Origin of the sequence: Cryobacterium suzukii, assembly GCF_004403185.1 — a bacterium.
Classification (GTDB): domain Bacteria; phylum Actinomycetota; class Actinomycetes; order Actinomycetales; family Microbacteriaceae; genus Cryobacterium; species Cryobacterium suzukii.
Genome location: NZ_SOHJ01000002.1, coordinates 343445 through 458787, shown reverse-complemented (window position 1 = coordinate 458787; position 115343 = coordinate 343445). Strand labels below are relative to the sequence as shown.

Genomic DNA, 115343 nt, shown 5'->3' with positions numbered 1-115343 from the left:
AGCCGGCGCGCGAGTCGTGGACGCCCTCGATGGGCATGTCGACGGCGAATCCGTGGTTCTGCGAGGTGATCTCCACCCGTCCGGTGGTCTTGTCGAGCACGGGTTGGTTGATGCCCCGGTGCCCGAACGGAAGCTTGTAGGTGCGAAAACCGAGTGCCCGGCCGAGCAGCTGGTTGCCGAAGCAGATACCGAAGTAGGGAATGCCCGCGCGGAGCACCTCCTGAAGCAGCGTGACGTGGGCGTCGGACGCGGCCGGGTCACCGGGTCCGTTGGAGAAGAACAGGGCAGAGGGCTTCAGCGAGAGAACGTGCTCGGCGGTGACCGATTGAGGCAATACGAGCACCTCGAACCCACGCTCGGCGAGATAGGTGAGTGTGCTGGTTTTCACGCCGAGGTCGAGTACGGCCACCGAGCCGATGCGCTCGCCCTGTGCGGGAATCGAGAAGGGATCAACGGTCGAGACCTCGAGGGAGAGATTGCGACCGCGCATGGGCGCGCCGGAGAGCACACGTTCGAGCTGTTCGCTGTCGGACAAGCCGAACAGGTCGCCCGAGAAGATCCCGCTCTTCATCGCGCCCTTCGAGCGGATATGGCGGGTGATCGCACGGGTGTCGATGCCGCTGATCCCGACGACTCCCTGCGCTTCGAGGTCGTCGTCGACGGTGCGGGTGGCGCGAAAATTCGAAGCGATCCGGGCCGGTTCCCGCACGATGAAGCCGGCGACCCAGATCTGGCGGGACTCCATATCCTCGTCGTTCATTCCGGTGTTGCCGATGTGCGGGGCAGTCATGAGCACGATCTGCCCGGCGTAGGACGGGTCGGTCAGGGTTTCCTGATAGCCGGTCATGCCGGTAGCAAAGACGATCTCGCCGAGCGTCTGGCCTTCACTGCCGTACCTGCGGCCCACGAAGCGGCGACCGTCTTCCAGAACGAGCACGGCCGGGCCGGGCCGGTCGGTCGCAGCGCGCGTGCTACTCAGTGTTGGCGATACGCCGGCAGCGGGTGCGACGGCTTCGGTTGGTACGGCATCCGTTGGTACAGCATCTGTTGGCACTGCATCTGTTGGCACAGCCTGGATTGCTTCTGCCTGGTCTGGGGCGGTCGAGTCGGGCACGTCAGGCCTCGCTTTCGTCTTGATGGGCCGTGGCGGCAATGGTTCGGATCGAGTCGACGAGGCGAGCACGATCATTCGGATCGATGATGCGAAAGAAGCTGTCGACGGCGCGGCGGTCGTCGGGCGCGGAAGCGGTTCCGGCAGCGAGACGCCAGCTCAGGCATACCAGACCGTCGGTTTCGACCACTCGGTCGATGGCCACCTGGGCCGCGCCAATCGCGTCGATAGCGCTGGCGGGAATGAACACCGGCTGGTTGCCATCGAGGTCGAGGGTCACGCCGGCCTCGGTCACGGCGACAGCGGCGCGGGCGCGAAAGCCCAGCCCGCGAATGGCAAGGCGTTCGAGGGGCGCATCGCGCGGTGTGGTCGCCACATAGTAGGTCTCGGCACCGCCCAGTGCGGCTCCGGCATTTTCCGGCCTCGGGTAGCCGGCGGTGAGAGCGGCATCCCGTCGACTGCGCTTTCGCCAACTGCGCCACATGAGAACGAGAACGCCGAGCAGAACAATGCCTGTGATGATGGCGGGAATGGACCTATCCATGGGTGACTATTCCCCTCGCGTGGCCGGCTATCTCGAGGCTGCTTCGAACAGCGCCGTCGAGCACCGTGGCGTAGCCACGGTGGAATGTCGCTCGTACGTCGCCGGGCAGCGTCATGGACAAGTACGGCGAGTTCGAGCTCGTACCGGCCAGGTCGGCGCGGCCGAATACTCGGGTCGCTGCCGGGTCGTAGAGGGTGAGTTCGGCCGGGGAACCGACCGCGATCGGGTTGCCCTGACCAATCAGGTGCCCGATTTGAGCGGGCGCGCGCGAAAGAACGCGTTCGATGTCGGCCCAGTCGAGCAGCCCGGTCGCGACAACGGCGGCATGCACGACCGAGAGGGCCGATTCCAGCCCGACCATGCCGTTGGCGGCGGCATCCCACTCACAGTCCTTGCTTTCAACCGGATGCGGTGCGTGGTCGGTCGCGACGATGTCGATCGTGCCGTCGGCGAGGCCGGCGCGCAGCGCCTCGACGTCCTCGCGGGCTCGCAGCGGCGGATTCACCTTGAATCGGGCATCGTAACCGCGCACGAGGTCTTCGGTCAGCAGCAGGTGGTGCGGCGTGACCTCGGCCGTCACATTGATGCCGCGAGCTTTGGCCCAGCGGATCACGTCGACCGAACCGGCCGTGGAGACGTGGCAGACGTGCAGGCGCGACCCAACGTGTTCGGCCAGCAGCACATCGCGGGCAATGATGGATTCTTCGGCGACGGCCGGCCAGCCGACGAGGCCGAGCTCACCGGAGAGTGCACCTTCGTTCATTTGCGCTTTTTCGGTGAGGCGTGGTTCCTGAGAGTGCTGCGCGATGACGCCGTCGAAGGCCTTGACGTACTCGAGGGCACGGCGCATGAGGAGCGGGTCAGAGACGCAGAATCCGTCGTCCGAGAACACCCGCACGCGGGCCCGGCTGGATGCCATGGCTCCGAGTTCGGCGAGTTGTTTGCCGGCCAGGCCTACGGTGACAGCGCCGATGGGCTGAACGTCAACGTAGCCGGCGCTCTCGCCGAGGGCGAGTACTTGCTCGACTACCCCGGCAGTGTCCTGGGCCGGAAGGGTGTTGGCCATGGCGAACACACTCGTGAACCCGCCCCGGGCAGCGGCGCGGCTGCCGCTCAGCACGGTTTCGCTGTGCTCGTAGCCGGGTTCGCGCAGGTGGGCGTGCAGGTCGACCAGGCCGGGCAGCGCGATGAGGCCGTCGGCGTCGATCACCCTCGCGCCGCTCTGGGACAGGCCGGTCCCGAGCTCGGCGATTCGCCCGCCAGCGAGACGGATGTCGGTGCGCGTGCCGTTCGGCAGGGTCGCGCCGCGAATCAGCCAGCTGTCGTGCAGTTCGTGTTGCTGCAATCCGTCAATCGACATTCTTCGATTCCTTCCGATCACCGGATAAGAGCAAGTAGAGCGCGGCCATCCGCACGGAGACACCGTTCGTGACCTGTTCGAGCACGGTCGAGTTCGCGGAGTCGGCCGCCGCCGAAGAGATCTCCAGACCACGATTCATCGGGCCAGGGTGCATAACAATGCTAGCCGGAGCGAGCCGACCGAATCGCGCGTCGTCGAGCCCCCAGACCCGGGAGTACTCGCGGCTGCTCGGAAAAAAAGCCGCGCTCATCCGTTCGGTCTGGATGCGCAGCATCATGACCACGTCGGGGCCGGCATCGATCGCATCATCGAGGTCGAAGCTGAAGCGAGCCGGCCACAGGGTGGTGTCACTCGGCAACAGGGTGGGCGGGGCGACGAACGTGACCTCCGCGCCGAGGGTAGTGAGCAGCCAGAGGTTGGAGCGGGCCACCCGGGAATGCAGTACATCGCCGACGATCGTGACGGCAACCCCGTCGAGTCCACGGCTACGGGAGGCCTGGCCGTGGATGCGGCGGCGAATGGTGAAGGCGTCGAGCAGGGCCTGGGTGGGATGCTCGTGGGTGCCGTCGCCGGCGTTGATGATGCCGGCGTCGATCCACCCGCTCGCAGCGAGCACGGCGGGGGCCCCTGAGGCCGGGTGGCGAATGACGACGCCGTCCGCACCGATCGCCGCGAGGGTCTGAGCGGTATCCTTCAGGCTTTCACCCTTCGACACGCTCGATCCCTTGGCGCTGAAGTTGATCACATCGGCACTGAGTCGCTTTGCAGCCGCTTCAAAGGAGATGCGGGTGCGTGTGGAGTCTTCGAAGAAGAGGTTCACGACGGTCTTGCCACGCAGCGTCGGGAGTTTTTTGACCTCGCGCTGTGCGACATCCGCCATGTCTTCGGCAATGTCGAGCAGGTTGATGGCCTCGTCGCGGGAGAGGTCCTTAGTCGAGAGAAGGTGCCTCATCGGTCACTCCCGCCGTCGATCGAGACGAATTCGTCACCGTCGATCTCTTCGAGGTGCACGTTGATGCGCTCGTCAGCAGCCGTCGGCAGGTTTCGACCGACGAAGTCAGCGCGAATCGGCAGCTCACGATGGCCGCGATCAATGAGAACGGCCAGGCGCACGATGTTCGGGCGGCCGTGGTCGCCGAGCGCGTCGAGGGCGCTGCGTATGGTGCGACCCGAGTACAGCACATCATCGACGAGCACGACAGTAGCATCGTCGATGCTCCCAGGAACTTCGGTCCGCGACGGTGTGCGGGTGCGTCCGTGGGCGAGATCGTCTCGATAGAGCGTAACGTCGAGCGATCCGACCCGCAGCGCGGTTGCCGCTGGTTCGATACGTTGGATGATCTCTGCGATGCGGCGGGCGAGTACCACGCCCCGGGTCGGGATGCCGAGAATGACGAGGTTGTCCGGCCCCCGATTGGACTCCAGGATCTCGTGAGAAATTCGAGTCAACGCGCGGGTGATGTCAGCTTGGGTGAGCACAATGTGCGCCAAATGCCGACCTCCTTCCCCGTCTCACAGGACGGATCATTAAAGGATGTCTGAATACGATCAGCTTACCGTTGGCATCGTTGTCCGCGCACCATCGGCTCGTGTTAGAGCGAATTATGAAAAGGCAGTTGCAACGAACGCCTGAAATTCGGCCAGGTCAATGTTGCTTCCGGTGTAAAGCGCTCCGTCAACGAGCACGGTTGGGGTGCCCTTAATGGACGCGACCTCAGCTCCTTCGATCGGCCCCTTCAGTGCCACCTCGGTGTTGTGCTGCGACCAGCCCTGGTAGTCCCCGGCTTCGGCGCAGTCGGCGATACTGACCGCACCGGGTGCGAGGTCCGCGAGTTCCCGATTACTGAGCCCGGCCGTTTCTTCGAGCGGCTGGTTGGCGAATAGCGCCGCGAGAAACTCGAGGGTCTGGTCGGGGTTCAGGGTGGCCTGGCAGGTCAGCGCCGCGGATGCGCGGCTGGAGTAGTTCGTGCCCTCCGAGAGTCGGTCGAGAAAGGTCAGCGAGTGCACCCGGAGGGTGATGACACCGCTCGCTACGCCCGCAGCCAGCAAATCTCCGTTGGTCTGCTCGAACTGGGCGCAGAATGGGCACATCGGGTCCACGTATTCGTCGATGATGACTGCGCCGGTACCGAATTCGAGATATCCACCATCGAAGTTGGCGGCGCCCAACTGACCGGTCGGCAGCGGTGCCGTCGACTCCGTAGGTTCCAGCGGTGCCGTCGACTCCGTAGGTTCCGTAGGTTCCGTCGGCGCCGACGGCGCCGAGGACGTCAGGTCAGCGTTCAGCGCGATGAAGAATGCTCCGACCGCGGAAGCGAACACGATCAGTAACACCAGCAAAATGGCCGTCACAGCAACGCGAAGGTACCCGATGATAAGCCCGGCCAGTGCAAAACCCCGGCCGAGTTCGCCGCGTGCGCGAATTTGCCCGAGCGCGATATGCCCCGTGATTATTGCAACGAGTCCGATGAAGAACGACGATGCGAACGACAAAATCGCCAGGGTGTTGGTCTTTGGTACGGTCACAAAAGGAGCGGCCGGCGCCGGCGGCGGCGCATATGGGTTGGGCTGATGCGGCTCGTCAAGGGAGCCGTTCGGTCCGAGGCTATCCATGTTCGTGTCCTTCGGTGACGCCCTGGCGCACCCGGCGTTAGCCAAGCCTGCCGGTCGGGTCGTTAGGCAGACGGCGCGGTTTGGGCGATTTTGCCGAGCAGTCCATTGACAAAGCCGGCCGAGTCATCCGTTGACAGGATCTTGGCGGCCTCGACGGCTTCATCGATTGCGACAGCGTGCGGGACCGCGTCGTTGTACAGAATCTCCCAGATTCCGATGCGCAGAATGGCGCGATCGATGTTGGGCATGCGGGCGAGCGACCAGCCCTGCGAGTAGGTCTCGATCAGTTCGTCGATCTCTTCGCGATGGTCAACGACCCCGTCGACGAGCTCACGAGCGTACAGCCAGGAGGCGAGACGAGCGGGTTCACTCGCTGCACGCTCGGCTTCTGTTGCGAGCGACTCCGGAATGCTGATCTGGCGAACATCCGCTGCGTACAGGATGTCGATGGCGCGCTTGCGAGCCTTGGTACGTGCGCTCATTCGTTGACGCGGCCGAGGTAGTCGCCGGTGCGGGTGTCGACCTTGACCTTGGTGCCCTGTTCGAGGAACAGCGGAACCTGAATCTGGTAGCCGGTCTCCACGGTGGCCGGCTTGGTGCCGCCGGTGGAGCGGTCGCCCTGCAGGCCCGGCTCCGTATAGGTGATTTCCAGGGTGACGGATGCCGGCAGCTCCACGTACAGCGGGTTGCCGTTGTGCAGGGCCACGGTCACGGCCTGGTTTTCGAGCATGAAGTTGCTCGCATCGCCCACGACCGCGGCGGAGACGGTGATCTGGTCGTAGTCGGCGACATCCATGAAGACGTAGGCGTCGCCGTCGTTGTAGAGGTACTGAAAGTCGCGACGATCAACATTCTCGGTCTCGATCTTGGCGCCGGCGTTGAACGTGCGGTCAACGGTCTTGCCCGAGACGACGTTCTTCATCTTGGTGCGAACGAAGGCGCCACCCTTGCCCGGCTTGACGTGCTGAAACTCGACGACGGCCCAGAGCTGGCCATCCATGTTGAGTACGACGCCGTTTCTGATATCAGCGGTAGAAGCCATGGGAGGGGTGTTCCGTTCAATTGATAAGGTGCGCGGGTGCAAATGGCACCTTGTCGAGTCTAGGTGCCGAAGCCTCAGTCGCCAAAGGCAGCACCTTTTCGGCCCTGCGTCACGAAGTGGTGACGAAGTCCAGGGCCAGCCGGTAGGAGTCAAAGCCAAGACCGGCAATGACACCGGTCGCGATGGCGCTGACCACACTCGTGTGACGGAACGTTTCACGGGCGTGCGGGTTCGAGATGTGCACCTCGATCAGCGGCAGACCCGCCTTGGTGACGAGGGCAGCGGCATCTCTCAGCGCGTAGCTGTAGTGCGTGAACGCTGCCGGATTCAGAATGACCGGCATCCGCTCGTCAACGGCTTCGTACAGCCAGTGGATCAGCTCAGCCTCGTCGTCGGTCTGCCGCAGGTCGATCCTGACCCCGTTACGAGCGGATGCCACGAGCATCTCGCGCAGGTCGTCCAGGTTCGCCGACCCGTACACGTCAGGCTCGCGACTACCCAGGCGCCCGAGGTTCGGACCGTTCAGAACCAGCACTGTACTCATCCACTCAGCCTAGGCCGTCCCCGTACAGCTGCCTCGTCGGCGGTCCCTCAGGGAGTGAGAACGGCCACGCCGTCATCGTGAGCGACGAACAGGCCGGTAATGCGCATGAGCTTGCCAAAGGACTCGGTCAACTCCACGGCCCAGGCCTGGTCTGGGGCAGTGCGGGCAGCTGACCCCGGTCGTTCCAGGGTCACTATGAGGCTGCCTCCCGGGGCATCACTGGCCAGGATTTCGTTGATCCGCACGGCGAACGGTCGCACCGAACCAGGTTCGGGCCGGAGCGGAATGCCATCGATGGGAATCAGCAGCGAGAGCTGTTGTCCGTGGGCGTCGAGAACCATGAGCCAAAGCTGGCGGCGGATGGCGTGGCCGATCAGGTCGAAAACCCGTGCCCTGGCCTGCACCACCGTGGTCACGGGCGGAGCGTCGTCGATGTTGATTGTCATCTGCTCAGAATGAACGGCTCCAGCGGTCTCGGATGCTTATCCACAGGAATTGTGTGAATCCGCTCCGCTGTGAGTATCTTCCGGCGGGCGTCCGGTCGTCAGCGACGTCGACGTCGCGGCTCGGTTCGGGCAGTTCGATGCCCGCACACCGCGCTGCGGCAGGGCCCTAGAATGAAACTCTGACGGCGGCCGCGGCGGCCGCGCCCGACCACTGCTAACGGAGGCAGATGCTGATGGGACACGGCTTGAAGAGTACGTCGTCGGTTCCGTCCGGCCCAGCGCGTGAGAATCTGCTCGCCCTGGAACGGGCCCACCAATCCGCCATCACAGACCGCATCTTCCGGTCCGGTGTGCGCCAGCTCGTGCAGGATTCCTGGCAGCGCTCCCTCTCCCTCAGCCTCGACCCGGGGAGGGTGGCACCCGAGCGGGCACTGACCGACACCGAGCTGCGCGACCTGCGCAACCGGCATCCGCTTGCCGCCGTGTTACCGGTCGTACACAACCTGCTGATCCGCCACGCCTTTGATGCTGAGTTACTCGTTGCCATCGGCGACGAATCCGGCCGGTTGCTCTGGATCGACGGCGATAGGGTGCTGCGCCGCCAGGTCGAGGAAATGCTGTTCGTCGAGGGGGCCGACTGGTCGGAAAAACGGGTCGGAACCAGCGCCCCCGGTACCGCCCTGGCCCTGGACCGCGGCATTCAGATTCGGCGGGCCGAACACTTCAACGCCCTCGCGCACCCCTGGAGCTGCACGGCCGTACCCATCCACGACCCAGACACCGGCAAAATCCTCGGCGTGATCGACATCACCGGCGGCGATCAGGCAGTCGCACCGCAAACACTCCCCCTCGTTGAAGCAGCTGTCGCCGCGATGGAGGCCGAGTTGCGCATCCAGCGCCTCCGCCAGCCGAATTCTTCGCCGCCCGCCTACCGATCGCAGATATCGCTTCCGACGAGCGTGCCGCGGCTCGCGCCGGCCGGTCTGAGTGTGCTCGGCACCGATCACGGCCAGCTGTACTCTGGCGGCAGCACCGTGGATGTTTCGCCCCGCCACACCGAGATTCTCACGCTTCTGGCCTGGCACCGCGAAGGACTTTCCGCCGATCGTCTGGCCGGCTATCTTTTTCATCTGGACCCAGCGGTGGAAACGCTGCGCGCCGAAATGGTGCGGGTACGCAAGGTCCTCGCCCTCCTCGACCCTCCGATCACGATCACCTCCCGCCCGTATCGGCTGGAATCGCGGCTCGAACTCGACGCCCAACAAGTGTTGGCTTTTCTGGAGCGCGGCGCCCACCGGGTGGCTCTCGGCGCCTACCGCGGCGCTGTACTCCCTGGATCGTCAGCTCCCGGGATCATCGAAATCCGTTCAGAAGTGAGCAGCCGACTCCGCGAGGCGATGCTCGCCGATGCCTCGGTCGACCTGCTGCTCACCTACGCGCGTACCGAAGAAGCAACCTGGGACACCGAAGTCTGGCGGGCCTGCCTCGAGCTCCTTCCGGCCCGATCGCCCAAACGTGCAACGGTCGTGGCGCATCTGGCGCGCATCGAAGTCGAAATTGGCGGCCATCGCAACATTCTGCAACGTTCCCGCTCCTAGAGTCGGATCAGGCCGCAGGTTTGCGAGCCCGACACCGTCGTCGAAATAGGAGTGACATGACCGTTTATTCAGTCCCTGGAACACCCGGCTCCAAAGTTACCTTCAAGTCCCGGTACGAGAACTGGATCGGCGGCGAATGGGTCGCCCCCGTCAAGGGCCAATACTTCGAAGACATCACCCCTGTCACCGGCAAGCCGTTCGCCGAGGTTGCTCGCGGCACCGCCGAAGACATCGAACTGGCGCTCGACGCCGCCCACAAGGCCGCTCCCGCCTGGGGTAAGACCAGCCCCGCCGAGCGCGCATCCGTGCTGAACAAGATCGCCGACCTCATCGACGCCAATGTCGAGATGCTCGCCGTCGCCGAAACCTGGGACAACGGCAAGGCGGTGCGCGAAACCATCAACGCCGACATTCCCCTCGCCGCCGACCACTTTCGCTACTTCGCCTCGGCGATCCGAGCCCAGGACGGCGACCACGCCCAGCTCGACGGCGACACGGTCTCCTACCAGTTCCACGAGCCGCTCGGCGTCGTCGGCCAGATCATTCCATGGAACTTCCCAATTCTGATGGCCGTCTGGAAGCTTGCCCCCGCCCTCGCCGCCGGCAATGCGATCGTTCTCAAGCCGGCCGAGCAGACCCCGGTCTCGATTCTCGTGCTGATGGAGCTCATCGGCGATATCCTCCCCCCTGGAGTGGTCAACGTGGTCAACGGTTTCGGCCTCGAGGCCGGCAAGCCGCTCGCGTCAAGCAACCGCATCCGCAAGATCGCCTTCACCGGGGAGACCACGACCGGCCGCCTGATTCTGCAGTACGCCTCGGCCAATATCATCCCGTCGACCGTCGAGCTCGGCGGCAAGAGCCCGAACATCTTCTTCAGCGACGTTGCAGAGGAGAAGGACGCCTTCTACGACAAGGCCCAGGAAGGCTTCGTGCTGTTCGCCTTCAACCAGGGCGAGGTCTGCACGGCCCCCAGCCGGGCGCTGCTGCAGAAGCCGATCTACGACAGCTTCCTCGGCGACGCGGTCACCCGTGCCAGGAAGATCATCCAGGGCAACCCGCTCGACACGGACACCCAGATGGGCGCACAAGCCAGCAACGACCAGCTCGAGAAGATCCTGTCGTACATCGACATCGGCACCAAGGAGGGCGCAAAGCTGGCGCTCGGCGGCGAACGTGCCGATCTTGGCGGTGACCTCACCGACGGCTACTACGTGCAGCCAACCATTTTCGAAGGCCACAACAAGATGCGCCTGTTCCAGGAAGAGATCTTCGGACCGGTCCTGGCCGTGACGAGTTTCACCGATTACGACGACGCTATCTCCATCGCCAACGACACCATCTATGGCCTCGGGGCGGGTGTCTGGTCGCGCAACGGCAACGTCGCTTACCGGGCGGGCCGCGACATCCAGGCCGGCCGGGTCTGGGTGAACAACTACCATGCCTACCCGGCCGGCGCGGCATTCGGCGGTTACAAGAGCTCCGGCATCGGCCGCGAGAACAACAAGCTCGCGCTCGGCCACTACCAGCAGACCAAGAACCTGCTGGTTTCCTACTCCGAAAACAAGCTCGGCTTCTTCTAAACGGACCAGTCTGGCCCGCGGAGTAGTCCCATTTAGTGGGAGTTGACTGTAGGTCTGGCCCGGGGGCTGCCAACAACGTAACGTCGTAGGCAGCCCCTTTTTATCATCGCCCGTTTAATAGGAGGTCAGTCAATGTCGACACCCACGATCACCGCATCGGTCACGATCGCCGGCGAAACCGTTCCCCGCGTCGAACTCACCCCGGTTGCGGTCGATCTGCTCCGGAGCCTGTGGGAGGAGCACGGCCCCCTCATGTTCCATCAGTCCGGCGGATGCTGCGATGGCAGTTCACCGATGCTGTTCATGGCCGGCGAGTTCATCACCTCTGATCAGGACGTTCGCCTCGGCCAGTTCGATATCGCTCCGGCGAATGAGCCCAGCCAGCCCCTCGACTTCTGGATGTCGGCCGAACAGTTCAACTACTGGAGCCATACCTTTCTCACGGTCGACGTCGTACCAGGTCGCGGCAGCGGCTTCAGCGCCGAAGCCCCGCGCGGTGTGCGCTTTCTCATCCGCTCCGAGCTCATGACCACGATGACCCCGTTTGCCGGCTCGGCCGAAACCGACACGGTCGAAGAGGATGCCGTGGCCACCCCCACAAAGGCTGTTCCAGCGTGAGGGCTACTGGCCGATCGCCTGGTACGCGCTGAACAACAGGGAGGCGTCCGGGCCTTCGAGGATGGTGGGCTTTCCCACATCGTCGAGCACGACGAAGCGCAGCATGCCGCTGCGGGTCTTTTTGTCGCGCTGCATCGTGGCGAGCAGCGTGGGCCAGCGGCCCACCGGGTAGCCGGTGGGCAGACTCAAAGATTCGAGGATGCTGCGGTGCCGGTCGACGATCTCGATCGAGAGCCGGCCGCTCAGGGCGGCGAGTTCGGCCGCGAACATCATGCCGACGGCAACGGCAGCGCCGTGACGCCAGCCGTACCGTTCGGCGTGCTCGACGGCGTGGCCAAGGGTGTGGCCGTAGTTGAGAATCTCACGAAGGCCGACCTCCTTGAAGTCCTCCCCCACGATGCGGGCTTTCATCGCGATGGACAGTTCGATCAGCCGGCGAAATTCGGGGGTGGTTGGGTCGATGGCGCGGTCGACATCCGCTTCAATGATGTCGAGAATTTCGGGAACCTGGATGAAGCCGGCCTTCACGATTTCAGCGAACCCGGCCAGGATTTCATTGCGCGGCAACGCATCGAGCAGGTCCAGGTCGCAGAGCACGGCGGCGGGCGCGTAGAAGGTGCCGACGAGGTTCTTCCCCTCGGCGGTGTTGATGCCGTTCTTGCCGCCGACGGCGGCGTCGACCATGCCGAGCACACTCGTGGGAATCTGAACGAGCTTCACACCGCGCAGCCAGGTGGCGGCGACGAAACCGGCGAGGTCGGTGACCGCCCCACCACCGAGTCCGATCACGGCGTCGGTGCGGCTGAAATCGGATTGACCCATCACGCCCCAGCAGAACGCTGCGACCTCGACGCGCTTGGCGGCCTCGGCGTCGGGAATTTCAGCGAGCAACACTTCGGAATAGGTTTCGAGCAGGTTGTCCCGCAGCGCAACGGCGCGAGCTCCGACAGTGGAGGTATGCACGATGAGTACCTTGTTGACGCCACTGCCCAGCTGCTCGGCGACGGTAGTGACCAGGCCACGCCCAACTTGGACCGGATAGCTATCGACCCCCGTCACGGTGATCACGGTGGTTGCGGGCTGCTCGGTCATCTCGGTCATCCTGAAAATCTCACTCATCATTTCTTTCTTGTACCCAATTGACGATTTCGTCGGCTATTCCGCTGATGGGTCGGTTGGAGGTATCCAGGCAAATCGTCGCGAGGGCCTCATAGGTGGGGCGACGAACGTTGTAAATGCGTTCCCAGTCGGTGATTCCCCCCGCCAAAAGCGGCCTTCTGCCGCCGCCCAGACGCGCCTGCACTGCCGCCGTCGTGACGCTGAGGTAGACCACCGTCGCGTTTTCGAGATCGGATTGGGTGTCGACATTCAGCACCGCTCCCCCGCCGAGCGACACGACGGCTGGCTCGCCGAGAGCCCAATCGACGGCTTCGCGCTCGATGATACGAAAGTATTCTTCGCCCTCACGAGCGAAGATCTCGCCAATCGGACCGTAGCTTTCCACGATGCGTTTATCGGTATCGATGAAGGGTACATTCAGGCCGCGCGCTACGCGGCGACCGATCTTGGTTTTACCGGCGGCCATGGGCCCGATGAAGACGATCGGCAGCAGCGAGTTGCGCAGACTCAGCATCGCTCAGGCTGAAAGCTCGTCACAGTGTCGCGTCGCTTGACGCACCCGTGCGCAGGTTGGCGGGAATGTTGGCCAGATACGACTGAAGGTTACGGCGGGTTTCTCCGATCGAGTCGCCGCCGAACTTCTCGAGCACCGAGTTCGCGAGCACGAGCGCCACCATGGCCTCGGCGACGACACCGGCGGCCGGAACCGCACAGACGTCGGAGCGTTGGTGGTGCGCCGCTGCCGGTTCACTCGTTGCCACGTCGACCGTGCGCAGTGCCCGGGGAATCGTGGCGATCGGCTTCATGCCGGCGCGAACGCGCAAAACCGTACCGGTACTCATACCGCCCTCTGTGCCGCCGGCCTTGTCGCTGACTCGCTGAATCACGCCATCCGCTTGCACGAGTTCGTCGTGCGCGTCGGACCCGCGACGGCGGGTGGTCTCGAAACCGTCGCCGACCTCGACGCCCTTGATCGCCTGGATACCCATGAGGGCAGCCGCGAGCTGCGAATCGAGACGACGGTCCCAGTGCACGAATGACCCGAGGCCTGGGGGAAGATTGTAGGCGAGCACTTCGACGACGCCGCCGAGCGTGTCACCATCTTCGTGCGCGGCATCCACTTCAGCGACCATCAAAGCGGATGTCGCGGCGTCGAAACAGCGCAGCGAGTCAGCGTCAAGGGCGTCGACGTCGCCGGGCTGCGGCAACGGCCTGCCGTCTGGCACGCGCACCGGCCCGATGGCGATCGTGTGGCTGACCAGATGAATCCCCAGCTCGTTCAGAAAGGACCTGGCAACGGCGCCAAGCGCCACCCGTGCGGCGGTTTCCCGAGCGCTGGCGCGCTCCAGTACCGGTCGGGCTTCGTCGAAGTCATACTTCTGCATACCGGCCAAGTCCGCGTGACCGGGCCGCGGCCGGGTCAGCGGCGCCCCTCGGCCGCGGGTGATCGTGGCTGGGTCTACCGGTGCTGCACTCATCACGTCGACCCATTTGGGCCACTCCGAGTTGCCAATGCGCAGCGCGACCGGGCCACCCAGGGTGAGCCCGTGCCGCACACCGCCGGAGAGGGTGAGCTCGTCCTCTTCAAATTTCATGCGCGCACCACGGCCGTAGCCGAGCTTGCGGCGCGCCAGATCGAGGCGGATCGAATCAAGAGTGACCGGGACTCCAGCGGGCAAACCCTCGACGATGGCGATGAGTTCGGGGCCGTGAGATTCTCCGGCGGTGAGCCAACGAAGCATGGTCCCTATCCTTCCACAGCATCACGGGAGCCAGTGTCGCGGGTCAGCGCGCCGCGCATGGCCGCGAGCACGGACGGCTCGTCTGGTAACGGTTCAAACGGGTCAGCGGTGACGAAGACCCGCACCTGGATGAGCGCCTGATGCAGCAGCATTCCGAGTCCGTTTACCACTGTGCCCCCCGCAGCCTGCCACGACGTGGCGACCCCACTCGGCCACGGTGAGTACGCGACGTCGAACAAGACGGCACGTTCGCGCAGTTCGAGCGGCAGCGGCGAAGGCAGCACGGTTCCTCCCGGCAAGGTGCTGATCACAACGTCGCTGTCGACCCGGCTCACTCTGCTGAAATCCTGCAGGTCAACGACCACGCCCAGCATCCGGCCAAGCTCGACCAGTGGCTGCGCTCTGGGTGCGTCCCGCATGAGCACCGTGACGAATTCGGCGCCAAGTTCTGCTGCCGCCATCAGAGCGGATGCCGCCGTCGCCCCCGCTCCGAGCAGAGTCACGTGCGTCGCCTGGGTGACTCCACTCTCGGCGAGGGCGCGCACGAGACCCGCAACATCCGTATTGAAACCGCTCAGTGTGCCGCGTCCCTTGACCCGGCGCAGGAGCACTGTGTTGACCGAACCGGTCAACTGGGCGACCCGGTCGCAGTCGTCGATGAACGGCAGAACCTCCTGCTTGAGCGGCATCGTGAGTGACAAACCTCGCCACTCCGGCTCGAGCTTGCTCAGGAACATGGCCAGGGAGCCCGATTTGACCTCGACGGCATCATAGGACCAGTCGAGGCCCAGCCGCCGGTAGGCGGCCCTGTGCAGCAGCGGCGAACGGGAATGCTTGATCGGCGAGCCAAGAACCGCGAGCCGATTCGAGGTGAGTCGATTTAGCGTGAGATCAGCCATATTCGGGATGCTCCCTCATCCAGTTCTGCCAGACCACGACCGCGGCGTCGTGTTCGGCCACCGTCGTGGAGAAGACCGTCTCGCCGGTATCGAGGTTGACGGTCACGAAGAACAGCCACGGGCCGTCCAGTGGGTGCAGCGCTGCGTCAATGGCCAGATCACCCGGGTTCGAGATGGGGCCGACGACCATGCCGGGATGCGCGTAGGTGTTGTAGGCGTTGCCGGCATCGCCGCGTTCGGCGTCGGTCGTGGTCACGAGGTGGGTTTTCCCCGTGCCGTAAGCGACGGTCGCATCGGACTGCAGCAAACCGCTCTCCCACTTTGCCGGGTCCAGCCGGTTGCGAAAGACCCGGGACACCTTGTAGTAGTCGGCGGCGAGGCCAGCTTCTCGCTGAATGAGTGACGCGAACACGACGGTCGACCAGCGGTCGGCGACAGCGACCCCGGCCGAGTCGAGGGCTTCGAACTGCCGATTTACCATGGCTTGCAGGACGACCTGTGCCGTGTCCCCCGGCGAGAACGTGTACGTGGCCGGAAAGAGAAAACCCTCGAGCGTGGTCGCTTCGGGCGGCAAACCAAACGAGCCAACGTTGGCCGCAGCCGCTTGCAAGTCGGCCAGAGGAATGTCAGTGCCCTCGGATATCGACTGCAGCACGTCGACTGCCGCGGTTCCCTCCGGAACGACGACGGCCTGGCTGAGTCGCGTACCGTCAGCGAGCAGCGCATCCAGGGCTGTGCTCGCGACCATTTTGGTCTTGAGCTGGTAGGCACCGGGCTGGAACACCGGCTCCGGGGTGGCCTGTAACAGAAGCGTGTAAAACGCATCGAAGCTCTTCACGACGCCCCGGTCTACGAGGGTGCTGGCGATGTCAGAACCGCCGTCACCACCGTGAATCATGACGACGACGCCCTCGCCGGAGGCTGCTTCTTCAGACGTGAAATCGGCGGGCCCCTGTGTGGCCGCGATGATTTGCGAGATGGGACCTTTGAGAAAGAAGTACGCCCCGGCCACGAGCGCGGCCAGCACGACGATGACGATGAGGCAGCCCCAGGCACCCTTATAGCTGCGCTTTTCTCGCGGAGGTTCGTCGGCCAGGAGTGAGCGTCGATTTGCGCGGCCGCGGCCGGACCCGCCGCTCTCGTGCGCCGTCCGAAAGTCAACGGCATCGGTCGTCGGCACGGCTGCCTCGCTCGCCCATCGAGGCAAGAGCGGTCCGTCTACGGCGACGGTGGCAGGAGGCGGTGCGGCCGGGCTCTCTCCCGCGGATGCTTGTTCCGGCTCGGCCTCTGCGGCGGCCTGTTGCGCGCGCAACTGCCGACGGCTCGGCAGGGGCTCTTCCGGGGTGGAACTCGGCACGGTTAGGGCCTCTCTGTCGGTTCGACGGGCGATCCTGGCGGCCGTCCTGAGGCACGCTCGCTGTCGAGCGCGTGTTGCAAAATGATAGTCGCGGCCACCTGATCGATCACCGGCCGTTGCGTTTTCGCAGACCGACCGGACGCCCGCAACGCTGACTGCGCCGACACTGTCGAGAGCCGTTCGTCGACCAGGCGTACCGGCACATCGACCATTCGCTTGAGCCGCGCGGCGAAATCGATCGCATCGTCGGTCGACGCGGTCACGTTTCCCGACAAAGCCAGCGGTAGGCCGACGATGACCTCCACGGCGTCGAGCTCGAGCACCACGGCGAGAATGCGCGCCAGATCGCTCACGCCGGCCTGGTCGCGGGCGACGGTCTCCACCGGTGTGGCGAGCATGCCGTGATTGTCGCTGCGGGCCAGACCGATGCGGACCTTGCCCACATCGACGCCGACCCGCACCCCTGAACGCATCGCTAGCGGCTGACAGCCGCTACGACGGCCTGCAGCGCGGCCGGGATGGCGTCGCCGTTGGGGCCGCCACCCTGCGCAAGGTCGTCCTTGCCGCCACCGCCTCCACCGAGAATTCCCGCAACGGTCTTGGCGAGGCTTCCGGCCTTGTGGCCGGCATTTCGAGCGGCCGTGTTGGTGGCGACGATCACAACGGGCTTGCCCGCGGCGATGGCGGAGAGCGCCACGACGACCGCGTCGGTGCCGAGGCGCTCCCTGGTTGCGAGAGCCAGTACGCGCACTTCGTCAGGGGAACCGAGCGCGCCGAGGTCTTCGGCGACGACGGTCACGGCGCCGACCCGGCGGGCCGTTGTCAGCAGGGCGGGGACCCGGTCGGTCAGGGCTCGGGCTTCGAAGGCGGCGATCTTCTTCTCGGCCGCCTTGAGACTCGTCACGAGGTCGTTGATGCGTTCTGGCAGCTGTTCGCGCGGCGTTTTGAGGCTAGACGTGAGCTGCGAGACGAGGGTGCGCTCGGCGGCGAGATCGCGGAAAGCCTCCAGGCCGACCAGAGACTCGACGCGGCGGTTGGTCGATCCCACCGAGGCTTCACTGATGAGGTTGATCATGCCGATCTCAGCGCTGCTGGATACGTGGGTTCCGGCGCAGAGTTCACGCGACCAGGGGCCGCCAATGTCGACAACGCGCACGACATCGCCGTACTTCTCACCGAACAGCGCCATGGCGCCGAGCGCCTTAGCTTCGGCGATGGGCAGTTCCCGCGTGGTGACCGGCAGGTTCTCGCGAATGGCGTTGTTGGAGATTTCTTCGATCTCGGTGCGGGTCGCCGGCGACAGCGCCTGGTTCCAGGAGAAGTCGAGTCGAAAGAACCCAGCCTTGTTGTAGGAGCCGGACTGGTGGGCGTTGGGGCCGAGAACCTGCCGCAGGGCAGCGTGCAGGACGTGCGTTCCAGAGTGTGCCTGGCGGGCACCGCGGCGCCAGCTCTCGTCGACGACGCTCGTGGCGCGCTCGCCCACGCCTACCTCGCCGGAAAGCACGAGCACTTTGTGGCTGACGAGGCCCCTGACCGGCTTTTGCACGTCGAGCACCTTGAGCTCGTAGCCGGTGCCGACGATGAGGCCGGCATCCGCTTCTTGTCCACCGGATTCGGCCCAGAGCGCGGTCTCGGCGAGGATAACCTCGGCTGTCTGACCGGCAACCGCGCTCGTGACGGACTTGCCGTCGACGATGAGACCGAGCACGCTCGACTCGTTCTGCAGGTCGTCATACCCGGTGAAGACGGTCTCACCGAGGGCACGGAACGCGCTGTAGACGCCGAGGTCGGCGAGGGTCGTCTTCTTGGACTTGGCGTCGGCCTTAGCCAGGGTGCGCTGCTTGGTCATGAGCACGTCGAAGGCGTCACGGTTGACGCTCAGGCCGGCTTCTTCGGCAATCTCGAGGGTGATCTCGATCGGGAACCCGTAGGTATCGTGCAGCAAGAAAGCCGTCGGGCCAGCCAGTTCGGTCTTGTTGGCCTTCTTGGTCTTCGCGACCGCCAGGTCGAGCACGGCGCTGCCGCTCGCGAGCGTGCGCAGGAACGTTTCCTCCTCGGCGAACGCGGCCTGACTGATACGCCCGAAGTCGCTCTTGACCTCGGGGTAGGCGGCGCTCATGGCGTCGCGCGATGCTGGCAGCAGTTCGGGCAGGCTGACGGTGTCGACGCCGAGCAGGCGCATGGCGCGCACGCTGCGGCGCAGGAGGCGGCGGAGGATATAGCCGCGACCTTCGTTGGACGGCATGACACCGTCGCTCATCAGCATGAGGGAGGAGCGCACATGGTCGGCGACGATGCGCATGCGCACGTCATCGTCGTGGTCGGCGCCGTAGCGGCGGCCCGACAGTGCGGCCGCGCGGTCGAGCACCGGGCGCACCTGGTCGATTTCGTACATGTTCTCGACGCCCTGCTTAAGGAAGGCGACGCGCTCGAGGCCCATGCCGGTGTCGATGTTCTTCTTTGGCAGGTCGCCGAGAATCTGAAAGTCGCTTTTGCCGGTGCTCTCGCCGCGCAGGTACTGCATGAAGACGAGGTTCCAGATCTCGACGTAACGGTCATCGTCGGTGGCCGGACCGCCGTCGGCTCCGTAAGCTGGGCCGCGATCGAAGAAGATTTCCGAGCAGGGGCCAGCCGGGCCGGGCTGGCCGGTGGACCAATAGTTGGATTCCATGCCGAGGCGCTGGATGCGGTTGTCCGGCACTCCGATCGCACGCCAGTAACGGTAGGCCTCGTCGTCATCGAGATAGATGGTGACCCACAGGTCGCTTTCTCGAAAGCCGTAACCGCCCTGGTTCTCCGGGGTGGTGAGCAGCTCCCAGGCGAAGCCAATGGCTTCTTCCTTGAAGTAGTCGCCGAAGCTGAAGTTGCCGTTCATCTGAAAGAAGGTGCCGTGCCGGGGTGTTTTGCCGACCTCCTCAATATCGTTGGTGCGGATGCACTTCTGCACGCTCGTGGCGCGCGGATACGGCGCCGGAACGAGCCCGGTGAGATACGGCACGAACGGTACCATCCCGGCCACGGTAAAAAGAAGGGTGGGATCGTCGCTCACCAGTGACGCGGACGGCACAACGGTGTGTCCACGATCGGCGAAGAAGTCGAGCCAGCGCCCGCGAATGTCAGCAGTCTGCATGGTGTCCGTAGCTTTGATGGTGCATGAGTGTGGTGGTGCGAAAGAATGTGGTTCTTTTTTAACCCGACGCCTACGGCGCTGTCGGCGTCGGCGCGTCGCCGAGCGCTGCGTGCAGCTCGGCCTCGCGCTGGCGGTAGCCCTCGGAGATAGCCTCGCCGAACTCGCGAGCCTTGGTATCGAGTTCGGTGAAGAACTGCTTGCCTTGCTGGGTCTTGTTGACCTCATGGGCCACCACGAAGCCCGCGGCGACGCCGATGACCAGCCAGATGACGTTCTTCATTGCACTTCTCCCTGAATCTGCCCTAGCCGTAGCTATAGATAAGTCGGGCGCGAGAATATCAGCGCCGAGTCCAGAGTAGCTGGTCAACCTCGATTGCGCCGAGGCCGCGGCCTCCCGGCGCCAAAGGCCGCCCGCACGCCGGCAGAGAACCCGGCAAGTTTGATGAGCGGTCCGCCAACCGTCGCGGCGAACAACGCGACGAGCGCTGAAACGTTACCGGTGGCATCCGCTACGTTGCTCGTGATGGTGTCCACTCGAGCCAATTGCTGGTTGGCGCCGCGAATGGCATCGGTCGTCTCGATCAGCATCGGAGTGATTCCCTCGCTGAGTTCGTGGATGGCGGCGGTGGTTTCATCGAACACGCGGCCCAATTTGACCAGCGGAATAGCGATGACCGCGACCAAAATCGCGAACACGCCGGCAGCGATGAGTCCGGCAATATCTCCACCTGACACGGTGACTCCACTCAGCTCGATCGGCTCCTGCGGAGCCCGGGTATACAAAAGGGCGGATCACCCTGGGGTGATCCGCCCTTCAGCGTACCGGTTTCGAACAGCCCGAGGGCTACTGAAAACGGGTCGAATTGCTAGCTATCGAGCTGCGTAGTACTCCACGACGAGCTGGACTTCACAAGTCACGGGGATCTCGATGCGCTTCGGGGCGCGTACGAGGCGGGCCTGAAGCTTGTCAAGCTCAACCTCGAGATACACGGGAAGCTTCGGGAGCAGGTCAACGTGTCCGCCGGCTGCTGCAACCTGGAAGGGCTCCATGCCCTCGCTGCGAGCCTTGACGTGCATGAGCTGGCCCGGCTTCACGCGGAACGAAGGCCGGTCAACGAGCTCTCCGTCGACGAGGATGTGACGGTGCACGATCATCTGGCGAGCCTGAGCTGTGGTGCGAGCAATGGCCGAACGAACGAGAAGGGCATCGAGACGGGTCTCGAGGATCTCGACGAGGTTCTCACCGGTCAGTCCCTGACGACGACGAGCCTGCTCGAAGGCAATCTTGAGCTGGGCTTCGCGGATGCCGTACTGGGCGCGTAAGCGCTGCTTTTCGCGGAGGCGCACGGCATAGTCCGAATCGGTCTTGCGCTTGGTGCGGCCGTGCTCACCTGGTGCATAGGGGCGCTTCTCGAGGAAGCGGGCTGCCTTCGGCGTGAGGGCAATGCCCAGGGCGCGCGAGAGGCGAGTTTTACTGCGGGTACGTGACTTGGTAGACACGGTTTCCTTTCAATCGGACTCAATAACAGGGATACCAGGGCGAGTGTGGACGTAGTCGACACAGGTCATGGGAGATCAGAGGATTGGGTGCCACGGGACGTTCGGCTACAGAACGATTCCCCTCCAAACTGGAAACGGACGCAGCCGCATGCCGAAACCAGTTGTAGGCAGAGTCAAGGTTAGCACACGGGCGCACTCTTACTGATTGCGCACTATCCTGCGAATTTTGAGCAGGCGCGCGGAAATGTCACGTTCGTGGCCGTGTTCGGTGGGCTCGTAGTAGCGCGTGTTTTTCAATTCGGTCGGCGGGTACTGCTGGGTGACCACGCCGAGCGCGTCGTCGTGCGGGTACACGTACCCCTTACCATGACCGAGTCGCTTGGCACCGGGGTAATGTGCGTCGCGCATGCCCTTGGGGACTCGGCCCATCTTGCCGGCCCGCACGTCGGCGATCGCTGCATCGAGGGCCATGTAGGCGGCATTGGACTTGGGCGCGGTTGCGAGGTGCACGACGGCCTGGGCCAGGGGGATGCGGCCCTCAGGCATGCCGATCAGTTGCACGGCGTCGGCAGCGGCCACGGCGATGAGGAGCGATTGCGGGTCAGCCATGCCGATGTCCTCGGAGGCGAGAACGATGATACGGCGGCAAATGTAGCGCGGATCTTCGCCGGCCTCGATCATGCGCGCCAGGTAATGCAGCGCAGCGTCGACGTCACTGCCGCGCACGGACTTGATGAACGCGCTGATCACGTCGTAATGCTCGTCACCATTGCGGTCGTAACGCAGCAACGCACGATCGACCGCGAGCGAGACAATATCGGTCGTGATCACGGGCTTGCCGGTCGCTCCGGGTTGCAGCGTCGACTCCGCGGAAACGGATGCCGCCTCCAGCGCGGTCAGCGCCCGCCGGGCATCGCCAGAAGCAAGTCGGATGATCGCGCCGCGGGCCTCGGGGTCCAGCTCAAACCGGTCGGCCAGGCCGCGCGTGTCGGTGACGGCGCGGTCCACAACAATGCCGAGGTCGTCGTCACTGAGCACTTCGAGGGTGAGTAAGAGTGAACGCGACAGCAAAGGAGAAATGATCGAGAACGATGGATTTTCGGTGGTCGCGGCGACCAGGATGACGACACCGTTCTCGACTCCCGGCAACAAGGTGTCCTGTTGGGCTTTGGAGAAACGGTGGATCTCGTCGAGAAACAGCACCGTCGCGAGGCCATACAAATCGCGGTTGGTGCGGGCATCTTCCATCACCTGCCGCACGTCGCGTACGCCGGCCGTCACAGCGGACAGCTCGACGAACCGTCGGCCTGAACTGTGCGCGATGGCCTGCGCGAGCGTGGTTTTTCCGGTACCGGGCGGTCCCCACAAGATGACCGAGACGCTGCCGCGCTCCCCGGTCTTGTCGCTGGCAAGGCTCACCAGCGGGGAACCGGGAGTCAGCAGGTGGCGCTGGCCAGCGACCTCGTCAAGAGTTTTTGGGCGCATTCGTACGGCGAGGGGGGCCTGGCCACTACGCAGACCCGGTTGAGCATCCGACATTCTTACAGCGTAGTTTGTGCGTAGAGTTCTACGAGGTCGGGCGTGTTGGCGCCTGATTGCTTTTTGTCCGGTCGTCGCCAACCCCGACGGCCCTGGAGGGGTTCCAAGTGGCTTCGAATTACAAACTCGAGCGTGCGGCACGTGAAGAGCGTGGACGCGTTCGTTCCTACCAAGCCAGACGGGCCGTGCACGAGCACCAGAAAAAGCGTCGCGTGCGCGACAACCTCATCGCCGGCGGCGGATTGCTCGTCGTCCTGACCCTCATCGTGGTCGCGCAGGTGTTCTACTTCGACGGCGGCCCCGGCACTCCGGCAGCTACCACCGCGGCCACCGACACCCCGACCACGACGCCGACGACTGCCGCCGGTGCCAATTCGGGTGAGGTGCCTTCCAGCACGCTGGCCGAAGGTCGCGCCTGGACCGGCACCATGACCCTCAACGACATTCCGGTCGGAATCGAGCTCGACGGCGCTCTGGCACCGCAGGCGGTTTCGTCGACCATCAACCTCGTTCAGACCGGGTTTTACAACGGCCTCACCTGCCATCGTCTGACAGTGGATGGCATTTTCGTGCTGCAGTGCGGCGACCCGGTGGGTGATGGCACCGGTGGCCCCGGCTACAGCTACGGACCGGTGGAGAATGCACCGACCGACAACGTTTATCCCGCAGGAACCCTCGCCATGGCGCGCACTGGCAACGACGGCTTCTCCAACGGTAGCCAGTTCTTCATCGTCTACGAAGACAGCACCATCCCCGCCGACAGCGCGGGCGGTTACACGGTGCTTGGCCGGGTCACGAGCGGCCTCGACCAGATCAAGGCCGAGATCACGGATGCTGGAATCACGGCAGGAGGCGCCTCGCCCGTCGTCCCGACCACCATTACCGCTGTAACAGTTCAGTAGGATCAATCGACCCGTCTGCGCTATTGCAATAGGATTATCAGGGTATTTCCTGGCTCCGCACTCTTAACTCCCGCGGATCCACACACAACAACTCAGCAAAGGTGAGGCTCTTGACTACGACAGATCAGCAACCATGGGGTCGCGTAGACGAAACCGGCACGGTTTACGTGCGCGAAGCCGATGGCGAACGCGCCGTCGGCCAGTACCCGGATGCCACTCCGGAAGAGGCCCTGGCCTACTTCGAACGCAAGTACGTTGAGCTCAACGGGCAGGTAACCCTGCTCGAACAGCGTGCGAAGGGTGGTGCACCGGCCGCCGATATCGCCAAATCGGTCGCCAACCTCACCGTCGCCGTTGCCAGCGCCAACGCCGTCGGCAATCTCGCCGCACTGGCCGAACGTCTCGCTGCCCTCGGCGGGGCCGTCAGCGAGCTCACCGAGCAGCAGAGCATCGAGACCAAGGCCGCGTCCGCTGCCGCCGTCGCTGAGCGGGCAGAGATCGTGACCGAGGCGGAGCGTCTTGCCGCCGAAGATCCGGCGAAGACGCAGTGGAAGCAAACCAGCGCCGCTCTCGACGCCCTGTTCGCCAAATGGCAAGCACACCAGCACGACGCCCCGCGCATTCCCAAGGGGGAAGCCAACGATCTCTGGAAGCGCTTCCGTGCTGCACGCACGACGATCGAACAGAACCGCAAGGCGTTCTTCGCCGAGCTTGACAGCGCTCACAAAGACGTTCGCACCAAGAAGCAGCACCTGATCGAACAAGCGGAGGCCCTCGCACCGCAGGGTGCCGATGGCGTCTCGGCATACCGAAACCTGCTCGACGAATGGAAGAAAGCCGGCCGCAGCGGTAAGAAGCAGGATGACGCCATGTGGGCCAAGTTCAAGGCAGCCGGCGACGTGCTCTACTCGGTCAAGAGCGAGGTCGAAGCTCAGGACAACGAGGAATTCTCCGCGAACCTCGTACTCAAGCTTGAACTGCTGACCGAGGCCGAAACCCTGCTCACCACGAGCGACCGCAACGCCGCGCGCGATACGCTCACCGTGATCCAGCGCAAGTGGGATGAAATCGGTAAGGTTCCCCGGGACCAGGTCAAGCCGATCGAGGACCGCCTTCGCAAGGTGGAAGCCGTCGTGCGCAAACTCGATGACGACCATTGGAAGCGTAATAATCCGGAGACGAAGGCCCGCACCGAGGGTCTGGCCGGCCAGCTGAACGACGCGATCGCCAAGCTCGAGGCTGAGCTGGTCGCGGCGCAGAAGGGGCAGAACGCCCGCGCCATCAAGGACGCCACCGAAGCGCTCGAGGCCCGCAAGGCCTGGCTGAAGGCGATCGGCCAGTAGCCAAAGCGGCAAGGACCCCCGCGGAGTTATACACACTCCACGGGGGTCCGCACCTTATCCACAGATCGGACGCATCTCGGCCCCGGAATGGGTAGGACCGTCACTCTGGTGGCATGACGAATTCAGCGGGACGACCGCTCACCATAAACGATCTGCCGCTCACCGAGCTCTACAGCGCCCGTCTTGATGGCCAGGTCTTTCAAGTCGCCGATTCCTGGTGCGTAATTGATGAGATAGACGGATGCGATACCCGGGCTATCGCCGCCAGCCAGTTGGTCCCGCCCCGCGCCATCGCCGAACAACTCACCGCCGCATGGATCTACGGCGTCGCACCAGAGCCGCGTCGCCACCAGTTCTGTGTGCTGATCAGCGCCCGCGCCACCGCACTGTGGTCTCCGCGGGCACAGGTGCGTGAAATCGTGCGTTCTCCCGATGACGTTCGCACCATCTCGGGGGTGCGGGTTACCACGCCCCTGCGGACCGCGGTCGACCTCGCGCGCTACACGCCCGGCACCGCGTCGGCCGCCGGACTCACAGCCCTGCTGGCCCGCCTTTTGCATTACGGCGAGTACCCCGACGTCTCGGCCGCCATTCGCCTCTGCAAACGAGGCAGCCCCGCTCACAGCACCCTCGCCGTGGCGCGACTCTCAGCCGTCAATGCTCCCCTCCAGGCCCTGAGCCTACAGAGCCTGAAGGGTGCTGCGACCAGCACCGCAGGTTAGCCGTCGCTGACCCGGTACACATCGTAAACGGCATCAATGCGACGCACGGCGTTCAGCACGCGGTCGAGGTGAGTAGTGTCCCCCATCTCGAACACGAAACGGCTGAGCGCCAGGCGGGCGCTAGACGTGTTGACGGTGGCCGAAAGAATGTTCACGTGGTGCTCCGATAAAACCCGGGTGACGTCGGAGAGTAGCCCGGAACGGTCGAGCGCTTCAATTTGTATGTGTACGAGGAACAGGCTCTTCGAAGTCGGCGCCCACTCGACCTCGATCATGCGCTCAGGTTCTTTGAGCAACGATTGCACGTTGTGGCACGCCGCCTGGTGAACCGAGACGCCAGCACCGCGAGTGACGAAACCGACGATCTTGTCGCCGGGAACCGGAGTACAACAACGGGCCAGTTTGACCAGAATGTCAGGCGCGCCGCGCACGAGAACTCCCGAATCTCCATTACGGGTGGTCTGCGGCCGACCCCGCGCGGCGACCGGAAAGTCGTTGTTGTCGTTGTCTTCGATACTTTGCACCGACGAGACAACCTTTTCGAGCACGGACTGGGTTGAAACGTGACCTTCACCGACAGCGGCATAGAGCGCCGAAACGTCTTCGTACTTGAGCTGGGCCGCGACCTCCGCGAAGGAGTCCTGGTTCATCAGCTTCTGCAGGGGGAGGTTCTGTTTGCGCATGGCCCGTGCGATCGCGTCGCGGCCCTGTTCGATGGCTTCATCGCGGCGTTCTTTGGTAAACCATTGCCGGATCTTGTTGCGCGCCCGCGGGCTCTTGACGAAGTTCAGCCAGTCCTTGCTCGGTCCAGAGTCAGGGTTCTTGGAGGTGAACACCTCGACGACGTCGCCGGTGATGAGCTCGTTCTCAAGCGGTACCAGTCGGCCGTTGACTTTGGCACCCATGGTGCGGTGGCCAACCTCGGTATGCACCGCATAGGCGAAGTCGACCGGTGTTGCCCCGGAGGGAAGGCCGATGACCCGGCCTTTCGGCGTGAAGACGTAGACCTCCTTGGCACCGATCTCATAACGCAGGGAGTCGAGGAACTCGCCCGGGTCGGCCGTTTCGGCCTGCCAATCGGAGATGTGCGCGAGCCAGGCCATATCGGTGTCGCTCTGGGGTCCTGACCCACCGGCGCTCTTGCCGTTGACCTGTTCCTTGTACTTCCAGTGCGCGGCAACTCCGAATTCAGCACGCTGGTGCATCTCGGTGGTGCGAATCTGAATTTCCACGGCGCGACCGCTCGGCCCGAGTACCGTCGTGTGGAGCGACTGGTACAGGTTGAACTTCGGGGTGGCGATGTAGTCCTTGAACCGGCCGGGCAGCGGCGTCCACCGGGCGTGGATGGAACCCAGCACGGCGTAGCAGTCCCGCACGGAGTTCACGAGAACGCGAATACCGACGAGGTCGTAAATCTCGTCGAACTCACGGCCGCGTACGACCATCTTCTGGTAGATCGAGTAGTACTGTTTGGGTCGACCAGCAACTTTGCCACGAATGCGTGCCGATTTGAGATCGTCGTTGATGGTGTCGATGACCTGCTGCACGAACTCTTCGCGCTGCGGCGTGCGCTGCTTCACCAGGCTTTCAATCTCGGCGTACAGCTTGGGATACAGCACCGCAAAAGAGAGGTCTTCGAGTTCCCATTTGATCGTCTGGATTCCGAGACGGTGTGCCAGCGGCGCGTAGATTTCCAGGGTCTCTGTAGCTTTTCGTACGGCGGATTCATTGGGCACAAAGCCCCAGGTGCGCGCATTATGCAGCCGGTCGGCGAGTTTGATGATGAGCACCCGAATGTCTTTGGACATTGCGACGATCATCTTGCGTACGGTCTCGGCCTGAGTCGAGTCGCCGTACTTCACCTTGTCGAGCTTGGTGACCCCGTCGACGAGCATTGCGATTTCATCGCCGAAATCGGCGCGCAGGGCGTCGAGCGTGTACTCGGTGTCTTCCACGGTGTCGTGCAATAGGGCGGCGGCGATGGTTTTGGTGCCGATGCCGAGATCAGCCAGAATTTGAGCCACGGCGACGGGGTGGGTGATGTACGGCTCGCCGCTGCGACGCAGCTGCCCGTCGTGGGCTCGCTCGGCGGCGGTATAGGCGCGTTCAATGATCGACAGATCAACCTTGGGGTGATTCAGCCGCACCGTCTTAATCAGGCGATCCACGGCACCGGCGGGCTGCGCCCGGGAGAAGATGCGCGGAACCAAACGGCGCAGCGACGCCGGGGAGGGGGTCGTCGTGTCCGTCATAGTCTCACCTCGTACTTCACGCCCGGCGGAGATACGCGGGCGGGTGTGCGTAGTGTCAATTATGCCGGTTCTGCGAGGGTCGCCCTAACGCCCCCAGCGATCACGTGCAGATCACACGCGGAAGCGGCCAGCCCGCAAGGGCTGGCCGCTTCACGTCGTGCAGGTTCCCGCGACTACGCGGTGATGCTCTCCGCGGCAGGAGCCGAGGCCTTGGCGCGCGCGGCGAGGGCCTTCTTATCGTGCTTGCGAATGGCATCCTCACCGTTTCGCAGCTGAGCGTACAGCGGCGTGGCAATGAATATGGTCGAGTACGTACCGACCAGAACTCCAATGAGCAACGCGAGCGAGATATCGCGCAGGGTGCCGGCACCCAAAACGAACGCACCGATGAACAAAATGGATGCCACCGGCAGGGCCGCTACGACCGATGTGTTGATCGAGCGCACGAGCGTCTGGTTGACGGCGAGGTTGACCGATTCGGAGAAGGTTCGGCTCGAGCCTGAACCGTCAAGATTGGTGTTCTCGCGAATCTTGTCAAAAACCACAACGGTGTCGTACAGCGAATAGCCGAGAATCGTGAGGAACCCGATCACCGCCGCCGGCGTAATTTCAAAACCGGTTATCCCATAGAAGCCCGCAGTGATCACGAGGTCGTGCAGCAGGGCGACCATGGCCGCCACGGACATCTTCCACGTGCGGAAGTAGATCGCCATGATGATGCCGGCGAGCACGAGGAACACCACGAGAGCTCGAAGGGCCTGTCCGGTGATGTCCTGCCCCCAGGTTGCTCCGATGAAGGAGGTCGCAACCTCGGTGACCGGCACGTCATAGGCCGTAGCGAGAGCGTCACGCACTTCCGACGTCTGCCCTTCCGACAGCTGATCAGTCTGCACCCGAACGCCGTCAGAACCAACGGTGGAAACCTTCGCAACGGCTTCGGGAACGACGCTCGCGACGGCGTCCGCTGCCGTGGTCTCGGACTGGCTCGTGGTCTGCGAAACGACGAACTCGCTGCCTCCGGTGAATTCGATACCGAAGACGAAGCCGCCGCGCAGCAGGAACGGACCGACGATGGCGATGAGAATCATGCCACCAGCGATGAGGTACCAGAGTTTGCGGCGCCCGACGATATTGAGCGAGCGCGCACCCGTGTAGAGGTCATTTCCGAACTGCGAGAAACTGGCCATCAGGAATCCTTCCTGTCTGTCGATCGATCAGTGCTGGTTCCGACGAGTTCCGATGCCTTGCGTTCGGCGATGGTTTGCCGTTTGGCCGCCTCTTTGCTGGAGGAGGAGGCTTTAGTTCTCGATACGGCCGCCGATGGCTCGAATCGAGCGCGGCCCCGGTAGACGGCCCCGAGCGCTCGCGGATCCAGCCCGCTGAGTTTGTGGCCCTCATTGAAGAACTTCGTCTGAGCGACCAGCTGCAGCATCGGGTGAGTGAACAAACTGACCACGAGCAGGTCGACGATCGTGGTGAGGCCAAGCGTCAGTGCGAAACCGCGCACGTTGCCGACGGCGAGCACGAACAGTACGGCTGCAGCGAGGAAGTTGACAACGTCGGAGGCGACGATGGTACGGAAAGCGCGCTTCCACCCGGCCTCGACCGAGGACTCCAGCCCGCGGCCGTCACGCAGTTCGTCGCGCACGCGTTCGAAGTAGACGATGAACGAGTCCGCGGTGATACCGATGGCCACGATCAGGCCGGCGACACCGGCCAGGGACAGGCGATAGCCCTCGCGCCAGGACAGGATGGTGATCAGAAGGTAGGTGATCACCGCTGCCACGCCGAGAGACGCAACAGTGATCAAACCGAGAAGACGGTACTGCGCGAGCGAGTACATGACAACGAGGATCAAACCGATCAGGCCGGCGATAAGCCCGTTGAGGAGTTGCGTCGAACCGAGCGTCGCCGAGATGGTGTCCTGGCTTTGTACGGTGAAGCTAATGGGGAGAGCACCGAACTTCAGCTGGTCGGCCAGAGCCTTGGAACTGTCCTGGTCGAATGACCCGGTGATCTGCGGCTTGCCATCGAGGATGGCGCCCTGGGTGGCCGGCGCCGAAATAACTCGGCCGTCGAGCACGATCGCAAACTGGTTCTGCACACCGGTGAGGTTGAACAGTCGTGTTGTGACATCAGCGAATTTCGACGTTCCATCGCTGTTGAAGACGATGTTGACAGCCCACTCGCCCGTGGTCGCGCCGCTCTGCGTGGTGCGCTGGCCGTTGGTCGCGTCGGCGATCGTTGACCCGTCGACCTCGACCGGGCCGAGGATGTACTTGACCGAGCCATCGGTTTCGCAGGTGATCACGGGCTGGTTGGCCGGCGCCACATTGGTCGTGTTGATTTTGCCGCAGTCGAAGGCGTCGTACTCTGCCTGCAGTGCGGGAGTGACGTAGTTCAGGTCGCTTGCGTTGGTCGGTTCGACGGCTGGAGTGGTCGACAGGCTCGGATCGACAGGAGCCTGCGGGGCCGGCGTTGCGGTGCCGTCAGCACCGACGGTCTGGCCGGAAGGTTGACCGGCGACAAGCACCGCCCGAAACTCGAGCTTTGCCGACGACTTGATGCGTTCCAGGGTGGCGTCATCGGGGGTACCGGGGATCGACACGACGATATTTCGTCCGCCCTGGGTGTTGACCTCCGCCTCGGATACTCCCGAGGAGTTCACACGCTGGCGAATGATCCCCACGGCTTCGGTGAGCTGCTCCGAGGTCACCGTCGCGCCGCTCTCAACCTGTGGGGCGAGGATGATCTGTGTTCCGCCCTCGAGGTCGAGCGCCAGTTTCGGCGTCCACGATCCGTTCTGGGTGAATACGCCGAAAGCGTTGAGGGCGATGAGGCCGACGATAAGCACGCCAAGCCAGGTCAGGGAACGCCAGGCCTTCTTGACCGGAGACGACTTAGCCACCTATGAACTCAGCTTTCTGTTGGCGCCCACGCCGAAATGCGTGGGCGCGCCGCGTGATGCAGTACGTGCGTTGTGTTACCTGTGGTGCCAGGCGAGTAATACCGAAGAATTAGAAACTACGCGTCACCCTTTTTGGGCTGTTCGGTGGTGTCGGTGTCGGTGTCGGCATCGGTAACGCGCTGGCCGAATTCCGGCTCGGTGAGCGAGTCGATGCTATCAACACTGCTGTCCTCCGGAACGTCTTCGACTACCGGCTCCACCACGCGGGCGATGGTCTGACGGTGAATTTCGACGACGACGCCGGGGGCGATCTGCAGTTCGACCTTGTTGGCCTCTTCATCGATGGCGATGATCGTGCCGTACATGCCGAAGTTGGTCATAACGTCGGCGCCAGGAACCATGGTGGCCTGCAGGGCTTCCTGGTCTTTCTTGCGCTTGCGGCCATTGCGGAACATGAAGAAGACCAGAACGGCCAAAACGGCCAACATGATGAGAGTCAATGAATCCATAAAGCTGTATTACCTTTCGATTGCGGCACGAGTGGCCGAAGCTTGTGATGAGGCCCGATTGTGCGGGCAGATACCTTCTGAACTAAGGCTATAGACAGATGAACCAAATTGAATTATAGGTCAAGAAGGGTCGCACTGCCCTGAGGAGGGGTCAGACCGAAATGTTGCCACGCTGCGCTGGTGGCAACCCGCCCTCGCGGGGTGCGCGTGAGGAAGCCTATCCTTACCAGGAACGGCTCGACGACCGCCTCCACCGTTTCGGACTCTTCACCGACCGACACGGCCAGGGTGTTGAGCCCCACCGGCCCTCCCCCGAACCGGGTCAAAATAATCTTCATGACTTCACGGTCGAGGCGGTCGAGGCCGATCGCATCGACGTCATACAGCTCGAGAGCCGCATGCACCGCATTAATGTCGGCCGCTCCCCCGTGCACGAGCGCATAGTCACGTACCCGGCGCAACAGGCGGTTCGCGATGCGCGGTGTGCCGCGGCACCGTCCGGCGATCTCGGCCAGGGCGTCTTTTTTGATCGGCAGGTCAATTAAATGTGCTGCGCGAGCCAAAACTTGTTCGAGCTCGCTCTCAGCGTAGAACTCGAGATGGGCGGTGAAACCGAATCGGTCGCGCAGGGGGTTCGGTAGCAGACCCGAACGGGTGGTGGCACCGACCAGGGTGAACGGTGCCAGGTCGAGCGGAACCGAGGTAGCACCGGCGCCCTTGCCGACCATAATGTCGATGCGAAAGTCCTCCATGGCGAGGTAGAGCATCTCTTCGGCCGACCGTGCCATGCGATGGATTTCATCGATGAACAGCACTTCCCCGGGCACCAGGGATGAAAGCACTGCCGCGAGATCGCCGGCGTGTTGAATGGCCGGACCGCTCGACATGCGCAACGGGCGGTTGCCCTCGTAGGCGACGATCATGGCCAGGGTAGTTTTGCCGAGGCCGGGAGGGCCCGCCAGGAGGATGTGGTCGGGTGTGCGATTCTGCATTGTCGCGGCGGTCAGCAGCAGCTGCAACTGCCCACGCACCTTTTTCTGGCCAACGAATTCGGCCAGACTCGCCGGGCGCAGGGCGCCCTCGAAGGCAAGCTCTGACTCGCTCTCGAGCGAGGGGTTGGTCAACTCGACGCCGGCGTCGGGGTTCACGAGCGACCCGATCCGTTCGACGCCGCGGCAGCGGCAGCGCCCGTGGCGTGGTGCGCGGCCGGGCCCAGGCGGCCGAGGGCCAGCCGGAGCACAGCGGCAACAGCCGGCGGCGCTGAGTCTGTACCGACGCCATCCGCCAGCTCCGACAGGGTCTCGTCGACCGCCTCGGCCGCGACCCGCTCCGACCAGCCGAGGCCGATCAGTGCAGCCTGCACGCTGGCAGCGACCGAGGTGGCCCCTCGCGCGCGGGTTGACGAGGTTGCCGCCGTCACAGCGAGTTTGCCGGCCAGGGAAAGCACTATGAGTTTTGCGGTTTTCGGTCCGATGCCGCTGACCTTGCGGAACACGCCATCGTCATCGCCGGCGACAGCCTGCGCGATCTGGTTGGGGGTGAGAACGGCGAGCACGCCGAGAGCGGACTTGGGGCCCACACCGGTCACACCGACGAGCAGTTCAAAGACCGCGAGCTCATCACCGGTGGGAAAGCCATAGAGCGTGAGCGAATCCTCACGCACGATGAGGATGGTCACCAGCCGGGCTTCCTCGTCGATGCGCAGGCCGAGTGCGGTAGTCGGCGTCACCTGCACGGCGAGGCCGACACCGCCGACCTCGATCACGACGGTTGAGCCTACGGCTGAAAGGACAAGGCCACGTACGGAAGAGATCACCGCTTAAGACTACGGGGCACCGCCGACACTGCTGGCACCGATCCTCGTTCGGCATCGCGCCACGCCTTCTGTGCCGGGGTGAGGGCCCCTGGCGTGGCTGTGGCCGCCTTCACGGAGGCCACGGTCGGCAAAGTGCCACCAGATGCCCCGGTACGCCAGGCGTGGCAAATCGCGAGGGCGAGGGCATCCGCTGCGTCGGCCGGTTTGGGAATCTCGGTTAGCCCGAGGATGCGGGCGACCATTGTGCCGACCTGTTTTTTGTCGGCGGCACCGTAGCCGGTGATGGCTGCCTTCACTTCGCTCGGGGTGTGCAGCGTCACCGGCAGGCCGCGCTTCGCGGCGAGCAGCAGGGCGACCCCGCTGATCTGCGCCGTGCCCATGACGGTGCGCACGTTGTGCTGGGCGAAGACGCGTTCAATGGCAATGAACTGCGGTCGATGGCGGTCGAGCATGTCTTCCAGACCCTCGGCCAGAAGCAGCAGCCGCCGTTCGAGGGGCAGGTCGGGTGCGCTGCGCAGCACGGTCACGTCCACCAGGCGAGCCGAGCGGTTACCCTCAACGTCGACCACGCCCACACCGCAACGGGTGAGGCCCGGGTCGATGCCGAGAACCCGCACCGCCATCGAATTACTCGGACTCGCTCGCGAGTGCGGCCTGTACTTCGGCCGACAGGTCGTAGTTGGAGTACACGTTCTGCACGTCGTCGAGGTCTTCCATTGCGTCGATCAGGTGAAACACCTTACGGGCAGTTTCTGCGTCGACCTCGATCTTGAGCGAGGGAATGAACGCAATGTCCGCCGACTCATAGTCGATTCCGGCGGCTTGCAGCGCGGTACGGGTGGCGACGAGGTCGCTCACATTCGAGTGAATCTCGAAGGTCTCACCCTCGTCTATGACCTCTTCGGCGCCGGCATCGAGAACGGCAAGCATGATGTCGTCTTCGGTCAGCGTCGGCAGGTGCTTGACCACAACGACGCCCTTGCGGTGAAAGTTGTAGGCGACGCTGCCCGGATCGGCCATGGCTCCGCCGTTGCGGGCCATCGCGGTGCGCACCTCGGCCGCGGCGCGGTTTTTATTGTCGGTGAGGCACTCGATCATGATCGCGACACCGTGCGTGGCGTAGCCCTCGTACATGATGGTCGTGTAGTCGACCTGCTCGCCAGACAGTCCAGCGCCGCGTTTGACCGCGCGGTCGATGTTGTCGTTGGGTACCGAGGTCTTCTTGGCCTTCTGAATGGCGTCGACCAACGTCGGGTTACCCGAGAGGTCAGCGCCACCCAGTCGGGCCGCGACCTCGATGTTCTTGATGAGCTTGGCGAACGCCTTGGCCCGCCTCGAGTCGGTGACCGCTTTCTGGTGCTTGGTGGTGGCCCATTTGGAATGCCCGGACATACATCTCCCGTTGTTGTGCTCGATCGTTCACTGTGGTGCAGCAGGTACCGGCGGCCCGTGGCCAATTGGCCGTTACGCTGCGGCCGGTGGCAGTGCGTGGTCGGTGCACGCGTAGGTGCCGAACCAGTCTATCCCGGTGTGAGTTCCAGCAGCTTGTGCAGGGTGTGCAGGTTCCGGGTGGTCGTCGTGTCGCGGTACTTAAGCTTGGCACTCTTTTTGCTGAAAGCACTTTTGATACCGACCGACTTGCGAACCTCCCAGTACAGCACGCCGTGGCCGAGTTCGATGCGTTCCTCGGCGGCCTCAAGTTCTTTGCGGTGTCCGGCGAGCTCGCTGAGGTGTCCAGGGTCGGAGGAGAACATCACATACGGATGCCAGCCGTCGCGGTCCGTGTCGAAGGGGTACGCGCGAACGATCCGGTCGAGGGATTCAGCGTCGACGAGCACGATCCACGCCTCGTATTCAAACCGAGCGGTCAGAGCCCCCTCGATGCGGGCCTTGAGGGCGGCGGCATCCGCTTTATCAACGAGCGGACTGTCGATGCTGAAGATCACATTGCCGCTCGCCAGTACCGTTTTGACGTCGGTGTAACCGAGGTCGTGGAAGGTATCGGCAAGATCAGCCATTGCTATGGTGATGCCGTTGACGTTGATGCCACGGAGTAGTGCTACATAACGGGTCATCGTTGACCACCGGTTGTCTGAGTCATGTCTGAACCCTAGCCACACTCTCGCGCCCGGCACAATTGAGCCGACTACTCACCGGGCGGCGGCGACCAGTTTCTGTAGAAAATACTGGTGAAAACGATATTCTCCGGTGATTTCCGGATGAAAAGAAGTTCCGAGCAGGTTGCCCTGCTGCACGGCGACGCAGCGCCCGTCGTCGAGGGTGGCCAGCGCGGTGGCCCGCGGACCGACGGTCTCCACGACCGGAGCCCGAATGAACACGGCGTGAACCGGCTTCACCCCGAGCGCTGGAATGTCGAGGTCGGTTTCGAAAGAGGCCGTCTGCGGGCCGAAAGCGTTGCGGCGCACCGCGATGTCGAGTCCGCCGAGACTCTGCTGCCCGTTCATACCGTCGAGAATCGTGTCGGCGAGCATGATCAGGCCGGCGCAGGTGCCGTAAACCGGCAGTCCGCCCCGGATAGCAGCCCGCAACGGCTCGGCGAGGCCGAACGTGCGGGCCAGCTTGTCCATGACGCTCGATTCGCCGCCCGGAATGACCAGACCATCGATTTGGTCGAGTTCTTCCGGGCGGCGCACCAGGTCGACGTTCGCTCCGAGTTCACGCAACACCTGCGCGTGTTCGCGAAAATCCCCTTGAAGTGCGAGCACCCCGACCCGCAGCCCTGGCGGTACAGCGGTTTCAGCCGGCCCGGTACCCACGGAGAGAATCGCCACGAACGGCCCGGCTACCAGCCGCGGCTGGCGAGGCGGTGCGGCGCGGGGATATCGGACACGTTAATACCGACCATGGCCTCACCGAGGCCACGCGAGACATCCGCGATGACCTTGGCGTCATCGTAGAACGTGACGGCCTTGACGATGGCCGCAGCGCGCTGCTCGGGGTTGCCAGCCTTGAAGATGCCGGAGCCGACGAACACCCCGTCAGCACCGAGCTGCATCATCATGGCAGCGTCGGCCGGCGTGGCCACGCCCCCGGCCGTGAACAGCACGACGGGCAGCTTGCCGGTCGAGGCGATCTCGGCGACGAGCTCGTAGGGCGCCTGCAGTTCCTTGGCGGCCACGTACAGTTCGTCGCGGCTCATCGAGGTGAGACGCTTGATCTCGCCGTTGATCGTGCGGATGTGCTTGGTGGCTTCGGAGACGTCGCCGGTTCCGGCCTCGCCCTTGGAGCGAATCATCGCGGCACCCTCGGTGATGCGGCGGAGCGCCTCACCGAGGTTGGTGGCGCCGCAGACGAAGGGAATGGTGAAGTTCCATTTGTCGATGTGGTTCAGGTAGTCGGCCGGGCTGAGTACCTCGGACTCGTCGATGTAGTCGACGCCGAGCACCTCGAGAATTTGGGCTTCGACGAAGTGGCCGATGCGGGCCTTCGCCATGACCGGAATGTTGACCTCGGCGATGATGCTGTCGATGAGGTCGGGGTCGCTCATGCGGGCCACGCCCCCCTGCGAACGGATGTCGGCGGGAACGCGTTCGAGAGCCATGACGGCGACAGCGCCGGCGTCTTCAGCAATACGAGCCTGGGCAGCGGTGACGACGTCCATGATGACGCCGCCCTTGAGCATTTCGGCGAGTCCACGCTTGACGCGGCTCGAGCCGAACTGCTCGGCGGAGGTTGATTCAGTCATAACTACGATCCTATTCCTTGCACGGTGGTGGTCTGGTCGGAGGGGTCTTAGGGAAGCGACCGGGCACCAGCACGCTGCCCGGTCGAAGGAGAGGCTAGAGGGCGGCTGCAGCCGCGGGCGTGGCTCCGGGCCAGCCCGCGGCAATCTCGCGACGCACATCGCCGAGCAGACGCGGAATGGCCTTGGTGCCGGCAATAATGGGGAAGAAATTCGAATCGAGTGCCCAGCGGGGCACGATGTGCTGGTGCAGGTGCTCGGCAATGCCGGCCCCGGCGATGCGCCCCTGATTCATACCGATGTTGAATCCGTCACAGTTCGACACCTCGGTGAGCACCCGCATCGCGATCTGAGTGAGCTCGCCGATCTCGGCGATCTCCTCCGGTGTGGCCTGGTCGTAGGTGGCGACGTGCCGATACGGGCAGACGAGTACGTGGCCGCTGTTGTACGGAAACAGGTTGAGGAGAACGTAGGCGTGGGTGCCGCGCGCCACGATCAGTGCCTTCTCGTCGTCCAGTGTGGGCGCGATGCAGAACGGGCAGTCATCGGCGTGCGGCTGCTGTCCGTCCTGGATGTAGACCATCCGATGCGGCGTCCAGAGCCGTTGGAAGGCATCCGGAACCGTAGCGAACTCGGCTGCGGTTTCGGTCGCACCCGCGTCGACAGCGTCGGAGCCACTTAGCCGATCGGCCGGAATTCCCGTCATGCTAGGCCTGTACTTCGGACGCGACCGGGCTCGTGGTGATCTGGGCGCGGGTCTCGATCGATTCCACGATGAGACGCACGGCCTCATTGATCGGCACTCCATTTTGCTGCGTACCGTCGCGGAAGCGAAAGCTCACCGCGCCGTTGGCCTGGTCGTCTTCGCCGACGATGAGCTGGTATGGCACCTTCGCCTTGGTGTGGGTGCGGATCTTCTTCTGCATGCGGTCGTCGGAATGGTCGACCTCAGCGCGCACTCCGCCCTTCTTCAGGGTGGCGATCACGTCATCGAGGTACGGGCCGTACTGCTCGGAGACGGGGATGCCGACAACCTGCACCGGGGCCAGCCAGACCGGGAACGCCCCGGCGTAGTGCTCGGTGAGCACCGCGAAGAAGCGCTCGATCGAGCCGAACAGGGCGCGGTGGATCATGACCGGGCGCTGGCGGCTGCCGTCGTTCGCGGTGTATTCGAGGTCGAACCGTTCTGGCAGGTTGAAGTCGAGCTGAATGGTCGACATCTGCCAGGTGCGCCCGATGGCGTCTCGGGCCTGAACCGAGATCTTGGGACCGTAGAACGCTGCTCCGCCCGGGTCGGCGACCAAATCGAGACCGGATGCCTCGGCGACCTCACGGAGCGTCTCGGTGGCTTCGTCCCAGGCGTCGTCGCTGCCGACGAACTTTTTCGGGTCTTTCGTGGACAGTTCGAGGTAGTAGTCCTCGAGGCCGTAGTCGGCGAGCAGCTGCAGCACGAAATTGAGGGTGCTGGTGAGCTCCTCTTTCATGCCTTCCTTGGTCGTGTAGATGTGGGCGTCGTCCTGGGTCATGCCGCGCACCCGGGTGAGGCCGTTGAGCACGCCGGACTTTTCGTAGCGGTAGACCGAGCCGAATTCGAACAGGCGCATCGGCAGGTCGCGGTAGCTGCGGCCGCTCGACTTGAAGATGAGGTTGTGGAACGGGCAGTTCATCGGCTTGAGGTAGTAGTCGACGCCTTGGCGGGTGACATGGCCGGTCTCGTCACGTTCCTCGTCGAGGTGCATCGGAGGGAACATGCCTTCGCGGTACCAGTCGAGGTGGCCCGAGGTTTCGAACAGGGTTGACTTGGTGATGTGCGGCGAGTAGACGAAGTCGTAGCCGGCTTCAACGTGGCGCTTGCGTGAGTAGCTCTCCATCTCCTGCCGAATGATGCCGCCCTTGGGGTGGAACACGGCCAGGCCGGAACCGATCTCCTCGGGAAAGCTGAACAGGTCGAGTTCGGCGCCGAGCTTGCGATGATCGCGCTTGGCGGCCTCTTCCTGGCGGGTTTGGTAGGCGCGCAGTTCGTCCTTGGTGGGCCAGGCGGTGCCATAGATGCGCTGCAGCTGCGGGTTCTTCTCGGAGCCGCGCCAGTACGCGGCAGCCAGGCGGGTGAGCGAGTAGCCGTTGCCGATCATGCGGGTGTTGGGCAGGTGCGGGCCGCGGCAGAGATCTTTCCAGAGAGTCTCCCCCGTCTTCGGGTCGACGTTGTCGTAGATGGTGAGTTCGGCGCCGCCGACCTCGACCGACTCGTTGTCTTCGGTGGTGGAGCCGCCCTTCAGCCCGATGAGTTCGAGCTTGTACGGTTCGGCGGCCAGTTCAGCACGGGCCTCGTCATCGGTCACGACGCGGCGCACAAAACGTTGGCCCTGACGAATGATGCGATCCATCGCCTTTTCGAGCGACTTCACGTCATCGGGGGTGAACGACACGTCGACGTCGAAGTCGTAATAAAAACCATCGGTGATGGGCGGCCCGATGCCGAGCTTGGCGGTCGGGTTCACCGTCTGCACCGCTTGGGCCAGAACGTGGGCGGCTGAGTGGCGCAGGATGCTGAGGCCGTCGGGAGAATTTATGCTGACCGGTTCGACAGCATCCGTCGGCAACACTGCGGCCGCCAGATCTTTCAACTCACCATTGACGCGCATTGCGACAATGGATCGGTCGGTGAAAAGCGCAAAGCCGTCAGCCACGTGTATAACTCCCTGTTGTTTGCCTACCCGTCAACTTTAGCGGCGCGTACAGCGCTATTCGTCGGCCAACCGATCGCGAGCCCACCGTATGACCCCTGCGCACTACTCTTCGCGCGGTTTTGGGAGTACTTTGTCCGTAATTTGGGGGGCCCAAGCACCACCGGACGTAAAGAAGCCAGACATGACACCTGAACCGAACCACTCCCCTATCCGCGCTGGCGCCAACCACTTCTGTCACCTGCCCGCACTGGTGATCTCGGCTGTGCTCGGTGCACTCATTGTGGCGCCGGCAGCATCGGCGGCAACGGATGCCCCGGCGCTTTCCACGGGGCGGGGCACGGTCACTATCGTGGCCGGCGCCTACGACATCTACTTCGCCGGTGGCCACGCATCCGTCTATGGCGAAATCACGCCGGTCGCCCCCGCCACTGCCTCCCCGACGGGAACCGTTCGGGTCGTCTCGCTAGAGCCGGGCAACCCCACCGACACGCCAGTGCTGTTTCCCTTCGACGAGAACGCCGGGTTCGGACCCGGCTCAGGGTTCTACTCCGGCGCGCAGCCGAGCAAGGCCGGTACGCGCCAGTTTCGAGTGGACTACCTCGGGGATAGAAATTTTGCTCCGGCCTCGAAAACCTTCGACTACTTCGTGCCGACCGGACCCGATACGAAGACGACCCTGACCGCGAAGCCGTCCGGAACCATCACGGCCGGGCAGCGCATCACCTTCACCGCAAACGTCACGGACAGTCAGGGACGAGCCCTAAACGGTGATCGTTCCGGCGAGGAGATCACCTTCTATGACAATGGCCGACCGCTGGTCGGAGATCAGGTATTCGGGGACTGGCACTCCACCATCACCACGGCGAGCTTGTCGGTGGGCGTGCACCGCATCACCGCCGAAAGTTTCGCCGTGTTCTACGATTCGTCGACGTCGCCAGTGGTGACGGTCACGGTTCTGGCGAAGACCGCCGCTGCCGCCAAGGTCGCCGGAACGCTGACCGTGTCGCCGAGAGGTGAGGTCAGTGTCGGCACCGCCGTCACGGCTGTGGCGAAATTCGCTCCGCGCTCCGGCACCGCCGTGGTAACCGGTTTCGTGCAGTTCTACGACCTGACAACGAAGGTCGGCAGCAAGGTGGCGCTGCGCAACGGTTCAGCCACGTTCACGTACACGTCGCTCAAGGTCGGCACTCACGCGCTGGTAGCCCGCTACCTGGGCACGCCGAAATTCGCTCAGACGTTTACCCTGCCGAAAATCGTACGGGTAATTCGGTAGCAGAAATAGCGCGCCGAGGCTTCTGGGCAGAAAAAAACCCCGGAAGACCGGGGTTCTCGTTCAGCTGGACATGCTTTGTGGGCGATACTGGGATCGAACCAGTGACCTCTTCCGTGTCAGGGAAGCGCGCTACCGCTGCGCCAATCGCCCAAGGTTCTGGGAGCTATCTATTCTTCAGGACGTGCACAAAGAATGGAGGTGGATACGGGATTCGAACCCGTGTTAACGGCTTTGCAGGCCGCTGCCTCGCCTCTCGGCCAATCCACCATATGGGTTCATACCAAACGAATTGGAACCGGTCTTTCGACCGATTCCAGTTCATTCGAGCGGATGACGAGATTCGAACTCGCGACCCTCACCTTGGCAAGGTGATGCGCTACCACTGCGCCACATCCGCAACTGTCCGCATTTCTGCGTACTTGGAGACTCTAGCCGAATAGCGAGACGGAAACCAAACCGAGCCGTTTACGGCGTGTTGCGTCGGTCGGTATGCAGCGCGCGCCACACCGGTAAGCGGTGTCGATGTGCGCCGACGCGCCGGTCTGGGCTAGTATCAAAAGCCGCAAGACAAGCTTCGCTTTTCGTGCGAGAAGAATTGGGCGATTGGCGCAGCTGGTAGCGCGCTTCCTTCACACGGAAGAGGTCGTGGGTTCAAGTCCCGCATCGCCCACAGAAAAAAACCCCCGGTCAGCGGGGGTTTTTTCTTGCCCGGATGCCGCTTTTCGACCGCGAAAATGGGCCTGAAAAAGCGCTGAAAAAACACGAAGCATACTGAACCTTGTTTTGTGCGTCTTTTCGCTTTCGCTTATCGGGTAAAAAATCACCTCCTACCTCTGAGCTCGAGTCCGAGGGAGAGAAATCACCACCCCGGAAACGCCCCTCGTCCCGCAGAGTGTTCCTCTCGCGGGCCCCCCTGTCCGTCCGAAACGCGGCCCAAGCTCACGGCGCACGTTGAAGAGCCTGCATCAGAGCCAAGCCCAGGCAGAGTTCTCGCACACGCGACCGCACCTGTCGAATTGTCCAACGAGCTGGGGCAGTGCAAAACTCAAACTTAAGCAGTGGGCCGCTAAGGCAGCCGACGACGTCATCTCAACGCGGAGAAGGCGACGAAAAAATACCAGGGGGATCCTATGAAACGTGTGACATTCGTATTGGCCGCAGCGACCGCGGCTGTTGTCTTGTCCGGCTGCCAGGCAGAGCAACCCGTCGCACCTAACTCATCAGCGTCAGCCTCTTCAACTCCCTCCCAGACGAATGAACCCACTGAGCAGGAATCTGCTCAGGCGTGGGCGGACGAGACATTCGGAACGTTCGAGGCTTTCACGGTCACCGGTAACGGTGCTGATGAAATTGTCTTTCCCGACGGTGCTAAATCTGGCTTTTACACGATCACGTGGGCGCCCGGCCACTGGGCTAATGAGGACTCCTATGCGCAGGTTTATGGGGAGGACGGCACCTTCCAGGAGGCCGGAACGGCGGACTACCAGGGCGATTCCGCCAGCGTGGCCTATGGCTTGGACCCCACCGTTGGCCCGGCGGGCTGGATAGGCGTCGAGGCCGGTGCGGGTGACTGGTCCATTACCGTGGCGCCGATTTCGGCGCTTCCGGCTCTGCCGGACACCGGAGGCTACGACGCCTATTTGTACGCGGGCGCTGAGCAACCGGAAGTTTTCTCGTCCACGAACTCGGGGCGGGTCAGCGTACGACAGTTCAACGGCATTGATCCGACCGACAGCATCCTTCCTCAGCAGGACTTCACCGCTGTTGGCACTCTCCTCGCTGGCCCCAGCGTCGTCAACGTCCAGCTGGAAAGCGTGAGCCCTTGGACGCGATCCACAAAATAGCACGGGCGACACGACCTGATCAGCGGCCGGTTCGGTCTATGGGACCGCGAATCACGCGCAACAGAGGGTGTCCAGTTAGATGAACGCCGGCGAGCTACTCGAGGCGATCGACGCCCAGGACGAGACGCACAGCATCGACTTGCTCGACGAGTGCGACCCTGAACCGGCAGCTCCTGGCCCTGCTCGGCACCTGCCCTTCGTGGGCCGGCAGCAGAAGGTCGTCTTCCAAGGGTTCACCGGGTCGGGGAAGTCGTATCTGGGTGGCGCGCTGCCCAGGGCGGATAGGACGGCGAGGCTGGGCTCGGGCATCGCGTGGAGGCGCGGCAGGAAGCAGAGGGCGGTGCCACTGACCCCGAAGGCTGAACATTGGGCTGTATCACAGCAGCCCGCGAAGCGCAGTCCCCCAATGAGCCGACGTGTGATCATCTGCGGCAAGTCATACCTTTCATTGCACCTGTGTTGAACGTTCAATATGGGCAAAGTCATTGGTGACTACTTGGCAATCCACTACCCACAAGGAAAAGGATTTTTCATGCTAAAACGATTTTCGGAACAGATGCGTCTCAAGCTCTTCACCGCAGCGGCTGCCTCGTCGGCGATCCTGATCGGCATGACCGGACTGGCCCTGAGCACGCCCGCTTCGGCCGCTCCCGCCCCGCAAGCCAACGGTACCGCTGCGGCCGCAGTCCCCGACGAGCTCGTCGTCGGCTACGTGGCCGGCGCCTCCGCCGACCAGCGCGAGCGTGCCCGCGGGCACGCTTCGGCCCACTTCGCCGAGCGGATCGTCGCCGCTGCCGCCGACCGCACCGAGGTCGAGCTCGTCCGCCTGCCACAGGGTAAGAACCTGAACCAGGCGATCGCACAACTGCGCAGCGACCCCGCCGTCGCCTACGCCGAGCCGAACTACGTCCTGACCCACCAGGCCACCGCCACCGACCCCATCTTCACCAGCACCAATACCTCCCAGGACCTCTGGGGCATGTACGGCGACGCCTCGACCCCCGCCAACGCCTACGGCAGCCAGGCCGCCGAGGCCTGGACCGCCGGCCACACGGGGTCGAAGAGCGTCTACGTCGGGATCATCGACGAGGGCATCCAGTACACCCACCCCGAGCTCTCCGGGCAGGTCTGGACCAACCCCTACGAGACCGCAGCTGACGGCGTGGACAACGACGGCAACGGCTACGTCGACGACGTCAACGGCTGGGACTTCGCCAACAGCAACAACACCATCTATGACGGTGGCTCCAGAGGCTCGCTCGACAACCACGGCACGCACGTGTCCGGGACCATCGGCGCCAAGGCCAACAACGGGCAAGGCGTAGCCGGCATGAACTGGGACGTGACCCTGATCAGCGGCAAGTTCCTCGGCCGCCAGGGCGGATCCCTGGCCGACGCGGTCAAGTCGGTCGACTACTTCACCGACCTCAAGACCCGCCACGGCCTGAACATCGTGGCGACCAACAACAGCTGGGGCGGCGGCGCCTTCTCCCAGACCCTGCTCGACGCCATCACGCGCGCCAACGCCGCGAACATCCTGTTCGTCGCGGCCGCCGGCAACAGCGGCACGAACAACGACACGACGGCGTCCTACCCGTCCAACTACGACGTCGCCAACGTCATCGCAGTCGCCGCCATCGACCGCAATGGGGCGCTGGCGTCCTTCAGCCAGTACGGCGCCACGACCGTCGACCTCGGCGCCCCCGGAGTCGGTGTCTGGTCGACGACCGCCTTCAACACCTACTCGTCCTACAACGGCACCTCAATGGCCACGCCACACGTCACGGGCGCGGCCGCCCTCTACGCCTCCACGCACCCCGGTGCGACAGCGGCGCAGATCAAGAGCGCGATCCTGAGCTCGGTCGTCCCGACGGCCTCCCTCAGCGGCAAGACGCTCACCGGCGGACGGCTCAACGTCAGCGGCTTCTGACCTAGAAGACGGTCAGCGGGTGTGGTCGGGGCGAGAGCCCGGACCACACCCGCTTCTCGTTGCCGAGCGCCGTCTCCAAGACTCACTGACAGTTCACGACACCACGCTCAACAACGGGCTCGTTGTACACCACGTCCGTGGACTCAACCAGCCGTCATTGCGGCTCTTCTCAGTTTGGTGTTCGGCGCCACAGCGGCGTGTGCCAATCACTCATGGGGCGGCTATCACTGGGCTCGAACCAGTAACCCGTGCACGTTGAAACTCGGCGACAATGTGACCTCTGCCTGGCGACCACGTCAAGTGATTGGACCCAATCGCATGTTCTCCCTCTCTGTCAGGCTGAGATGAGACACCCCGTTCGTTGAGGGGTGACCTTTTGAGAAGGCGGGGATCGGACATAATCATGTTGAATCCACAAGCCCCAGAACCATCGCTGGTCGATGACCGGGAGGGTGTTTTGGTTTAGTACGAGGCGGCTCCTCATGGGGAGAAGTCCGCAGGGCTGCGGCGTGAGGATCTGAGCCCTGACGTTAATCGCGCCCAGATCATCCACAGCCCCCTGCTCGGCAACGTTGAGGCTGATCACCTCTCGCGGCCGGGGCAACCTAGTCTGAGAGACATGGACGTGCTTCTCGACATCTGGCAACGCATGACGACACCGCATCCCGCACTGGAGCCGCTGACCGCCTGGCTGACCGTGACAGCAGCCGCTCTGATCGTGCTCTTCCCCCCGCTGTGGCGCCTCGCCCGCCACGGCATCACGATCGTGCACGAAGGCGGGCACGGTGTCGTGGCCGTGCTGAGCGGTCGGCGGCTGGGCGGCATCCGCCTGCATTCGGACACTTCCGGGCTCACCGTGAGTCGCGGACGCCCGACTGGCCCCGGCATGATTTTCACCCTGCTGGCCGGCTACCCGGCCGCCGCGCTGCTCGGCCTCGGCGCGGCCTGGTTGCTTGGTCGGGGCTACGACGTGGGCCTCTTGTGGGTACTTCTCCTGCTGCTGGCATTGCTGCTCGTGCAGATTCGCAACTGGTTCGGGCTCTGGTCGGTTGCCGTCACCGGCACCGTGGTGTTCGGTGTCTCCTGGTTTGGGTCGCCCCAGGTTCAGGGTGTCTTTGCATTGCTCGTCACCCTGGTTCTCCTTTTTGGTTCGCTGCGCACGTCCCTCGAACTGCAGCAGTCCCGGTCGCGCCGGTCCGGCTCCTCGTCGGACGCCGATCAGTTGGCGAGGCTCACCCACATTCCTGGTATTTTCTGGGTGACCGTTTTCATCGCCGTGCAACTGGTCTGCGTGGCGCTAAGCGCGCGACTGCTCGGCTTTGTTCAAATCTAAGACTCGCTTTCAGTCAATCGTGACAGGCTAAACACATGACAAAAATTGCGATAATCGGCGGACACGGAAAAGTTGCCCTCCACCTGGCCCGTTTGCTCACGACTGCGGGACACGAGGTCTCCTCGCTCATCCGCAACCCCGAACACGCCGAAGACGTCACGGCGACCGGCGCAGCGCCGCTCGTAGCGGATGTCGAGCACCTCTCCGCAGACGAGATGGCCGCCGCCCTTGCCGGGCACGATGCGGTGGTCTGGTCCGCCGGCGCCGGCGGAGGAAGCGCAGAGCGCACCTACGCGGTGGACCGGGACGCGGCCATCCGCTCAATGGACGCGGCCGCCCAAGCCGGTGTCGACCGCTACGTGATGGTGTCGTACCAGGGGTCACGTGCCGACCATGGCGCCTCCCCCGACGACGGCATGTTCGCCTATTACGAGGCCAAGGCGGCCGCCGACGACTATCTGCGGGCCACGTCGCTGAACTGGACCATTCTCGGACCGAGCACCTTGACCCTGAACACCGCGACGGGCTCCATCAACGTGGGCTCCGATGCGAGTGGTGACACCTCACGGGAGAACGTGGCGCTCGTCGCCGCGGCCGTGCTGGCCAACGAAAACACCGTCGGCGCGTTCATCGAATTCACCGATGGCGATGTGCCGATCGGCGAGGCCATAGCCGCTATCCGCTAACGGGCTCGGCAGCTGACGGGCTCGGCAGCTGACGGGCTCGGCAGCTGACGGGCTCAGAAGCCGAAATCTCCACCGAAGTCGCCGCCACCGAAATCTCCGCCGGCGTCGCCACCCGCATCACTTGCGGGGTCGGCGTTGGTTTCGGTGTTCGCGTCCGCGCTGGCATCCGTGCCGCCGCCGTCCATCGGCATAAAGGCGCTCACCAGTGCCGAACCAATGACGAATCCGGCTACGGTACCGAGCAGTGAGCTGCCCATCATGCCGCCGAAGCCCATCCCGTTCTGGTTACCGAACGAACGGTTCAACGTGCCGGGCTGACGCAGTTCGGCCCGGGTCGCGGCCTGGGCGAGCGTGGCCGGTGCGGCGTCCGCTGGGCGCTCGCTGGGTTCGACGTTCTCGGTGAGTTGGCGAAAGAGAATGTCGCGTTGCTCGTCGGTCAGCTTCGAGAACGCCTCGGTATGCACCGCTTCGATGGTTTCGGGTGGAGCTGTGCGCAGCAGGTACTGGTACCGCTCGACCGCGATCTCATCCTCGCTGCGCGCGGGGGCGCTGGTCGGCCGGTGTGACCGATCGTCTGTGGGGGATTGCTCCTTGCGGCCCAGCAGAAAGTCAAGAAAACCCATGGTTTACTACTCCTTTTGTGCATTCGTCTGTGATCAACATTTTTTCAGATCTTTCTGAGTGTTGGCGTCGTCAGTTTCCCCGGCCGAACCAGGTCGTGACGCCGGGCGAATAGAGCACAGAATCGGGTGCGCGATCGGCGAGGCCGGAGAAACCGGCCACGGCCAACAGGGTGTCATCGAGTCTGACCAGCTCGGCTTTGAACAATGGCCACGGCTCGTGGTGGTTGCGCAAATGCACGGTCCGACCACGGATGCTCGTGAACAACGCCCATCGTGCGGTGAGAAAATCTGACAACGGATCATCAACGACGGCGATTGAACCGGGTCGGACCACGATCTCTGTGCGTGTGGTGCGGTTACCGTGTCGCGTCGAGTTGTATCGGTACTGGCCGGAATCGACCGTCAGACGGGTGCGCGACCAGACGTAGGGCAACGAGAACAGGGCGCGGGCGGCCAGCACGGCCGCGAGGCGACCGGCCTCCAGCGACACAAACACGACACCGCGACGGCCCTCGGAGTCGACTGCATAGAGGCGCACATTCACTTCGACGAAGGTGCCGAAGTACGGAATCGGAGGGCTCCCGAGAATGGTCGCGCGATCGAGCACAAATGGAATCAGGCCGACCCAGCTCGACCCGTCGTGTTCGTCGGGTACGAGCCCTTTCGGCAGCAGCCCGGCAACCAGAGCAGCATCCACTCGCCAGTGCAGAAACACCAGGTGCGACCAGCGCTGGCTCGCCGCGGCCCGTCCGGCGAGGGGTGGTGCGATCGCCGAAATGGGATGGGCTTCGGCGTTCGCCATGTATGTCCACCCTCTCGTTCTGCCTCACGGTACTCGCTGAGCAGACCCTGCGCCTGTTGATCGCCCGGGAATGCAGATGGAGAGGCGGTTCCGCTCAGCAATCGCGGAGGCGGCCTGTGTAAACATAAAGAAGACGAAATCATCGCGCTACGCCACACGAACTACAGACGAGGAGACGGATGCCGGGCTCGACCGTTCTCGACCTCTTTCTGATCCTTATCCTGTTTGTTGCCCTCGTAAATGGTTACCGCAGCGGATTGCTGCGCAGCCTCACCGGCATCGTCGGAGCAGTGCTTGGCGGGATCGCAGCCTTCTTCGTAGTGCCCCTCGTGGGCGCCTGGGTGCCGGCGGCCGAATGGCGCACTCCGGCTACGATCGCTGTGGCGATTCTGCTCGTACTCATCGGCCATTCGCTCGGTGTGTCGGTGGGTGGAATGGTCGGGAGCCAGAAACGGCGTTCCCCGCTCGGCACCCTTAACCGCCTGTTGGGATCAGCGTTTGCCGCCATCGCCTCGGCCCTCGTTGCGTCCATGGTTGCATTCAGCATCGGCGCCCTGGGCATCCCGTTCCTATCCCCCGCCATCGCCTCTTCTACCGTCGTCTCGGGAATTGACTCGCTCACGCCCGACCCGGTCAAGGCGCTCATGGCCGAGCTGCGTTCCGTGGCAGTGCAGCAGGGCCTTCCCCGCATCGTCGACGCATTCACCGGACCGACACCGGATGCCGCCGAAGCCGACACGAGCAGCCCGGCACTAGCCGTGGCGGCGCAGTCGGTCGTGCGCATCACCGGAACGGCCTACGCCTGCGGGCAGAGCCAGTCCGGCAGCGGCTTCGTCGTATCCGACGGCCGTGTCATCACGAACGCGCACGTCGTCGCCGGAGTCGGCCAGCCCGTCGTGGAAACGCCGGCGGGCGAAACGATGGCCGGCGAAATCGTGTACTTTGACCCGATCGACGACCTTGCCATCATTTCGGTGCCCGGCCTCGGTGCTGTACCGCTGACCGTCGGCGCAAATCTCCCAGCGGGCAGCGGCGCGGCCGCCGACGGGTATCCATTCGGAGGGCCGTATGTTTCCGACCCGGCGCAGGTCATCTCGATCGGCACCATCAGCGTCGCCGACATTTACGGTCAGGACCCGACGCCTCGCCAGGTGTATACCGTGGCGTCTGACGTGCAGCAGGGCGAATCGGGCGGACCGCTCCTGAGCGAATCCGGCCTGGTGGTCGGCGTTATCTTTGCGAAGGCGTCCAACACCGAGAACGTCGGCTATGCCCTCGCACTCGAAGAGGTGCAGCCGGTTATCAGCCAGGCGCCCGGCCTGAGCTCCCCGGTATCATCCGGAACCTGCGTTCGCGGCTGAGTCCCCAGACAGGCCAGACCTACCAAGTCAGAAGCTAGACACGCTCAAGGGCGTAGCCCTCTTCGCCGTGCACGCTCGTGTCGATTCCGGCCAGTTCGTCTTCATTCTTGATGCGAAAGCCGAGGGTCTTCTCGATCCCACGGCCGAGCAGGTACGCAACGATGAAGGAATAGACCAGAACTGAAAAGCCTGCAATGGCCTGCACGGCGAGCTGACCGAGGCCGCCGCCGGTGAAGAGTCCGGTGTCGATGGCGAAGAAGCCGAGGTAAAGCGTGCCGATGATGCCACCGACCAGGTGGATTCCGACGACGTCGAGCGAGTCGTCAAAGCCGAGCTTGAACTTGAGTTCAACGGCGAGGGCGCACACGGCACCGGAGAGCCCGCCGAGCAGGAGCGCCCAGCCCGGTTCCAAATTGGCGCAGGCCGGCGTGATGGCGACGAGCCCGGCAACAGCGCCGGATGCGGCACCGACCGAGGTGGCTTTGCCGTCCTTGAACTTTTCGACGAGCATCCAGGCCAGGATGGCCGCTGCCGTGGCGCCGAGGGTATTAATCACAATGATGCCGACGTTGGCAAGGCCATTGAGCCATTCAGCGCCGGCGTTGAAACCAAACCAGCCGAACCAGAGAATCGAGGCGCCAATGAGCACGAGCGGTACGTTGTGCGGTTTGGTGATGCCCTTCTGGAACCCAACACGCTTGCCGAGGACCAGGGCGAGGGCAAGAGCTGCAGCACCGGCATTGATATGCACCGCGGTACCACCGGCATAGTCGATGACGCCGGGGAGACCCAACGTTTCACCGAGCGTCATGATCCAGCCGCCACCCCAGACCCAGGCTGCGACCGGAAAGTAGACGAGGGTCGCCCAGATACCCGCGAAGACCATCCAGGATCCGAACTTCGCTCGGTCGGCAACGGCCCCGCTGATGAGAGCGACGGTGATGATGGCGAAAGTGGCACCGTAGGTGGCACCGAGCAGATCGACGCTGCCCGTCTCTCCCGAGGCGAGATTGCCGAGACCGAAATCGGAGAACGGATTGCCGGCGAATTCGGTGGGACCGTTCACGGCACTCATGTTGTAGCCGTACAGAATCCACAGGACGCTGATGAGGCCCAGTGCGCCAAAGCTCATCATCATCATGCTGATGACACTCTTGGCCTTGACCAGTCCGCCATAGAAGAAGGCGACACCTGGGGTCATGAACAACACGAGCGCGGTGGCGGTCAGCCCCCATGCAATGCTTCCGGTTTCCATTGAATTGTCCTCACGCGTCTCAAATGTGCAGGGCGTAGCGCGAGGCGAGTCACCTCGGATACGAGTCAAGTATCTGAGGTGACTGTTACAACAAACGTTCCGACGTGTTTCGTGACGGTTACGAGCGCTGGCGAATTGTTAACGCCAGATTTCGGGGTCAGTCGGTGTGCGGCGGCAACTCTCCCGTGGTGAGGGCAACCATGCGCGACTGTGACCGTTGGTACTTCTTGCGATACCCGCCAGCCATCATCTCGTCGTCGAACACCTCATTCAGCGGACGCCCACTGGCGACAATCGGAATCTCAGCGTCGTAGACGCGATCAATGAACGCGACCAGACGCAGGGCGTCGGACTGGTCGGTCAGCAGGAAAACGCCGCGGAGCGCAATGACATCCACGTCGCGAATGACCTTGACGTATTTCGACGGATGCACCGTGCCGAGGTGACGGATCAGGGTACCGAAGTCATCCTCGGTGATTTTGGAACCACGCTCCAGCAACGTGTTGACCAGGTGCTCACGCGCGTCCGGCTCAACCGCGACGGCCTGACCGGTGACATTGCGGCGACGGTAGTCGAGGCCGTCGATGCGCAGGGTCTCGAAGTTGGCGCTCATGGCCGAGATCTCGCGCAGAAAGTCCTGCGCGGCGAACCGGCCCTCGCCGAGCGAGTTGGGCGGGGTGTTCGATGTGGCGGCGACGCGGGTGCCGGTAGCGACGAGTTCGCCGAGCAACCGGGTCATCACCATGGTGTCGCCCGGATCGTCGAGCTCGAACTCGTCAATGCAGATGAGCTTCGCGCTGCGCAGCTCCTTGATGGTCTCCTGATAGCCGAGGGCGCCCACGAGGGCGGTGTATTCGATGAAGGTGCCGAAATACTTCGGGCCGGTCGCGGCATGCCAGAGCGCTGCGAGCAGGTGCGTCTTGCCGACACCGAACCCACCGTCGAGGTAAATGCCGGGCAGGTCGTCTTTGGCCTGTCGGCGGCGGGAGAAGAACCCGGCCGGCCGGGGGTTAACGAATTCCTGCAGTTTTTCGACGGCTTCGACCTGGGAGGGGTAGTCATGATCGGGCCGGTAGTTCTCGAACGAGGCGTGTTCGAACTGGGGAGGCGGCACCAGTTCTGCCACAATTTCCCGGCCCGTGATGCTCGGGGTACGGTCGGCCAACTGGGGAACTGCGTGGTTTGCCTTCTGATGGGCCTCTGGTGCCATGCTGAAATGCCCGTTCTCGTGGGTAGAGCTGCGAATGCGTCGACTGCCGGCACCGCGTAGATTTGTGGGGTGGGCACAGATAAGCCTAATCCGCGGTCAACCCGAATCCGTATGCATCCGCTGCCCACGTGGAGGTTACATGTCTGCCCCGATCGACCCGACCGAAAAGTTCGCCGCCTACGCCCACCCATCCAAGTTGGTTTCCACCGAATGGCTGGCGGAACATCGCACCGACGCGGGACTGGTCGTGGTCGAATCCGACGAAGACGTCTTGCTCTACGAAGTGGGACACATCCCCGGCTCGGTAAAAATCGACTGGCACACCGACCTCAACGACAAGGTCAATCGCGACTACATCGAGGGCGCAGCCTTCGCCGCCCTCATGAGCAGCAAGGGCATCTCCCGCGACAGCACGGTCGTCATCTACGGCGACAAGAGCAATTGGTGGGCCGCATACGCCCTGTGGGTTTTCACCCTGTTCGGCCACGACGATGTTCGCCTGCTGGACGGCGGACGCACGAAGTGGCTCGCCGAAGAGCGCGAACTGACAACGGACGTCTCCCCCGTCACTCCCACGGACTACCCGGAGACCCCGCGCAACGACGCCCCCATTCGCGCCTTCAAGAACGACGTTCTCGCCCACTTCGGCAACCCACTCATCGATGTACGCTCCGACGAAGAATACAGCGGGGCCCGCACGACGATGCCCGCCTACCCTGAGGAGGGCGCCCTCCGCGGCGGCCACATTCCTTCCGCCGCGTCGGTGCCGTGGGCGCGGGCCGCAGCCACCGACTCCACGTTCAAGACGCGCACCGAACTGGACGAGATCTATCGCGGCGACGCTGGCCTGGCCGACGGCGACGACGTGATCGCGTACTGCCGCATCGGCGAGCGGTCCAGTCACACCTGGTTCGTGCTGACCCACCTGCTCGGCTTCGACAACGTGCGCAACTACGACGGGTCCTGGACCGAATGGGGCAACGCCGTCGCCGTGCCCATTGCGGTCGGTACCGAACCCGGTACCGCGCCGGCACCGCGCCGATGAACGCCCTTCCCTCCCAGCTGGCGGAAATTCAGGAAGATTTTCTTGCCCTCGAGCAGAAAGACCGTCTGCTTCTGCTGCTCGAGTTCGCCAACGACCTGCCGGAACTTCCGCAAAAGTTTCAGGACCACCCGGACCTGCTCGAGCGCGTCGTCGAATGCCAATCGCCGGTCTTCATCTTCGTCGACCTGGATGCCGATGGCGCGTTCCACTTGCACGCGACGGCCCCGCGCGAGTCGCCGACCACGCGCGGGTTTGCCTCGATCCTCGCCCAGGGGCTCGACGGGCTGACCGCCCAGCAGGTACTCGCCGTGCCCGATGACTATCCCCAGTCCATCGGATTGAGCGAAGCCGTCTCACCGCTGCGCCTGCGCGGTATGAGCGCCATGCTCGGCCGGGCCAAACGTCAGCTCCGGGATCGACTCGCCGCCTAGGGTGCGGGCAACTGGGCCAGCCAGGCCGCGATCTCGACGTTCCACCGCTCAGGGTCATAGTTCCAGAGTTTCGTGTGCCTGGCTTCGGTAAAAGCGACGAACGTCACTATGTCGGGCCGTCGGTCGGCGAGGCGACGCGACCCGGTGGGGGGCACAAAACCATCGTCATCGCTGTGCAGCAGTAGAACGGGCCGGTGCACGTCGCGGGCCCGTTCCACAAAGTCGAGCCTGGCAAAATCAATGGGCACGTCTTGCCCGGTGATGCGCCGAGCCCAGCGCGCCCCCAGCACAACGACGGCGCCGCGGGCGATCAGCCTCGGCAACCGACGATCCGTGGCCTGCGCGGCAACGACATCTCGCCAGTCGATGACCGGCGATTCCAGCACGACGCCGACGATCAGGTCCGCGCGTCGACCGCGGGTCAGTGTCTGCAAGACCACGGCACCGCCCATCGACCAGCCCATGAGTACGATGCTCGTCGCCCCGTGTGCGGCGGCGTAGGCGACGGCGGCGTCAACGTCAGGCCATTCGGTGTCGCCGAGGCCGTAGCGCCGGTCAGTGCTGGCAGGGGCATCGCCGTCGTTTCGGTAAGAGACGAGCAACGAGGTGTACCCGGCCGCACGAAACACCGGCACGGCCCGTAAAGCCTCCTCGCGGCGCACGGCCCGGCCGTGTACCTGGATCACCCACCCTGTCGAACGGAGTGCGGCATCCGCTGGAACGAGCCAGGCGGGGGCCGGCCCCACGGGCGTGCTAATGGTGACCTCAGCCCAGGCGAAACCAAGATCGGCCGGGTTGGTGTAAAGCCAACCGCTGAATCGACCGCGGCGGGCAGCGGCGAGATCGCCGTAGTCCACGCTGAGGATGCGCCGGGTGACGGTCGCAGCCGAGCGCGCGGTGATCTCACCGACCCTGGCGTGCCCGGTGCCCGCGCTGAAGAAGAAGCTGTAGTCACCCGGAAGGACAGAATCGCGATGGCGTTGCAGTGTGATCGTGCCGCCAGGCAAGTCGACCGCGACAACCCGGGTGTCATCGGACCGGACTGCTGGCGGTGTGACTATGGTCTTCGCCATGACCCCCGCAAGCACACCGGCTGCACCGACGATGGCCGCGGCGGAGCCGGCGATAACGATGCCGGTGACGCCGAGAATCGCGCGCAGAGCTTGATCATGACGCCCGTTTGGGGGTTGTGGGTCGTGCACGTGCACCTCCGACTGATCGGCGTGCCTCACGGACAACACCCAGAAAAAACTCTAGTCTGCAGACGTGCCCGAAACAGATCAATCGCTTCCCGCGGAGTTTGCCGCGGCGTTGACCGCGATTCGTCGCGCGACGAGCCGGGCCGAATTAGTCGTCACCGAAATTGCCGCTCCCGCCCAACTCGCCCCGTATTCGATCGCCTTGGCCGCCAATATCCGGCCCGTTAGGCACGGAAGCGACTCCGAGCTGGGAACTGGCCGATTCATCCTGCTGTACGACCCGGAGGAGCCGGAAGGTTGGAATGGCGCCTTCCGCGTCGTCTGTTTCGCGCAGGCTCCGCTCGAGGTCGAGATCGGGCTCGACCCGTTTTTGGCCGAGGTCACCTGGGCGTGGCTCGTCGATGCCCTCGACTCCCGCAAGGCCAGGTACACCGCGGCCTCCGGAACGGCGACTAAAATAATCTCATCAGGCTTTGGCGCACTCGCCAAACAGGGAGATGGTGCGCAGATTGAGCTGCGTGCGTCGTGGACACCCCTGGATCACAATCTCACCGCCCACGTCGAGGGGTGGGGCGAGCTGCTGTGCATGCTCGCCGGACTCCCTCCCGCTGGGGAAGGAGTCAGCATGTTGTCAGCACGCCGAGCAGCCCGTGGCTGAATCGCACCACCAGGTCATTGACACTCGCGAGGCCTACCTCGCAGCGACGGCCGCTCTGGCCGCCGGTAACGGGCCGGTCGGGGTCGACGCGGAACGGGCATCCGGTTTCACCTACTCGCAACGCGCGTACCTCATCCAAATCTATCGCCGCGGCGCCGGCACGTTCCTGTTCGACCCGCCGCCGATCGGGGACTTCAGCGAGTTGAATGATTCCCTCGCTGACGCCGAGTGGATTCTGCACGCTGCGAGCCAGGACCTCGCCTGCCTGCGCGAGGTCGGACTCGACCCGGCGCGCATCTTCGACACCGAGCTTGCCGCCCGGCTGCTCGGCATACCGCGGGTCGGCCTCGGCACCGTGGTGGAAGAGCTTCTGGGAATCCACCTCGCCAAGGAGCATTCTGCCGCGAATTGGTCGACCCGGCCGCTGCCCGAATCGTGGCTGGTGTACGCCGCCCTCGACGTTGAGCTACTGCCCGACCTGCGCGACCGCATGGTCGACCTGCTCGTCGAGTCCGACAAGACCGACATCGCCGACCAGGAATTCGCCGCGACCCTGGCCAAAGAGGCCAAGGCTGCGCGCATTGATCCGTGGCGGCGACTGTCGGGCATCCACTCCCTGCACGGGCAACGCAATCTGGCCGTTGCCCGCGAACTGTGGCTTGCCCGCGATGAATTTGCCCGCGAAGTCGATGTCTCCCCCGGGCGCCTCGTTCCCGACGCTTCCTTGCTCGCCGCCGCCCGAGTGCTGCCGGCAACGAGGCAGGCTCTGTCCGATCTGCGCGAGTTCAACGGTCGTGCCAGTCGCAATGAACTCGACCGCTGGTGGGCCGCCATTGAGCGCGGCCGCGCCACCGCTGACCTGCCAGCGCTCAAGGCGAGCAATGACACCCTGCCGCCGCCACGGGCATGGGCCGACCGTAATCCGGAGGCCGACGTGCGCTACAAAGCGGCGCGCGCTGTGCTGCAGACCGTCACGGAAGAACTTGAGATTCCCCTCGAGAATCTGCTCACCCCGGACTACCTGCGTCGTGTGTCGTGGTCGCCGCCTGTACCGGCCGACGCGGCATCCGTTGGACAAGCCCTAGCTCTTTTAGGAGCGCGGCGCTGGCAAGTTGACGTGACTGCACAATTAATAGCGGATGCTTTTGTAGAAGTTCCACAAACAGCCGATCCCATCTCGGATCTCGAGTCGTAGAAACCTGCAAACGATTCGAGGTGCCCATTTGAGTCACCCTAGGATCGGTTCAGAGCTAACAGGCCGCTTCGGATCTGTTTGACGTACGGGAGGCATTGTGGCCGAGAGAGCAGAAGTCGTTTTTGTGGATGGAGTTCGAACCCCGTTCGGACGCGCCGGCGAGAAGGGCATGTACTGGAACACCCGAGCCGACGACCTCGTGGTCAAGGCGATTATCGGGCTGATGGAACGAAACCCTGGTGTACCGGCCGACCGCATCGATGACGTCGCTATCGCAGCCACGACCCAGACCGGCGACCAGGGTTTGACCCTGGGGCGTACGGCCGCCCTGTTGGCCGGTCTGCCGAAATCGGTTCCTGGTTTCGCGATTGACCGCATGTGCGCCGGGGCGATGACTGCCGTGACCATGATGGGAGCGTCAATCGGTTTCGGCGCTTACGACCTCGCCATCGCCGGCGGCGTCGAGCACATGGGGCGCCACCCGATGGGGTTTGGGGCAGACCCGAACCCGCGGTTTCTTTCCGAGCGGCTGGTCAGTGAAGACGCCCTCAACATGGGTGCGACCGCGGAACGAATTCACGATAGGTTCCCCGAGTACACCAAGGACCGCTCCGATCGGTTCGCGCTGCGCAGCCAGCAGAAGGTCGCCGCCGCCTACGAGGCCGGAAACATTCAGCCCGACCTGATTTCCGTTGCCACGCGCAGCGAATCCGGCTGGGGCCTCGCGACCCGTGACGAAGCACCACGCCCCGACACCACGCTCGAGGGCCTCGCGACTCTCCGCACGCCGTTCCGTTCGCATGGCCGCGTCACGGCGGGCAACGCCTCCGGTCTGAACGACGGCGCATCCGCTTGCCTGCTGGCCAGCGGCGCCACGGCCAAGGAACTCGGCCTCGGTGTGAAGATGACCATGACGAGCTTCGCCTTCGCCGGCGTGGAACCGGAGGTCATGGGCCTCGGGCCGGTGCCCTCCACCGAGAAAGCCCTGCGCAAGGCCGGCCTGTCGATCACCGACATCGGTTTGTTCGAGCTCAACGAAGCGTTTGCCGTGCAGGTCATCTCCTTTCTCGACCACTTCGGCATCGACGACGAAGATCCCCGCGTCAACGAGTACGGCGGGGCGATCGCGCTGGGGCATCCGCTCGCCTCGTCGGGCGTTCGACTGATGAACCAGCTCGCCCACCAGTTCGAATCACACCCCGAGGTGCGCTACGGTCTCACCGCGATGTGCATCGGCCTCGGCCAGGGTGGCACCGTGATTTGGGAAAACCCGCACTTCAACAAGAAGGCAGCCAAGCGATGACGACCACCGATTACAATTCCCTCGACTTCAGCTCGCTCGTCGCGATCTCCGGCGACGAGGTCGTCACGCACTCCTTCGTGCGCGACGTGCCGCTCTCCGGCGGCCGCACGCTCGCACTGGTCACCCTCGATAACGGGCGTGACCACACCCGGCCGAACACGCTTGGCCCGGTCACCCTGATCGAATTCGCGGCGACGATGGAGCAGCTGAAAGGTCGCGCCGGGCGAGGCGAGATTCACGGTGTGGCCGTCACCGGCAAGCCGTTCATTCTTGCCGCCGGCGCCGACCTCAGCAAGGTCGCCGAGATTCCTTCGCTCGAGACCGGCAAGCTCCTCAGCCAGCTCGGCCACCACGCTCTCGGCAAGCTCGACACGCTCGGCGTGCCCTCGTTCGTGTTCATCAACGGGCTCGCGCTCGGCGGCGGACTCGAGATTGGCCTCAACGCGAGCTACCGCACGGTAGACGCGGCCGTACCCGCGATCGCGCTTCCCGAGGTCTTTCTCGGTCTGATCCCCGGCTGGGGCGGCGCGTACCTGCTGCCCAACCTGATCGGCATCGAGAATGCCTTGAAGGTCGTCATCGAGAACCCACTCAAGAACAACCGCACCCTCAGTGGAGCGGATGCCCTCGCGCTCGGTATCGCGGACGTCATGTTCACGTCGGCACGGTTCCTTGAAGACTCCATCAACTGGGCCGACGGCGTCATCGCCGGCACAACAAAGGTGTCCCGACCGAACGCGCCCGGCAAGATCGAGCGCCTCGTCAAGTGGGACGTGGCCGTCGGCATCGCCCGCAAGATGCTCGTCAACCGCATTGGCGAGGTCGCCCGATCTCCGTATGTGGCACTCGACCTGCTGCAGGCGGCCAAGAGCGGCAGTCGCGCCGAAGGTTTTCAGCGCGAGGATGAGGCCCTGGCCGGCCTCATCGCCGGCGATCAGCTTCAGGCGAGCATCTACGCCTTCAATCTCGTTCAGAAACGTGCCAAGCGGCCGGCCGGAGCGCCGGACAAGAAACTGGCCCGGCCGATAACCAAGGTCGGTGTGATCGGCGCCGGCCTCATGGCGAGCCAGTTCGCGCTGCTGTTCGTGCGCCGCCTCAAGGTGCCCGTCGTCATCACCGACCTCGACCAGGCCCGCGTCGATAAGGGTGTGGCGTACATTCACGACGAGATCGCCGCGCTCCAGACCAAGAGCCGCATCTCCCCCGACGAGGCAAACCGCCTGCGTGCGCTCGTTACTGGTACGACCGACAAATCATTGTTCTCCGACGCCGACTGGGTGATCGAGGCCGTCTTCGAAGAACTAGGCGTCAAGCAGTCGGTCTTCGCCGAGATTGAAGCGTTCATCTCGCCCGATGCGATTCTGGCCACCAACACCTCTTCGCTGTCAGTCGAACAGATCGGGTCGAAGCTCAAGCACCCGGAGCGTCTGGTCGGGTTCCACTTCTTCAACCCGGTGGCTGTCATGCCGCTCATCGAAGTGGTCAACACGCCGCAGACCAACGAAGTGACACTCGCCACGGCGATGGTCATCGCCGGCAAGCTGCGAAAGAACGCCGTCATCACCAGGGACGCCCCCGGATTCGTGGTCAACCGCGTGCTCGCCAAGCTGCTCGGTGAAGCCATGCACGCCGTTGATACCGGCACTTCGTTCGAGGTGGTGGAAGCCGCTGTAGCGCCGTTTGGATTACCGATGACCCCGTTCGAGTTGCTCGAGCTCGTCGGTCTTACCGTGGGCGCTCACGTGCTTGACACCCACCATGCCGCTTTCCCCGACCGGTTCTTCGAGAGCGACAACCTGCACAAGCTGGCCGAGCACGGCAAAATTCTCGAACGCGACGGCAAGGGACGCCGCACGGGCTTCGACAAGGGCGCACTGAAGATCGTCGCCGGCGGCACCACACCGATGACGGCCGAGGAGATTCTGCAGCGGGTTGAAGACGGCCTGGTCGACGAGATCAAGCGAATGCTGGATGACAACGTCGTGCACGCGGCCGAGGACATCGACCTGTGCATGATTCTCGGTGCCGGCTGGCCGTTCCAGATGGGCGGGATCACCCCGTACCTGGATCGGGTCGGCGCGAGCGAGCGAGCATTCGGCGGCACGTTCCACACGCCGGCGATCCGTGGAATCGGTGCCTCCGTGCCTGCGGTCACCCGCGGCTAACCGGGGCTGCGGGGCGGTCTGGCGACTGGGCCCACCTTGTGAACGCGGGCCCAGTTTATAAGCTGGGCCCGCGGACGGGGCCCGGGCCCCGTCCGCATTCAGGACAAGACTGTTCGGGACGCGGCAGTACGAACAAGGCAGGACGGGGCTGCGGAGGGGACTAGTCCCGGCGGGTTACCTGGATGGCGCCGGTGTCGGTGTGATCGGCGGGCAGCGGCCTGGCGTTGGGAATCTTGCTGCCGAGCACCATCGCGACCACGTCGCGGGCGATCACCTGCGGAGTGAGTCCGACCCGCTCGAGAATCTGGGCACGGCTGCCATGATCGAGGAACTGGTCGGGCAAGCCAAGTTCGGTCACCGCCGTGTCGACGCCCGCCTCCCGCAGGTCCTGACGGATCCGCGTGCCGATTCCACCCACTCGAATGCCGTCTTCGATCGTGACGACGATACGATGTGCGGCCGCGAGGCTGATAATGCTCCGCGGCACGGGCACGACCCAGCGTGGGTCGACAACGGTTGCACCGATGCCCTGGGCGGCAAGGCGGTCAGCTACATCGAGCCCCATCGCCGCCATCGGGCCGACTGTCACGATGAGGACGTCCAGCTGGGTCGCTTCCTGGAGCACGTCAACGCCGTCGTCTAGGCGGCGAATGGCTTCGAACTCGAGCCCGACGGTGCCCTTGGGGTAGCGCAGGACCGTCGGCCCGTCGTCGACGACAACGGCCTCAGCCAGTTCTTCACGCAGCCGAACGGAGTCGCGCGGTGCCGCCAGGCGAATATTGGGAACGACTTGCAGAATAGCGAGGTCCCACATGCCGTGGTGGCTCGGGCCGTCCGGCCCGGTTACCCCGGCGCGGTCGAGAACGAAGGTGACGCCGGCTTTATGCAAGGCAACGTCCATCAGCACCTGGTCGAAGGCGCGGTTGATGAACGTTGCGTAGAGCGCGACGACCGGGTGCAGACCGCCGTAGGCCAGCCCGGCAGCGCTGGTCACCGCGTGCTGTTCGGCGATTCCCACGTCGTGCACACGGGAGGGAAAACGCTCGGCCATCCTGTGTAGGCCGGTCGGACGCAGCATGGCGGCGGTGACGCCCACGATGCGCTCGTTCCCGATCGCTAATTGCAATAGTTCGTCGGCGAAGACCGAGGTCCAGGATGCCGCACCGGGCTCTTCGACGGATTCGCCCGTTTCCGGGTCGATCTGCCCGACCGCATGGAACTGGTCGGCGATGTCCTGCACGGCCGGGTCGTAGCCCTTACCCTTTTGCGTGATGGCGTGCACGATGACCGGTGCGCCGTAGCCCTTAGCCTGGGCGAGGGCCTCCTCCATCGCGTGCACGTCGTGCCCATCGATCGGGCCGATGTACTTGATGTCGAGGTTGGAATACAGGGCTTCGTTGTTTGTGAGCCGGGCGAGGAAGCCGTGCAGGCCACCACGCACACCGCGCCAGACGGCCCGTCCGGGCGTACCCAGGCGATCGAACACGTCTTTGCTGGTGAGGTACGCATCCCGGTAGCTGGCCCGCGTGCGGATGGTGTTGAGGAAACGCGCCATGCCGCCGATGGTCGGTGCGTAGGAGCGCCCGTTGTCGTTGACCACGATGATGAGCTTGCGGGTGTTGTCGTCGCTGATGTTATTGAGCGCTTCCCAGGTCATTCCCCCGGTCAGTGCTCCGTCGCCGACGACGGCGACGACGTGCCGCTCTTTTTGTCCGGTCATTTCAAAGGCACGGGAGATGCCGTCTGCCCAGGACAGCGAGCTGGAGGCGTGGGAACTCTCAACGATGTCGTGCTCGGATTCGGAGCGCTGTGGATAGCCCGCAAGCCCGTCGACCTGGCGGAGCTTGCGAAAGTCCTGGCGCCCGGTGAGCAGCTTGTGCACATAGGACTGGTGACCGGTGTCAAAGACGATGGGGTCGGTCGGTGAGTGAAAGACCCGGTGGATGGCGATGGTCAGCTCGACGACGCCGAGGTTGGGACCCAGGTGTCCACCGGTCTTGGAAATCTCCCGTACGAGAAAGGAACGGATCTCGCTGGCTAGCTGGGGCAGCTGCTCTTTCGAGAGACCATCGAGGTCCCGGGGACCATGAATCGTCTCCAGAAGGGTCATCCGTCACACCTTTCACGTCACTGTTCATCAAGACTGTTCATCAACACCACTCACAAGCAAACCGGCGCGTAGACCCGAATAGATCGAGTCTACGCGCCGGTGTCGTGCTGGTCGCGCGAGGTGCCGGCTTAGACGAGCGAGCGCAGCACGTACTGCAGGATGCCGCCGTTGCGGTAGTACTCGGCTTCGCCCGGGGTATCGATGCGCACGATGGCGTCGAACTCGACCGGCGCCTTGCCCGCTGCCGAGAATTCACTCGGAGCGCAGGTCACGTGCACGGTCTTCGGGGTCGTACCGTTGTTCAACTCGGTGATGCCCGAGACCGAGACGATCTCGGTACCATCGAGGCCAAGCGAATCGGCGCTCTGGCCCACCGGGAACTGCAGCGGCACAACACCCATACCGATGAGGTTCGAGCGGTGAATGCGCTCGAAACTCTCCACGATGACGGCCTTGACGCCGAGAAGGCTCGTGCCCTTGGCTGCCCAGTCGCGGCTGGAACCCGAACCGTACTCCTTGCCACCGAAGATAACCAGGGGGGTTTTGGCGGCCTGGTAGTTCTGGCTGGCATCGTAAATGTCGGCCTTTGGGCCTCCAGCAACGCTGAAGTCGCGGGTGAATCCACCCTCGACGTTGTCGAGGAGCTGGTTGCGCAGGCGAATGTTCGCGAACGTTCCGCGAATCATGACCTCGTGGTTTCCACGACGCGAACCGTAGGAGTTGTAGTCGCCACGGGCGATGCCGTGCTCGGCCAGGTACCGGCCGGCTGGGCCATCCGCCTTGATCGAACCGGCGGGGCTGATGTGGTCGGTGGTGACGGAGTCGCCGAGCTTGGCGAGTACGCGAGCACCCGAGATGTCGACGACCGGGCTGGTTTCCAGCGTCATGCCGTCGAAGTACGGGGGCTTCCGCACGTAGGTGGACTCGGCATCCCAGGCAAAGATATCGCCGATGGGAGTTTCAAGCGACTGCCAACGCTCGTCACCGTCGAAGACCCCGGCGTACTGGGTCTCGAACATGTTCGAGTCGATCGACTCGTCGATGGTCTTCTGCACCTCGTCGGCGTCGGGCCAGATGTCCTTGAGGAACACGTCGTTGCCCTCTTGGTCGGTACCGAGCGAGTCGGTGTCGAAGTTGAAGTTCATCGTTCCGGCCAAAGCGTAGGCAATGACGAGCGGCGGGCTGGCCAGGTAGTTCATCTTCACGTCGGGGTTGATGCGTCCCTCGAAGTTGCGGTTACCGGACAGCACTGCGGTGACGGCGAGGTCGTTCTCCTGCACGGCGGTGGAGATTTCGTCTTCGAGCGGACCGGAATTGCCGATGCAGGTCGTGCAGCCGTAGCCAACGAGATAGAAACCGAGGTCTTCGAGGTAGCCGTTCAGGCCGGCCTTCGCGTAGTACTCGGTGACGACCTTGGAGCCGGGAGCGAGCGTGGTCTTGACCCACGGCTTGCTCTTGAGGCCCTTGAGGCTCGCGTTGCGGGCGAGCAGGCCGGCCGCCAGCATAACGCTCGGGTTGGAGGTGTTGGTGCAGGAGGTGATGGCCGCGATCGCAACGGAACCATTGTCGATCGTGAACTCACGGCCGTCGGCCAGGGTGACGTCGGTCGGCTGCGGGTGCGACTGCGTCGGGTGGCTGGTGTGCCGGGCCAGGCCGCTCTCGAACGCGTGGTTGTGCGCGGTCTCTTCGTCCTGCGGGGTGAGGCCGATCGGGTCCGAGGCCGGGAAAGTGCCCTCTATTGCCGCGTCCACGAGGGATACGGGCGCATTGGCGTAGTTGTCCAGGTCGCGCTCGAACTGGGTCTTGGCCTCGGAGAGGATGATGCGGTCCTGCGGGCGCTTCGGTCCTGCGATCGACGGGACGACCGTGGAGAGGTCTAGTCCGAGGTACTCGCTGAAAACCGGCTCCTGGTCGGGGTTGTGCCAGAGGCCCTGAAGCTTGGAGTAGGCCTCGACCAGCGCGACCTGCTCTTCGCTGCGACCGGTGAGGCGCAGGTAGCCGAGGGTGACGTCGTCGATGGGGAACATGGCGGCCGTCGAGCCGAACTCGGGGCTCATGTTTCCGATGGTGGCGCGGTTGGCGAGTGGTACGGAGGCGACGCCCGACCCGTAGAACTCGACGAACTTACCGACGACACCGTGCGCGCGGAGCATCTGCGTGATGGTGAGCACGACATCCGTTGCGGTGACGCCGGCCGGGATGATGCCGGAGAGCTTGAAGCCGACAACCTTGGGGATGAGCATGGAGACCGACTGGCCAAGCATTGCAGCTTCGGCTTCGATTCCGCCGACGCCCCAGCCGAGCACGCCGAGGCCGTTGACCATGGTGGTGTGCGAGTCGGTGCCGACACAGGTGTCCGGGTAGGCCTGCAAAACGCCGTTGACCTCTCGCGTCATGGTGACACGGGCGAGGTATTCGATGTTGACCTGGTGCACGATGCCGGTTCCCGGCGGAACGACCTTGAAGTCGTCAAACGCGGTCTGGCCCCAGCGGAGGAACTGGTAACGCTCACCGTTGCGCTCGTACTCGATTTCCACGTTGCGCTCGAACGAGTCGGTCGTGCCGAACAGGTCGGCGACGACGGAGTGGTCAATGACCATTTCGGTCGGGGCGAGCGGGTTGATCTTTTTGGCGTCGCCGCCGAGTTCGACGAGGGCTTCGCGCATGGTGGCGAGGTCGACGATGCAGGGAACACCGGTGAAGTCCTGCATCACGACGCGAGCCGGCGTGTACTGGATCTCGGTGTCGGGATCAGCGGTGGGTACCCACGCGCCGAGGGCACGGATGTGCTCGGCGGTGATGTTGGCGCCATCCTCGGTGCGGAGGAGGTTCTCCAACAGCACCTTCAGGCTGTATGGCAGCTTTTCGTAGCCGTCGACCGCGTCCAGACGAAAGACTTCGTAGTCCGTCGATCCGACGCGCAGGGTGTCTTTGGCTCCGAAGCTATTTACCGCGGTATTTGTTGAATCCGACACAATGCCCTCTCCGTTGTGGGAGCCGACGGGAGACCGGCGGCAATCCTCAATTCTTGTGGCAGGCACACCCTCGTGCCAGCAAGGCAAGCCTAACCGGCGGATGCCGGGGACTGCCTCTTTCCATCACGTTGTATCGGCGAATTCTCGCCGGGCAACTATCTTGACGTCGAGATAACTCTAGCAGGGCGCGACGGCGCCCGAGTCTTCATTCAGACCGCGTCAACGGCATCCGCTTTGCGATAGACCGAGCGCACCATGAGCCACGAAACGATCAGGAGCGGCGCGTACAGCGGGATACCCATGAGGAGTTTCATCGAGGCGAGCAATTCGACGTTGTTCGCCAGGTAGAGCGGCAGCTGCACGGCGAGACGCGCAAGAAAGAGACCGGTCCAACACAGGGTGAGGATGGTCAGCACTCGGCGCTTGGTCGCGTCGAGGCGCCAGGCGACACCATCGCCCATGAGAAAACCGACGGCCACGCCGATGAGTGGCCAGCGCACGAGTACGGAGAGCAGCAGGGCCGCGCCGTAACCGGCGTTGGTCCACAGGCCGACCAGAAAGAAGTCGGACGGTTTGCCCGAGAACAGTGCGAGCGCGACGCTGATCGCGGTTCCGACGAGGCCGCCGAGTGCCGGTGTCGTGGTCTGTCTGGTGATCGCCCGCAGGGCGACGAAGATCACGCCGATCACGAGGGGCGCCACGAGCGAGGGCAGCAAGGTGCCGATCGGGTCGCTCGCCACGTTTGTGGAGGGATCGATAGTGAGCGAGTAAGTAATCAGAAAGACCAGGCCCGGCAGTACAGCTTCAATCAGGCCGCGAATGCCGCCCATCGCCGCCAGCAGCGCCTGGCCACCGATCGGCTTTCCCTCGGTTGCCGCGCCAAACCCGGCGCGCCGCGCCGCGCCGGCCATCGACTCAGCAAACAGTCCGGAGGCTGTCGGCGGCAACGCGTCTTTCGGTGCGGCATGTGGTTCGCCGGACTGCTCCGGCTGATCCTTGGGGGTGTCGCTCATGGCCTGTTTAGACTGCGGTGGGCTCGGTCGCGCCAGCGGGGGTGGCCGGCATGCGCAGCGGAATCAGGTCACGCGGCGGCATCGGTGAGGACCCGCGCACGACAACGATGCTACGGAACAGGTCTTCGATCTGCGCGGCAGCCTCCGGGTCGATTGCTCCCTCGCCGGCAATGACTCCCCGCAGGAACCAGCGCGGACCGTCAACACCGATGAAGCGCGCGAGGCGGGTGACACCGCCGGCTTCCTGTCCGGCCGCAACGGGGATCTCGGCGACGAGCTCGGGGCCGAACGGGCCTTCTCGCGGGGTCGTGGTTCCCCCCTGCTTGCCGATCTGGTCGGCGATCTGATCGCGAATTTCATGCCACAGGCCGCTTGAGCGCGGCGCGGCGAACGGCTGTACCTGCAGGGTCGATCCGGCGAAGTCAAGGCCGATGGCCACCACTCGCTTACTGCCCTCTTCAATCTCGAGGCGCAGGTGCAGGCCCTCCCGCGGGAGGATCTTGATACCACCGAGGTCCACATACGGACGCACCGGGTTGGCCTCTGATTCGTCGAGCGGGCCCTCGGTTTCGCGGTCTTCGGGCGCCGACTTCGGCATCGGTTCGGGGATCTCCCCAGGGTTCGTGAGGTCACTCACTGGTTGTCTCCTGACTGCGGGACCGTTCGGCCCGATACTGGTGCGCTGGTGTGAGTGCTGGCCGCCGCGCGCGGCACAACGCCGGTCGAGCCGAAACCGCCCTCACCGCGCTGGCTGCCCGGAAGTTTATCGACGGCAATAAACGTGGCACGAACGATGGGCATCACGATGAGTTGGGCGATGCGATCGCCGACCGCGATCGTGAACGATTCATTCAGATCGGTGTTCAGCAAGGTCACCTTGATTTCGCCGCGGTAGCCGGCATCCACTGTTCCGGGCGAGTTGACGATCGTGATGCCATGTTTGAAAGCCAGACCACTGCGAGGAACAACGAAGGCCGCAAAGCCATCGGGAAGGGCGATCGACACGCCGGTACCGACAAGTGCACGGGTTCCCGGGGCCAGCACGTGTGCCTCGGCAGCATGCAGGTCAGCCCCGGCATCACCGGGGTGTGCATAGTTTGGGAGGATGGATGCCTGGATCAGTACTTCGACGCTTTCTGCCACGTGTCGAGGGTAGTGCAGATATCTGATCGAATAGAGCCATGCCTGAATACCGAGAAAAACTGTGGCCCAACGCGTGGGCCTTCATCGTCACCGCCTTGGTGATACCAGCGAGCATTCTCGTGCTCGTGCCGATTTCCCTGTTTGCGGGTATCGTCACGGCCGCCGTTTTATACGGCGGATGCGTGCTGCTGCTCGTGCTGGCCGCGCCCGTCGTGCGGGTGCAGAACGGCGTTTTGACCGCCGGCCCCGCCACGATCTCTACCGGGCTGCTCGGCGAAGCAACCGCATATGAAAAGTCGGAGGCCACCCAGGAGCGTGGGCCCAGGCTGGATGCCCGAGCCTGGCTGCTCATTCGCGGCTGGATCGATCCGGTCGTGCGCGTGCCCATCGTTGATGTGACCGACCCGGCACCGTACTGGGTCATCTCCAGCCGCCACCCAAAAAAGTTGGCCGCCGCGATCAATGAATCGCGAACGGCCAACGTGGAGTGAAGGTTTAGGAGTCGCACTCCAGGCAGACGGTGCCGAGCTTGGTTTCGTGGCCCATCTGCGAGCGGTGCTTCACGAGGAAGCAATTCACGCAGGTGAACTCGTCGGCCTGCGCGGGCAGGACGACGACATCGAGATCCAGGTCGGACAGGTCGGCGCCCGGAAGGTCGAACCCACCGGGGTTGTCGGAGTCGTCGACATCAACGCTGCCGGACATCTTGTCTGGCACACGTTCCTTGAGAGCCTCGATCGACTCGGAGTCGTCTTCAGTCTTTCGGGGTGCGTCGTAATCGGTTGCCATGCCCATCCATTTCAGTTACGCCGAAAAACGAAATCGGCGGCCACAGTTTCCAACAATCCAGACGGAATAGCAAACCGTCCGCCAACCTTTTTATTCGGACACGAAGAAACAACTTGCGGCACGCCCGGCGTATTCCCGCAAAAGGGCACCAACCCGTGGCAGTCTTGCAGCCAACGGTAATCGCGAGAGGGCTTGTCTTCATGCAGGAATTGAAGGTTATTGGGGTTGAGAACGGTGCGCTGCTCGCAGCGTCCGAAGATGGCGACCGATATCGCATCGCCATCGACGAGGTTCTTCAGTCCCGGCTTCGCCAAACCCAGACGGAACGCGCCAACGCGCCTAAGCTATCGCCGCGGGAAGTGCAGGCGCACATCCGCTCCGGCATGTCCGCCGAGGACGTCGCGGCGGTCACCGGGGCATCGCTCGAGTACGTGCGCCGTTTCGAGGGCCCGGTCGTGGCCGAGCGGGAATACATCGTCTCCTCGGCGTTGAGTGTTCCGGTGCACACCGCCATAGACCCGGATCCGATCGACGAGAACGTCAACTTCGGCAGCGTCATTCGCGAACGGCTCGCCTCACTCGGCGCGACCGGTGAGCGCTGGGCAAGCTGGAAAGAGCCCGGCGGCGGCTGGATTGTCAAGCTGTCGTTCACCGCCGACGAGATCGACCATGACGCCCGGTGGGGTTTCGAACCAAAAAAGAATTCCCTGTCGCCGGTCGGCAGCGAAGCCGTCGCGCTGTCGCAGCAGGGAGAGCTCAAGGGTTCGTTGATCCCGCGCCTACGTGCCGTCGGCTCCGAGACGAGCGCCGCCGACGTGTCGCGTTTCGACAGTAACGCCTTCAACTTCAAGGAATCCCTCGCCGACGAGATTCTGAACGACACCAGCCCCAACCTCGAAGCCGTGCCGCACTCGCGCTCGCTGAGCCGGGACGATGCGGTGTCGAAAGCGGCCATCAAGCGTGCTGCAGAACCGGCCTCGAACATGAGCGAAACCGCTGACCTCCTGGAATCCTTGCGTCGACGACGCGGCGAACGCGAGGCGGCGTCGAGCGGGGATGCGTCTGCAGCCAAGCCGATGGCCTCCGCTTCGGTGCCGGCTCCCACCCAGTCGCTGCGGCCCCGTTCGGCGACGCCGACCGACGCCACGGCCACCGATGAATCCAGTGCTGCGCCAGCCACCACCCCCGAACCGACCGGTAATGCCTGGGCCAATCAGGCTGCCCGCGCCCAGGAACGCACGAACCACGGTCGTACTGCGCCCAAACGCGGTCGGGCGTCTATGCCGAGCTGGGACGAGATCGTGTTCGGCGCTCGCACCGACGACGACCTGGGCTGACAAGCTGGAAGTTAGCCGGCCAGCCAGGCGTAACGCCGTTGCGGGCGGCCGGTCTGGCCGTAGCGCAGGCTGACAGCTGCCTGCCCCGTAGCTACGAAGTATTCCAGATATTTGCGTGCCACCACCCGGGACAGACCGAGCAGTTCGGCGCACTCCGACGCGGCCAGGTCGGGTTCGCTGCCGGCCAGGGCCGAGGCGGCCAGCGCCGCCGTCTCCTTGCTAAGGCCTTTCGGCAGTGTGGAGATTGCCTCCGTGGGTGTCACAGTGGATGCGCGTCCGATCATCCGGTCAAGGTCGCTCTGGCTGAGGTCGCCGGTACGGTCCAGCAGTCGTCGTCTTTCGGCGTACCCCGCCAGCCGGGACTGCAACTCGGTGATCTTGAACGGTTTGAGCAGGTAGCTCACGATGCCGCCCTGCAGCGCCGCGGTGACCATGTCTGCCTCGCGGGCGGCACTGAGCACGAGAAAGTCCACAGCCCACCCCGCCTCTCGCGCGCGACGGATCACGTCGAGGCCGGTCATATCGGGCAGGTACATGTCGAGGAGGACGAGGTGCGGGGCCTTGTCGGCAATTTGGGCGAGCGCGTCGAAACCGGACGCCGCGACGCCGACCACGGTGAAACCATCTTGCTGATCCACAATGCGTTCGTGGGCGCGCGCCACCATGAAATCGTCGTCGACGACGAGTACGTCACACACGGGTTTGCTCCTTCTCGTCGACTGACCGGGCCGCGTCGATCGGGAGCACGGCCTCAAATACGGCACCGTTCTCGGCCCGGTAGCCCACCGATCCCCCGCGACGCGTCGCCACGAGGCGCACAATGGCGAGTCCGTAGCCGTGAACGTCGGTATCGCCGAGCGTCGATTTGCTCGTCACACCAACCTCGAACACCCGGTCGATGAGCGCAATATCGATGCCAGGCCCGGAATCACTCACCGTCACCCGCACAGCACCGGGAATGGGTTGTACGTCGAGCCGCACACCGCGTTCGGGGGCACCGGTGACGGCGTCGAGGGCGTTGTCGACCAGGTTCCCGATCACGGTGACGAGATCGGTGGAGAGGTCAGCGTCGACCCGAGCCAGGGTCGATTCAGCCGAGAGTTCGAGCGTGGCACCGCGTTCACGAGCGAGCGACGTCTTGGCGATCACGAGCGCGGCCACCGCCGGCTCCTGTAGGCGGGTAAGAACTGAGTTGTCGAGGTCAGTGCGGTCGCGCGTGACGGCGTCGACGTATTCGACCGCCGCTGCGGTATCGCCAAGCTGCATGAGCATTGAAATGGTGTGCAGCCGGTTCGCGAACTCGTGGGTTTGGGCGCGCAACGTATCGGTAGTCTGGCGGCTGCTGCCGAGATCGTGCTGCAGAGTGACCAGTTCGGTGCGGTCGCGCAGGGTGGTGACGACCTCGGGGCGCGACCGGGGTGGGTGAATGAGTGTCTGGTTGAGCACGAGCAGCACTCCCCTGTTCACGAACACTGTATCAATGTCGCCGACCTCCTGTTGGCGCAGCGCCCGCACCGCCTCGCCATCGAGGCCTACCGCGTCGATCGCCCGGCCTTCCGCGTCAGCGGGCAAACCGAGCAGGGTTCGCGCGCTGTCATTGGCGAGCGTGATGAGTCCGTCGCTGTCGACGGAGATCACCCCCTCCCGGATGCCGTGGATCATCGCCTCCCGATGCTCGACCAGCCGACCGATCTGTTCCGGCTCGAGGCCCAGGGTCTGCCGTTTCACCCGAGCCGCCAGCAGCAGCGATCCCGCGACGCCGAGCACCCCGGCCACCCCGAGATACGTGAGCAGGTTCGGCGCCGCGGACGCGAGCAGTTCGGTCACGGTCGGAAACTGTCGGGCGGCGACCACCGAGCCCACGACCTCACCAGAGTTGGACAGCACCGGCACCTGCGCGACAACATAGTCGTTGGCGCCGATCGGGGCAGCGCCGGCCCACGCAGCATCAGACTCGTCCGGCGTGGGATCGATGGCCAGGTCGGTCGTGAGCAGCCGCGGATCGGCCGGTGATGCGATGATTCGGCCGGCCGCATCCGTCACGATCAGCTGGTCGACTCCAGTTGTGGTGCGGAGCGCCTCAATCGGAACGGAGTATTGCTGGGGCACCGCCCCAGCGTCGAGCAGGCTGCGCACGAGCGGGTTGGCAGCGGTGTATTCGGCGACCGTCAGCATGCGTCGCTGGGCGCCGCTTTCAAAGCCGCTGCGGGTCTGATCAATCGAAATAGCCGTGATGGCCACGAGAACGAGGGCGATCAGGCTCAACTGGAAGAGCAACAATTGACGGGTCAGGCTCAGGCGGCTCGAACGGATGCCCGACCCGCGCGGGCGCGCCCCCGGCAGCGATGACTGCGCCTCACGTTTTCGCATCGGGTTCCTCCGGTCGGCTCTGGCCATAAGAAATACTCCCCCATCGTGGAGCCAAACCGAAATTTCTCGAACCACACCGAGCAACCGCAAGCTACACAACGTTCACTAGAGTCACAAGTTGTGCCCGGCCGACCCAGCACGCAGGCTGAACTCGGCCAGCAAAGAGGCTCGCCAGAAATCGAAGAGGATTTGAGCATGCCAATCACAGCACGCACCACGCGCACGCGCCGCACGGCGGGCACCGTCTTTCTCGCCGGTGCCGTCGCGCTCGCCCTCAGCGCTTGCGGAGTCACGAGCGCCACGACCACCGAGGCCACCGACGAGGGCCCGATCGAAAACCTGCAGGTGATGATTCCCAACGCTCCCGGCAGTGGCTACGACGTCACCGGTCGCGCCGCGGTCAAGGTAATGGACGACCTCGGGGTGGCCTCCGGCACCGAGGTCACCAACCTGGCCGGCGCCGGCGGAACCGTCGGCCTCGCCCGCACCCTCACCGAGACCGGCAACGCCAACTTCATGCTCATGATGGGGCTCGGCGTCGTCGGTGCCGCGTACACCAACGAGGGCGATGCCAAGGTTGCCGACGCGACCCCGATCGCCGGGCTCATCGAAGAAGCCGGCGCCATCTTCGTCGCTGCCGATTCTCCCTACGAGACCATTGACGATCTCGTCACCGCGTGGAAGGCCGACCCGGCCAACTTCGCCGTCGGCGGCGGCTCATCCCCGGGAGGCCCTGACCACCTGCTGCCGATGCAGCTCGCCGATGCCGTCGGCATCGACCCCACGACGGTTAACTACATCCCCTATGACGGCGGCGGCGAATTGCTACCGGCCCTTCTCGGCGGCAAGCTGGCTTTCGGAGCCTCCGGCTACGGTGAATTCCTCGAACAGGTGAAGTCGGGCGACCTGCGCGTGCTGGCCGTTACGAGCGAGGAGCGGGTACCCGTCGTCGACGCGCCCACCCTGACCGAAGAAGGCATCGATCTGGTCTTCACCAACTGGCGCGGTCTCCTGGCCGCTCCGGGTCTGACGGATGCCGAAATTGCCCGCCTCGTCGACGCCGTCACAGCAATGCACGACAGTGACGAGTGGCAGCAGGTTCTGACAGACAACAGCTGGACCGATGCCTTCATCACCGGCGACGACTTCAGCACCTTCCTCACCGAGCAGGACACCCGCGTCGCCGACGTGCTGAAAACTCTGGGCCTGGTCTAACCATGACCGCCCCCAGCACAGCAGTAGCCCCCGGGCTGCGCGCTCGACTCCAGGGTCGCTCCGAGCTCGGCGTCGCCGCCCTGCTCGCGGTGATCGCGATCGTGATCGCGGTCGATACCGCGAACATCCGTCACACCGCCATCAATGTCGGCGTGATGGGACCGCGGGTCGTTCCCACGATCATCGCGATCGGCCTGGGTCTGTGTGCGATCGCCCTGACGATCTCTGTGCTGCGGGGCGGCCACGCCGAGGCCGAAGACGGCGAGGACATCGACCTCACTCAAAAGGCCCACTGGCCGACCGTCTTCGGCCTCGGTGGCCTGATTCTCGTCTTCGCCCTCACGATGGACTTTCTCGGATTCGTGATTGGCAGTGCGCTGCTGTTCTACGGCTCCGCCCTGCTGCTCGGCTCGAGGCGCTTTGTCTGGGCGCTCGTGATCGGCATTCTTCTGGCCGTCGGAACATTTTACGGCTTCGTACTGGGCCTCGGCATTAACCTGCCGGCCGGCCTATTGACGGGAATTCTCTGATGGACAACCTCGCCCTCCTGATGGAGGGGTTCAGCAACGCGCTGACCCTGCAAAACCTGCTGTTCGCCCTCATCGGTGTGCTGCTCGGCACCGCCGTCGGAGTGCTGCCCGGCATCGGCCCGGCCATGACCGTGGCCCTGCTGCTGCCCCTCACGTATGCGCTGGACGTGACGGGGTCGCTGATCATGTTCGCCGGTATCTACTACGGCGGCATGTATGGCGGCTCGACGACCTCGATTCTGCTCAATACCCCTGGCGAATCCTCCTCGGTCGTCACGGCACTCGAGGGCAACAAGATGGCCAAGGCCGGCCGCGGTGCCCAGGCGCTCGCGACCGCCGCGATCGGCTCGTTCGTAGCCGGCACCCTCGCCACCGGCGCCCTCGTCTTCGTCGCCCCCTTCATCGTGGCGATCGCGATCGGCCTCGGGGCTCCCTCGTACTTCGCGATGATGGTCTTCGCTTTCGTCGCCGTGAGCGCAGTGCTTGGCTCGAGCCGTATTCGCGGTCTCGCCTCGCTGTTCATCGGGCTGACCATCGGGCTCGTGGGGCTCGACGGCACGACCGGGCAGGCACGGCTGACCTTCGGCCAACCGCTTCTTTCCGGTGGCATCGACGTCGTCGTCATCGCCGTGGCCCTGTTCGCGGTCGGTGAGGCGCTGTGGATCGCCGCCCACCTGCGTCACGGAACACCACCGACGATCCCGGTCGGTGTGCCGTGGATGGGCAAGGACGACTGGAAGCGCTCGTGGAAGCCGTGGCTACGTGGCACGGTCATTGGTTTTCCGTTTGGGGCCATCCCGGCCGGCGGCGCCGAGATTCCCACATTTCTGTCGTACGTGACAGAAAAGAAGCTGTCGAAGCATCCTGAGCAGTTCGGGCACGGTGCCATCGAGGGCGTAGCCGGACCGGAAGCAGCCAACAACGCTTCCGCCGCCGGAACGCTGGTTCCGCTTCTGACCCTCGGTCTGCCCACCACGGCTACCGCCGCCGTGATGATCGCCGCATTTAACCAGTACAACATCCCTCCGGGTCCGATGTTGTTTCAGAACGAACCGGTTCTGGTCTGGACGCTAATCGCGAGCCTATTTATCGGTAATACCCTGCTGCTCGCGCTCAATCTGCCGCTCGCCCCGCTCTGGGCTAAACTGCTGCGCATTCCGCGGCCCTACCTCTACGCCGGTATTCTGTTCTTCGCCACGCTCGGCGCCTACTCGGCCGGTATGCAGACCTTCAACATCGGTATTCTGCTCCTGCTTGGTGCCCTCGGCTACATGGCCAGGCGCTTCGGGTTTCCGGTGCTGCCGATCATCGTCGGGGCCATCCTCGGCCCGGAGATGGAACGTCAGCTGCGCCGCGCGCTGCAGATCAGTGCTGGCGATCCAGCAGCGCTACTGAGCGAACCGCTCGCGGTCGTCATTTACACGGTGATCGTGGTGTTCCTGGCCGGTCCGCCGATCGTCAAGGCGCTGCTTCGTCGGTTCGGCCGCGGCGGACCTACCGTCGGTCCCCCGGCAGGCGGCGGCACGGACGATACCGACGGCTTCCGCGAGGATGAGTCGACCGTGGACTTCGATGCCTTCGGAACCCAGACCTCGGACGGTAGTGCCCGCGTGATCCGCGTGGTGCGTTCCACGCCAGGGCGGCGCGCGAAATAGTCGATGGGTGGGGATAACTACACCCGGCGCGGGAGTCGGCATACTGGTGTCATGCCAGCTGCCGCCTCCCGCGCCGACGTCGTGCGCCTGCGCCTACAGGCCCAAGGACTGGCCGGGGTTACGCTACCCGGCGCAGTCGCCGTCGCCGAGCGGATGCTCGCGGTACAGGCTCAGGACTACCCCGCCGGGCAGTGGGCCCTCGGGGTGCGCTCCCCCGGCACGACTCTCGATGATGTGCAGGCCGTCATTTCGGCCGGCGAGATCGTGCGGTCCTGGCCGATGCGGGGCACGCTGCATTTTGTTCCGGCTCGCGAACTGGGCTGGATGCAGGGTCTAACGACTCCGCGGCTGCTCGCGAAAACCCGCACGATCAATGAGCGGTCGGGCCTCGACACGGTCGTGCTGGAGCGGGCCCGTGAAGCCGCGATCAACGCCCTGACCGGCCATAAACAGTTGAGCAGGGCCGAGTTCATGGAAATGCTGCGGGCGGCCGGCCTGTCGACTGAGGGCCAGCGTGGCTACCACACGATCGCGCACCTCGCCCTCACCGGCACCCTGTGCTGGGGCCGGCAGGTGGGCACCCAGCAGGGATTGGTGCTGCTCGATGAGTGGGTGCCGAACCCGCGACGGCTCGAGCACGACGAGGCGCTCGGTGAGCTCGTTTACCGGTATTTTCTCGGCCACGGGCCGGCGACTTTAGTTGATTTTGCCTGGTGGTCGCAACTCACCGTGGCCGACTCGAAAACAGGGCTGGCCGTGGCGCGGAACCGTCTGACCGAGGTACAGGTCGACGGTGCGGCGTATTTCATGGCGGCCGAAACAGCGGATGCGGCACCGCAGCACACGCCGGTGCTCGCGCTGCCCGGGTTCGACGAGTATCTGCTCGGGTATCGGGATCGCAGCCATGTGATCTCCACTGACGAGCTGGTTCGAGTCGTGCCCGGACTCAACGGCATCTTCCTGCCGCTCGTGGTCACGAATGGTCGCGTCGTCGGAACGTGGCGCAAGAAGATCGTGGCGTCCGGCCTGACCACCGAGGCCGCACTGTTCGAGGACGCGGCCACGGCCGCGGCCCGGACTCGGGCCGCGAAAACGCAGCGGAGCTTCGGCCTGGCCGTGCAGGGCTACGCCCGGTTTCTCGGCGTGCCAATTCGGCAGACGGTGAAAGCGGACGCACCGGCATCCGCTTGACTTACCCGCCCCGGGTTACCCTTGACCAGTGAAACTAACCTCGGCCCTGCGCATCTCCAAACGGCTCCCGCTGCTGCAGGTCGTCAAGATGGCCGTGGCCGTGGCTCTGGCCTGGGCTGTCTCCCAGCTGCTGCTGCCGAGCGACCTGCCGATCTTTGCCGCGATCGCTGCCCTGCTCGTGGTGCAGCCGAGCGTCAACCAGACCTTCGGGCGCGCGATCGAACGCACCGCGGGCGTCATCGGCGGTGTCATCATCGCCTCGACGATCGGTTTCTTTCTCGGCCAGTCCAGCTGGGTCGTGCTCGGCACTATCGTGGTGAGCATCCTCGTAGCGTGGGTGCTGCGTCTGTCCCCGTCCTCGGCGAGTCAGATTCCCATTAGCGCCATGCTCGTGCTTGCACTCGGTGCCACGACTCCCGGTTACGCCCTCGATCGCATCTTCGAGACGTTCATCGGGGCGGGAATCGCCCTCGTCATCAATGCCCTTATCGTTCCCCCGGTGCTGATTGCGCCCGCCCGCGACGCCGTCGGCCTGTTGGCTCGCGAGCTGGCCGATACCTTCGACCGCATTGCGCAGGCGCTCCGCACCCCACAGAGTCCGATCGACCTGATGGAATTGATGATCAAGGCCCGGCTGCTGCGCCCCATGCTCGCGTCGGCGGAGAAGGCCATCGCACAGGCTGAGGAAAGTCTCATGCTCAATCCTCGCAAGGCCAAGCTGCGAGTGGCACTCGACGCCGACCACGACATGATCGAGCGACTGCCGACTCTCGTGACCCGCGCAATCGGCATGACTCGTGCACTGCATGATCACTACGACCCATCCCTGCAGTTCGAACCGACCGTTCAGGCTTTCTCCCGGGAACTGGCCCGGGCTGCGCATGACCTGGGCCTGCTCGCCCGCGCCGACGGTGACCAGACGTCGTTACCGGAGCCGGCCGCTCCCGACGTACTCGCATTGACCGCGCCGCTACGGATCGTGACGCCGCACCCGGACCACTGGATTCTGATCGGATCGCTCATGGAAGACCTGCGCCGGGTGCGCGAAGAGATCGTCGGCGACCGCGCCTGACGTTAATCGCCCGCGTAGGTCGCGGTTCAGAGCACTTTCGACAGGAAGTCCTGGGTGCGTTCCTGTTGCGGGTTGCCGAAGAGCTCGGCCGGGGTGCCCTCCTCGACGATGACGCCGTCGGCCATGAAGATGACTCGGTCGGCGACTTCGCGGGCGAAACCCATTTCGTGGGTGACCACGACCATGGTCATGCCCTCGGCGGCGAGATCACGGATGACCTGAAGCACTTCGCCGACCATCTCCGGGTCGAGGGCGCTCGTGGCCTCGTCGAAAAGCATGATGTCGGGGTTCACGGCCAGTGACCGAGCGATCGCAACGCGCTGCTTCTGGCCACCGGAGAGCTGCGCGGGGCGGGCATCCGCTTTGTCGGACAGACCTACCCGGTCGAGCAGTTTCAGGGCGGTGGCTCGGGCATCCGCTTTGGATTCCTTCTTCAACTCGGTCGGCGCGAGCATGATGTTCTGCAGTACCGTCATGTGCGGAAACAGATTGAAGTGCTGAAAAACCATGCCGATGTGCTGCCGCACCTCGTTGAGGTCGACCGTCTTGTCGCTGAGGTTGAATCCGTCGACGATGACAGTGCCGGCGCTGAGCTCGTCGAGCTTGTTCAGGCAGCGTAGAAAGGTGGACTTGCCCGAACCCGAAGGGCCGATGACGCAGACGACCTCACCCTCGGTGATCTCGACGTCGAGGCCCTTGAGCACCTCGTTGGATCCGAACGACTTGCGGAGGCCACTGACACTGATCTTGCTCATTTGTTGAACCTCTTGTCGAGCTTGTTGGAGAGCATGGTGAGCAGGTTGATGACGATGAAGTACAGCGCCGCCACGATGAGCAGCGTTTCACCGGTGCGAAAGTTCGCGGCGTAGATCTGCTGGCCCTGATAGGTGAGCTCGGCGAACCCGATCACGGCGAGCAGCGAGGTGTCTTTCAGGGTCATCACGAACTGATTAATGAACGAGGGCGTCATGATCTTCACGGCCTGCGGCAGTACGACGCGTCGCATGGTGGTGACGTAGCCGAGGCCGAGGCTGCGGCCGGCTTCGGTCTGGCCCGGGTCGACCGACTGGATACCGCCGCGCACGATCTCAGTCATGTAGGCGCCGGCGTTCAGGCTCAGGGTGAGAACACCGGCCGTCAGCACGTCGATCGACTGCCCGGTGAGCTGCGGCAGCCCAAAGTAGAAGAAGAACGCCTGCACGAGCAGCGGCGTCCCTCGAAAAATGCTGACGTAGACGCTCGCTATGCCGCGCAGCACGCGGCTTTCAGAGACCTTGAAGAACCCGAACAGCACACCGAGCACGAGGGCGATCAGAATCGACAGGCCGGTCGCCAGCAGAGTCAGGCCGAGACCCTTCATCAGCGCCGGCATGCTGTCGCTGAGCAGACCGAAGAAACCGGATGCCATGGCGGGCGCCGGCTGTTCCAGGTAGGTATCAAGAATGGTCTGGTACTCGCCGTTGTCTTTCAGCTCGGCCAGACCGGTGTTGAACGCGGCGAGCAGTTCGGGGTTTTGGCCCTTGTTGACCGCGAAACCGTAGGAGCTGCCCTGTTCCTTCTCGGTGACGGACTTGAGCCCGTTGTTCTGGTTAATGCCGTAGGCAAGCACGGGATAGTCGTCGAAGACCGCGACGGAGTTGCCGGCCTTGACATCGTCATACATCGTGGCAGAGTCGGCCAGCGCCTTGACGGTGAAGCCGTACTCGTCTTTGATCGAGTTGGCGAAGGTTTCACCCTCACTCCCCCGCTTGGCGACGACGGTCTCGCCGACCAGGTCGGCGTACCCGGTGATCTCGGTGTTGTCTTCGGCGACCGCCATCTGCACGCCGGAATCGAAGTACGGGTCGGAGAAGTCGAAGATGAGCTCGCGCTCGTCGGTGATCGACATGCCGGCGATGACGCCATCGACCTGGTTGGATTGCAACGCCTGCAGGGCGGCATCGAAACCGAGCGACTTGATCTCGACCGTGAAACCCTGGTTCGCCGCGATGTCACGAATCAGGTCCATGTCGATGCCGGTCAGTTCACCGTCTTCACGGTACTCGAACGGTGCGAAGGTGGTGTCGGTGCCGATGACGTAGTTTTCGCCGGTGACCGCAGCATGCGGTTGGGCCAGTGGCTGGCTTGCGGCCGCGGCGCTGACGCCGAGGAATCCGCCGCCGAGAGCCAGCAGCGCCATGACGGCGACCGAGAGCTTGCCCGCCCGGAACATAGTTTTTTTACGCAAAGGATAACCATTTCTTGTCGTGCGATCTGATTGGCCCAGCGGCCAGAGAGTTGTTTCGCGCCGATCGACGCTGATCTACCAGAGGGCGGTGGCTACACACCCTGTCGAATGAGCCTACCTTGGGGTGCACGCCGCAATGATTATCACAACGGAAGGAGAGCCCGTGCGTTTTCGCCAGCTCGAATATTTCGTCGCTGTCGCCCGGGAACGGCATTTCGCGCGTGCGGCCGCTGCGTGCCACGTTTCCCAGCCAGCACTCTCCGCGGCAATCAGCAGATTGGAACACGAGCTCAATGTCTCTCTGATCAATCGTGATCACGCCTTTGAGGGGCTGACGCCGGAGGGCGAACGCTTGGTGATCTGGGCCAAACGCATTCTGGCGGAGCAGGACGCTTTCAAGGCGGAGGTTCAAGCCGTCCAGTCCGGGGTCACCGGCGTGTTGCGCCTGGGTGTCGTACCGAGTGCCTCGACAACGGTCGCACTGGCGGTGGCCGCGTTCTGTGCTGCGCATCCCTTGGCCAGGGTGCAAATCACGTCGGGTCTCTCTGCGGTCGAAATCGCGCGGCGACTGCGCAGTTTTGAATTGGATGCCGGCGTCACCTATCTCGATGACGGTGACGACCCACGACTATTTTTCGTGCCCCTGTATGAAGAACGCTATGTTCTCATCGCCTCCGCCGAACTCATTCCAGACATTCCAGCGACGATGACCTGGCTCGAGGCGTCCCAGCTCCCCCTCGCTGTCCTGACGACGGAAATGCGCAGCAGACAAGTGATCGACGATGCCTTCAGTCGAAACCAGATTCACATGGTGCCACAGGTCGAGACGGATTCGATCGCGTCCCTCCACGCGCACATGAAGACGGGCCGATGGGCCAGCATCGTGCCACATTCGTGGGTACAAACCATTACGCCGTCATCGCGGACCCGCATCGTGCCGCTCGTCGACCCCGTCGCGACCGCGCGCGTCGCTGCAGCAATCAGCGCGGCGTCGCCTGGTTCGGTGACCGCACGGGCATTCGCCGCCGTTGCGGCACGACTTTCTCTGGGGGAGCTGTTCGATCGGGGCCTGCCGCCGGTCGCGCCCGGAGCTCCTGCGACACCGATGACTGATTGATAATGTGCGGTTATCGGCTGGTCAACTTCGAGTCTTGGACAGGCCGGTCATAGGGGTACAGACTGGTACGACCGCAGCAGTCGAGCGCGGAACCAGTCAATCGATGGCACCGAGAGCGCCCGTTGGCCCCAGCTAAGTGATGGACCCGATGATGACCAGGTAACCGGGTTCCGTTTTCGACGCCGCGCCGCCATTGTTCTGATCGAAAGGCCGTGACACCCCGTGCGTCCGACGCTGTCGTATATTCGCGCGCTCATCAGTGTCGGACCCGCGGTCGATGATCACTGGCCAGCCCTTCGCGTGGGCCTCGGGGTCACCGTCCCGGTTCTGGTCCTGTTGATCTCCGGCCATCCGGAGTTGAGCATCTATGCCGTCTTTGGTGCTTTCACGGGCATGTACGGCCGCGGTGAAACCCATCAGCTGCGGCTGGTGCATCAGGCCCAGGCTGCGGCAGTACTGCTGACCGGGGTGACCATCGGGGTGGCGCTGTCCATCACCCACATCGAGGTCTGGGCCCTGGTCGCCATCGAAGCCTCCCTGGCCGGGCTAGGTTCACTCGTGGCCGACAAAATACAGCTCAGACCAGCCGGGCCATTCTTCGGTATTTTCGCGCTCGGAGCCTGCGCGTCGATCCCCACAGTCATTCCGCTCTGGACTGCCGCGCTGATCTGCGCCGCATCCGCAGTCTTTTCCCTACTCGTCGGGTTTGCTGGCTGGTTTCGAAGCCGCGCTTGGGATGCGACGGCGAGACGCACTCGCGAACCCCTCTCCCGGCCATGGCTCGCGAAGGCGGGCGTGCACGCCACCCGTTATGTCGTCGCTGTGGCAGCCGCCGGCGTTCTCGGCCTCGTATTCGGGATCGGCCACGCCTATTGGGCTATGGCCGCTGCGGCCGTTCCCCTCGCCGGTGCCGATCTTCCCAGCCGAGTGCAGCGTGGCGTCCATCGAATATTCGGCACCTTTGCCGGTCTGGGCCTCACGGCGGGTATTCTGCTCCTGCATCCCAGTACGACCGTGCTCGTTATCCTCGTCATGGTCTTGCAGTTCCCGACCGAACTATTCATGGCGCGCCACTACGGTCTCGCCCTCACTTTTTTCACGCCCGTCATCCTGCTCATGACCCAACTCGCCAGCCCGATCGACCCGATATCCTTGCTCACTGACCGCGGATGGGAAACCCTTCTTGGTGCAGTGGTCGGGATCGCCGTCGTTCTGCTCATCCGCGATCGGCGTCCACGAGGAACTGTGAGCTACCGTGGCTAACGACCATCGACCGCGGCTGTTGCGCCTGTCCAGAGGGACGCAAGAACTAACTGGGCCGGGCCAGCGGCCGCGGCGCGAAAGCCTGTTCCGGCCCAGAGCGCTAGCCCGTCCGGGTCGCCCCGGCGGGCGGCATCCGCTCGCAGGCCCTTGGTGAGGTGATGCACCTGCGGATATTCGTGGGGCGCGGTCGCCTCGTGGGCGGTGATGAACGCATTTCGCAAGGCTCGGGCCGGACGGCCGGAGAAGGCCCGGGTGATGACCGTTTCGACAAATCGCGGGTCGACGAGGGCTTCCTGGTGGGCCGGGTTCGCGCCGGACTCCGCGGTGCGCAGAAAGGCCGTGCCGAGTTGAACGGCCGCAGCTCCGGCGGCCAGCAACGAGGCGATCTGCCCGCCCAAGTGGATGCCGCCCGCCACGATCAGCGGCAGCGTCACCACCTCGCGAATCGCGATCAACAACTCTCCCAATGCCAGGGTGCCCGGTTCGCCCTGCGTGGTGAAGGTCCCCCGGTGTCCGCCCGCTTCCGGCCCCTGCACGCAGATCGCGTCGACGCCACGGTCGACCGCCTGGAGGGATTCGGGCACCGAGGTCACCGTGGCGATCAGGAATGAGCCAGCCGCGTGCATCCGCTCTACAGCGTCTGCTGGAGGCAACCCAAAGGTGAACGAGATAACGGGAACCCGGCGCTCGATGACCACGGCGACCTTCTCGGCGAACCAGTCGTCGTCCTCCGCGACAACCTCAGGAAAATCCGCAGCGGCGTACTCGCGGGCCAGTTCATCGCGGTAGGCGTCGACGGCGGCGCGATCGCTCAGAGCCGGTTGAGGAATAAACAGGTTGACACCGAAGGCGTTCTCGGAACGCTGCTGCACGTCGACGATCTGCTCTGCCAGGGCCTGCGGGGTCTTGTAGCCGCCAGCCAAAAAGCCCAGGCCGCCAGCATTGCCCACGGCGACCGCGAGGTTGGGCGTGGAGGCGCCGCCGGCCATCGGTGCCGCGATGATCGGAATGTGCAGGTCAGAAAGGGAAAACACGAGACTCCTTGCCGAAGTGGAGTGGTCATCTAACCGCTGGAAGCATGCTCTAATACAAACATTATGTTTATTCCGGGCGGCGAACCCCACACGGGTACCTTTGCACAGATCAGCGCCCCGTGCCGGGCAGCTCGTGGCTCCTGATGGAGTGCTACGTGACTTTAGGCGTTGCAGCGCTCTTCTTCACTACGCTCAGGTAGCCGGTCAGAGTGGCGGTAACAGTGACGGTCATGCGGTAATTTCGGTCCATCGAGGTGAGCGCATAGGTCGCGGCTGTAGCTCCCGAAACGGGCGTTCCTCCGCGGAACCATTGGTAGTTCAGGGACGCAGTGGGAGTCCACACGCCGGGCACCGCAACGAGTTGCTGGCCAACCTTGGCTACTCCGCTGATGCTCGGAATCGGACCGATCAATTTGCCCGGCTCGACCGGTACCGTCGCGGCGCTGGTCGTGCTGATGGCGCCGTACCCCACCTTTGTTCCGGTCACCGTCACCGTGATCGTGCCGCCCAAGTCGGCCGCGGTCAGCTCGTACGTGCTGGTCGTGGCGGCGACGACGGGCGCCCCATTGCGACTCCACTGCACGGCGAGGTCGACGGGGGCCGGGCGCCAGGCGCCGGTCGATAGGCCGAGAGTTTTACCCACGGTGGTTGTGCCGACAATCTCGGGGACGGGCGTCTCGTCCAGCACGCCGATCGCGATGAGAACAGGGGTACTTGACCGGGTGGTCGCGGAGTAGCCGGCCTTGGTGCCCGTGACGGATACGCTCACGCTCTCGCCCGCATCGGCGCCGGACAGCTGGAATTTGAGACCGGTCGCACCGACAATAGCCGCGCCGTTACGTTTCCACTGATAGCTCAGGTCCACGGTCCCTGGCCCCCAGCGACCGGGAACGGCAGTCAGCTGGAAGCCGACCTGGGGCGTGCCCGTGACGCTCGGTGTCGGAGCGGGCGCCAGGCTCGGTGCCCGCAACGGTTCCCCCACGACAAATGGCGACAGTGACGACGTCGTTCCGCACACACGGCCATAGGAGCGTTGACTCGTAATGTCCTGCCACGCACCATCCACGAAGTGGTACAGGTGCTGGTCAAGCGCTTGCTCATCGGTCATGGTCGACGTGTCAAAAGACAGACAGACCAGGATGCTGCCGCCGTAGCCCGCCGTGGTCTCCAGATTTAGGTAGACCGGCGGGTCGGTCATCGTGGTGAATCCACTCGGCGTCGGCCCGGTCGTGGTGAGGGCAGAAGAGGTGATCCCGTCGGACGTTATCGAGTCGAAGGTCAGGGCGGCGTACGGGTATTCCGGGGTGTAGAGGTCGACCCGCACATCCGCTCCGATCGGGGTACTGCCCGCCCGGGGCAGCCCAATCGTGAACGTTCCCAGCCCTGCCGCATATCCACAGAGGATCCCCTCCTCGTTGCCCAGCGCAATCTCCTTCCAGCGTCCGCCCTCAAAGTGAAAGAGACGGTTTCCGTCGGCGTACAAGCTTTCCGCGTATTGGACACAAACCAGAACGCGCCCGGTAAAGGTGGCCGTCGTCGAGAGTTCAAGGAAGGCTGGTGTGATGACAGTGTCGAAGATAGTTGAGGCTGGTCCGATCGCCGACTCGGTGACGGCGGTGTTCCCGGCGGCCGTAACGGTATCAAACTCGACTCGAACCGGGGGACTTGTCGCATTTTGCCCGGACGGTGCGAGGCTCACTCTGGAACCCACCGGGGTGATTCCGGCCGGCGGCTGACCCAGCACCACGGGCTCGAAAGACGTGGTTCTCCCGCAAGTAGACGTACCCTGGGAACTCGTGATATCACGCCAGACGCCCGATTCAAACTGGTACATTCGTAGGAGGCTGGCGGCTTCCATGGCTCTCAGGTCCGGGGGGAAATAGCCATCCCAAAAACGCAGGTCCATTTGATCGACGCAGAAGTATACCTGCCCGGAAAATTCAGCGGTCGTGGCGAAGTTGTAGTAGCTGCTGCGCAGGTCGAACCCGACCGGCGTCGGCTGCGACGGTGCATACGCGACCGTGGTGATTCCGGCCACCGTGACGGTGTCGAAAAACGCCGTCGGGATACTGCCGACTCCACCCGGATAACCACTCGGAGTGACGACAACATTGGTACCGATCGGAGTGTCACCCTTGAGCGTGCCACCGACGGCGAACGGTCCGTCGAGGCTGGCGGCTTCGCCGCAGTAGGTTCCGGGTGGGTAATCGAGTGTTTGCCACTGGCCATTGACGATCTGCCAAATCATGTCCCGACTGAACATTTGGTCCGGAACGTCAATATCGCTGTGTTGAATACAGACGGTGATGGGGCCGCTCGTGACGGCCGTAGTCTCGGGGTAAAAGAAGTAGGGCGTGTCGAGGGCGAGCGTGAACCCGACGGGAGCCGGGCCGGTCGTGGATGTGGTCACAGAAGTGACTCCGGCTTCGAGAACGGTGCTAAAGCCCAGGTAGATGCCCTTGTTGCCGTTCGGGTCGGTCGGCCGCACCTCGATATTGTTTCCGACCGGGGTGGGTACCAGCTCGTCGGCATGAGCGGCCGTGACGACTCCCCCGAACACCAAGCTCAGGGCGGCAGTCACCGCGAGTGAAGAAAGAATCAGATGACGACGACGTTGTATCATGAGCGGCTCGGTTTCAGGAGTGGGAAGTGCTACGGAGCGAAAACCGCAAGAATCATAGCACCGGAGGCATTTTCTATCCCAAAAATTGCGGCTGGGCTGCGTACAAAACAAGGCCCCACCGAGGTGGGGCCTTGGCCGAACAAAACTATGGGTTACGCGTTGAGCGCGGCCTGCAGTTCAAGCGTAATTGTGACCTTGTCGCCGAGCAGCATGCCGCCGGTTTCGAGGGCGGCGTTGTAGGTGAGGCCGAAGTCTTCACGGTTGACCTCGGTCTTTGCAGTGGCACCGAACTTGTAGTTGCCGAAGGGGTCTCCGCCGAAGCCACCGAACTCGAGCTCGAACGTGGCCGGCTTGGTGACGCCCTTGATGGTGATGTTGCCGTCGACGAGGTAGTCGCCCTTGACTTCACGCACACCGGTCGACGCGAAGTCGATGGTCGGGTAGGTTTCGGCGTCGAAGAAGTCTCCGGTGCGCAGGTGACCGTCGCGGTTGGGCTCGTTGGTGTTGATGGAGACGACCTTGGCCGAGGCGGTGACGCTCGTCTCGAGCGGGTTCTCGCCGGTCACGAAGGTGGCGTCGAAGTCTTCGAAGGTGCCCTTGACCTTGCTGATGACAATGTGGCGAATGCTGAAGCTCACCGAGCTGTGGGTCTTGTCGATGGTCCAGTTTCCGGCCTTGTAGCCCGGGATGCTCGTTGCGGTGGTCTCGCTCATAGAAATTCTCCTCAAGTGTGTGGGCCCAGAATTGTCGCCCTCAGATATATGCAAGCGCATAGAAGACGTTCATATTCCCGAAAAGACAAATATTCATCGCCCCGCCTTCGGGGGTTCAGTCGGGCCTAGACTCAGGCCGACCGAATAGGCTCACACTGTCATGACGTTCTGCGTGTTTATTGGGAGGTAGCTGTGAGCGCACGCGCGCCAAGCATGCTGGGAGTGGCGGGTGAGGGCATCCTGATCGCCGCCGGAGGCCGGGCGATCCTGTTGCAGTTGGCCAATCCCGCTATCGGACACGGCGTCGCCGACCACAGCAATTTCGCCGCTCGGCCGCTCGACCGGCTGAACGGCACGCTGAGCTTCGTCTACGCCACCGTCTTCGGCACGGCTGACCTGGCCGCCGCGATGGCCGCGCGGGTCAACCATGCCCACGTTCCCGTGCATTCAGCCGGCACGACTCCCGGGTACAACGCGTTTACCCCCGAGCTGCAGCTCTGGGTCGCTGCCACGCTGTACGACTCTGCCACCCACCTGCACGGCCTGATCTACGGCCCGCCGGGCGACGACACGGCCGACGCCGTCTACCGCGAATATTCCCGACTCGGAACCTCGCTGCAGGTGCCTCCAGAGCTGTGGCCGAAAGACCGCACCGCCTTTCGGCAGTATTGGAATGAGCAACTGCAGCTGCTGAAAACGGATGCCGCCACCCGCGCAGTCGCGCACGAGCTGTTGCACTCGCGCACGGCTCCCTTCTGGTTCCGAGCCGCTTTGCCGCTGGCCCGTCTCCTGACGGCCGGGCTGCTGCCGCCCCACGTTCGGGTGCTCTTCGAATTCCCTTGGTCACAACGGCATCAGCGGCGCTTCGACCGGGTGCTGCGCGGCATCCGCCTTGTCTATCCGCGGCTGCCGCGCCTGGTGCGACACTGGCCGAAGAATCACTACCTGCGCGTGCTGCGCAAATCCACGCCGCCCGCGTCGGCGCCGGTAGTGTGAGAGTCCAATGACGCAGCCACAGACGCCCCACCCCGGACTCGACGGCGTTGATCGCCAGATCATCGCCGAGCTCAGCCGGGACGCCAGACTCTCCATGCGCCAGCTGGCCCTGCAGGTACACATTTCCCGCACCGCCGCACACACCCGGGTGCAGAAACTCATCAGCCACGGCGTAATCACCGGGTTCGGCGCCCAGACCGACCGCAAGGCTCTCGGCCTCCATGTGTCTGCTCTCGTCATCGTGAAGATCGCTGACGTGGCCTGGGGTGATATTGCCGCGCAGCTCGCCGAACTTCCCTTCGTCGAGAAGGCGCAGGCGGTGAGCGGGGACATCGACATTATTCTCACCGTGAGCGCTCCCGACCATGAACAGCTCAGTCAGGCTATTCTCCGCGATATCCACACCATGCCCGGTGTAATCTCGACCCGGTCGCACCTAATCCTCGACGAGATCCTCGGGCACGCGCCCGGCACTACCCCGGACGCTTGGCACTGAAACACTTTTCAAGAGTGCCGTTTGGACGCCGTCTGGCATTTGCCCGGCCAATCGTTCACAACTGCAAAAAAGCTGGGCGCTGGCCCGCCTGAAGGGCGCACCATTGCCTCATGAGCCTCAAAGTCGAGAACCCCAGCATGACCGCCGAGCTGACAGTCCCACCGTTACGCTTAATCGACGACCTTGGCCATGCGGTCCCGGAAAACGAGAGCGGCGGATTCACCCTCCCTGCTGTGGATACCCTGCTCAGTCTGTACCGGCAGATGGTCATCGCCCGCCGTTTCGACGTGCAGGTCACCGCCCTGACCCGGCAGGGTCGACTCGCCACCTACCCTTCCGCGCTCGGTCAGGAAGCCTGCGAGATCGCGGCGGTCGCCGCGCTCGCCCCGCAGGACTGGCTGTTTCCGACCTACCGCGACAGCATCGCGCTGCTCACCCGGGGCGTCGAGCCGAAGGACATTCTCGCCTCATTCCGCGGCGACTGGCACAGCGGCTACGACTATCACACGCACCGCATCGCACCGCAGGCCACGCCGCTGGCCACCCAGGCGCTACACGCCGTGGGACTGGCCACCGCAGCGAAGCTCAAGCGTGACGACACCGTGGCCCTCACCCTGCTGGGCGACGGCGCCACGAGCGAGGGCGACGCCCACGAGGCATTCAACTTCGCCGCCGTCTGGCAGGCTCCGGTCGTCTTCGTCGTGCAAAACAACCAGTTCGCGATCAGCGTGCCCCTCGACAAGCAGATGGCCTGCCGCACCATCGCCGACAAGGCCATCGGCTACGGCATGCCCGGCTATTACGTCGACGGCAACGACGTTGCGGCGATGTACGCCGTCGTCTCGGCGGCCATGGACCGCGCTCGCAGCGGCGGTGGCCCAACCCTGATCGAGGGCCTCACATACCGCATCGAAGCACACACCAACTCGGATGACCCCACCCGCTACCGCAAGGCCGCTGACGTCGACCTGTGGCGCAGCCGGGACCCGATCGAACGTTTGGAAAAGTACCTCGTCGCGCAGGGCGCCTTGACCGAAGGTGTACGCGCTTCGATTCTGGCCGCCGCCGAAGAGCTCGCCACCACCACCCGAGATTGCATGACCGAGCAGGCGGTCGTCGATCCCCTGGAACTGTTCGAACACGTCTACTCCACCCCGCGCACCGCCCTGGCCGAGCAACGCGCCTTGCTGGCGGCCGAACTCGACGGCGATGCTTTGGCATCCGCTGTTGCTACCGAAGAGAGCACTCGATGAGCCCGCAGCAGACCCTGGACACCGGCGCCGCTGTGCGCGCGCCAGAAAACCTCACCATGGCCGCCGCGCTCAACGCCGCCATTCGCGATGCGATGGTCGATGATCCAACGGTCGTTCTGTTCGGCGAAGACGTCGGCCCGCTCGGCGGCGTGTTTCGCGTCACCGACGGACTCTACGCCGAATTCGGCGAAACCAGGGTGAGCGACTCCCCGCTCGCCGAGGCCGGCATCGTCGGAACCGCGATCGGCATGGCCATGTACGGCCTGCGCCCCGTCGTCGAAATGCAGTTCGACGCGTTTAGCTATCCGGCGTTTCAACAGATCGTGTCGCACGTGGCCAAGATGCGCAATCGCACACGCGGCAAAATTGAGCTGCCAATCGTCATCCGCATTCCCTATGCCGGCGACATCGGCGGCGTCGAGCACCACTCCGATTCCTCCGAGGCCTACTGGACCGCTACGCCCGGGCTCACCGTGGTAAGCCCGTCGAACCCGGCCGACGCATACTCCATGCTGCGGGATGCCATTGCGAGTGACGACCCGGTCATCTTTATGGAGCCGAAGAGCCGCTACTGGAGCAAGGCTTCCCTCGCCTTGCCGGTGCACACCGAGCCGCTGAACCGGGCCGTCGTGTTGCGGGCGGGTACCGACGTCACGCTCATCGCCTATGGGCCGACCGTGAAGACCGCACTGGCCACCGCCGAGCAGGCTGAAGCCGAGGGGCTCTCGATCGAGGTCATCGACCTGCGTTCGCTCTCGCCGTTCGACGACGAGACCGTGGGGGCATCCGTTCGTAAAACCGGTCGGGCCGCCGTCGTGCACGAGGCCGCCCAGTTCGGCGGCTACGGCGCCGAAGTGGCCGCCCGCCTGACCGAACGCAACTTCTTCTACCTCGCCGCACCCATCCTGCGTATCGCCGGCTTCGACATCCCCTATCCGTCGCCCAAACTCGAGGAGTACTTCTTGCCGACCCCCGATCGCATTCTCGCAGCACTGTCGACGTGGGAGTGGTCCTGATGAGCCGCGAATTTCTGCTCCCCGACCTCGGTGAGGGCCTGACCGAGGCCGAGATCGTGGCCTGGCTGGTCGCTCCCGGCGACACGATCGTCATCGACCAGGCCGTGGTCGAGGTCGAATCAGCCAAATCAATCGTGGAGCTGCCGTCGCCCTACGGCGGCGTGGTCGCGAGCCTGTTCGGCGAGCCCGGCCAGGTCATCCACGCCGGGCAGGTGCTGCTGACCGTGACGGATGCTGGCGCCGCTCCCGACGTTCTAGGAGTTCCGGTCGACGCAGCGACCGCCGTCTCCCAATCCGAGGGCTCCGGCGCCGTTCTGGTGGGCTATGGCACGACCGAGAGCACCCGGCCGGCGCGGAAGGTAGCCGCTGGGCGTTTCGGCACCCCGCGGGCAGCGGATGCCCCGGCACCGCCTGCACCGACACCGCCGGTCGCTCCTGCACGCGCCGAGCGCCCCGCCGAGGTGGCGGCATCCGTTTCTACGACCATCGATTCGTCCGGCACGGTCGACCCGGCCCGCCGCTCCCCCGTCGTCTCGCCGATCGTGCGCCGACTGGCGCGCGAGAACGGGTTCGACGCGAGCATGCTGGCCGGCAGCGGGCCGAACGCACTCGTGCTGCGCAGCGACGTCGAGGATCACATTCGCGCGCTGACCGCTCCGACGGTGGTGGTGGCACCACCCCCCAGCGCAGCACCAACCGCGCCCGACGACGCGAGTGCCGACATCCGCATTCCCATCACCGGGCTGCGTAAGGTCGTCTCCCAACGGTTAACGACGTCCAGGCGGGAGATTCCCGAGGCGACGATCTGGCTGGACGTCGACGCCACCGCGCTGTTCGCGGCCCGAGACCAGCTGCTCAAGGCAACCGGCGAACGGTTCAGCGTGACGGCGCTCATCGCGCGTTTCGTGGTCGCCGGGTTGCGAGAGTTTCCGGTACTCAATTCCTCGGTCGACACCGCAAGTAAGGAAATTTTGCAGCACGGTGCCGTGAACCTGGGCATCGCGGCGCAGACCTCGCGCGGACTGATGGTCCCCGTGATCCACGGCGCTCACACGATGAGTACGCGGCAGTTGCGCGACTCCCTCGCCACTCTCGTGGCGCAATCGCCAGACGGCACATTCTCGCCGAGCGCGCTCACCGGTGGAACGTTCACGCTCAACAACTTCGGGTCGCTCGGCGTTGACGGATCGGCGGCGATCATCAACCACCCGGAGGCGGCGATCCTCGGTATCGGCCGCATGATCGAACGGCCCTGGGTGGTTGATCACGAACTCGCGGTGCGCACCGTCGTCGAGCTATCGATGGTGTTCGACCACCGGGTCTGCGACGGCGGAACCGCGGCCGGGTTCCTCACCTATGTGGCCCGCTGCATCGAAAACCCGGTGAGCCTGCTCGCCGACCTGTAGGAGCAGGCCGGACACAAGGTGGTGCTTCGCTGCCGGTTAGGCGCGGACTGAGACGGTACCCGACGCGTGCGCGCCGCGATCCGGAGATACGCGCACGCTGGTGTGGTCGCATCCGGAGCATTTAAGTAGGTAAACCGGGAGCGAATTGTGTTCGGCGTGGGCCGGATTCAGGCTGAGCCGGGCTTCTGACCCGCAGAACGGGCAAGTCAATGTCATGGGATCTCCAGAGGTAGCGTCAGCTGCTGCACCCTCCTAGTGTGCTCTACCCCGCGTCCCCCAAACAGGGCCAAAGGTCCCGCGCTGCCACAGAATCTTGGTCAGGTCCTGCTGGGGCAGGGCTCGCGACGAGTGCGTTAGCGTGGTTGGATGAGTGGATTTCGCGCCGAACTGTTTCGGTCAGGCGCGCTGCGGCCGTTCCTGCTGCCGGTCGGAGTCGGGATCGTGACGACCGTGCTGTACACAGTGTTCTCGGCGCTGCAGTGGCGAAGCTTCGCCGCTCCGTCCTGGGACCTCGGAATCTTCACCCAGCTGGCCCGGCAATACGCGGCGCTCGAGGCGCCTATCGTGACGATCAAGGGCGACGGTTTCAACCTGCTCGGTGACCACTTTCATCCGCTTCTGGTGGTGCTTGGCCCAATTTTCGCGATCTTTCCACAGGCTTTCACCCTGCTGGTGGTGCAGAATGCGATGTTTGGGATCGCCGCCGCAGCCCTGACTTACGCCGCCATTCGGCTGCTCGGGTCGCGCACCGGGACGCTGTTCGGGTTGGCGTTCGCGTTCAGCTGGGGTTTACAGGGCGCGGTCGAGGCGCAGTTCCACGAGATTGCCTTCGCCGTTCCGTTGCTGGCGCTGTCCCTAACCGCCTTTCTTGGGCGCAAGTGGGTGACCTGCCTGCTCTGGGCGATGCCACTCGTGTTCGTGAAGGAAGACCTCGGACTCACCGTCGCCGTGGTGGGCATCGTGCTGGCCGTTCGCAGCCGGCATCCGCTTGGAGTGTGGTTGGCCGTCTGGGGCGTGGGCTGGTTCGCTCTGGCCAGCCTGGTCATTCTGCCGCTGCTCAACCCGAATGGGGCCTGGGCATATTCGAGCAGCATCGACCTACTCAAGATTCTGGGTGACCCCGCGACGCTGTTTCAGCCACAGAAGGGCGTGACTCTCGCACTGCTCCTCGTGGCCGGCGGCGTCATCGCGGTGCGGTCGCCGCTCGCCCTAGTGCTGTTGCCGACCCTCGCCTGGCGGTTTCTGTCCGATAATTCGGGCTATTGGGGGCCGACCTGGCAGTACAGCGCCGTGCTCATGCCGATCCTGTTTGCCGCCGCGCTCGACGGAATCGCGCTCGCGCGCACCAGCCGGCGCCGTTGGCTGTGCGGCTACGGGCGGCAGGCGGCATCCGTTTCAATTGTCGCCGCGCTCGTGCTCACCACGACGCTGCCTGTGTTCAAACTGACGGATGTGGCTGGCAATTTCTCGACGGATCGTACCATCGCTGCGACCGCTGCTTTGCGCATCGTGCCGGACGGCGCCCTGGTCGAATCAGACATTGGGTTGATGAACTATCTCGTGGAACGAACGGAGGTCTTCTGGCTCGGCAACTCGAATCCCCTGCCGGACTATCTCGTGATCGACCTTGCGGCCGGCGGTCTGCCCATTGAGTGGACGTCGGCGCAGGTCGTGGGTGAGGCACTGCACCCCGGGGCGGCGTTCACGACGATCTATTCCGCCGGAGGTTACGAGGTGGCCCGCCTGGCCGCCCCGCCGTCCTAGCTCCCGCCGTGACTTGCAGCGTCCGGGCCCAGCTGAAAAATTGGGCCCCGGCCATACGGTACGCCCGGGCGCTCTTGCGCGATCGCCCATTTAATCATGGACCAGCCGCTGACGGCCGTCTGTATTCCCATCGAAAGCGCGTGACTGGTCACTGCACTAAGCGGAAGTAATCTATCATCCGCTTTTACTAGTCAGAAGAAAATTCTGAATTCAAGTAAGCATAATGCTGAGATTATCTCGCTCTTAGGGGCGATTTGGGCTATAATTGTGGGTGAAGGAGGCACCGACGCCATGACCCTCACCGCCCCGCCCGCCGCAGCCGGCTCGATGCCGGAACCCGAGGGTTCCCGGGTTGCGGCAGTTGCTCAGGCTGGTGCGATTTTGGCTTCGGCGTTCGACGGGGTGCGGTTTGGCCAGCTCGATGACAGCGAAGCTGTCGCCGTGCTGGCGGCGTTGGAAGAGCTGGGTCGCCGGGTTGATGGTGCAAGACTACGAGCCACCACCGACATCGGCGTTCGTGCCGAAACCGACCTGGGCAGCGGGTCGCTCGCCTACAGAAACGGATGTCGCAACCGGGTCGAATTCATCACCCAGCTCGCCGGTATCTCCGGCCGCGAAGCCAAACGCCGTTTGAAACTCGGCGAGACCGTCGTGGAACGCACGCCGATGGGCCTGCCGGTGCCAGCCCGATACTCGGTCATTGCCGACGGCCTTCTCAGCGGGGAGCTCGGGGTGGAATCGGCGGAGATCATCGCCACCACCCTGACCGCGCTGCACGGGAAAGTCCTGCAGGACGACCTCGACCATGTTGAACGTGCCCTGGTCGCCACCGCCACCGGAGCGATCACCCCGGAAACTTCCGGGCTGCCCGGGGCAGGCATCCGCTTCGCACCCGATGTACTGCGCGCCCAAGCCCTGGAATGGCAAGCCCGGCTCGACCCCGATGGCACCGCCCCCAATGACGACGTGACGGAGGCCACAAGCACGTTGACGTTCGGTCTGCTGCGCAACGGGCTCTATCCGTTGCGCGCTGACGTCACTCCCGAGCTGCGCGGCATCATGGACACCCTTTTCGACACCTACCTGTCCGCCAGGTCGCGCACCCCCGTGTTCGTGCCCACCGAATCCCTCGACGGCGGTACGGGCACCGACGGCGCCACGCTGGACGGCCTGGATGAAGCCGACGGCGACACCGAGCGTTTCAGCGCCGACCCGTTCACCGGGGACACCCGCTACGACGGCGACCGCCGCACCGCCGGCGAAAAACGCGCCGACATCCTCCGCTCCGTCTTCGAAGCTGCCGCCCGCGATCCGAAAACCCCGACCATGGGCGGCGCCGCGCCGACGGTGACGATCCACGTCAACGCCACCGACCTTGACCAGGGCCGCGGTGTCGGCTGGATCGACGGCATCGAAGCGCCCGTGTCGTTGCGCCGGGTGAAAGAAGCCATCTGCGCCGGCGGCGCCCAAAAAATCCTTGTCGGCACCAACGGCGACATCCTCTACCTCGGCGACACAATGCGCTGCTTCACCCCGAAGCAACGCNGACATCCTCTACCTCGGCGACACAATGCGCTGCTTCACCCCGAAGCAACGCGCCGCCATCAGTGCCCGCGACGAAGGCTGCATCATCCCCGGCTGCACCATCCCCGCCCGCTGGTGCGAAGTCCACCACATACAACCCCACCACCAGGGCGGACCAACCACCATCACCAATGGCACCCTGTTGTGCTGGTTCCACCACCACACCATCGACACCAGCGGATGGAACATCCGCGTGATCAACGGCCGACCCCAAATACGCGGGCCCGTCCTCTGGGACCCCACCCAAACCTGGCGCCCAGCCCACACCCACCGGGCCAACACCCCCAGCCCCGAACCACCCTGGCGCAACTGAAGCGTTCTTTTGCCGGTCGCCCAGGAGGCCATGTCTCACCGCGCACCAAACCTCGGCGACTACCAGACTCGGTGAAGCGCGGGGAGAAAATCATGGCTTCGAACGCGCCATTTGGCTACTAATCGTCTTGGCCGTCCCACTAGTTGGCGCGTTCATCTGGCTGTCCTGAGGCCAGGACTCCGTGGCACGACGCCCACGGAGCTGATCCGGATCAGCGCTTCCGACGGCTGAGGAATGCATCCATTCTGGTGAATTTTGCCTCGGACTCGAACAGGATCGACTGGGCGACGTTATCGACGAGCGGATGCGCGGCCCGCGGAGCGTGGAAGACCTCCTTGGCGAGTCTGGTCGCCAGCGGGTCCTGTGCGGCGATCCGGTCGGCCAGTGCATGAGCGGCGGCGATCAGGTCATCGGGGTCGTGTACCGCGGTGACCAGGTGCACTGCGAGGCATTCCGAAGCGCTCAGGATCCGTCCGGCCAGGATGATCTCCTTGGCCACCGGCTCGCCGACGAGCTCGGCCAGGCGCCACAACGCACCGGCGGCGGGCAGGATGCCGAGCGCGGTCTCTGGATTGCCGAGCCGGGCGCTCGTGGAGGCGATGCGAAAGTCGGCCGCGTAGGCGAGCTCGGCTCCGCCGCCGAGCGCCCAGCCGTCGATAGCGGCGATCACGGGCATCGGCAGCTTCGCGATACGCGAGAACAGTGCAGAATTAATACCGAGCAGCGCATCGTCGCGGCGACGTTCGCGCAGCTGGGAGATGTCAGCGCCCGAGGCGAAAACACCATTCGCGCCGCTGATAATGAGGATCCGCGGCTGCTGCTCGAGTTCGGCGCAGACGGCGTGCAGCTCGTCGATCATGGTCTGGTCGATGGCATTGCGCACGTCGGGCCGGTCGAGCCGAACGTGCACCCGGTCAGCGCGGTGTTCAATCGTGAGGGTGGTGGTCATTGTGGGACATCTCCATTGAGGTCGAAACTTTGGTCGCGGGTGGAATCGGGGTCAGTCGTGCCGGCGGGGAACACCCGCTTGTAGCTGCGGCCGTCTGGCAGGGTCACTGTACGGCTGATCAGGGTACCGCGACGCACCTGCAGGTAGATGGCCTGGGCACTCACCCCGCGTTCGGCCGCAGCCTCGGCGACGGACAGACCGGGGAGGTCGGTCGGTACGCTGCTCGGTCGTACGGATCGTTTGCGGCCAGCTTCCAGGCGGGCGCTGATCTCATCGTCGGTGCCGCCCCAGCGCCATTTGGCCGCCGGAGGCTTGAGCCCTGTGGCATCGGCGACCTGCTCCCACGACGTGTCTGCGGCGAGCGCAGCGCGAACCGCGACGAGCGTTGCCGGATCCTGGTCGAGGGCGGTCTGCAGCGAGCGGATGGCGCGCAGCCGGTCCAGGGGCGAGCCACCGGCATCCAGGTGCAGCGCTAAAAGCCGCTCGAGCGCGGCGGCCGTCGTCGGCGCTAAAAACGATTCCATGCGTGGTCCTCATCACATCCGCTGCAACTGTGTCAGCAGCCCCATCTTGTCAGACCCAACGAGACCAGCTCAGACCAACACAACGACGGAGTGCGGAGCCAGCTGCAGGGCATTGGGCAGCCGACCCTGCACGGCATCGGGACCGGTCGCGAAAGATAACACCACGTTGCCCCCGCCGGCCGGCACGCGTACCGACCGCGGAGCGAAGTTGATCAAAACCTTCGTGCTGCCGCGGTGCAGCCGCAACCAGCCCTCGGTAGCATCGAACTCCACGGCGAGCTGGTCGAATCGTGGATCCGTGACGTCGGGATGCGAACGGCGAAGCGCCGCCAGCTCACGATAGAACCCGAGCAGTCGAGCATGCTCGGTCTCGCTCGCCTCACCCCAGTTGAGTTTGGAACGCTCGAACGTGGCCGGGTCCTGCGGGTCGGGAACGACCTGCGGATCCCAGCCCATCCGGGCGAACTCGCTGATACGCCCGGTGGCCGTTGCTGCGCCGAGCTCGGGCTCGGGATGCGAGGTGAAGAACTGCCAGGGCGTTGTCGCGCCCCATTCCTCCCCCATGAACAGCATCGGCGTATACGGCCCGAGCAGGGTCAGCGCCGCCGCAATCGCGAGCTGACCGACATCCAGCTGGGCGCTGAGGCGGTCGCCGATGGCCCGATTGCCGATCTGGTCGTGATTCTGGGAAGCGACGACCAGCCGCCAGGTGGGCATCCGTTCGCGGTCGATACGGCGGCCGTGGGTGCGTTCGCGAAAACTCGAGTACGTGCCGTCGTGAAAAAATCCGTGGGTGATCACCTTGGCGAGGGCATCAAGCCGCTCGAAGTCGGCGTAATACCCGGCGGTTTCCCCGGTGAGAGCCACGTGTACGGCATGGTGAAAGTCGTCGCTCCACTGGGCGTCCAGGCCGTAGCCGTGCGCCTCTCGCGGCGTGATGAGGCGTGGATCGTTGAGGTCGGATTCGGCGATCAGGGTGAGCGGACGCCCGATCTTGGCGCTGAGCGCGCCGACTTCGACGGCGAGTTGCTCGAGCAGGTGGGTCGCGCTCGTATCGCGTAGCGCGTGGACAGCGTCGAGCCTCAGGCCGTCGACGTGGTAATCGCCGAGCCACATCAGGGCATTGTCCAGAATGTAGCGGCGCACCGGGTCGGAGTTTGGCCCGTCGAGGTTGAGCGAGGAACCCCAGGTGTTTCCCGCAGCCTCGCTCAGATATGGACCGAACCTGGGCAGATAGTTGCCGCTCGGACCGAGGTGGTTGTAAACGACGTCCTGAATCACGCCGATGCCATGCCGGTGGCAGGCGTCGACGAAACTCTGATAGGCGGCCGGGCCGCCGTAGCCCTCGTGCACGGCGTACCAGAGCACGCCGTCGTAACCCCAGTTGTGCGTTCCGTTGAACGCGTTCACCGGTAACAGTTCGACGAAGTCGACACCGATCGATTTCAGATGATCGAGCCGGCTCGCTGCCGCTTCGAACGTGCCCTCGGGGGTGAAGGTTCCCACGTGCAGCTCGTAGATGATGGCGCCGGCGAGCTGGCGGCCGGTCCAGTCGGCGTCCTGCCAGATATGGTCGGCGGGATCGAAGGTGCGTGACAGGGCGTGAACACCACCGGGCTGACGCCGCGCGCGCGGGTCTGCGAACGGCCCACTCCCGTCGACGATGAACCCATAATCGATTGCTCCTGCACCAACAGGGGGCACGGATGCCGGCAGCTCCCACCACCCATCAGCCCGCGCCGCCAGCTCGAGCCTGCGCGGCCCGAGTTGCAGCTGGACAGCGTGCGCGTCGGGTGCCCAGACGTCAAAGTTCTGATCGATCATGCGTGTCGTCCTGTGGGATTGGGGAGGGTGGGGTCGAACGGGGAACCTCGGTCATCGTCACCGGCGACCAGCAGAGCCACGGGGTAGCGAGCGAGAACGTCAGCGACGCGCAAACTCGGACCATAGAACCTCTCCTGGGTGAGCACGTCGATGTAGCTGCGGCCGGCTACCGCAATGGTCGTGTCGCCCCAGCCCCCGGCGCGGTGCAGCCCGATCGGCAGCCGGGTCGCCAGCGTGATCGCTCCCCCGCGATCGAAGGCCACGACGTGCCCGGCGGCCGCGCCGAAGGCGGGTATCGAGGCGTAGCGAGTAAAAAAGCTCGTCCGATCGCGGCGCAGCCGCAGGGCGCGGGAGGTGATTAGCAGCTTCGCGGCTGCGCTCGCGTCGATGGGAGGGAGCCACCCGCCGTCGACGCGGACCAGCAGTTCGCGTCGCAGCTCATAGTCGACCGGGCGGCGGTTGTCAGGGTCGACCAGCGACGTCTCCCACAGCTCACTGCCCTGATACACGTCGGGAACTCCCGGCATGGTCAGCTGCAACAGTTTGAGCGAGAGCGAATTGCTCCAGCCTGCCTGCTGCAATTCAGAGACCAGACCGGTGATGAGGTCGTGGGTCGGCCCGGGGCCGACAGCAGAGGTGACGAGCCCATCGAGTTTCGTCTCAAAATCGGCGTTCTGCTCCGTCCAGGTGGTCGAGGTACCGGCCTCGCGCGCCGCCTTGAGCGCGTAGGCGAGGAGACGCTCCCGGCTGGCTGGCCAGGCGCCGACGATCGCCTGCCAGAGCAGGTTCTCGAACGGCGCGTCATTAAGCGGATGGCGCGCCCGCAGTTGCTCGAGCAGGGCCTCCCAGCGGGCGGGCATCTCTGCGAGCACCGCGATGCGCGCACGCACATCTTCGCCGCGTTTCGTGTCGTGGGTTGACAGGGTTGTCATCGACTGCGGGAACCCGGCCTGGCGCGCTCGCTGCCGGTCGTGGAACTCGGTTACCGTGACCGCAAACTCATCGGGGTCAGCGCCGACCTCGTTGAGCGAGGTAAGCCGGCTGAACCGGTAGTAGGCCCGGTCTTCGACACCCTTGGCCATCACCATGCCCGACGTTTGTTGAAAGCGCACAGCAGCCGGATGCTCCCGTTCGCTCAGCAGCGGCAGCAGCCGGTGGATTTCGGCCTCGAGTTCGGGACGGTGGGCGATCGATCGATTCGCCGCCGTCTGCAGGTTGCCCTCGCCCAGGGGCAGGTAGGAACGATAGACCGGGAACCAGGCCAGAAGGTCGGCGAGAGCGTCGGCGGTACGCTCGCTACTCTGCTCGTCGCTCGGTACCAGGCGAGCCAGGCGCAGAACCTCCGAGCGCAGAATACCGTCGGCCACTGCGCGCTTGTTTCGATAGACCAGCTTCCCCCACCCGGCTGCGTCGTCACCCTGCAGCCGCAACTCCAGGGCGTCGAGATCGGCCTGGCCGGCCGGATCCACGAGAACCCGATCGACGTCGGTGAGGGCGTCATACCCGGTAGTACCGGCCGTAGCCCAGCTCGTGGGAAGTTGCTCTGGCCCCTCGAGAATTTTCTCGACCAGAACGTAAGCTCCGTTTGTGGCACGACGCAGCGCCTCAAGATAACCGGCCGGGTCGGCCAAGCCATCCGGGTGGTCGACCCGCAGTCCCTGCACCAGGCCCTCACGCACCCAGCGCACGATCTCACGGTGCGACTCCTCGAACACCCACGGCGTTTCGACGCGAATGCCGGCCAGACTGTTCACGGCGAAGAATCGACGATAGTTTAATTCGTCGTCGGCCCGCCGCCAGTTCACGAGCTCGTAGTTTTGCAGATCGTGCACACCGGCCGGGCTGGCACCAATATCGGCGGTTCCGGCGGCAATCGGAAAACGATGTGCGAAGTAGTGCAGTTCGCCGTCGACGATCTCCAGCTGGTCGAGCTGGCCGGGCCCGTCGCCCAGCACAGGAATGCGAATTCGACCCTGGCCAAACGCCCAGTCCACATCGAAAGCCTCGGCGTAACGCGACCGCTGGCCATTTTGGAGCAGATCCCACCACCACGAATTCTGCCGCGGCGTCGCTACACCCATGTGGTTCGGCACGATGTCCACGAGCACACCCTGTCCCGACTGGTGGGCGGCTGTCGCGAACCGGTCCAGGGCATCCGCCCCGCCTCTGGCCGGGTCGACGAGGGAATGATCGACGACGTCATACCCGTGATCCGATCCGGCCTCGGCTTGCAGCAACGGCGAGAGGTAGACCCAGTCGGCACCGAGATCGCGAATGTAGTCGACCGTTGCCGCGGCGGCATCAAGGTCGAAGGCTGCGCTGATCTGCAGTCGATAGGTCGAGCGCGGCACGGGTACCGGCTCCGTTGCCGCAATACCTGATTTGTCGGTCATCAGCCCCGCCTCAGCTGTGGCCGGGCAGTGTGATGAGGCCGGTGGCACCGGCCAGTGACGCTGCAACGGAGTGATCCGGCACAACTTCGGGTTCGTGATAGGCGCGCAGCACCACGAGGGAACGACCGGCCACGGTCTGAATCGCTCCGGCCGGACGGGGGATGGAATCGGCGCCCGCGCCGGCGGTGTCGACCACGATCTCCCAGGCCGGAGCATACTCGTCGGGCGGCAGCGTGAACTCCACGTCTTCGGCGTCGGCGTTGAACAAGAGCAGAAAGTTGTCGTCGGTGACGTCCTGGCCACGCACGTCGCGCTCGCGGATTCCGTTGCCGTTGAGAAATTTGGCGACCGTGCGGGCCAGGCTTTCGTCCCAGTCTTGTGACGCCATCGGTTCACCGTCGGTGTTGAGCCAGACGATATCGGGTAGCGATTCGCCCGCTACCCGCTTACCGGGTCGACCGTCGAAGAATCTGCTGCGCCGAAAAGTCGGGTGTTCACGGCGCAGGCGGGAGACGGCCGCCGTGAATTCGATCAACGGTAGATCGGCCTCGTCCCAGTGGACCCAGGTCAGCTCGGAATCCTGCGCGTAGGTGTTGTTGTTGCCGAGCTGCGTACGGCCCAGCTCGTCGCCGTGCAGCAGCATCGGTACTCCCTGCGACAAAAGCAGCGTCGCGATGAAGTTGCGCGTCTGCCGGGCGCGCAACCCACGAATTTTGGGATCACCACTGGGGCCCTCAACACCAGAGTTCCACGAGCGGTTGTGCGACTCGCCATCTTTGCTGTCTTCGCCGTTGGCATCGTTGTGTTTCTCGTTGTACGAGACGAGATCGGCGATGGTGAAACCGTCGTGCGCGGTGACGAAGTTGATCGAGGCCATCGGGCGCCGCCCGGAGTGTTCGTAGAGGTCGGCGGATCCGGCTACGCGGGAGGCGAATTCGCCGAGAGTGGAGGGCTCACCGCGCCAAAAATCGCGCACGGTGTCGCGGTACTTACCGTTCCATTCGGACCATTGGGAGGGAAAGTTTCCCACCTGGTAGCCGCCGGGACCGACATCCCACGGTTCGGCGATGAGCTTGACCTGCGACACGATCGGGTCTTGTTGCACAAGTTCGAAGAAGGTGGAGAGCTTGTCTACGTCGTAGAGGTCACGGGCCAGGGCAGACGCCAGGTCGAACCGAAATCCGTCGACGTGCATCTCAATCACCCAGTAGCGCAGTGAGTCCATGATGAGCTGAAGAACGTGCGGGTGCCGCACGTTCAGGGTGTTGCCGGTGCCGGTGTAGTCCATGTAGTAGCGCTTGTCGTCGTCCATCAGACGGTAGTAGGCCTCATTGTCGATGCCCTTGAACGACAGGGTCGGCCCCATATGGTTGCCCTCGGCGGTGTGGTTGTACACCACGTCGAGAATAACCTCGATGCCGGCGGCGTGGAGGCTGCGCACCATGCCCTTGAATTCCTGCACCTGCTGACCGAGGTCGCCGGTCGAGGAATACGCGTTGTGCGGCGCGAAGAACCCGATCGTGTTGTAGCCCCAGTAGTTGTTCAGGCCCTGCTCAACCAGGGTTCCGTCGTTCACGAACTGGTGCACCGGCATCAGTTCGATGGCGGTCACGCCGAGCTTTTGCAGGTGGTCGATGACCGACGGATGCGCTAACCCTGCGTAGGTCCCGCGCTGCGTTTCCGGCACTGATTGTTGCAGCTTGGTGACGCCTTTGACGTGTGCCTCGTAGATGAAGGACTCACTGTAGGGCGTGCGCAGAGACCGGTCACCGGTCCAGTCGAAAAATGGGTTGATGACGACGCCGAGCATCATGTGTGAGGCGGAATCTTCGTCATTCGGTGAGTCGGGGTCATCGAAATCGTAGGAGAACAACGAGGGATCCCAGTCGATGGCCTCGGTGGTGGCCTTGGCATATGGATCGAGCAGCAGCTTGCTCGGGTTGGCCCGATTACCGGCCACGGGGTTATACGTGCCGTGCACCCGATAGCCGTAACGCTGGCCCGGCTGCACGAGCGGCAGATAACAGTGCCAAATGTAAGCGGATGATTCGCGCACCTCCACGCGCGTCTCGCCTCCGTCTTCGTCGATAAGACACAGCTCAACGCGTTGGGCGGCTTCGCTGAACAGGGCGAAGTTGGTACCGCTCCCGTCAAACGTCGCGCCGAGGGGGTAGGCGGTTCCGGGCCAGGTTTCCATGAGACTCCTCGGGATGAAGATGGGACACGGTCAATGCAAGAGCAGCGACGAGGACGCGCGAAGGCAGGTAACCGCATCGCGCTTGCAGATTACGCTACAGGCATCCGCCGACATATCCGCCTTTCCAGCGCCCGCCCCGGCCTCAGCCGAGTTGCTCGTTGCGGTTAGGAGGAACTGGCCACCCGGCGATCACGCCGCACTCGCCACCAAGCCCAGATCCGCGTGACAATGCGCTTGAGGACGGCTCCAAGCCGACGCGCCGACGCGAATTCCGTTCCGAGCACGGCGAGGCCCAAAAAGACGATGAGCCACCCAGGTCCCGGCAAGGGAATCAGAATGATGCCGATCGAGACAATCATCGTGCCGAGCAGTCCGACGCCGAGGCGATAGGCGAACAGCAGATACGGGTGCCCGTCGACCCACGCGCGAGCTCGTCGCAGTGCCCGCCGCACCGGATGCCGCGGGTCACTGCCGCTGGCTATATCGAGGGAGAGATGCTCTGACATTTACCCAACCTAAGCCACGTTTCTGGGAAGCGTCCGCCGGATAGCCCCGTCGGTGACCCCTGTGTTGGAATTCGACGCGCGCCATTGCCGGGCTGGGCTATTTCGACGCCAGCCCCTCTGGCGCAGCCTCGAGGTAATACCATTGGCGGTCGACCTTGAGAAAGCGACTGACTTCATTTTGCTGTCGCGCTATGCCGTCTTCACGATAGTGCGCTGTGAATTCTACGATGCCTTCTCTATCGAGTAACCCGCCGCGTTCTGTACGCACAATATCGAGCCGCCGCCACGTTATCTCCGGGTCAAGTTCGAGTGATTCAGGCCTGGTGAGCTGATGCCACGTTTTAAGTAAATACTGCGCGTCGCCGAAGTAGAAGGCGCTATACCGTGAACGCATGAGCCATTCGGCCGTTGGCGGTAAGGCAGCACCACTGTGAAAGCGACCGCAGCAGTCAGAATAGGTGTCGCCGCTCAGGCAGGGACACCGCTGATGCTGAGTGATGGCCGGTGTTCAGACTCTGCTAAACCTGCGCCTTGGCGTAAGCCTCACGAACGGTGCCGGCGATGCGCCCACGGTCGGATACGTGTGTGCCGTTGGCGGCGGCCCAGGCACGGATGGCCTGCAGCTCGGCCCGGTCTGAACCGGCCGAACTGGCACCGCGCGACTTGGCGGGCACGTAGCCAACGCGCCGTGAAACATTTGTGTATGGCTTAATTGCAGCTCGGAATTCAGCGAGATTCTCTGTCGACAGATCGATCTCGTAAGAGTCACCCTCAAAGGCAAAGGAAACGGTTGCACCGGAGCCATTCTCGATAACGGTGCCGTCAAGATCGTCCAGCAGCTGAACCGTGGTCTTCTTCATTCTAAGATTCTCCAATACGGTGTCGAATACATTCGGGATGGATACATTCGTTTGTGGCACTAACCACTAACGAATTATGGTCGCCCGACCCGCATTCCGATACCCGCCACGCGGTATTTTTTTGCATTCACGACCGTTACACTGCCGACACAAAAAAATAGCCCCGACAATGTCGGAGCTATTTCGTATTGGTGGATCCGAGGGGATTCGAACCCCTGACCCCCTGCATGCCATGCAGGTGCGCTACCAGCTGCGCCACGGACCCAGATTGCTGTTTCGAATTGCTCCGAAACAACTTTGTTAGCTTACAACACAGATTGGGATCTGCGAAACCGAAGCTACTCCGCGACCTCTTCGGCGGCGTCTTCCACCGTCAGTTTGGAGGGAATCCCGGTAGGAATCACCGGGCAGTCTTTCCACAGGCGCTCCAAGGAGTAATACTGGCGTTCTTCCTCGTGGAAGACGTGCACAACCAGGTCGCCGAAGTCAACCAGCACCCAGCGACCAGCAGCACGTCCCTCACGCCGAAGCGGCTTGTAGCCGGCCTCGATCAGTTTGTCTTCGATCTCACCGGCAATCGCAACCACGTTGCGCTCTGATCGGCCAGTGACGATGAAAAAGATATCGGCCAGAGGGAGCGGATTCGAGACATCGAGGGCAACGAGGTCTTCTCCTCCCTTGGAGTCGGCGGCGGCGACGGCGATTGCGAGCAACTCGAGGGCGTGAGGTGAAGTGGTCATGAATGAATCCTTGAGATTGTGCAGCGAGGCGTGAATGCCATCGCTGCGATGATAGACGGAACGAAAGAAGGCGAGCAGCAGGGGCTCACAATGCGGGCGGGACGAGGCTGGACGATTCGATCCACTAGAAAATACCCAATAGATAACCCGTCACGAAAAGCGCCAAAACGCTCACCGCCAAAGCGGCCGTCGCGATAACGAGAATCATCGGAAGCGAGGCACGCTGTTTCTTGGGCGGGGCCAGCATGCCCCGCGTCGAGGCATGCGTACTCACAGCGCGACTCGCACTGACCGGGGCAGAGTCCCCGCCGAGCTGATCGGCGTCGATCTGGTCCATCATGTGGTCTATCTCCGACGAATCGAACAGATTCGGATGCGCGCCAGTCGAGCCAAGACTCCGCGGCAAGTCGAATGACCCGGTGATCATGATCTCCCCGGTATTGGAGATGGGATTCACGCTGCTGACCTGGTGCGGGATCGACGGCAATATGAGCGCGTTCGTGGTGGTGGGAATCCCGCCGGCACCGATACCGCGGTTGATCAGTTCGTCGAGCGACTGGTCGCGCTGCGGCGCTTCGACGCTTCGAGCATCCTCATCGACCGACCAGTGCCCGATCGGCGGTATCCACCCGGTGGTGTCGCTGATGGTCGAGTCTGCTGCCTCGATCGGCGCCGTGACGATCGGTTCGGCATACATGTGCTCGGGTTCGACCTGGTCAACGGCGACCGGTGTGGCAGGCTCGGGCTCGATCAGCTCGGCTTCGATCAGCTCGGCTTCAACCGGCTCGGCTTCAACCGGCTCGGCTTCAGGGAGTTCCGCGTCGACCTCTATGCCAGGGGAAGCCGGGGAACCGCCGGTAGCGAGGGCCTGCTCTTCCTCACGCGCGTGCAGTGCACGCAACTCCCGACGGCTCAGCGTGTGCGGTGCCGAAATTGAATCAGACGGCTCGACTGGACTTGGAAGTATGGCCTCCCGGGCCTCGTCCAGCTCGGAAGTTGTGTGATGCCGATTCGTTCGACGGGATGTCGAAGACTGCGCTGAGGCGGCAAAGGATGCGGGGCGAAGCGCGGCCGGCGCCAGTTTCGGAACGTCGAGAGTCGGGATTGCGTTGTCCACCGCGGCGGCCTCGTCGCCCTGCTCGCGGGCAAGTTCGCGCGCTTGACGTCGGCTGAGCGGCTGAGGGTCTCCCAACGTCATGCCACACTCCGATACAGATGATGCTTTGAGATGTACTGGACAACCCCGTCGGGGACCAGATACCAGACGGGGAATCCCCGATTGACCCGCGCCCGGCAGTCAGTGGACGAAATAGCCAGTGCCGGAACTTCCAACAAGCTTACGTCTTGGTTCGGTAATCCTGAAACGCTGAGTTCATGCCCCGGGCGACTCACAGCGACGAAGTGCGCCAGCTGCCAGAGTTCGCGCACGTCTTTCCAGCCGAGAATCTGGGTGATGGCATCCGCTCCGGTAATGAAGAACAATTCGGCGTCCGGACGCTCTTCATGCAGGTCACGCAGCGTGTCTATCGTGTATGTCGGCCCGACCCGGTCGATGTCGACACGGCTCACCGTGAACCGTGGATTGGAGGCGGTTGCGATTACGGTCATCAGATATCGATGTTCGCCTCGGGTGACGCCGCTCTTCTGCCATGGCTGCCCGGTCGGCACGAAGATCACCTCGTCGAGGTCAAAACTCTGTGCTACTTCGCTGGCGGCGACGAGGTGCCCATGGTGAATGGGGTCGAACGTTCCGCCCATCACGCCGATGCGCGGACGACGAACTGTCACGTTGAACTCAGGCTTCTAGTGGCCACCGGTGCCGGAGGTGCCCACATGTCCGCCGTGCGCAGCGGCGTATGCATTGGCCTTGCCACTGTGGCGGTTGGCTACATCACGAAAGCTCCACAGCACGACGCCGAGCGCCAGGAACAACACGGCCGCGACCATCGGGTAGACGACGAGCGGCAACGGCAGGGCGATGTGCTCGACCTCGGTCAGCACGGCACTCAGAAAAGACATTGGTTCTCCATTCACGGGCCACACCTGTTAAGCGCGGCTTGAGGTGACTGCGACGGGTCGCAGGCCTGACGACTCACGCCGTCGCCCCATTCTAGCTGGACCCCGGCATCTTCTGGACCTAGGCACGCACCTGTCCGGTGCCGCGCACGATCCACTTTGTGCTGGTCAGCTCGGGCAAACCCATCGGCCCCCTGGCGTGCAGCTTTTGGGTGGAGATTCCCACCTCGGCGCCGAACCCAAACTCGCCGCCGTCGGTGAACCGGGTCGAGGTGTTGACCATGACCGCGGCCGAATCGACCTCATTCAGAAAACGTTCCGCGTTCTGCAGATCGTTGGTGATGATCGACTCGGTATGCCCAGTGGAATAACGGCGAATGTGGGCGATGGCCTCGTCGAGTGAGTCGACGATTGCTACGGAGATGTCGAGACTCATGTACTCGGTGCCCCAGTCTTCGTCGGTTGCCGGGACCGCGGCCGGATAGATCGATCGAGTGCGGGCATCCGCGTGGATGGTGACACCGGATGCCGCGAGCTTGGCCAACACGGAGGGAAGCAGTCGTTCAGCGGCGCTTCGGTGCACCAGGAGGGTTTCGAGGGCATTGCACACGCTCGGACGGTGCGTCTTGGAATTGTGCACGATATCGATCGCCCATTGCTTGGTCGCTGTCTCATCAAGAAAGACGTGCACGACGCCGGCTCCGGTCTCAATGACTGGCACCTGGGACTGCGCCACCACGGTCTGAATGAGGTTAGCGCTGCCACGGGGAATGAGTACGTCGACGTAGCCGCGAGCCTTCATAAGTTCGGTGGCGCCGGCCCTGCCGAAGGGATCGATGGTCTGCACCGAATCGGGGTTGAGCCCGGCCTCGGTGATCGCCGCCTGCACCAAGCCGATGAGCACCCGGTTGCTGTTCTCGGCAGCGGAACCGCCGCGGAGCACGACGGCGTTGCCGCTCTTCAACGCGAGGGCAGCGAGGTCGACCGTGACGTTGGGCCGCGCTTCGTAAATGACTCCGATAACGCCGAAGGGAACGCGCACCTGGCTGATTTTGATGCCATTGGGCAGGCTGCTGCCGCGCACGATCTGTCCGACCGGGTCGGTGAGTAGCGCGATCTGGTCGACGGAATCCGCGAGAGCCAGTATTCGGGGCTCATCGAGCTTCAGTCGGTCCAGCAGGCCGTCACGGAGACCGTTGGTTTCGCCGGCGGCGAGGTCGGTTTGGTTAGCGGTGACGATCTGTGCGACATGGTCACGCAGCGACTGCGCAATCAATTTGAGGGCTTCGTTCTTGATCTCGGTCGGCGCTGAAGCGAGCGATAACGAGGCTGCTCGAGCGGCCTCCAGGGTGGGCGTGAGCTGGGCTACATCGTTCAGAGACTGCAACATGCACCCCAGTTTACCGGAGGCGAACCCGGGAGACCATTCTCGACTCTCAGGAAATACGCAGTGCTGACGGCGCCGCTGAGGGTTCGAACCAGGTTCCCACCGGTTCCCCGCGCAGGGCCTCGGCCACCAGCCCGGTCGCCGTGACCAGCACTGCAGTTCCGGCTTGGGCGGCGATGCGCGCTGCCGTCACCTTGGTACTGGCTCCCCCGGTACCGACTCCGTTGACGGCCGTGGCGCCGAATTCCATGCCGACCAGGGGGTCACCGAACGCAACGTGGCTGATGCGCGCTGCCCCGGGCAGGTCCGGCGGGCAGGTGTAGAGGGCATCCACGTCGCTGAGGAGCACGAGCAGATCTGCGCCGATCAGGGTGGCAACGAGCGCGGCCAGTCGATCGTTGTCGCCAAATCGAATCTCGTGGGTGGCAACCGTGTCATTTTCGTTGACGATCGGAAGAATACGCAACGCCATCAGGCGGTCCATGGCGCGCTGAGCATTGCCGCGGTGGGTGGCGTTGTCAAGGTCACTCGCGGTGAGCAGCACCTGGCCGGCCACAATGTCGTATCGGTCGAGGCTGTCCTGGTACCGAAAAATCAAGAGGTTCTGACCAACGGATGCCGCCGCCTGCTGGGTAGCCAGGTCGGTTGGCCGTTCCTGCAGCTGCAGATACGGCATTCCGATCGCGATAGCACCGGATGACACCAGAACCACCTCGGTACCCCGAGCATGGGCTTCGGCCAACGCGTCGACGAGTGGCGCAATCTGACCGGAGTTTTCGCCGCTGATCGACGAAGAGCCCACCTTGACAACGATGCGCGATGCTGATTGAACGACGTGCTGCGACTGCGCCCTCATCGACTCGCGAGCCCCAAGATTTTAACACTCACAACGCGCAACCCCACAGACAACTAAACCTCCGGCGAGAATAAGGGCCGCGCCGTGCGTGGCTTTGGCAGTTTACCGAATGCAGCGAAGGCTTTTCACCGCCACGAGCCAGGTGGTGACGCCCGAAGAGTACCTCAGTGCGCATTCCCAAACTTCACTAGAGCAGCGCTCGGCGCTCTTCACTCGCTCTTGGTTCGAACCAGGTGCCGACGTGCTCGCCCCGGAGGGCTGCGCCAGCCAGCTCCGTCGACGTCACCAAAACAGCGGTGCCGGCCTCGGTTGCCAGACGGGCTGCCACGACCTTGGTACTCGCTCCCCCTGTGCCGACACCGGTTGCTCCACTCGAGCTGAATTCGAAACCATCGAGCGGGTCATCCGCGGCAATAAAGTCGAGCTTCTCCGCCCCCGGCAGGTGCGGGGGCTTGGTGTACAGCGCATCGACGTCGCTGAGCATGATCAGCAGGTCCGCACGGATGAGGGTTGCTACCAGCGCAGCGAGGCGGTCGTTGCTTCCAAACCGCAAACCGTAGACGGCGACAGTGTCGTTCTCGTTGACGACGGGCAGAATGCGCAGGTCGAGCAGGCGTTCGAGCGCGCGCCGCGTGTTGCTGCGGTGCGGCTCCTTGAGGGCGTCGCCCTCGGTCAGCAGCACCGTGCCGGCCGCGATGCCGTAGCGGTCCAGACTTTCCTGGTAGCGAAAAATCAATACGTTCTGCCCGACGGCGGCGGCTGCCTGCTGCGTGGCGACATCGCTGGGTCGCTCTTCGAGGTTCAGGAACGGCATTCCGGTGGCGACGGCACCCGAAGATATCAGTACCACCTCGGTTCCACGACCGTATGCCTCGGCCAGGGCGTCTACGAGGGGCGTGATCTGGTCGGAATTCTCGCCGCTGATCGACGAGGACCCAACTTTCACAACGACGCGTTTCGCGCCTGCTACGTTTTCTCTGGCTAAGCCACTCACTTCTGATCTGCCTCCGCCGTGTCGCTGTCGACCTCGGTCTCGTCTTCGTCCGCCGGCGAGGTGTCGGAGGAAGCAACTGCCCCATCGGTCGTCAACTCCACGTCGGCGAGGCGCACGTCTTCGTTGTATTCCTCTTCGCCGGTCTGCCACATGCCGGCTTCGCGCTCACGGATCAGCTCGGCGCGGGCCGAGGACTTGGCGTCCATCCGACCGAAGTATTCCTCGCGGCGTTCATTGCTCGTACGGCGCTTGGGCTCGTCGAGACGGGAATCGGTGCCGCGCGGAGCGGTGATGAGCTCGGCGGTCGAGGTCAGCGTCGGCTCCCAGTCGAAGACGACACCGTGGCCAGGGCCGATGATGACGGTCGAACCGGCGATGGCACCCGACTTGTAGAGCTCGTTCTCGATGCCGAGTTTGGCGAGCCGGTCGGCGAGGAAGCCGACGGCTTCATCGTTGGTGAAGTCGGTTTGTTGAATCCAGCGTTCCGGCTTGGTACCGAGGATGCGGTAAATGTTGCCGAAGGTGCCACCCTCGACCTTAATAACGAAGCCACCCTCGTCGACGGCCTTGGGACGGATGATGATGCGCGGCTTCTTCGCCTCGGCTGCGGCGGCCTCGGCACGGCCCTGTTCCACGACCTCGGCGAGAGCGTAGTTGAGTTGTTTAAGCCCCTCGTGAGTGACGCTGGAGATCTCGAACACGCGGTAACCGCGCGCTTCGAGGTCGGCTTTGACGAAGGACGCCAGTTCCCGGCCTTCCGGCACGTCGATCTTGTTCAGGGCGATGAGTTGCGAGCGCTGCAGCAGCGGCTTCTGGCCCTCTGGCACCGGGTAAGCGTCGAGTTCGCCGAGGATGACGTCGAGGTCGCTGATCGGATCACGGCCGGGCTCGAGCGTGGCACAGTCCAGCACGTGCAGCAGGGCGGTGCAGCGTTCAACGTGCCGCAAAAACTCGAGGCCGAGGCCCTTGCCTTCGCTCGCTCCCTCGATGAGGCCCGGTACGTCGGCGATGGTGTAGCGCGATTCGCCCGACTCGACGACGCCGAGGTTGGGGTGCAGCGTGGTGAACGGGTAGTCGGCGATCTTCGGCCGAGCCGCGCTCATGGCGGCGATGAGGCTGGACTTGCCAGCCGAGGGATAACCGACCAGGGCGACATCCGCTACGGTCTTGAGCTCGAGATAGACGTCGCCTTCCCAGCCGAGCGTGCCGAGCAGTGCGAAGCCGGGGGCCTTGCGCTTGGTCGAAGCGAGGGCAGCGTTACCGAGCCCGCCCTGGCCGCCGGGCGCAACGATGAGGCGCAGGCCGGGTTCGTTCATATCGAGGAGCTGGTTGCCCTCAACGTCTTTGACGACCGTGCCGATGGGCACCATGAGCTCGCGCATGTCCCCGTTGTGACCATTGCGGTGGTCCCCCATACCTGGTCCACCGTTGTCGGAGCTGCGGTGCGGCGAACGGTGGTAACCGAGCAGGGTGGTCGTACTCGGATCGGCGACGAGCACGAGGTCTCCGCCGCCGCCGCCGTTACCGCCATCGGGGCCGGCTAGGGGTTTGAACTTCTCGCGCTTGACCGAAACGCATCCGTTTCCTCCATTGCCCGCTCGTAAATGCAGCGTCACGTGGTCAACGAATGTGGCCATGGAGTGCCCCTTTCAGGTGGCGCAAGAAATGCTTCAAAACACGGTGCTATGAAACTAGTGCGGTAGAACTGGTTGATGCACAAATCTGTCACGGACAAACACGTCAGGGCGGACCGAAGCCCGCCCTGACGCTGTGCTAAAAAGTGCTGTGCTGTGGAACCTACGCGGTTGCGACCACGATGTTGATGACCTTGCGGCCACCCTTGGCGCCGAACTGCACGGAGCCGGCCTCAAGGGCGAAGAGCGTGTCGTCTCCGCCACGGCCGACGTTGATACCGGGGTGGAAGTGCGTGCCGCGCTGACGAACGATGATCTCGCCCGCGCCGACAACCTGACCTCCGAAGCGCTTTACGCCGAGGCGCTGGGCGTTCGAGTCACGACCGTTGCGAGTGGAACTCGCACCTTTTTTGTGTGCCATCTGTCTATCTCCTCAGGCCTAGGCGATGCCGGTAACCTGAACGCGAGTGAGCTCCTGACGGTGCCCCTGACGCTTCTTGTACCCGGTCTTGTTCTTGAACTTCTGGATGACGATCTTCGGACCGCGAAGGTTGTTCAAAACCTCGGCGGTGACCTTGATCTTGGCCAGCGACGTAGAGTCAGAGGTGATCTTGTCGCCGTCGACGAGAAGCACGGCGGCCAGCTCGACGTTGCCGTCCTTGTCAGCCTTGATTCGGTCCATCGTCACGATGGTACCGACCTCTACCTTCTCCTGCCGCCCTCCGGCGCGCACAACTGCGTAAACCACTTTACGTACCAATCTCTGGGGAGCCCAAGGCTCCGATTTGCGGAAACTCGCTGCTCTAACTTGACTGCTGTATTCACTGCAGTACACGAACCGGCTGGCCCAGCGCACTCAGGAAACCTCGGTATTGGCGTTTATATAACTAACGCACACCAAGGGTTGACTTTACCTGATCCGCTACCCGTGGTCAAACCAATGGTGCGGCGTGTCTAATCCACGATGTCTGAACCACGGTGTCTGAACCAGTGCGGCTCGTAGACTTCGATCATGGCAATACTTATCGACCAGCCTAGCTGGCCGGCGCACGGAACAGTGTGGGCACACCTCGTGAGCGACACGGATCTTGAAGAATTGCACGCATTCGCGGCCGCAGCCGGTATTCCGCGGCGTGGTTTCGACCGTGACCACTACGACGTCCCTGAGGCTCGCTACGCCGACCTGGTCGCCGCAGGGGCGCTCCCGGTGAGTTTTCGCGAGATGATCGTGCGGCTGCGCTCCAGTGGGCTGCGTGTGACTGCCCGGGAGCGGCGAGGACTGTAGCGCTCGGCTACTGCCAGGTGGCGTCGAAGCCCAGCACGCTGCGGCGCACGGCGCCGGTGGCCACGTTCACGAACAGGGTCGTCGCATCCGTTGCCTGAGCATTGACCGGATATCCGTCGGAGAGCTCGGTGTCACGGTTCGGCACGATCTGCACCGCCAGGAACTGGTCGTTCGGCGAGAGCTCGAAACCGACGATGGTTTCATCAGCGGATGCCGGTGAATAGACGGTGCGCGCCTCACCACCCTGCACCAGCGAGAGATATTGTCTGACCGAGCCGGTGGCGGCGTCGAACTCGGCGACCCGCTGCACATAACCGTCGGATTCGGAGCCGACTCCCCCGGCGCGAAAGCGTAGCTCGGCCGTGTACTGGGTAGTACCGGCCACGCTCTGCGGCACGATGGGCGACTCTGTGCCCTGCGAGAGGTCGAGCACGTACTGGCCGTCGCGGTCAGAGACGGCGATGCGTACCCCGTCGGGTGCGAACGCGGTGAGGTTGGCGAATTGCCCCAACGGAACCGGTATGGCGAATTCGGGTTCGTTTTCGAGTGGGTTGCCACCTGACTGGTTTTGCGGATTGATCAGCAGCAAGGTCGAGTCGTATTGCTGCGCGATGATGTCAGCGCGACCGTGCATGAAACCCCAGGTCGTGACACTCAGCGGGTCGCCTTCGAGGCCTGTGACGGCCCTGGCGACATTGGTGCGTAGGTCGAGCACGAACAGCACGTTCTCGTAGTGCGGGCCGGCGGCATCCGCTGCGCTGGTAAAACGAAAACCGAGCAGGGACGCACCGGGTGCCGCCTGCAGGTCGTACACGAGGCCGACGCCGGGCAGGTTGAGGACTTCGGCGGTGCCGTCGGCGTCGACGCGGTAGAGCGCGTTGGCCAGATCGGGGTTGACGGTGACCACGGCGAGTTCGCTGCCCATCGGCACGAATTGCTGGATGTTCGCGGATTGGAAGACCACGTCGGTGTCGGTCGAACCGGTCGTGGTGCGCAGGATGCGGTCGGTGCCGCGCATTCCTGCTTCGGCGGCCGGCTGCGCACGACTGAGGTAGTAGAGCGGCGGTTCGCTCGTGCTGAATTCCGCGCTGAGCGTTCCTTTGCGGTCGACAGCCGTGCCGGTGGTCCCCCGCACGGAGACCTCGTAGTCGGTGTTGTAAGCGAGTGGCTGGGGAAAGGAGATCACGACGGAATTCGCGCTCGTTGTCACCTGGAAGGCTGTGGCCGGCTCGATCCTGACCTGCTCGGGCGCGACCAAGGCCAATTGACGGTTCGTCGCGAGCACCAGGCGTGCGTTTGGCGTCGAGACCACGGCAGTCGTATCGACGTCGACGTCGATGAGCCGGGGGCCGGTCAGCAGGTTGACGGCGACGAGGGCGAGGCAGGCCGCGACCAGGCCGCCCACGAGCATCCAGAGGGTGCGGCGGAATGGCCGCATCGACCGTGGCCGGAGCGGTTGGCCGGTGAGCAGATCCGTCGTGAGCTCAGTAGACATAGGGGTCCTTCGGCTGGTCAACGGGAAGGATCTCGACCGGGGTGATCGCGAGCGGGTCGCTCGCCGCCGCACTCACGCTCGGCTCGAACCGGCCGGTGACCTGTACCCAGTCATCGATCTCGTACTCGGCCTGCCAGCCCGGAAGGTAGACCGGAACACCGATCGGCTGGGCGTCGACGGCGCAGCAGGTGACGACGAATCGGGCCACGTAGAACACGTTCTCGGGATCCTGGGCATCGGGCGTTACGAATCCGGTGACCTGCGCGGTCTTGTCGGCGTAGAACCCGGGATCGGAGGACTGCGCGAGCAGGGAGACCCATTCCCGCACGCTGAGCTGCTCGAAGTCGCCGGTGCCGATGAGCGCAGCGGCCTGGTCGGTGTCGTCCTCGGTGCCGAGCCCGCCGGAGTTCACCTCGCGCTGGGTCGCGGTGGCGCTGGTCAGGGTGGTCGGCGGAACGACGACCATGGCGACACCCATGATCACCAGGAGCACGACTCCGACCCCGGTGAGCGTTGTTGCGATGCGGCCGGTGCGTTCGACCTCGAAACCGCGGCGACGGGCGAACCCGGCACCGACCAGC

Annotated in this window: 106 protein-coding genes, 5 tRNA genes and 3 pseudogenes (2 of these 114 running past the window's edge); 38 read left to right on the top strand and 76 right to left on the bottom strand. The window is 64.0% G+C overall.

Features of this window, described 5'->3' with window-relative positions; translation table 11 throughout:
• The 10 genes from carA to E3T39_RS02840 all read right to left on the bottom strand — a co-directional run.
• Positions 1-979 carry the 5' portion of a glutamine-hydrolyzing carbamoyl-phosphate synthase small subunit gene (carA, locus tag E3T39_RS02885; RefSeq protein ID WP_241979484.1) on the bottom strand. It extends 197 nt beyond the left edge of the window, so the window shows 979 of its 1176 coding nt (coding positions 1-979); the start codon lies at positions 977-979; the stop codon falls past the left edge of the window.
• Between the two features lie 136 nt (positions 980-1115).
• Positions 1116-1655 (bottom strand): PH-like domain-containing protein, encoded by a 540-nt coding sequence (locus E3T39_RS02880; RefSeq protein WP_134513211.1) that lies wholly within the window; start codon positions 1653-1655, stop codon positions 1116-1118.
• A complete protein-coding gene (locus E3T39_RS02875; RefSeq protein WP_174845081.1) occupies positions 1648-3015 on the bottom strand; it encodes a dihydroorotase in 1368 nt (455 codons plus the stop codon). The genes E3T39_RS02880 and E3T39_RS02875 overlap by 8 nt, the downstream gene beginning before the upstream one ends.
• Positions 3005-3967 carry an aspartate carbamoyltransferase catalytic subunit gene (locus E3T39_RS02870; RefSeq protein ID WP_134513210.1) on the bottom strand — a complete coding sequence of 321 codons (963 nt, stop codon included), beginning with the start codon at positions 3965-3967 and terminating at the stop codon, positions 3005-3007. Before E3T39_RS02870 ends, E3T39_RS02875 begins: the two co-directional genes overlap by 11 nt.
• A complete protein-coding gene (gene pyrR / locus E3T39_RS02865) occupies positions 3964-4506 on the bottom strand; it encodes a bifunctional pyr operon transcriptional regulator/uracil phosphoribosyltransferase PyrR (protein WP_134513209.1) in 543 nt (180 codons plus the stop codon). Before pyrR ends, E3T39_RS02870 begins: the two co-directional genes overlap by 4 nt.
• A gap of 111 nt (positions 4507-4617) precedes the next feature.
• A complete protein-coding gene (locus E3T39_RS02860; RefSeq protein ID WP_134513208.1) occupies positions 4618-5628 on the bottom strand; it encodes a thioredoxin domain-containing protein in 1011 nt (336 codons plus the stop codon).
• A 62-nt stretch (positions 5629-5690) separates the two neighbouring features.
• Positions 5691-6110, bottom strand: coding sequence for a transcription antitermination factor NusB (gene nusB / locus E3T39_RS02855; RefSeq protein WP_092107754.1), 420 nt, complete (start codon positions 6108-6110; stop codon positions 5691-5693).
• A complete protein-coding gene (gene efp / locus E3T39_RS02850; RefSeq protein WP_092107753.1) occupies positions 6107-6670 on the bottom strand; it encodes an elongation factor P in 564 nt (187 codons plus the stop codon). The genes nusB and efp overlap by 4 nt, the downstream gene beginning before the upstream one ends.
• A 109-nt stretch (positions 6671-6779) precedes the next feature.
• On the bottom strand, positions 6780-7214 hold the full coding sequence (locus tag E3T39_RS02845; protein WP_134513207.1) for a type II 3-dehydroquinate dehydratase: 435 nt from the start codon (positions 7212-7214) through the stop codon (positions 6780-6782).
• Positions 7215-7261: 47 nt separating this feature from the next.
• Positions 7262-7660 carry a hypothetical protein gene (locus E3T39_RS02840; RefSeq protein ID WP_134513206.1) on the bottom strand — a complete coding sequence of 133 codons (399 nt, stop codon included), beginning with the start codon at positions 7658-7660 and terminating at the stop codon, positions 7262-7264.
• A gap of 227 nt (positions 7661-7887) precedes the next feature.
• On the opposite strand from E3T39_RS02840, the gene E3T39_RS02835 reads away from it, so the two are divergent.
• The 3 genes and pseudogenes from E3T39_RS02835 to E3T39_RS02825 form a co-directional block, all read left to right on the top strand.
• Positions 7888-9258, top strand: coding sequence for a GAF domain-containing protein (locus E3T39_RS02835; RefSeq protein ID WP_241979468.1), 1371 nt, complete (start codon positions 7888-7890; stop codon positions 9256-9258).
• A gap of 56 nt (positions 9259-9314) precedes the next feature.
• Positions 9315-10838 (top strand): acetaldehyde dehydrogenase ExaC, encoded by a 1524-nt coding sequence (exaC, locus tag E3T39_RS02830; protein WP_134513205.1) that lies wholly within the window; start codon positions 9315-9317, stop codon positions 10836-10838.
• A gap of 132 nt (positions 10839-10970) precedes the next feature.
• Positions 10971-11366: pseudogene (locus E3T39_RS02825) on the top strand (DUF779 domain-containing protein); the annotation flags it as partial.
• A 93-nt stretch (positions 11367-11459) separates the two neighbouring features.
• On the opposite strand, the gene aroB reads toward E3T39_RS02825, so the two are convergent.
• From aroB to E3T39_RS02770, 11 genes are all read right to left on the bottom strand, one after another.
• Positions 11460-12575: a 3-dehydroquinate synthase gene (aroB, locus tag E3T39_RS02820; RefSeq protein WP_420898130.1), complete on the bottom strand. Its 1116-nt coding sequence runs from the start codon at positions 12573-12575 to the stop codon at positions 11460-11462.
• Positions 12568-13089 (bottom strand): shikimate kinase, encoded by a 522-nt coding sequence (locus E3T39_RS02815; RefSeq protein WP_241979467.1) that lies wholly within the window; start codon positions 13087-13089, stop codon positions 12568-12570. Before E3T39_RS02815 ends, aroB begins: the two co-directional genes overlap by 8 nt.
• A 19-nt stretch (positions 13090-13108) precedes the next feature.
• The gene (aroC, locus tag E3T39_RS02810) at positions 13109-14317 is read right to left on the bottom strand and encodes a chorismate synthase (protein WP_134513203.1); all 1209 of its coding nucleotides are present in this window, start codon (positions 14315-14317) and stop codon (positions 13109-13111) included.
• A gap of 5 nt (positions 14318-14322) precedes the next feature.
• Positions 14323-15216 carry a shikimate dehydrogenase gene (locus E3T39_RS02805; protein ID WP_134513202.1) on the bottom strand — a complete coding sequence of 298 codons (894 nt, stop codon included), beginning with the start codon at positions 15214-15216 and terminating at the stop codon, positions 14323-14325.
• Positions 15209-16573, bottom strand: coding sequence for an endolytic transglycosylase MltG (gene mltG / locus E3T39_RS02800; RefSeq protein ID WP_241979466.1), 1365 nt, complete (start codon positions 16571-16573; stop codon positions 15209-15211). Before mltG ends, E3T39_RS02805 begins: the two co-directional genes overlap by 8 nt.
• Positions 16574-16575: 2 nt before the next feature.
• Positions 16576-17046: a Holliday junction resolvase RuvX gene (ruvX, locus tag E3T39_RS02795; RefSeq protein WP_174845080.1), complete on the bottom strand. Its 471-nt coding sequence runs from the start codon at positions 17044-17046 to the stop codon at positions 16576-16578.
• A 2-nt stretch (positions 17047-17048) separates the two neighbouring features.
• Positions 17049-19703 carry an alanine--tRNA ligase gene (alaS, locus tag E3T39_RS02790; protein WP_134513201.1) on the bottom strand — a complete coding sequence of 885 codons (2655 nt, stop codon included), beginning with the start codon at positions 19701-19703 and terminating at the stop codon, positions 17049-17051.
• Between the two features lie 70 nt (positions 19704-19773).
• On the bottom strand, positions 19774-19983 hold the full coding sequence (locus tag E3T39_RS02785; protein ID WP_104200804.1) for a hypothetical protein: 210 nt from the start codon (positions 19981-19983) through the stop codon (positions 19774-19776).
• An 83-nt stretch (positions 19984-20066) separates the two neighbouring features.
• A complete protein-coding gene (locus tag E3T39_RS02780) occupies positions 20067-20438 on the bottom strand; it encodes a DUF948 domain-containing protein (RefSeq protein WP_134513200.1) in 372 nt (123 codons plus the stop codon).
• A gap of 135 nt (positions 20439-20573) precedes the next feature.
• Complete coding sequence (gene rpsD / locus E3T39_RS02775; protein ID WP_104082578.1) at positions 20574-21203, bottom strand: 30S ribosomal protein S4; 630 nt, start codon at positions 21201-21203, stop codon at positions 20574-20576.
• A gap of 198 nt (positions 21204-21401) precedes the next feature.
• Positions 21402-22742, bottom strand: coding sequence for a replication-associated recombination protein A (locus E3T39_RS02770; protein WP_134513199.1), 1341 nt, complete (start codon positions 22740-22742; stop codon positions 21402-21404).
• Positions 22743-22849: 107 nt separating this feature from the next.
• On the opposite strand from E3T39_RS02770, the gene E3T39_RS02765 reads away from it, so the two are divergent.
• From E3T39_RS02765 to E3T39_RS02755, 3 genes are all read left to right on the top strand, one after another.
• Positions 22850-23644: a peptidylprolyl isomerase gene (locus E3T39_RS02765; protein WP_134513198.1), complete on the top strand. Its 795-nt coding sequence runs from the start codon at positions 22850-22852 to the stop codon at positions 23642-23644.
• Positions 23645-23754: 110 nt separating this feature from the next.
• On the top strand, positions 23755-24987 hold the full coding sequence (locus tag E3T39_RS02760; RefSeq protein WP_134513197.1) for a DUF349 domain-containing protein: 1233 nt from the start codon (positions 23755-23757) through the stop codon (positions 24985-24987).
• A gap of 113 nt (positions 24988-25100) precedes the next feature.
• The gene (locus tag E3T39_RS02755) at positions 25101-25709 is read left to right on the top strand and encodes a type IV toxin-antitoxin system AbiEi family antitoxin (protein WP_134513196.1); all 609 of its coding nucleotides are present in this window, start codon (positions 25101-25103) and stop codon (positions 25707-25709) included.
• On the opposite strand, the gene E3T39_RS02750 is transcribed toward E3T39_RS02755, so the two are convergent.
• From E3T39_RS02750 to thrS, 13 genes are all read right to left on the bottom strand, one after another.
• Positions 25706-27961 carry a RelA/SpoT family protein gene (locus tag E3T39_RS02750; RefSeq protein WP_134513195.1) on the bottom strand — a complete coding sequence of 752 codons (2256 nt, stop codon included), beginning with the start codon at positions 27959-27961 and terminating at the stop codon, positions 25706-25708. The genes E3T39_RS02755 and E3T39_RS02750 overlap by 4 nt on opposite strands.
• Positions 27962-28134: 173 nt before the next feature.
• Positions 28135-29148, bottom strand: coding sequence for a protein translocase subunit SecF (secF, locus tag E3T39_RS02745; protein WP_134513194.1), 1014 nt, complete (start codon positions 29146-29148; stop codon positions 28135-28137).
• Positions 29148-30869: a protein translocase subunit SecD gene (secD, locus tag E3T39_RS02740; protein WP_134513193.1), complete on the bottom strand. Its 1722-nt coding sequence runs from the start codon at positions 30867-30869 to the stop codon at positions 29148-29150. Before secD ends, secF begins: the two co-directional genes overlap by 1 nt.
• A gap of 116 nt (positions 30870-30985) precedes the next feature.
• Positions 30986-31378, bottom strand: coding sequence for a preprotein translocase subunit YajC (gene yajC, locus E3T39_RS02735; RefSeq protein WP_134513192.1), 393 nt, complete (start codon positions 31376-31378; stop codon positions 30986-30988).
• Between the two features lie 113 nt (positions 31379-31491).
• Positions 31492-32526 carry a Holliday junction branch migration DNA helicase RuvB gene (gene ruvB / locus E3T39_RS02730; RefSeq protein WP_134513191.1) on the bottom strand — a complete coding sequence of 345 codons (1035 nt, stop codon included), beginning with the start codon at positions 32524-32526 and terminating at the stop codon, positions 31492-31494.
• Positions 32523-33194, bottom strand: a complete 672-nt coding sequence (gene ruvA, locus E3T39_RS02725) for a Holliday junction branch migration protein RuvA (RefSeq protein ID WP_134513190.1) — start codon at positions 33192-33194, stop codon at positions 32523-32525. The genes ruvB and ruvA overlap by 4 nt, the downstream gene beginning before the upstream one ends.
• Positions 33191-33811, bottom strand: coding sequence for a crossover junction endodeoxyribonuclease RuvC (gene ruvC, locus E3T39_RS02720; protein ID WP_174845085.1), 621 nt, complete (start codon positions 33809-33811; stop codon positions 33191-33193). The genes ruvA and ruvC overlap by 4 nt, the downstream gene beginning before the upstream one ends.
• A 10-nt stretch (positions 33812-33821) precedes the next feature.
• The gene (locus E3T39_RS02715) at positions 33822-34586 is read right to left on the bottom strand and encodes a YebC/PmpR family DNA-binding transcriptional regulator (protein ID WP_104129021.1); all 765 of its coding nucleotides are present in this window, start codon (positions 34584-34586) and stop codon (positions 33822-33824) included.
• 128 nt (positions 34587-34714) lie between these two features.
• Entirely contained in the window at positions 34715-35269 is a 555-nt protein-coding gene (locus tag E3T39_RS02710) for a DUF1697 domain-containing protein (protein WP_134513188.1), read from the bottom strand.
• Positions 35270-35344: 75 nt separating this feature from the next.
• The gene (gene pdxT / locus E3T39_RS02705) at positions 35345-35986 is read right to left on the bottom strand and encodes a pyridoxal 5'-phosphate synthase glutaminase subunit PdxT (protein WP_241979465.1); all 642 of its coding nucleotides are present in this window, start codon (positions 35984-35986) and stop codon (positions 35345-35347) included.
• 11 nt (positions 35987-35997) lie between these two features.
• Complete coding sequence (pdxS, locus tag E3T39_RS02700) at positions 35998-36900, bottom strand: pyridoxal 5'-phosphate synthase lyase subunit PdxS (protein WP_134513187.1); 903 nt, start codon at positions 36898-36900, stop codon at positions 35998-36000.
• Between the two features lie 94 nt (positions 36901-36994).
• Positions 36995-37603 (bottom strand): HIT family protein, encoded by a 609-nt coding sequence (locus E3T39_RS02695; RefSeq protein ID WP_134513186.1) that lies wholly within the window; start codon positions 37601-37603, stop codon positions 36995-36997.
• A gap of 1 nt (position 37604) precedes the next feature.
• Positions 37605-39539: a threonine--tRNA ligase gene (thrS, locus tag E3T39_RS02690; RefSeq protein WP_241979483.1), complete on the bottom strand. Its 1935-nt coding sequence runs from the start codon at positions 39537-39539 to the stop codon at positions 37605-37607.
• 226 nt (positions 39540-39765) lie between these two features.
• Between thrS and E3T39_RS02685 the strand changes: the two genes are divergently transcribed.
• Positions 39766-40857 carry an Ig-like domain-containing protein gene (locus E3T39_RS02685; protein WP_166784017.1) on the top strand — a complete coding sequence of 364 codons (1092 nt, stop codon included), beginning with the start codon at positions 39766-39768 and terminating at the stop codon, positions 40855-40857.
• A 78-nt stretch (positions 40858-40935) separates the two neighbouring features.
• Here the strand turns inward: E3T39_RS02685 and E3T39_RS02680 are convergent.
• The 3 genes from E3T39_RS02680 to E3T39_RS02670 all read right to left on the bottom strand — a co-directional run bounded on the left by E3T39_RS02680 (position 40936) and on the right by E3T39_RS02670 (position 41254).
• Positions 40936-41007, bottom strand: a tRNA-Val gene (locus tag E3T39_RS02680).
• Between the two features lie 43 nt (positions 41008-41050).
• A tRNA-Cys gene (locus E3T39_RS02675) sits at positions 41051-41124 on the bottom strand.
• A gap of 58 nt (positions 41125-41182) precedes the next feature.
• Positions 41183-41254 (bottom strand) — tRNA-Gly (locus E3T39_RS02670).
• A 200-nt stretch (positions 41255-41454) separates the two neighbouring features.
• Here E3T39_RS02670 and E3T39_RS02665 point away from each other — a divergent pair.
• From E3T39_RS02665 to E3T39_RS02640, 6 genes and pseudogenes are all read left to right on the top strand, one after another.
• Positions 41455-41527 (top strand) — tRNA-Val (locus tag E3T39_RS02665).
• 460 nt (positions 41528-41987) lie between these two features.
• On the top strand, positions 41988-42701 hold the full coding sequence (locus E3T39_RS02660) for a hypothetical protein (protein ID WP_134513183.1): 714 nt from the start codon (positions 41988-41990) through the stop codon (positions 42699-42701).
• Between the two features lie 158 nt (positions 42702-42859).
• Positions 42860-42978: pseudogene (locus E3T39_RS16740) on the top strand (ATP-binding protein); the annotation flags it as partial.
• A 255-nt stretch (positions 42979-43233) separates the two neighbouring features.
• A complete protein-coding gene (locus E3T39_RS02650) occupies positions 43234-44631 on the top strand; it encodes a S8 family peptidase (RefSeq protein WP_198416072.1) in 1398 nt (465 codons plus the stop codon).
• 619 nt (positions 44632-45250) lie between these two features.
• Positions 45251-45964 carry a M50 family metallopeptidase gene (locus E3T39_RS02645; RefSeq protein ID WP_134513182.1) on the top strand — a complete coding sequence of 238 codons (714 nt, stop codon included), beginning with the start codon at positions 45251-45253 and terminating at the stop codon, positions 45962-45964.
• Between the two features lie 35 nt (positions 45965-45999).
• Positions 46000-46650, top strand: a complete 651-nt coding sequence (locus E3T39_RS02640; protein ID WP_134513181.1) for an SDR family oxidoreductase — start codon at positions 46000-46002, stop codon at positions 46648-46650.
• Positions 46651-46703: 53 nt separating this feature from the next.
• Here the strand turns inward: E3T39_RS02640 and E3T39_RS02635 are convergent, their stop codons facing one another.
• On the bottom strand, positions 46704-47273 hold the full coding sequence (locus tag E3T39_RS02635; RefSeq protein ID WP_134513180.1) for a hypothetical protein: 570 nt from the start codon (positions 47271-47273) through the stop codon (positions 46704-46706).
• Positions 47274-47343: 70 nt separating this feature from the next.
• Entirely contained in the window at positions 47344-48075 is a 732-nt protein-coding gene (locus tag E3T39_RS02630) for a YqjF family protein (RefSeq protein WP_134513179.1), read from the bottom strand.
• Between the two features lie 179 nt (positions 48076-48254).
• On the opposite strand from E3T39_RS02630, the gene E3T39_RS02625 reads away from it, so the two are divergent.
• The gene (locus E3T39_RS02625) at positions 48255-49436 is read left to right on the top strand and encodes a MarP family serine protease (protein ID WP_134513178.1); all 1182 of its coding nucleotides are present in this window, start codon (positions 48255-48257) and stop codon (positions 49434-49436) included.
• Between the two features lie 34 nt (positions 49437-49470).
• Here the strand turns inward: E3T39_RS02625 and E3T39_RS02620 are convergent, their stop codons facing one another.
• Positions 49471-50691: an ammonium transporter gene (locus E3T39_RS02620; protein WP_134513177.1), complete on the bottom strand. Its 1221-nt coding sequence runs from the start codon at positions 50689-50691 to the stop codon at positions 49471-49473.
• Positions 50692-50848: 157 nt separating this feature from the next.
• A complete protein-coding gene (gene zapE, locus E3T39_RS02615; protein WP_134513176.1) occupies positions 50849-51901 on the bottom strand; it encodes a cell division protein ZapE in 1053 nt (350 codons plus the stop codon).
• A 139-nt stretch (positions 51902-52040) separates the two neighbouring features.
• Between zapE and E3T39_RS02610 the strand changes: the two genes are divergently transcribed.
• Positions 52041-52946: a sulfurtransferase gene (locus E3T39_RS02610; RefSeq protein WP_134513175.1), complete on the top strand. Its 906-nt coding sequence runs from the start codon at positions 52041-52043 to the stop codon at positions 52944-52946.
• Positions 52943-53377: a SufE family protein gene (locus tag E3T39_RS02605; protein WP_134513174.1), complete on the top strand. Its 435-nt coding sequence runs from the start codon at positions 52943-52945 to the stop codon at positions 53375-53377. The genes E3T39_RS02610 and E3T39_RS02605 overlap by 4 nt, the downstream gene beginning before the upstream one ends.
• Here the strand turns inward: E3T39_RS02605 and E3T39_RS02600 are convergent.
• Entirely contained in the window at positions 53374-54609 is a 1236-nt protein-coding gene (locus tag E3T39_RS02600) for an alpha/beta hydrolase family protein (protein WP_134513173.1), read from the bottom strand. The genes E3T39_RS02605 and E3T39_RS02600 overlap by 4 nt on opposite strands.
• A 34-nt stretch (positions 54610-54643) precedes the next feature.
• Here E3T39_RS02600 and E3T39_RS02595 point away from each other — a divergent pair, with 34 nt between their 5' ends.
• From E3T39_RS02595 to E3T39_RS02580, 4 genes are all read left to right on the top strand, one after another.
• On the top strand, positions 54644-55234 hold the full coding sequence (locus tag E3T39_RS02595) for a DUF3000 domain-containing protein (protein ID WP_134513172.1): 591 nt from the start codon (positions 54644-54646) through the stop codon (positions 55232-55234).
• Positions 55227-56429 (top strand): HRDC domain-containing protein, encoded by a 1203-nt coding sequence (locus E3T39_RS02590; RefSeq protein ID WP_241979464.1) that lies wholly within the window; start codon positions 55227-55229, stop codon positions 56427-56429. The genes E3T39_RS02595 and E3T39_RS02590 overlap by 8 nt, the downstream gene beginning before the upstream one ends.
• 97 nt (positions 56430-56526) lie before the next feature.
• Positions 56527-57732, top strand: a complete 1206-nt coding sequence (locus E3T39_RS02585) for a thiolase family protein (protein ID WP_134513171.1) — start codon at positions 56527-56529, stop codon at positions 57730-57732.
• Complete coding sequence (locus E3T39_RS02580) at positions 57729-59897, top strand: 3-hydroxyacyl-CoA dehydrogenase NAD-binding domain-containing protein (protein ID WP_134513170.1); 2169 nt, start codon at positions 57729-57731, stop codon at positions 59895-59897. The genes E3T39_RS02585 and E3T39_RS02580 overlap by 4 nt, the downstream gene beginning before the upstream one ends.
• A gap of 160 nt (positions 59898-60057) precedes the next feature.
• On the opposite strand, the gene dxs is transcribed toward E3T39_RS02580, so the two are convergent.
• The 5 genes from dxs to dut all read right to left on the bottom strand — a co-directional run bounded on the left by dxs (position 60058) and on the right by dut (position 67138).
• Complete coding sequence (gene dxs, locus E3T39_RS02575; protein WP_134513169.1) at positions 60058-62007, bottom strand: 1-deoxy-D-xylulose-5-phosphate synthase; 1950 nt, start codon at positions 62005-62007, stop codon at positions 60058-60060.
• A gap of 128 nt (positions 62008-62135) precedes the next feature.
• Positions 62136-64982, bottom strand: a complete 2847-nt coding sequence (locus tag E3T39_RS02570) for an aconitate hydratase (protein WP_134513168.1) — start codon at positions 64980-64982, stop codon at positions 62136-62138.
• A gap of 209 nt (positions 64983-65191) precedes the next feature.
• Complete coding sequence (locus E3T39_RS02565; RefSeq protein WP_134513167.1) at positions 65192-65995, bottom strand: DUF3159 domain-containing protein; 804 nt, start codon at positions 65993-65995, stop codon at positions 65192-65194.
• Between the two features lie 7 nt (positions 65996-66002).
• A complete protein-coding gene (locus tag E3T39_RS02560; protein WP_134513290.1) occupies positions 66003-66593 on the bottom strand; it encodes a DUF3710 domain-containing protein in 591 nt (196 codons plus the stop codon).
• Between the two features lie 35 nt (positions 66594-66628).
• Positions 66629-67138 (bottom strand): dUTP diphosphatase, encoded by a 510-nt coding sequence (dut, locus tag E3T39_RS02555; RefSeq protein ID WP_134513166.1) that lies wholly within the window; start codon positions 67136-67138, stop codon positions 66629-66631.
• A gap of 38 nt (positions 67139-67176) precedes the next feature.
• Between dut and E3T39_RS02550 the strand changes: the two genes are divergently transcribed.
• On the top strand, positions 67177-67629 hold the full coding sequence (locus E3T39_RS02550) for a DUF3093 domain-containing protein (protein WP_134513165.1): 453 nt from the start codon (positions 67177-67179) through the stop codon (positions 67627-67629).
• A gap of 4 nt (positions 67630-67633) precedes the next feature.
• On the opposite strand, the gene E3T39_RS02545 is transcribed toward E3T39_RS02550, so the two are convergent.
• Positions 67634-67927, bottom strand: a complete 294-nt coding sequence (locus tag E3T39_RS02545; RefSeq protein ID WP_092112645.1) for a DUF4193 domain-containing protein — start codon at positions 67925-67927, stop codon at positions 67634-67636.
• A 200-nt stretch (positions 67928-68127) separates the two neighbouring features.
• Here E3T39_RS02545 and sepH point away from each other — a divergent pair, with 200 nt between their 5' ends.
• The gene (gene sepH / locus E3T39_RS02540) at positions 68128-69264 is read left to right on the top strand and encodes a septation protein SepH (RefSeq protein ID WP_134513164.1); all 1137 of its coding nucleotides are present in this window, start codon (positions 68128-68130) and stop codon (positions 69262-69264) included.
• Positions 69265-69275: 11 nt separating this feature from the next.
• Here sepH and E3T39_RS02535 read toward each other — a convergent pair whose 3' ends face one another.
• Both E3T39_RS02535 and E3T39_RS02530 read right to left on the bottom strand, forming a co-directional pair.
• Positions 69276-69962, bottom strand: coding sequence for a response regulator (locus tag E3T39_RS02535; RefSeq protein ID WP_134513163.1), 687 nt, complete (start codon positions 69960-69962; stop codon positions 69276-69278).
• Positions 69955-71634 (bottom strand): sensor histidine kinase, encoded by a 1680-nt coding sequence (locus tag E3T39_RS02530; protein ID WP_166784016.1) that lies wholly within the window; start codon positions 71632-71634, stop codon positions 69955-69957. The genes E3T39_RS02535 and E3T39_RS02530 overlap by 8 nt, the downstream gene beginning before the upstream one ends.
• A gap of 195 nt (positions 71635-71829) precedes the next feature.
• Here E3T39_RS02530 and E3T39_RS02525 point away from each other — a divergent pair, with 195 nt between their 5' ends.
• The 5 genes from E3T39_RS02525 to E3T39_RS02505 are packed head-to-tail and all read left to right on the top strand — an operon-like array spanning position 71830 to position 77297.
• On the top strand, positions 71830-72849 hold the full coding sequence (locus E3T39_RS02525) for a Bug family tripartite tricarboxylate transporter substrate binding protein (protein WP_134513161.1): 1020 nt from the start codon (positions 71830-71832) through the stop codon (positions 72847-72849).
• A gap of 2 nt (positions 72850-72851) precedes the next feature.
• On the top strand, positions 72852-73379 hold the full coding sequence (locus E3T39_RS02520) for a tripartite tricarboxylate transporter TctB family protein (protein ID WP_134513160.1): 528 nt from the start codon (positions 72852-72854) through the stop codon (positions 73377-73379).
• Entirely contained in the window at positions 73379-75034 is a 1656-nt protein-coding gene (locus tag E3T39_RS02515; RefSeq protein WP_134513159.1) for a tripartite tricarboxylate transporter permease, read from the top strand. Before E3T39_RS02520 ends, E3T39_RS02515 begins: the two co-directional genes overlap by 1 nt.
• Before the next feature lie 51 nt (positions 75035-75085).
• A complete protein-coding gene (locus tag E3T39_RS02510) occupies positions 75086-76225 on the top strand; it encodes a winged helix DNA-binding domain-containing protein (protein WP_166784015.1) in 1140 nt (379 codons plus the stop codon).
• 28 nt (positions 76226-76253) lie between these two features.
• The gene (locus E3T39_RS02505; protein ID WP_134513157.1) at positions 76254-77297 is read left to right on the top strand and encodes an FUSC family protein; all 1044 of its coding nucleotides are present in this window, start codon (positions 76254-76256) and stop codon (positions 77295-77297) included.
• 26 nt (positions 77298-77323) lie between these two features.
• Here E3T39_RS02505 and E3T39_RS02500 read toward each other — a convergent pair whose 3' ends face one another.
• Together E3T39_RS02500 and E3T39_RS02495 are read right to left on the bottom strand one after the other, a co-directional pair.
• Complete coding sequence (locus E3T39_RS02500) at positions 77324-78052, bottom strand: amino acid ABC transporter ATP-binding protein (protein ID WP_134513156.1); 729 nt, start codon at positions 78050-78052, stop codon at positions 77324-77326.
• Positions 78049-79524, bottom strand: coding sequence for an amino acid ABC transporter substrate-binding protein/permease (locus tag E3T39_RS02495; RefSeq protein WP_420898129.1), 1476 nt, complete (start codon positions 79522-79524; stop codon positions 78049-78051). Before E3T39_RS02495 ends, E3T39_RS02500 begins: the two co-directional genes overlap by 4 nt.
• A 163-nt stretch (positions 79525-79687) precedes the next feature.
• Between E3T39_RS02495 and E3T39_RS02490 the strand changes: the two genes are divergently transcribed.
• Together E3T39_RS02490 and E3T39_RS02485 are read left to right on the top strand one after the other, a co-directional pair.
• Entirely contained in the window at positions 79688-80641 is a 954-nt protein-coding gene (locus E3T39_RS02490) for a LysR family transcriptional regulator (protein WP_134513155.1), read from the top strand.
• Positions 80642-80863: 222 nt separating this feature from the next.
• Entirely contained in the window at positions 80864-81904 is a 1041-nt protein-coding gene (locus E3T39_RS02485) for an FUSC family protein (RefSeq protein ID WP_134513154.1), read from the top strand.
• Here the strand turns inward: E3T39_RS02485 and E3T39_RS02480 are convergent.
• From E3T39_RS02480 to E3T39_RS02470, 3 genes are all read right to left on the bottom strand, one after another.
• The gene (locus E3T39_RS02480) at positions 81901-82938 is read right to left on the bottom strand and encodes a nitronate monooxygenase (protein WP_134513153.1); all 1038 of its coding nucleotides are present in this window, start codon (positions 82936-82938) and stop codon (positions 81901-81903) included. The two genes, E3T39_RS02485 and E3T39_RS02480, sit on opposite strands and share 4 nt — an antisense overlap.
• Positions 82939-83089: 151 nt before the next feature.
• On the bottom strand, positions 83090-85519 hold the full coding sequence (locus tag E3T39_RS02475) for a hypothetical protein (RefSeq protein WP_134513152.1): 2430 nt from the start codon (positions 85517-85519) through the stop codon (positions 83090-83092).
• Positions 85520-85713: 194 nt separating this feature from the next.
• Positions 85714-86274 carry a YceI family protein gene (locus tag E3T39_RS02470; protein WP_134513151.1) on the bottom strand — a complete coding sequence of 187 codons (561 nt, stop codon included), beginning with the start codon at positions 86272-86274 and terminating at the stop codon, positions 85714-85716.
• Positions 86275-86466: 192 nt separating this feature from the next.
• Here E3T39_RS02470 and E3T39_RS02465 point away from each other — a divergent pair, with 192 nt between their 5' ends.
• From E3T39_RS02465 to E3T39_RS16655, 8 genes and pseudogenes are all read left to right on the top strand, one after another.
• Positions 86467-87270, top strand: a complete 804-nt coding sequence (locus tag E3T39_RS02465) for an oxygenase MpaB family protein (RefSeq protein ID WP_241979463.1) — start codon at positions 86467-86469, stop codon at positions 87268-87270.
• Between the two features lie 7 nt (positions 87271-87277).
• The gene (locus tag E3T39_RS02460; protein WP_134513150.1) at positions 87278-87766 is read left to right on the top strand and encodes an Lrp/AsnC family transcriptional regulator; all 489 of its coding nucleotides are present in this window, start codon (positions 87278-87280) and stop codon (positions 87764-87766) included.
• Positions 87767-87876: 110 nt separating this feature from the next.
• Positions 87877-89019 carry a pyruvate dehydrogenase (acetyl-transferring) E1 component subunit alpha gene (gene pdhA / locus E3T39_RS02455; RefSeq protein WP_241979462.1) on the top strand — a complete coding sequence of 381 codons (1143 nt, stop codon included), beginning with the start codon at positions 87877-87879 and terminating at the stop codon, positions 89017-89019.
• Positions 89016-90035 carry an alpha-ketoacid dehydrogenase subunit beta gene (locus tag E3T39_RS02450; protein ID WP_134513149.1) on the top strand — a complete coding sequence of 340 codons (1020 nt, stop codon included), beginning with the start codon at positions 89016-89018 and terminating at the stop codon, positions 90033-90035. The genes pdhA and E3T39_RS02450 overlap by 4 nt, the downstream gene beginning before the upstream one ends.
• On the top strand, positions 90035-91441 hold the full coding sequence (locus tag E3T39_RS02445; RefSeq protein ID WP_134513148.1) for a dihydrolipoamide acetyltransferase family protein: 1407 nt from the start codon (positions 90035-90037) through the stop codon (positions 91439-91441). Before E3T39_RS02450 ends, E3T39_RS02445 begins: the two co-directional genes overlap by 1 nt.
• 366 nt (positions 91442-91807) lie before the next feature.
• Positions 91808-93205: a DUF2079 domain-containing protein gene (locus E3T39_RS02440; RefSeq protein WP_134513147.1), complete on the top strand. Its 1398-nt coding sequence runs from the start codon at positions 91808-91810 to the stop codon at positions 93203-93205.
• A gap of 291 nt (positions 93206-93496) precedes the next feature.
• Positions 93497-94738, top strand: a pseudogene (locus tag E3T39_RS02435) (DUF222 domain-containing protein); the annotation flags it as partial.
• Positions 94739-94775: 37 nt separating this feature from the next.
• Positions 94776-95102: an HNH endonuclease signature motif containing protein gene (locus E3T39_RS16655; protein WP_420898132.1), complete on the top strand. Its 327-nt coding sequence runs from the start codon at positions 94776-94778 to the stop codon at positions 95100-95102.
• Between the two features lie 211 nt (positions 95103-95313).
• On the opposite strand, the gene E3T39_RS02425 is transcribed toward E3T39_RS16655, so the two are convergent.
• The 19 genes from E3T39_RS02425 to rplU all read right to left on the bottom strand — a co-directional run bounded on the left by E3T39_RS02425 (position 95314) and on the right by rplU (position 112730).
• Positions 95314-96051, bottom strand: coding sequence for an enoyl-CoA hydratase/isomerase family protein (locus tag E3T39_RS02425; RefSeq protein WP_134513145.1), 738 nt, complete (start codon positions 96049-96051; stop codon positions 95314-95316).
• Positions 96048-96575 carry a hypothetical protein gene (locus tag E3T39_RS16070; RefSeq protein WP_166784014.1) on the bottom strand — a complete coding sequence of 176 codons (528 nt, stop codon included), beginning with the start codon at positions 96573-96575 and terminating at the stop codon, positions 96048-96050. The genes E3T39_RS02425 and E3T39_RS16070 overlap by 4 nt, the downstream gene beginning before the upstream one ends.
• A 69-nt stretch (positions 96576-96644) precedes the next feature.
• Positions 96645-98399 (bottom strand): malto-oligosyltrehalose trehalohydrolase, encoded by a 1755-nt coding sequence (treZ, locus tag E3T39_RS02415; protein ID WP_134513143.1) that lies wholly within the window; start codon positions 98397-98399, stop codon positions 96645-96647.
• On the bottom strand, positions 98396-100792 hold the full coding sequence (gene treY / locus E3T39_RS02410) for a malto-oligosyltrehalose synthase (RefSeq protein ID WP_134513142.1): 2397 nt from the start codon (positions 100790-100792) through the stop codon (positions 98396-98398). Before treY ends, treZ begins: the two co-directional genes overlap by 4 nt.
• Positions 100793-100802: 10 nt before the next feature.
• Entirely contained in the window at positions 100803-102989 is a 2187-nt protein-coding gene (glgX, locus tag E3T39_RS02405) for a glycogen debranching protein GlgX (RefSeq protein WP_134513141.1), read from the bottom strand.
• A gap of 164 nt (positions 102990-103153) precedes the next feature.
• Complete coding sequence (locus E3T39_RS02400) at positions 103154-103495, bottom strand: TIGR02611 family protein (protein WP_134513140.1); 342 nt, start codon at positions 103493-103495, stop codon at positions 103154-103156.
• A gap of 97 nt (positions 103496-103592) precedes the next feature.
• A complete protein-coding gene (locus E3T39_RS02395) occupies positions 103593-103994 on the bottom strand; it encodes a YchJ family protein (protein WP_134513139.1) in 402 nt (133 codons plus the stop codon).
• Positions 103995-104013: 19 nt separating this feature from the next.
• Positions 104014-104355 (bottom strand): histone-like nucleoid-structuring protein Lsr2, encoded by a 342-nt coding sequence (locus tag E3T39_RS02390; RefSeq protein WP_134513138.1) that lies wholly within the window; start codon positions 104353-104355, stop codon positions 104014-104016.
• A gap of 189 nt (positions 104356-104544) precedes the next feature.
• Positions 104545-104620, bottom strand: a tRNA-Ala gene (locus tag E3T39_RS02385).
• A 73-nt stretch (positions 104621-104693) separates the two neighbouring features.
• Positions 104694-105095 (bottom strand): ribosome silencing factor, encoded by a 402-nt coding sequence (rsfS, locus tag E3T39_RS02380; RefSeq protein WP_134513137.1) that lies wholly within the window; start codon positions 105093-105095, stop codon positions 104694-104696.
• A 124-nt stretch (positions 105096-105219) separates the two neighbouring features.
• Positions 105220-106293 (bottom strand): hypothetical protein, encoded by a 1074-nt coding sequence (locus E3T39_RS02375; protein ID WP_134513136.1) that lies wholly within the window; start codon positions 106291-106293, stop codon positions 105220-105222.
• Positions 106290-106883: a nicotinate-nucleotide adenylyltransferase gene (gene nadD / locus E3T39_RS02370; RefSeq protein WP_105036604.1), complete on the bottom strand. Its 594-nt coding sequence runs from the start codon at positions 106881-106883 to the stop codon at positions 106290-106292. Before nadD ends, E3T39_RS02375 begins: the two co-directional genes overlap by 4 nt.
• 15 nt (positions 106884-106898) lie before the next feature.
• The gene (locus tag E3T39_RS02365; protein WP_134513135.1) at positions 106899-107114 is read right to left on the bottom strand and encodes a hypothetical protein; all 216 of its coding nucleotides are present in this window, start codon (positions 107112-107114) and stop codon (positions 106899-106901) included.
• Between the two features lie 118 nt (positions 107115-107232).
• Positions 107233-108501: a glutamate-5-semialdehyde dehydrogenase gene (locus tag E3T39_RS02360; protein WP_134513134.1), complete on the bottom strand. Its 1269-nt coding sequence runs from the start codon at positions 108499-108501 to the stop codon at positions 107233-107235.
• A gap of 46 nt (positions 108502-108547) precedes the next feature.
• A complete protein-coding gene (proB, locus tag E3T39_RS02355; RefSeq protein ID WP_134513133.1) occupies positions 108548-109354 on the bottom strand; it encodes a glutamate 5-kinase in 807 nt (268 codons plus the stop codon).
• Positions 109355-109541: 187 nt separating this feature from the next.
• Entirely contained in the window at positions 109542-110348 is an 807-nt protein-coding gene (proB, locus tag E3T39_RS02350; RefSeq protein WP_134513132.1) for a glutamate 5-kinase, read from the bottom strand.
• Positions 110345-111985, bottom strand: coding sequence for a GTPase ObgE (gene obgE, locus E3T39_RS02345; protein WP_134513131.1), 1641 nt, complete (start codon positions 111983-111985; stop codon positions 110345-110347). Before obgE ends, proB (E3T39_RS02350) begins: the two co-directional genes overlap by 4 nt.
• A gap of 160 nt (positions 111986-112145) precedes the next feature.
• On the bottom strand, positions 112146-112403 hold the full coding sequence (rpmA, locus tag E3T39_RS02340; protein ID WP_134513130.1) for a 50S ribosomal protein L27: 258 nt from the start codon (positions 112401-112403) through the stop codon (positions 112146-112148).
• A gap of 18 nt (positions 112404-112421) precedes the next feature.
• Entirely contained in the window at positions 112422-112730 is a 309-nt protein-coding gene (gene rplU, locus E3T39_RS02335) for a 50S ribosomal protein L21 (RefSeq protein ID WP_104081810.1), read from the bottom strand.
• A gap of 264 nt (positions 112731-112994) precedes the next feature.
• On the opposite strand from rplU, the gene E3T39_RS02330 reads away from it, so the two are divergent.
• On the top strand, positions 112995-113267 hold the full coding sequence (locus E3T39_RS02330; protein WP_134513129.1) for a DUF4031 domain-containing protein: 273 nt from the start codon (positions 112995-112997) through the stop codon (positions 113265-113267).
• A 7-nt stretch (positions 113268-113274) separates the two neighbouring features.
• On the opposite strand, the gene E3T39_RS02325 is transcribed toward E3T39_RS02330, so the two are convergent.
• Positions 113275-114762: a hypothetical protein gene (locus tag E3T39_RS02325; RefSeq protein WP_134513128.1), complete on the bottom strand. Its 1488-nt coding sequence runs from the start codon at positions 114760-114762 to the stop codon at positions 113275-113277.
• Positions 114752-115343, bottom strand: the 3' portion of a protein-coding gene (locus tag E3T39_RS02320; RefSeq protein WP_241979461.1) for a TIGR03943 family putative permease subunit. 122 nt of this gene lie beyond the right edge of the window; only the last 592 of its 714 coding nucleotides appear in the window; its start codon lies beyond the right edge, outside the window — the gene reads right to left on this strand; its stop codon occupies positions 114752-114754. The genes E3T39_RS02325 and E3T39_RS02320 overlap by 11 nt, the downstream gene beginning before the upstream one ends.

Excerpts from the sequence above, each read along its gene's own strand:
- E3T39_RS02605 (WP_134513174.1), top strand. The coding sequence starts at position 52,943 with ATGAACGCCCTTCCCTCCCAGCTGGCGGAAATTCAGGAAGATTTTCTT.
- E3T39_RS02750 (WP_134513195.1), bottom strand. The coding sequence starts at position 27,961 with ATGACGGACACGACGACCCCCTCCCCGGCGTCGCTGCGCCGTTTGGTT.
- E3T39_RS02805 (WP_134513202.1), bottom strand. The coding sequence starts at position 15,216 with ATGGCTGATCTCACGCTAAATCGACTCACCTCGAATCGGCTCGCGGTT.
- obgE (WP_134513131.1), bottom strand. The coding sequence starts at position 111,985 with ATGGCCACATTCGTTGACCACGTGACGCTGCATTTACGAGCGGGCAAT.
- E3T39_RS02500 (WP_134513156.1), bottom strand. The coding sequence starts at position 78,052 with ATGAGCAAGATCAGTGTCAGTGGCCTCCGCAAGTCGTTCGGATCCAAC.
- E3T39_RS02840 (WP_134513206.1), bottom strand. The coding sequence starts at position 7,660 with ATGACAATCAACATCGACGACGCTCCGCCCGTGACCACGGTGGTGCAG.
- E3T39_RS02870 (WP_134513210.1), bottom strand. The coding sequence starts at position 3,967 with ATGAGGCACCTTCTCTCGACTAAGGACCTCTCCCGCGACGAGGCCATC.
- E3T39_RS02770 (WP_134513199.1), bottom strand. The coding sequence starts at position 22,742 with ATGTCGGATGCTCAACCGGGTCTGCGTAGTGGCCAGGCCCCCCTCGCC.
- E3T39_RS02545 (WP_092112645.1), bottom strand. The coding sequence starts at position 67,927 with ATGGCAACCGATTACGACGCACCCCGAAAGACTGAAGACGACTCCGAG.
- aroC (WP_134513203.1), bottom strand. The coding sequence starts at position 14,317 with ATGCTTCGTTGGCTCACCGCCGGAGAATCTCACGGCCCCGAACTCATC.
- E3T39_RS02640 (WP_134513181.1), top strand. The coding sequence starts at position 46,000 with ATGACAAAAATTGCGATAATCGGCGGACACGGAAAAGTTGCCCTCCAC.
- E3T39_RS02400 (WP_134513140.1), bottom strand. The coding sequence starts at position 103,495 with ATGTCAGAGCATCTCTCCCTCGATATAGCCAGCGGCAGTGACCCGCGG.
- E3T39_RS02365 (WP_134513135.1), bottom strand. The coding sequence starts at position 107,114 with ATGTCTTTTCTGAGTGCCGTGCTGACCGAGGTCGAGCACATCGCCCTG.
- E3T39_RS02610 (WP_134513175.1), top strand. The coding sequence starts at position 52,041 with ATGTCTGCCCCGATCGACCCGACCGAAAAGTTCGCCGCCTACGCCCAC.
- zapE (WP_134513176.1), bottom strand. The coding sequence starts at position 51,901 with ATGGCACCAGAGGCCCATCAGAAGGCAAACCACGCAGTTCCCCAGTTG.
- E3T39_RS02620 (WP_134513177.1), bottom strand. The coding sequence starts at position 50,691 with ATGGAAACCGGAAGCATTGCATGGGGGCTGACCGCCACCGCGCTCGTG.
- efp (WP_092107753.1), bottom strand. The coding sequence starts at position 6,670 with ATGGCTTCTACCGCTGATATCAGAAACGGCGTCGTACTCAACATGGAT.
- E3T39_RS02685 (WP_166784017.1), top strand. The coding sequence starts at position 39,766 with ATGACACCTGAACCGAACCACTCCCCTATCCGCGCTGGCGCCAACCAC.
- E3T39_RS02325 (WP_134513128.1), bottom strand. The coding sequence starts at position 114,762 with ATGTCTACTGAGCTCACGACGGATCTGCTCACCGGCCAACCGCTCCGG.
- rsfS (WP_134513137.1), bottom strand. The coding sequence starts at position 105,095 with ATGACCACTTCACCTCACGCCCTCGAGTTGCTCGCAATCGCCGTCGCC.
- E3T39_RS02470 (WP_134513151.1), bottom strand. The coding sequence starts at position 86,274 with ATGAGCGAGACCACCGCAACGAGCATCCCGGGCTACAAGGCCGGAAAC.
- E3T39_RS02440 (WP_134513147.1), top strand. The coding sequence starts at position 91,808 with ATGAGTGGATTTCGCGCCGAACTGTTTCGGTCAGGCGCGCTGCGGCCG.
- glgX (WP_134513141.1), bottom strand. The coding sequence starts at position 102,989 with ATGGAAACCTGGCCCGGAACCGCCTACCCCCTCGGCGCGACGTTTGAC.
- E3T39_RS02375 (WP_134513136.1), bottom strand. The coding sequence starts at position 106,293 with ATGACGTTGGGAGACCCTCAGCCGCTCAGCCGACGTCAAGCGCGCGAA.
- E3T39_RS02785 (WP_104200804.1), bottom strand. The coding sequence starts at position 19,983 with ATGAAGAACGTCATCTGGCTGGTCATCGGCGTCGCCGCGGGCTTCGTG.
- pdhA (WP_241979462.1), top strand. The coding sequence starts at position 87,877 with ATGAGCCTCAAAGTCGAGAACCCCAGCATGACCGCCGAGCTGACAGTC.
- E3T39_RS02360 (WP_134513134.1), bottom strand. The coding sequence starts at position 108,501 with ATGTTGCAGTCTCTGAACGATGTAGCCCAGCTCACGCCCACCCTGGAG.
- E3T39_RS02715 (WP_104129021.1), bottom strand. The coding sequence starts at position 34,586 with ATGTCCGGGCATTCCAAATGGGCCACCACCAAGCACCAGAAAGCGGTC.
- E3T39_RS02695 (WP_134513186.1), bottom strand. The coding sequence starts at position 37,603 with ATGACGGGAATTCCGGCCGATCGGCTAAGTGGCTCCGACGCTGTCGAC.
- secF (WP_134513194.1), bottom strand. The coding sequence starts at position 29,148 with ATGGCCAGTTTCTCGCAGTTCGGAAATGACCTCTACACGGGTGCGCGC.
- E3T39_RS16655 (WP_420898132.1), top strand. The coding sequence starts at position 94,776 with ATGCGCTGCTTCACCCCGAAGCAACGCGCCGCCATCAGTGCCCGCGAC.
- E3T39_RS02515 (WP_134513159.1), top strand. The coding sequence starts at position 73,379 with ATGGACAACCTCGCCCTCCTGATGGAGGGGTTCAGCAACGCGCTGACC.
- treY (WP_134513142.1), bottom strand. The coding sequence starts at position 100,792 with ATGACCGACAAATCAGGTATTGCGGCAACGGAGCCGGTACCCGTGCCG.
- E3T39_RS02565 (WP_134513167.1), bottom strand. The coding sequence starts at position 65,995 with ATGAGCGACACCCCCAAGGATCAGCCGGAGCAGTCCGGCGAACCACAT.
- E3T39_RS02580 (WP_134513170.1), top strand. The coding sequence starts at position 57,729 with ATGACGACCACCGATTACAATTCCCTCGACTTCAGCTCGCTCGTCGCG.
- E3T39_RS02530 (WP_166784016.1), bottom strand. The coding sequence starts at position 71,634 with ATGCGAAAACGTGAGGCGCAGTCATCGCTGCCGGGGGCGCGCCCGCGC.
- E3T39_RS02645 (WP_134513182.1), top strand. The coding sequence starts at position 45,251 with ATGGACGTGCTTCTCGACATCTGGCAACGCATGACGACACCGCATCCC.
- E3T39_RS02445 (WP_134513148.1), top strand. The coding sequence starts at position 90,035 with ATGAGCCGCGAATTTCTGCTCCCCGACCTCGGTGAGGGCCTGACCGAG.
- dxs (WP_134513169.1), bottom strand. The coding sequence starts at position 62,007 with ATGACCCTTCTGGAGACGATTCATGGTCCCCGGGACCTCGATGGTCTC.
- E3T39_RS02710 (WP_134513188.1), bottom strand. The coding sequence starts at position 35,269 with ATGACCCGTTATGTAGCACTACTCCGTGGCATCAACGTCAACGGCATC.
- ruvX (WP_174845080.1), bottom strand. The coding sequence starts at position 17,046 with ATGCGTTCAGGGGTGCGGGTCGGCGTCGATGTGGGCAAGGTCCGCATC.
- E3T39_RS02425 (WP_134513145.1), bottom strand. The coding sequence starts at position 96,051 with ATGACCACCACCCTCACGATTGAACACCGCGCTGACCGGGTGCACGTT.
- E3T39_RS02650 (WP_198416072.1), top strand. The coding sequence starts at position 43,234 with ATGCTAAAACGATTTTCGGAACAGATGCGTCTCAAGCTCTTCACCGCA.
- E3T39_RS02860 (WP_134513208.1), bottom strand. The coding sequence starts at position 5,628 with ATGGATAGCCTCGGACCGAACGGCTCCCTTGACGAGCCGCATCAGCCC.
- E3T39_RS02880 (WP_134513211.1), bottom strand. The coding sequence starts at position 1,655 with ATGGATAGGTCCATTCCCGCCATCATCACAGGCATTGTTCTGCTCGGC.
- E3T39_RS02815 (WP_241979467.1), bottom strand. The coding sequence starts at position 13,089 with ATGCTGAGTCTGCGCAACTCGCTGCTGCCGATCGTCTTCATCGGGCCC.
- E3T39_RS02875 (WP_174845081.1), bottom strand. The coding sequence starts at position 3,015 with ATGTCGATTGACGGATTGCAGCAACACGAACTGCACGACAGCTGGCTG.
- E3T39_RS02635 (WP_134513180.1), bottom strand. The coding sequence starts at position 47,273 with ATGGGTTTTCTTGACTTTCTGCTGGGCCGCAAGGAGCAATCCCCCACA.
- aroB (WP_420898130.1), bottom strand. The coding sequence starts at position 12,575 with ATGAGTGAGATTTTCAGGATGACCGAGATGACCGAGCAGCCCGCAACC.
- E3T39_RS02835 (WP_241979468.1), top strand. The coding sequence starts at position 7,888 with ATGCTGATGGGACACGGCTTGAAGAGTACGTCGTCGGTTCCGTCCGGC.
- E3T39_RS02525 (WP_134513161.1), top strand. The coding sequence starts at position 71,830 with ATGCCAATCACAGCACGCACCACGCGCACGCGCCGCACGGCGGGCACC.
- exaC (WP_134513205.1), top strand. The coding sequence starts at position 9,315 with ATGACCGTTTATTCAGTCCCTGGAACACCCGGCTCCAAAGTTACCTTC.
- E3T39_RS02510 (WP_166784015.1), top strand. The coding sequence starts at position 75,086 with ATGCCAGCTGCCGCCTCCCGCGCCGACGTCGTGCGCCTGCGCCTACAG.
- E3T39_RS02550 (WP_134513165.1), top strand. The coding sequence starts at position 67,177 with ATGCCTGAATACCGAGAAAAACTGTGGCCCAACGCGTGGGCCTTCATC.
- sepH (WP_134513164.1), top strand. The coding sequence starts at position 68,128 with ATGCAGGAATTGAAGGTTATTGGGGTTGAGAACGGTGCGCTGCTCGCA.
- pdxS (WP_134513187.1), bottom strand. The coding sequence starts at position 36,900 with ATGACTGAATCAACCTCCGCCGAGCAGTTCGGCTCGAGCCGCGTCAAG.
- nusB (WP_092107754.1), bottom strand. The coding sequence starts at position 6,110 with ATGAGCGCACGTACCAAGGCTCGCAAGCGCGCCATCGACATCCTGTAC.
- E3T39_RS02520 (WP_134513160.1), top strand. The coding sequence starts at position 72,852 with ATGACCGCCCCCAGCACAGCAGTAGCCCCCGGGCTGCGCGCTCGACTC.
- thrS (WP_241979483.1), bottom strand. The coding sequence starts at position 39,539 with ATGCGCGTCAATGGTGAGTTGAAAGATCTGGCGGCCGCAGTGTTGCCG.
- alaS (WP_134513201.1), bottom strand. The coding sequence starts at position 19,703 with ATGCAGACTGCTGACATTCGCGGGCGCTGGCTCGACTTCTTCGCCGAT.
- proB (WP_134513133.1), bottom strand. The coding sequence starts at position 109,354 with ATGAGGGCGCAGTCGCAGCACGTCGTTCAATCAGCATCGCGCATCGTT.
- E3T39_RS02560 (WP_134513290.1), bottom strand. The coding sequence starts at position 66,593 with ATGCCGAAGTCGGCGCCCGAAGACCGCGAAACCGAGGGCCCGCTCGAC.
- E3T39_RS02330 (WP_134513129.1), top strand. The coding sequence starts at position 112,995 with ATGGCAATACTTATCGACCAGCCTAGCTGGCCGGCGCACGGAACAGTG.
- E3T39_RS02755 (WP_134513196.1), top strand. The coding sequence starts at position 25,101 with ATGACGAATTCAGCGGGACGACCGCTCACCATAAACGATCTGCCGCTC.
- E3T39_RS02845 (WP_134513207.1), bottom strand. The coding sequence starts at position 7,214 with ATGAGTACAGTGCTGGTTCTGAACGGTCCGAACCTCGGGCGCCTGGGT.
- E3T39_RS02390 (WP_134513138.1), bottom strand. The coding sequence starts at position 104,355 with ATGAAGAAGACCACGGTTCAGCTGCTGGACGATCTTGACGGCACCGTT.
- E3T39_RS02630 (WP_134513179.1), bottom strand. The coding sequence starts at position 48,075 with ATGGCGAACGCCGAAGCCCATCCCATTTCGGCGATCGCACCACCCCTC.
- rpmA (WP_134513130.1), bottom strand. The coding sequence starts at position 112,403 with ATGGCACACAAAAAAGGTGCGAGTTCCACTCGCAACGGTCGTGACTCG.
- treZ (WP_134513143.1), bottom strand. The coding sequence starts at position 98,399 with ATGATCGATCAGAACTTTGACGTCTGGGCACCCGACGCGCACGCTGTC.
- E3T39_RS16070 (WP_166784014.1), bottom strand. The coding sequence starts at position 96,575 with ATGGAATCGTTTTTAGCGCCGACGACGGCCGCCGCGCTCGAGCGGCTT.
- E3T39_RS02660 (WP_134513183.1), top strand. The coding sequence starts at position 41,988 with ATGAAACGTGTGACATTCGTATTGGCCGCAGCGACCGCGGCTGTTGTC.
- E3T39_RS02460 (WP_134513150.1), top strand. The coding sequence starts at position 87,278 with ATGACGCAGCCACAGACGCCCCACCCCGGACTCGACGGCGTTGATCGC.
- E3T39_RS02450 (WP_134513149.1), top strand. The coding sequence starts at position 89,016 with ATGAGCCCGCAGCAGACCCTGGACACCGGCGCCGCTGTGCGCGCGCCA.
- yajC (WP_134513192.1), bottom strand. The coding sequence starts at position 31,378 with ATGGATTCATTGACTCTCATCATGTTGGCCGTTTTGGCCGTTCTGGTC.
- E3T39_RS02625 (WP_134513178.1), top strand. The coding sequence starts at position 48,255 with ATGCCGGGCTCGACCGTTCTCGACCTCTTTCTGATCCTTATCCTGTTT.